Annotated in this window: 100 protein-coding genes, 1 tRNA gene and 1 other RNA gene (2 of these 102 cut by a window edge); 60 read left to right on the top strand and 42 right to left on the bottom strand. The window is 62.7% G+C overall.

The genetic code is table 11. The features are described 5' to 3' along the window. On the bottom strand, positions 1 to 206 hold the 5' portion of the coding sequence (gene dapA, locus ACW73L_RS07090) for a 4-hydroxy-tetrahydrodipicolinate synthase (protein ID WP_498921003.1). The gene continues 670 nt to the left of window position 1, outside the view; the window shows 206 of its 876 coding nt (coding positions 1–206); it begins with the start codon at positions 204 to 206; its stop codon lies off the left edge, out of view. Between the two features lie 150 nt (positions 207 to 356). Between dapA and ACW73L_RS07085 the strand changes: the two genes are divergently transcribed. From ACW73L_RS07085 to ACW73L_RS07035, 11 genes are all read left to right on the top strand, one after another. Then, positions 357 to 887 (top strand): glycine cleavage system transcriptional repressor, encoded by a 531-nt coding sequence (locus ACW73L_RS07085; RefSeq protein ID WP_498921001.1) that lies wholly within the window; start codon positions 357 to 359, stop codon positions 885 to 887. A gap of 28 nt (positions 888 to 915) precedes the next feature. Further along, the gene (locus ACW73L_RS07080; protein WP_498920999.1) at positions 916 to 1389 is read left to right on the top strand and encodes a peroxiredoxin; all 474 of its coding nucleotides are present in this window, start codon (positions 916 to 918) and stop codon (positions 1387 to 1389) included. Between the two features lie 65 nt (positions 1390 to 1454). Continuing rightward, a complete protein-coding gene (locus ACW73L_RS07075) occupies positions 1455 to 2870 on the top strand; it encodes a PhoH family protein (RefSeq protein WP_129883560.1) in 1416 nt (471 codons plus the stop codon). 194 nt (positions 2871 to 3064) lie between these two features. Continuing rightward, on the top strand, positions 3065 to 4177 hold the full coding sequence (gene gmd, locus ACW73L_RS07070; protein WP_139556231.1) for a GDP-mannose 4,6-dehydratase: 1113 nt from the start codon (positions 3065 to 3067) through the stop codon (positions 4175 to 4177). Next, on the top strand, positions 4170 to 5126 hold the full coding sequence (locus ACW73L_RS07065; RefSeq protein ID WP_498920996.1) for a GDP-L-fucose synthase family protein: 957 nt from the start codon (positions 4170 to 4172) through the stop codon (positions 5124 to 5126). Before gmd ends, ACW73L_RS07065 begins: the two co-directional genes overlap by 8 nt. A 95-nt stretch (positions 5127 to 5221) precedes the next feature. Further along, the gene (locus ACW73L_RS07060; protein ID WP_498920995.1) at positions 5222 to 6646 is read left to right on the top strand and encodes an O-antigen ligase family protein; all 1425 of its coding nucleotides are present in this window, start codon (positions 5222 to 5224) and stop codon (positions 6644 to 6646) included. Then, complete coding sequence (locus tag ACW73L_RS07055; RefSeq protein ID WP_498920993.1) at positions 6643 to 7386, top strand: sulfotransferase family protein; 744 nt, start codon at positions 6643 to 6645, stop codon at positions 7384 to 7386. Before ACW73L_RS07060 ends, ACW73L_RS07055 begins: the two co-directional genes overlap by 4 nt. A 7-nt stretch (positions 7387 to 7393) precedes the next feature. Beyond that, positions 7394 to 9358, top strand: a complete 1965-nt coding sequence (locus tag ACW73L_RS07050; RefSeq protein WP_498920991.1) for a glycosyltransferase family 2 protein — start codon at positions 7394 to 7396, stop codon at positions 9356 to 9358. A gap of 14 nt (positions 9359 to 9372) precedes the next feature. Further along, positions 9373 to 10284, top strand: coding sequence for a glycosyltransferase family 2 protein (locus ACW73L_RS07045; RefSeq protein WP_498920989.1), 912 nt, complete (start codon positions 9373 to 9375; stop codon positions 10282 to 10284). Then, positions 10277 to 11116, top strand: coding sequence for a WecB/TagA/CpsF family glycosyltransferase (locus ACW73L_RS07040; RefSeq protein ID WP_498920987.1), 840 nt, complete (start codon positions 10277 to 10279; stop codon positions 11114 to 11116). Before ACW73L_RS07045 ends, ACW73L_RS07040 begins: the two co-directional genes overlap by 8 nt. 44 nt (positions 11117 to 11160) lie before the next feature. Continuing rightward, entirely contained in the window at positions 11161 to 12171 is a 1011-nt protein-coding gene (locus tag ACW73L_RS07035) for a glycosyltransferase (RefSeq protein ID WP_498920985.1), read from the top strand. A gap of 31 nt (positions 12172 to 12202) precedes the next feature. On the opposite strand, the gene ACW73L_RS07030 is transcribed toward ACW73L_RS07035, so the two are convergent. The 4 genes from ACW73L_RS07030 to ACW73L_RS07015 form a co-directional block, all read right to left on the bottom strand. Then, complete coding sequence (locus ACW73L_RS07030; RefSeq protein ID WP_498920984.1) at positions 12203 to 12601, bottom strand: HIRAN domain-containing protein; 399 nt, start codon at positions 12599 to 12601, stop codon at positions 12203 to 12205. A 57-nt stretch (positions 12602 to 12658) separates the two neighbouring features. Next, positions 12659 to 13639 carry a helix-turn-helix transcriptional regulator gene (locus ACW73L_RS07025; protein WP_498920982.1) on the bottom strand — a complete coding sequence of 327 codons (981 nt, stop codon included), beginning with the start codon at positions 13637 to 13639 and terminating at the stop codon, positions 12659 to 12661. Between the two features lie 91 nt (positions 13640 to 13730). Beyond that, complete coding sequence (locus ACW73L_RS07020; protein WP_498920981.1) at positions 13731 to 14597, bottom strand: quinoprotein dehydrogenase-associated putative ABC transporter substrate-binding protein; 867 nt, start codon at positions 14595 to 14597, stop codon at positions 13731 to 13733. A gap of 244 nt (positions 14598 to 14841) precedes the next feature. Continuing rightward, positions 14842 to 16704 (bottom strand): methanol/ethanol family PQQ-dependent dehydrogenase, encoded by a 1863-nt coding sequence (locus ACW73L_RS07015; RefSeq protein WP_498920980.1) that lies wholly within the window; start codon positions 16702 to 16704, stop codon positions 14842 to 14844. 1611 nt (positions 16705 to 18315) lie between these two features. Here ACW73L_RS07015 and ACW73L_RS07010 point away from each other — a divergent pair. Then, positions 18316 to 18456 (top strand): hypothetical protein, encoded by a 141-nt coding sequence (locus tag ACW73L_RS07010; RefSeq protein WP_498920978.1) that lies wholly within the window; start codon positions 18316 to 18318, stop codon positions 18454 to 18456. Positions 18457 to 18544: 88 nt separating this feature from the next. Here ACW73L_RS07010 and ACW73L_RS07005 read toward each other — a convergent pair whose 3' ends face one another. After that, a complete protein-coding gene (locus ACW73L_RS07005) occupies positions 18545 to 19114 on the bottom strand; it encodes a Uma2 family endonuclease (RefSeq protein WP_498920976.1) in 570 nt (189 codons plus the stop codon). A gap of 536 nt (positions 19115 to 19650) precedes the next feature. Between ACW73L_RS07005 and dusB the strand changes: the two genes are divergently transcribed. From dusB to purH, 3 genes are read left to right on the top strand one after another with little or no spacing between them, the layout of a single operon-like run. Beyond that, on the top strand, positions 19651 to 20634 hold the full coding sequence (gene dusB, locus ACW73L_RS07000; protein ID WP_498920975.1) for a tRNA dihydrouridine synthase DusB: 984 nt from the start codon (positions 19651 to 19653) through the stop codon (positions 20632 to 20634). Next, a complete protein-coding gene (locus tag ACW73L_RS06995) occupies positions 20631 to 20918 on the top strand; it encodes a helix-turn-helix domain-containing protein (protein WP_129883581.1) in 288 nt (95 codons plus the stop codon). Before dusB ends, ACW73L_RS06995 begins: the two co-directional genes overlap by 4 nt. Positions 20919 to 20957: 39 nt before the next feature. Then, positions 20958 to 22514: a bifunctional phosphoribosylaminoimidazolecarboxamide formyltransferase/IMP cyclohydrolase gene (gene purH / locus ACW73L_RS06990; protein WP_498921167.1), complete on the top strand. Its 1557-nt coding sequence runs from the start codon at positions 20958 to 20960 to the stop codon at positions 22512 to 22514. A 200-nt stretch (positions 22515 to 22714) separates the two neighbouring features. Here purH and speD read toward each other — a convergent pair whose 3' ends face one another. Continuing rightward, positions 22715 to 23509 (bottom strand): adenosylmethionine decarboxylase, encoded by a 795-nt coding sequence (speD, locus tag ACW73L_RS06985; protein WP_129883582.1) that lies wholly within the window; start codon positions 23507 to 23509, stop codon positions 22715 to 22717. 125 nt (positions 23510 to 23634) lie between these two features. Continuing rightward, the gene (locus tag ACW73L_RS06980; RefSeq protein WP_498920972.1) at positions 23635 to 24051 is read right to left on the bottom strand and encodes an OsmC family protein; all 417 of its coding nucleotides are present in this window, start codon (positions 24049 to 24051) and stop codon (positions 23635 to 23637) included. Positions 24052 to 24181: 130 nt separating this feature from the next. On the opposite strand from ACW73L_RS06980, the gene ACW73L_RS06975 reads away from it, so the two are divergent. Further along, complete coding sequence (locus ACW73L_RS06975; protein ID WP_498920970.1) at positions 24182 to 24856, top strand: cyclic nucleotide-binding domain-containing protein; 675 nt, start codon at positions 24182 to 24184, stop codon at positions 24854 to 24856. A gap of 94 nt (positions 24857 to 24950) precedes the next feature. Here ACW73L_RS06975 and prlC read toward each other — a convergent pair whose 3' ends face one another. From prlC to ACW73L_RS06960, 3 genes are all read right to left on the bottom strand, one after another. After that, positions 24951 to 27005: an oligopeptidase A gene (gene prlC / locus ACW73L_RS06970; RefSeq protein WP_498920968.1), complete on the bottom strand. Its 2055-nt coding sequence runs from the start codon at positions 27003 to 27005 to the stop codon at positions 24951 to 24953. Positions 27006 to 27165: 160 nt separating this feature from the next. Beyond that, a complete protein-coding gene (gene gcvT, locus ACW73L_RS06965) occupies positions 27166 to 28251 on the bottom strand; it encodes a glycine cleavage system aminomethyltransferase GcvT (RefSeq protein WP_498920967.1) in 1086 nt (361 codons plus the stop codon). An 89-nt stretch (positions 28252 to 28340) separates the two neighbouring features. Beyond that, on the bottom strand, positions 28341 to 30476 hold the full coding sequence (locus ACW73L_RS06960) for a sodium-translocating pyrophosphatase (protein WP_498920965.1): 2136 nt from the start codon (positions 30474 to 30476) through the stop codon (positions 28341 to 28343). 594 nt (positions 30477 to 31070) lie between these two features. Here ACW73L_RS06960 and ACW73L_RS06955 point away from each other — a divergent pair. Next, on the top strand, positions 31071 to 32372 hold the full coding sequence (locus ACW73L_RS06955) for a hemolysin family protein (protein ID WP_498920963.1): 1302 nt from the start codon (positions 31071 to 31073) through the stop codon (positions 32370 to 32372). Positions 32373 to 32553: 181 nt separating this feature from the next. Here the strand turns inward: ACW73L_RS06955 and ACW73L_RS06950 are convergent, their stop codons facing one another. Then, positions 32554 to 33177, bottom strand: coding sequence for a histidine phosphatase family protein (locus ACW73L_RS06950; RefSeq protein ID WP_498920961.1), 624 nt, complete (start codon positions 33175 to 33177; stop codon positions 32554 to 32556). 2 nt (positions 33178 to 33179) lie between these two features. Beyond that, positions 33180 to 34568: an argininosuccinate lyase gene (gene argH / locus ACW73L_RS06945; protein WP_498920959.1), complete on the bottom strand. Its 1389-nt coding sequence runs from the start codon at positions 34566 to 34568 to the stop codon at positions 33180 to 33182. A 169-nt stretch (positions 34569 to 34737) separates the two neighbouring features. Between argH and pgi the strand changes: the two genes are divergently transcribed. The 3 genes from pgi (at position 34738) to ACW73L_RS06930 (ending at position 38764) form a co-directional block, all read left to right on the top strand. After that, positions 34738 to 36384, top strand: a complete 1647-nt coding sequence (gene pgi / locus ACW73L_RS06940) for a glucose-6-phosphate isomerase (protein WP_498920957.1) — start codon at positions 34738 to 34740, stop codon at positions 36382 to 36384. A gap of 125 nt (positions 36385 to 36509) precedes the next feature. Beyond that, positions 36510 to 37235 (top strand): carboxy-S-adenosyl-L-methionine synthase CmoA, encoded by a 726-nt coding sequence (gene cmoA, locus ACW73L_RS06935; RefSeq protein WP_498920955.1) that lies wholly within the window; start codon positions 36510 to 36512, stop codon positions 37233 to 37235. Positions 37236 to 37312: 77 nt separating this feature from the next. Continuing rightward, entirely contained in the window at positions 37313 to 38764 is a 1452-nt protein-coding gene (locus ACW73L_RS06930) for a helicase HerA-like domain-containing protein (protein ID WP_498920954.1), read from the top strand. A gap of 145 nt (positions 38765 to 38909) precedes the next feature. Here the strand turns inward: ACW73L_RS06930 and ACW73L_RS06925 are convergent, their stop codons facing one another. The 6 genes from ACW73L_RS06925 to trxB all read right to left on the bottom strand — a co-directional run bounded on the left by ACW73L_RS06925 (position 38910) and on the right by trxB (position 46857). Continuing rightward, the gene (locus tag ACW73L_RS06925) at positions 38910 to 40292 is read right to left on the bottom strand and encodes a hypothetical protein (RefSeq protein ID WP_498920952.1); all 1383 of its coding nucleotides are present in this window, start codon (positions 40290 to 40292) and stop codon (positions 38910 to 38912) included. Between the two features lie 34 nt (positions 40293 to 40326). Further along, a complete protein-coding gene (gene epsF, locus ACW73L_RS06920; RefSeq protein ID WP_498920950.1) occupies positions 40327 to 41769 on the bottom strand; it encodes a chain length determinant protein EpsF in 1443 nt (480 codons plus the stop codon). Further along, positions 41769 to 42620, bottom strand: a complete 852-nt coding sequence (gene epsE, locus ACW73L_RS06915) for a polysaccharide export protein EpsE (RefSeq protein WP_498920948.1) — start codon at positions 42618 to 42620, stop codon at positions 41769 to 41771. The genes epsF and epsE overlap by 1 nt, the downstream gene beginning before the upstream one ends. Before the next feature lie 74 nt (positions 42621 to 42694). Next, positions 42695 to 43651, bottom strand: coding sequence for an EpsD family peptidyl-prolyl cis-trans isomerase (locus ACW73L_RS06910; protein WP_498920946.1), 957 nt, complete (start codon positions 43649 to 43651; stop codon positions 42695 to 42697). Positions 43652 to 43751: 100 nt separating this feature from the next. Then, positions 43752 to 45236, bottom strand: coding sequence for an undecaprenyl-phosphate glucose phosphotransferase (locus tag ACW73L_RS06905; RefSeq protein WP_498920944.1), 1485 nt, complete (start codon positions 45234 to 45236; stop codon positions 43752 to 43754). A gap of 664 nt (positions 45237 to 45900) precedes the next feature. Next, the gene (gene trxB, locus ACW73L_RS06900; protein ID WP_498920942.1) at positions 45901 to 46857 is read right to left on the bottom strand and encodes a thioredoxin-disulfide reductase; all 957 of its coding nucleotides are present in this window, start codon (positions 46855 to 46857) and stop codon (positions 45901 to 45903) included. 140 nt (positions 46858 to 46997) lie between these two features. On the opposite strand from trxB, the gene ACW73L_RS06895 reads away from it, so the two are divergent. Further along, a complete protein-coding gene (locus ACW73L_RS06895) occupies positions 46998 to 49379 on the top strand; it encodes a DNA translocase FtsK (RefSeq protein ID WP_498920941.1) in 2382 nt (793 codons plus the stop codon). A gap of 33 nt (positions 49380 to 49412) precedes the next feature. Here the strand turns inward: ACW73L_RS06895 and metA are convergent, their stop codons facing one another. The 3 genes from metA to ACW73L_RS06880 are packed head-to-tail and all read right to left on the bottom strand — an operon-like array spanning position 49413 to position 51793. Next, positions 49413 to 50483, bottom strand: coding sequence for a homoserine O-succinyltransferase MetA (gene metA / locus ACW73L_RS06890; protein WP_498920939.1), 1071 nt, complete (start codon positions 50481 to 50483; stop codon positions 49413 to 49415). 38 nt (positions 50484 to 50521) lie between these two features. Beyond that, complete coding sequence (locus ACW73L_RS06885) at positions 50522 to 51361, bottom strand: ATPase (protein ID WP_498920937.1); 840 nt, start codon at positions 51359 to 51361, stop codon at positions 50522 to 50524. 15 nt (positions 51362 to 51376) lie between these two features. After that, positions 51377 to 51793: a group II truncated hemoglobin gene (locus tag ACW73L_RS06880; RefSeq protein WP_498921166.1), complete on the bottom strand. Its 417-nt coding sequence runs from the start codon at positions 51791 to 51793 to the stop codon at positions 51377 to 51379. A gap of 430 nt (positions 51794 to 52223) precedes the next feature. Between ACW73L_RS06880 and mfd the strand changes: the two genes are divergently transcribed. The 6 genes from mfd to ACW73L_RS06850 all read left to right on the top strand — a co-directional run bounded on the left by mfd (position 52224) and on the right by ACW73L_RS06850 (position 59000). Continuing rightward, positions 52224 to 55700, top strand: a complete 3477-nt coding sequence (gene mfd, locus ACW73L_RS06875) for a transcription-repair coupling factor (RefSeq protein WP_498921165.1) — start codon at positions 52224 to 52226, stop codon at positions 55698 to 55700. 111 nt (positions 55701 to 55811) lie between these two features. Then, positions 55812 to 55908, top strand: an RNA gene (gene ffs / locus ACW73L_RS06870) — signal recognition particle sRNA small type. A 40-nt stretch (positions 55909 to 55948) separates the two neighbouring features. Continuing rightward, complete coding sequence (gene dnaX / locus ACW73L_RS06865) at positions 55949 to 57595, top strand: DNA polymerase III subunit gamma/tau (RefSeq protein WP_498920936.1); 1647 nt, start codon at positions 55949 to 55951, stop codon at positions 57593 to 57595. Positions 57596 to 57611: 16 nt separating this feature from the next. After that, positions 57612 to 57935, top strand: a complete 324-nt coding sequence (locus tag ACW73L_RS06860) for a YbaB/EbfC family nucleoid-associated protein (RefSeq protein ID WP_498920934.1) — start codon at positions 57612 to 57614, stop codon at positions 57933 to 57935. A gap of 106 nt (positions 57936 to 58041) precedes the next feature. Further along, on the top strand, positions 58042 to 58638 hold the full coding sequence (gene recR, locus ACW73L_RS06855; protein ID WP_498920933.1) for a recombination mediator RecR: 597 nt from the start codon (positions 58042 to 58044) through the stop codon (positions 58636 to 58638). 17 nt (positions 58639 to 58655) lie between these two features. Continuing rightward, a complete protein-coding gene (locus ACW73L_RS06850; RefSeq protein WP_498920931.1) occupies positions 58656 to 59000 on the top strand; it encodes a histidine triad nucleotide-binding protein in 345 nt (114 codons plus the stop codon). 50 nt (positions 59001 to 59050) lie between these two features. On the opposite strand, the gene ACW73L_RS06845 is transcribed toward ACW73L_RS06850, so the two are convergent. Next, positions 59051 to 59476, bottom strand: coding sequence for a hypothetical protein (locus ACW73L_RS06845; RefSeq protein ID WP_129883605.1), 426 nt, complete (start codon positions 59474 to 59476; stop codon positions 59051 to 59053). A 37-nt stretch (positions 59477 to 59513) separates the two neighbouring features. Then, on the bottom strand, positions 59514 to 59765 hold the full coding sequence (locus tag ACW73L_RS06840) for a hypothetical protein (RefSeq protein ID WP_129883606.1): 252 nt from the start codon (positions 59763 to 59765) through the stop codon (positions 59514 to 59516). On the opposite strand from ACW73L_RS06840, the gene ACW73L_RS06835 reads away from it, so the two are divergent. Then, positions 59740 to 60630, top strand: coding sequence for a 5'-nucleotidase (locus ACW73L_RS06835; protein WP_498920929.1), 891 nt, complete (start codon positions 59740 to 59742; stop codon positions 60628 to 60630). The two genes, ACW73L_RS06840 and ACW73L_RS06835, sit on opposite strands and share 26 nt — an antisense overlap. On the opposite strand, the gene epmB is transcribed toward ACW73L_RS06835, so the two are convergent. Beyond that, entirely contained in the window at positions 60631 to 61608 is a 978-nt protein-coding gene (gene epmB, locus ACW73L_RS06830) for an EF-P beta-lysylation protein EpmB (RefSeq protein WP_498920927.1), read from the bottom strand. 87 nt (positions 61609 to 61695) lie between these two features. Here epmB and efp point away from each other — a divergent pair, with 87 nt between their 5' ends. Together efp and epmA are read left to right on the top strand one after the other, a co-directional pair. After that, positions 61696 to 62262, top strand: a complete 567-nt coding sequence (efp, locus tag ACW73L_RS06825) for an elongation factor P (RefSeq protein ID WP_498920925.1) — start codon at positions 61696 to 61698, stop codon at positions 62260 to 62262. Continuing rightward, positions 62252 to 63250 (top strand): EF-P lysine aminoacylase EpmA, encoded by a 999-nt coding sequence (gene epmA / locus ACW73L_RS06820; protein WP_498920924.1) that lies wholly within the window; start codon positions 62252 to 62254, stop codon positions 63248 to 63250. Before efp ends, epmA begins: the two co-directional genes overlap by 11 nt. Before the next feature lie 29 nt (positions 63251 to 63279). Here epmA and ACW73L_RS06815 read toward each other — a convergent pair whose 3' ends face one another. Next, a complete protein-coding gene (locus tag ACW73L_RS06815; protein WP_498920922.1) occupies positions 63280 to 64083 on the bottom strand; it encodes a UDP-2,3-diacylglucosamine diphosphatase in 804 nt (267 codons plus the stop codon). A gap of 172 nt (positions 64084 to 64255) precedes the next feature. Between ACW73L_RS06815 and rimP the strand changes: the two genes are divergently transcribed. The 7 genes from rimP to pnp all read left to right on the top strand — a co-directional run bounded on the left by rimP (position 64256) and on the right by pnp (position 72742). After that, the gene (gene rimP, locus ACW73L_RS06810; RefSeq protein WP_129883611.1) at positions 64256 to 64729 is read left to right on the top strand and encodes a ribosome maturation factor RimP; all 474 of its coding nucleotides are present in this window, start codon (positions 64256 to 64258) and stop codon (positions 64727 to 64729) included. A 4-nt stretch (positions 64730 to 64733) separates the two neighbouring features. Continuing rightward, the gene (nusA, locus tag ACW73L_RS06805; RefSeq protein WP_498920921.1) at positions 64734 to 66239 is read left to right on the top strand and encodes a transcription termination factor NusA; all 1506 of its coding nucleotides are present in this window, start codon (positions 64734 to 64736) and stop codon (positions 66237 to 66239) included. Positions 66240 to 66262: 23 nt separating this feature from the next. Continuing rightward, the gene (infB, locus tag ACW73L_RS06800) at positions 66263 to 68881 is read left to right on the top strand and encodes a translation initiation factor IF-2 (RefSeq protein WP_498920920.1); all 2619 of its coding nucleotides are present in this window, start codon (positions 66263 to 66265) and stop codon (positions 68879 to 68881) included. Positions 68882 to 68893: 12 nt separating this feature from the next. Next, on the top strand, positions 68894 to 69265 hold the full coding sequence (gene rbfA, locus ACW73L_RS06795; RefSeq protein WP_498920918.1) for a 30S ribosome-binding factor RbfA: 372 nt from the start codon (positions 68894 to 68896) through the stop codon (positions 69263 to 69265). Continuing rightward, on the top strand, positions 69265 to 70299 hold the full coding sequence (gene truB, locus ACW73L_RS06790) for a tRNA pseudouridine(55) synthase TruB (protein WP_498920916.1): 1035 nt from the start codon (positions 69265 to 69267) through the stop codon (positions 70297 to 70299). The genes rbfA and truB overlap by 1 nt, the downstream gene beginning before the upstream one ends. A gap of 23 nt (positions 70300 to 70322) precedes the next feature. Beyond that, the gene (rpsO, locus tag ACW73L_RS06785; protein WP_129883616.1) at positions 70323 to 70592 is read left to right on the top strand and encodes a 30S ribosomal protein S15; all 270 of its coding nucleotides are present in this window, start codon (positions 70323 to 70325) and stop codon (positions 70590 to 70592) included. A gap of 62 nt (positions 70593 to 70654) precedes the next feature. Beyond that, a complete protein-coding gene (gene pnp / locus ACW73L_RS06780) occupies positions 70655 to 72742 on the top strand; it encodes a polyribonucleotide nucleotidyltransferase (protein WP_498920914.1) in 2088 nt (695 codons plus the stop codon). Positions 72743 to 72865: 123 nt separating this feature from the next. On the opposite strand, the gene ACW73L_RS06775 is transcribed toward pnp, so the two are convergent. The 6 genes from ACW73L_RS06775 to queG form a co-directional block, all read right to left on the bottom strand. Next, a complete protein-coding gene (locus ACW73L_RS06775; RefSeq protein WP_139557343.1) occupies positions 72866 to 73540 on the bottom strand; it encodes a Bax inhibitor-1/YccA family protein in 675 nt (224 codons plus the stop codon). A 110-nt stretch (positions 73541 to 73650) separates the two neighbouring features. Further along, the gene (locus ACW73L_RS06770; RefSeq protein WP_498920912.1) at positions 73651 to 76455 is read right to left on the bottom strand and encodes an Hsp70 family protein; all 2805 of its coding nucleotides are present in this window, start codon (positions 76453 to 76455) and stop codon (positions 73651 to 73653) included. Positions 76456 to 76492: 37 nt separating this feature from the next. Further along, complete coding sequence (locus ACW73L_RS06765) at positions 76493 to 78373, bottom strand: Hsp70 family protein (RefSeq protein ID WP_498920911.1); 1881 nt, start codon at positions 78371 to 78373, stop codon at positions 76493 to 76495. Beyond that, positions 78370 to 78993, bottom strand: coding sequence for a DUF2760 domain-containing protein (locus tag ACW73L_RS06760; protein WP_498920910.1), 624 nt, complete (start codon positions 78991 to 78993; stop codon positions 78370 to 78372). The genes ACW73L_RS06765 and ACW73L_RS06760 overlap by 4 nt, the downstream gene beginning before the upstream one ends. A 72-nt stretch (positions 78994 to 79065) precedes the next feature. Then, positions 79066 to 79374: a hypothetical protein gene (locus ACW73L_RS06755; RefSeq protein WP_498920908.1), complete on the bottom strand. Its 309-nt coding sequence runs from the start codon at positions 79372 to 79374 to the stop codon at positions 79066 to 79068. 215 nt (positions 79375 to 79589) lie between these two features. Then, positions 79590 to 80732 carry a tRNA epoxyqueuosine(34) reductase QueG gene (queG, locus tag ACW73L_RS06750; RefSeq protein ID WP_498920906.1) on the bottom strand — a complete coding sequence of 381 codons (1143 nt, stop codon included), beginning with the start codon at positions 80730 to 80732 and terminating at the stop codon, positions 79590 to 79592. Between the two features lie 96 nt (positions 80733 to 80828). On the opposite strand from queG, the gene ACW73L_RS06745 reads away from it, so the two are divergent. From ACW73L_RS06745 to bstC, 5 genes are all read left to right on the top strand, one after another. Continuing rightward, positions 80829 to 82304 (top strand): NAD(P)H-hydrate dehydratase, encoded by a 1476-nt coding sequence (locus ACW73L_RS06745; protein ID WP_498920904.1) that lies wholly within the window; start codon positions 80829 to 80831, stop codon positions 82302 to 82304. Beyond that, a complete protein-coding gene (gene tsaE, locus ACW73L_RS06740) occupies positions 82301 to 82774 on the top strand; it encodes a tRNA (adenosine(37)-N6)-threonylcarbamoyltransferase complex ATPase subunit type 1 TsaE (protein WP_498920902.1) in 474 nt (157 codons plus the stop codon). The genes ACW73L_RS06745 and tsaE overlap by 4 nt, the downstream gene beginning before the upstream one ends. A gap of 314 nt (positions 82775 to 83088) precedes the next feature. Next, positions 83089 to 85779, top strand: coding sequence for a sterol transporter cytoplasmic membrane protein BstA (gene bstA, locus ACW73L_RS06735; RefSeq protein ID WP_498920900.1), 2691 nt, complete (start codon positions 83089 to 83091; stop codon positions 85777 to 85779). Further along, positions 85776 to 86609: a sterol transporter periplasmic substrate-binding protein BstB gene (gene bstB / locus ACW73L_RS06730; protein WP_498920899.1), complete on the top strand. Its 834-nt coding sequence runs from the start codon at positions 85776 to 85778 to the stop codon at positions 86607 to 86609. Before bstA ends, bstB begins: the two co-directional genes overlap by 4 nt. A 22-nt stretch (positions 86610 to 86631) precedes the next feature. Then, entirely contained in the window at positions 86632 to 87417 is a 786-nt protein-coding gene (bstC, locus tag ACW73L_RS06725; RefSeq protein ID WP_498921164.1) for a sterol transporter outer membrane protein BstC, read from the top strand. 264 nt (positions 87418 to 87681) lie between these two features. Here the strand turns inward: bstC and cysK are convergent, their stop codons facing one another. Beyond that, on the bottom strand, positions 87682 to 88602 hold the full coding sequence (gene cysK / locus ACW73L_RS06720; RefSeq protein WP_498920898.1) for a cysteine synthase A: 921 nt from the start codon (positions 88600 to 88602) through the stop codon (positions 87682 to 87684). A 452-nt stretch (positions 88603 to 89054) separates the two neighbouring features. Between cysK and ACW73L_RS06715 the strand changes: the two genes are divergently transcribed. After that, complete coding sequence (locus tag ACW73L_RS06715) at positions 89055 to 90662, top strand: choice-of-anchor Q domain-containing protein (RefSeq protein WP_498920897.1); 1608 nt, start codon at positions 89055 to 89057, stop codon at positions 90660 to 90662. Positions 90663 to 90874: 212 nt separating this feature from the next. Here the strand turns inward: ACW73L_RS06715 and ACW73L_RS06710 are convergent, their stop codons facing one another. Both ACW73L_RS06710 and ACW73L_RS06705 read right to left on the bottom strand, forming a co-directional pair. Further along, complete coding sequence (locus ACW73L_RS06710; RefSeq protein ID WP_498920896.1) at positions 90875 to 91663, bottom strand: class I SAM-dependent methyltransferase; 789 nt, start codon at positions 91661 to 91663, stop codon at positions 90875 to 90877. A 173-nt stretch (positions 91664 to 91836) separates the two neighbouring features. Further along, complete coding sequence (locus tag ACW73L_RS06705) at positions 91837 to 93489, bottom strand: alginate export family protein (RefSeq protein ID WP_498920894.1); 1653 nt, start codon at positions 93487 to 93489, stop codon at positions 91837 to 91839. Positions 93490 to 93846: 357 nt separating this feature from the next. Here ACW73L_RS06705 and modA (ACW73L_RS06700) point away from each other — a divergent pair, with 357 nt between their 5' ends. From modA (ACW73L_RS06700) to ACW73L_RS06665, 8 genes are all read left to right on the top strand, one after another. Continuing rightward, positions 93847 to 94443 carry a molybdate ABC transporter substrate-binding protein gene (gene modA, locus ACW73L_RS06700; RefSeq protein WP_498920893.1) on the top strand — a complete coding sequence of 199 codons (597 nt, stop codon included), beginning with the start codon at positions 93847 to 93849 and terminating at the stop codon, positions 94441 to 94443. Next, on the top strand, positions 94444 to 94593 hold the full coding sequence (locus ACW73L_RS06695) for a hypothetical protein (RefSeq protein WP_498920892.1): 150 nt from the start codon (positions 94444 to 94446) through the stop codon (positions 94591 to 94593). A gap of 19 nt (positions 94594 to 94612) precedes the next feature. Next, positions 94613 to 95383, top strand: a complete 771-nt coding sequence (modA, locus tag ACW73L_RS06690) for a molybdate ABC transporter substrate-binding protein (protein ID WP_498920890.1) — start codon at positions 94613 to 94615, stop codon at positions 95381 to 95383. After that, on the top strand, positions 95380 to 95517 hold the full coding sequence (locus ACW73L_RS06685) for a hypothetical protein (protein WP_498920888.1): 138 nt from the start codon (positions 95380 to 95382) through the stop codon (positions 95515 to 95517). The genes modA (ACW73L_RS06690) and ACW73L_RS06685 overlap by 4 nt, the downstream gene beginning before the upstream one ends. A 21-nt stretch (positions 95518 to 95538) precedes the next feature. Continuing rightward, on the top strand, positions 95539 to 95814 hold the full coding sequence (locus ACW73L_RS06680; RefSeq protein WP_498920886.1) for a hypothetical protein: 276 nt from the start codon (positions 95539 to 95541) through the stop codon (positions 95812 to 95814). Positions 95815 to 95831: 17 nt separating this feature from the next. Next, positions 95832 to 96506 carry a molybdate ABC transporter permease subunit gene (gene modB, locus ACW73L_RS06675; RefSeq protein WP_498920884.1) on the top strand — a complete coding sequence of 225 codons (675 nt, stop codon included), beginning with the start codon at positions 95832 to 95834 and terminating at the stop codon, positions 96504 to 96506. A 7-nt stretch (positions 96507 to 96513) separates the two neighbouring features. Further along, positions 96514 to 97593, top strand: a complete 1080-nt coding sequence (modC, locus tag ACW73L_RS06670) for a molybdenum ABC transporter ATP-binding protein (protein WP_498920882.1) — start codon at positions 96514 to 96516, stop codon at positions 97591 to 97593. A 67-nt stretch (positions 97594 to 97660) separates the two neighbouring features. Then, positions 97661 to 98476 (top strand): TOBE domain-containing protein, encoded by an 816-nt coding sequence (locus tag ACW73L_RS06665; RefSeq protein ID WP_498920880.1) that lies wholly within the window; start codon positions 97661 to 97663, stop codon positions 98474 to 98476. 96 nt (positions 98477 to 98572) lie between these two features. Here the strand turns inward: ACW73L_RS06665 and ACW73L_RS06660 are convergent, their stop codons facing one another. Beyond that, on the bottom strand, positions 98573 to 99331 hold the full coding sequence (locus ACW73L_RS06660) for a hypothetical protein (RefSeq protein ID WP_498920878.1): 759 nt from the start codon (positions 99329 to 99331) through the stop codon (positions 98573 to 98575). 588 nt (positions 99332 to 99919) lie between these two features. Between ACW73L_RS06660 and ACW73L_RS06655 the strand changes: the two genes are divergently transcribed. Both ACW73L_RS06655 and ACW73L_RS06650 read left to right on the top strand, forming a co-directional pair. Next, the gene (locus ACW73L_RS06655; protein WP_498920877.1) at positions 99920 to 100396 is read left to right on the top strand and encodes a hypothetical protein; all 477 of its coding nucleotides are present in this window, start codon (positions 99920 to 99922) and stop codon (positions 100394 to 100396) included. 148 nt (positions 100397 to 100544) lie between these two features. Further along, complete coding sequence (locus ACW73L_RS06650; protein WP_498920875.1) at positions 100545 to 101147, top strand: peroxiredoxin; 603 nt, start codon at positions 100545 to 100547, stop codon at positions 101145 to 101147. Between the two features lie 109 nt (positions 101148 to 101256). Here the strand turns inward: ACW73L_RS06650 and ACW73L_RS06645 are convergent, their stop codons facing one another. The 3 genes from ACW73L_RS06645 to ACW73L_RS06635 form a co-directional block, all read right to left on the bottom strand. Further along, positions 101257 to 101541, bottom strand: coding sequence for a hypothetical protein (locus ACW73L_RS06645; RefSeq protein ID WP_139557363.1), 285 nt, complete (start codon positions 101539 to 101541; stop codon positions 101257 to 101259). Between the two features lie 97 nt (positions 101542 to 101638). Then, on the bottom strand, positions 101639 to 102673 hold the full coding sequence (locus ACW73L_RS06640; protein ID WP_498920872.1) for a M14 family metallopeptidase: 1035 nt from the start codon (positions 102671 to 102673) through the stop codon (positions 101639 to 101641). After that, the gene (locus tag ACW73L_RS06635; RefSeq protein ID WP_498920871.1) at positions 102670 to 104097 is read right to left on the bottom strand and encodes a glutamate-cysteine ligase family protein; all 1428 of its coding nucleotides are present in this window, start codon (positions 104095 to 104097) and stop codon (positions 102670 to 102672) included. The genes ACW73L_RS06640 and ACW73L_RS06635 overlap by 4 nt, the downstream gene beginning before the upstream one ends. A 223-nt stretch (positions 104098 to 104320) precedes the next feature. Between ACW73L_RS06635 and ACW73L_RS06630 the strand changes: the two genes are divergently transcribed. Then, positions 104321 to 104394 (top strand) — tRNA-Gly (locus ACW73L_RS06630). A 218-nt stretch (positions 104395 to 104612) separates the two neighbouring features. Here ACW73L_RS06630 and ACW73L_RS06625 read toward each other — a convergent pair. Further along, positions 104613 to 106193, bottom strand: coding sequence for an OpgD/OpgG family glucan biosynthesis protein (locus ACW73L_RS06625; RefSeq protein ID WP_498920869.1), 1581 nt, complete (start codon positions 106191 to 106193; stop codon positions 104613 to 104615). Positions 106194 to 106594: 401 nt separating this feature from the next. Here ACW73L_RS06625 and ACW73L_RS06620 point away from each other — a divergent pair, with 401 nt between their 5' ends. The 6 genes from ACW73L_RS06620 (at position 106595) to ACW73L_RS06595 (ending at position 114263) form a co-directional block, all read left to right on the top strand. Beyond that, entirely contained in the window at positions 106595 to 107263 is a 669-nt protein-coding gene (locus ACW73L_RS06620; protein WP_498920867.1) for an ABC transporter ATP-binding protein, read from the top strand. 23 nt (positions 107264 to 107286) lie between these two features. Continuing rightward, positions 107287 to 108045, top strand: a complete 759-nt coding sequence (locus ACW73L_RS06615; protein ID WP_498920865.1) for an ABC transporter permease — start codon at positions 107287 to 107289, stop codon at positions 108043 to 108045. Between the two features lie 5 nt (positions 108046 to 108050). Further along, complete coding sequence (locus ACW73L_RS06610; RefSeq protein WP_498920863.1) at positions 108051 to 109016, top strand: ABC transporter substrate-binding protein; 966 nt, start codon at positions 108051 to 108053, stop codon at positions 109014 to 109016. 458 nt (positions 109017 to 109474) lie between these two features. Further along, the gene (locus ACW73L_RS06605; RefSeq protein WP_498920861.1) at positions 109475 to 110704 is read left to right on the top strand and encodes a hypothetical protein; all 1230 of its coding nucleotides are present in this window, start codon (positions 109475 to 109477) and stop codon (positions 110702 to 110704) included. 240 nt (positions 110705 to 110944) lie between these two features. Beyond that, positions 110945 to 112984 carry a glycogen synthase GlgA gene (gene glgA / locus ACW73L_RS06600; RefSeq protein WP_498920860.1) on the top strand — a complete coding sequence of 680 codons (2040 nt, stop codon included), beginning with the start codon at positions 110945 to 110947 and terminating at the stop codon, positions 112982 to 112984. 19 nt (positions 112985 to 113003) lie between these two features. Beyond that, positions 113004 to 114263, top strand: coding sequence for an alpha-amylase family glycosyl hydrolase (locus tag ACW73L_RS06595; RefSeq protein WP_498920859.1), 1260 nt, complete (start codon positions 113004 to 113006; stop codon positions 114261 to 114263). A 62-nt stretch (positions 114264 to 114325) separates the two neighbouring features. Here the strand turns inward: ACW73L_RS06595 and phoU are convergent, their stop codons facing one another. Continuing rightward, positions 114326 to 115021, bottom strand: a complete 696-nt coding sequence (gene phoU, locus ACW73L_RS06590; RefSeq protein ID WP_498920857.1) for a phosphate signaling complex protein PhoU — start codon at positions 115019 to 115021, stop codon at positions 114326 to 114328. A gap of 20 nt (positions 115022 to 115041) precedes the next feature. Continuing rightward, positions 115042 to 115343 carry the 3' end of a phosphate ABC transporter ATP-binding protein PstB gene (gene pstB / locus ACW73L_RS06585; RefSeq protein ID WP_498920856.1) on the bottom strand. It continues 586 nt past the right edge of the window, so the window shows 302 of its 888 coding nt (coding positions 587–888); its start codon lies off the right edge, out of view — the gene reads right to left on this strand; its stop codon occupies positions 115042 to 115044.

Genomic DNA, 115343 nt, shown 5'->3' with positions numbered 1-115343 from the left:
CCGGCCACGCGCTCCACGGCAAAGCGGATGACCTCACAGTGCTCTTCCGTATCCAGCGTCGCGGATTCTCCGGTCGTGCCCACGACCACGAGGGCATCGCTACCTTCGTCGATGTGGAAATCGATCAGGCGCGCCAGCGCGTCGTAGTCCAGCGCCCCGTCTTCCGCCATCGGCGTGACGAGCGCGACCATGCTGCCTTGGATCATTCTGTGGGAGCTTGCATGACGAAAAGGGCCCCATAGTAGCTTGCGGAGAGGGTCCATGACAACGCGCCGCGCGGTCGGCGGGGGCCGCCGCGCGAGGGTCGAAGAATGTTAGACTCTGTGCTTTTTATGAGACCGGATAACCAGAGGCCCATGCAGATCGTCGTCACCGTCATGGGGGAGGACCGTCCCGACCTGATCGTCGAAATGACCCGCATCGTGAAGGATGCGAAGTGCAACATCCTGGAGAGCCGGATTACGGAGTTGGGACGGGAATTCGCGGCGCACCTGCTGATTGAGGGGAACTGGAATCATATCGTCCGACTCGAAAGTTTACTTGAGGTGTGTGCTCAGCGGCTCACGCTGAAACTGGCCACGATGCGCTGCCGCGACGAGGAAGAACCACCGCCCGAGGACGTGATTCCCTATTCGGTCGATGTCTTCGCTGCCGAGCAGCCGGACACGATTCACGATCTGGCCGAGTTCTTCACTGCGCGCAACATCAAGATACTGGACCTGAACACCAGCCGTTACCCCGCGCCCTACGGCGGCGCGCAGGTGTTCATCGCCCACATGATCGTCAAGATTCCATCGGGCATGAAGATCGTCTCGCTGCGCGACGAATTCCTCGAATTCTGCGACCAGATCAACATCGATGCGATTCTCGAACCCGTGAAGCGCTGAGCCGCTTTCCCTGACCCCCGGAGAAACCATGTCGTCCATTGCCGTCGGTGCCCCCGTACCCGCCTTCTCTGCCGCCGCGACCGGCGGCCGCACCATCCAGTCCGGCGACTTCGCCGGCAAGTTCCTGGTCGTGTACTTTTATCCTAAGGACAGCACCCCCGGCTGTACCCAGGAAGGTCAGGACTTCCGCGACCTCTACCCCGAGTTTCAGGCCCTGAACGCCGACATCCTCGGCGTGTCGCGCGATAGCGTGAAATCGCACGAAACCTTCAAGTGCAAGCAGGAGTTTCCGTTCGAATTGTTGTCCGACCCGGACGAAACGCTATGCGCGCTGTTCGACGTCATGAAAATGAAGAACATGTACGGCAAGCAGGTCCGAGGCGTTGAGCGCAGCACGTTTCTGATCGGCCCCGACGGCAAGCTCGTCGCCGAGTGGCGCAAAGTCAGCGTCAAGGGCCATGCTGCCGCAGTGCTGGAAGCCATCCGCGCCACCGCGAGCTAATCGGCCTTGCCAACTGCGGCCGCCCCGCCTGCGGGGCGGACCGTTCCAATTGTGACACCCCACGCATGACCAGCGCCCCTGAAGGGACGAAGAAGCTCTTCGTCCTCGATACCAACGTGTTGATGCACGATCCCTCGGCCCTGTTCCGTTTCCAGGAACACGACGTCTTCATTCCGATGATCGTGCTGGAGGAACTGGACCATTCCAAGAAGGGACTCTCGGAGGTGGCGCGCAACGCGCGTCAGGCGAGTCGCTTCCTCGACGAACTGATTCAGCATGCGGATCTCGACGCGATCCACCAGGGTATCGAACTGCCCAGCACGCAGTACGCTGAGCGTCTCGACGAGCGCTGCCAGGGCCGGCTCTACTTCCAGGTCGAACGCCTGCCGTCGCTGCTGCCGGATACGCTACCGGGACAGATCCCGGACAACTCCATCCTCGCGACCGCACTGGCGCTGAGCAAGGCCCGTCCCGAGGGTCAGACCATCGTCGTTTCGAAGGACATCAACCTGCGGATCAAGGCGTCGGTCATCGGGCTTTATGCCGAGGACTATTACAACGATCAGGTTCTGGACGACGTCGACCTGCTGTACAGCGGCAGTTGCGAATTGCCGCTCGATTTCTGGGCCACCCATGGCGGCAGGATGACCTCGTGGCAGGAACATGGCCGGACCTTCTATACGGTCGAAGGGCCCCTGGTGAAGGACTGGTTTCCGAATCAGTTCCTGTACCTGCCGGACGAGTCCCAGTTCGAGGCCCTGGTCCGGAAAAAGGACAACAACCAGGCCGTCATCGAGTTGGCCCGCGACTTCCGTACGCCGCAGCACGCGGTATGGGGCGTGCAGGCGCGCAATCGCGAACAGAATTTCGCGCTGAACATGCTGCTCGACCCGGAGATCGACTTCGTCACGCTGCTGGGCACCGCCGGCACCGGCAAGACGCTGCTGGCCCTCGCCGCGGGCCTGACGTTGACGCTGGACCACAAGCTCTACAAGGAGATCGTCATGACGCGCGAGACGATCCCACTCGGCGAGGACATCGGCTTCCTGCCGGGATCCGAGGAGGAAAAGATGACGCCGTGGATGGGCGCCCTGCTCGACAACCTGGAGCTTCTCGGCAGCCGCGAGAACGGCGGCGCCTGGGAGCGTGGCGCGACGAACCAGTTGCTGCTGAACCGGGTCAAGGTACGCTCGTTGAACTTCATGCGCGGCCGCACGTTCCTGAGCCGCTATCTCATCCTCGACGAGGCGCAGAACCTGACCTCGAAACAGATGAAGGCACTCGTCACGCGGGCCGGCCCCGGCACCAAAATCGTGTGCCTCGGCAATATCGGCCAGATCGACACGCCGTACCTCACGGGCACGACGTCAGGCCTCACCTATGTCGTGGATCGCTTCAAGGACTGGCCGCACTCGGCGCACATCACGCTGAAGCGGGGCGAGCGGTCGCGGCTGGCGGACTTCGCAACCGAAACGCTGTGACGACGGTCGTCACTGCCGCGCCGGCCGCGGGCGTGGCCGGTGCGGGCCGTGTTGTCAGTCCGGCCCAATTGGCTTATCTTTGCCCGGTGGAACGGAGTGCCCAGCCGAATTCTCCCCGCCTTCACGAGACCGCGCCCAGGACAGGACATCCCCCGAGTGGCGGCCGACGTCTCGCTTTGCCCAATGGACCTTAAATGACCAAAGTCGCTTTGATCACCGGCGTGACCGGACAGGATGGTGCCTACCTCGCTGAATTTCTGCTGAAAAAGGGCTACGAAGTCCACGGCATCAAGCGCCGCACGTCGCTGTTCAACACCGACCGCATCGATCATCTATACCAGGATCCGCATGTCGAAAATCGCCGCTTCGTGCTGCACTACGGCGACATGACGGACTCGACGAGCCTGATCCGCATCATCCAGCAGACACAGCCCGACGAGATCTACAACCTCGCGGCGCAAAGCCATGTCCAGGTTTCCTTCGAGGAACCGGAATACACCGCCAACGCCGATGGAATCGGCGCCCTGCGCATGCTCGAGGCGATCCGCATTCTCGGCTTGGACAAGAAAACCCGCTTCTACCAGGCCTCCACCTCGGAGCTGTATGGTTTGGTGCAGGAGATTCCGCAGAAGGAAACGACGCCGTTCTATCCGCGCAGTCCGTATGCCGTCGCCAAGCTGTACGCGTACTGGATCACGGTCAATTACCGCGAGGCCTACGGGCTATATGCCTGCAACGGCATCTTGTTCAACCACGAGTCCCCGCTGCGGGGCGAGACCTTCGTCACCCGCAAGATCACCCGCGCCCTCGCCCGTATCTACCTGGGGCTGCAGGACTGCCTGTACCTCGGCAACCTCGAAGCGCTGCGTGACTGGGGCCATGCGCGTGACTACGTCGAGATGCAGTGGCTGATGCTCCAGCAGACGCAGCCGGAGGATTTCGTCATCGCGACGGGCGTGCAATACAGCGTACGCAACTTCGTCGATGCCGCCGCGGCCGAACTGGGCGTCGAACTGGACTGGGCAGGCGAAGGAGAGAACGCGCATGGGATCGTGGCCAAGGCCTCGGGCGACACGCCGCTGAAGCCGGGTCAGGTCGTCGTCCGCGTCGATCCGCGCTACTTCCGGCCAACCGAAGTCGAGACCCTGCTGGGCGACCCGGCGAAGGCGCGCGAGAAGCTGGGTTGGACGCCGCAGATCAGCTTCCCCGAACTCGTCGCCGAGATGATGCGCGAGGATCTGAAGTCCGCACGGCGCGACTCCCTCGTCAAACAACATGGCTTTGCCGCTTACGATTACCATGAGTGACGCCGTATTGCCTGCGGTCGACAAAGCCGCGCCGATCCTCGTCGCCGGCCATCGCGGCATGGTGGGCTCGGCGCTGGTGCGCCGCCTGCGCACGGCCGGCTACACCACACTGCTGACACCCTCGCGCCAGGAACTGGATCTACTCGACCAGGCGGCGGTGTTCGCCTATCTGGAGCGTGAACGGCCGGCCTACCTGTTCCTGGCCGCGGCGAAGGTCGGCGGCATCCAGGCCAACAACACCTATCGCGCGGATTTCATCTACCAGAACCTCGTGATCGAGGCCAACCTGATCCACGGCGCCCACCGGGCCGGCCTGCAGCGCCTGATGTTTCTCGGCTCCTCGTGCATCTATCCCCGCGACTGTCCGCAGCCGATCCGCGAGGAGTATCTTCTGACCGGCCCGCTGGAGGCCACAAACGAACCGTATGCGATTGCCAAGATTGCCGGCATCAAGCTGTGCGAGTCGTATCAGCGGCAGTACGGCCGCCAGTACGTGTCCGTCATGCCGACCAACCTGTACGGTCCCAACGACAACTACGACCTCAACAACAGCCATGTCCTGCCGGCGCTGATCCGCAAGGCCCATGAGGCGAAGCAGCGCGGGGACCGGGAATTGACGGTCTGGGGCAGCGGCACGCCGCGGCGCGAGTTCCTGTACGTGGACGATCTGGCCGACGCCTGTGTCTACCTGATGGAAGCGGGCTACGACGGCCCCTTGGTGAATGTCGGCTGCGGCGCCGACGTGACGATCCGCGAACTGGCCGAGACGGTCATGGACGTCGTCGCGTTTCCGGGCACGATCGTATTCGACGCCAGCAAGCCGGACGGCACGCCGCGGAAACTGCTCGACGTCAGCCGCCTCGCCGCCCTCGGCTGGCAGGCCCGCACCGAACTGCGGACCGGTATCCGGCTCGCCTACGAGGATTTCCTCGCACAGGCTCGTGACTGATCTGCCGCCGCGACGCCGAAGGCGGTCCCCACCGCGGCGGTTCAACCCGACCACACGAACCTTGCCCTCCAGTCGGATACGCTCCCGATGGTGCCATGCCCGGCCCTGATCTGACGACCGCCCGCTCTGCGCCAACCCGGCCGGCGCCGTCACGCTGGGCCCGCCTACGCGACGGGGTCGCGTGGGGCTCCGTGTTGATATTCGCAGCATCGGCCTGGCTCGGCACGACGGTGGCGCATATCGCCCTCGCCGTCGTCGCCCTGATGACGATCATGCAGGGCCCGACCACCTGGCGGCGCCTGGGCCGCGACCCCTTCGTGCGCCTGTCCGGGGTGTTCCTGGTCTACCTCGCGGCGACGGCCGCCTGGGCGGCGCATCAACGCCCCGAGACCGCTCACGATCAATGGTCAGCCTTGTGGCCCTGGAGCAGTCTCTGGCTGTTCTTCGTGCTGGGCTGGTGGCTGCAGGGCAGTTGGCCGCGGGTCGTGGCCGTGTTGACGTTAGCGCCGCTGGGCCTCGCCATCAGCGTCATGCGCCGCACCGACTGGCACCAGCTACCCGCGTGGCTATCGGGCACGCGCTACGAGTTCGGCTACAGCGCTCTGGGGCTGTCGTTTCTGTGCGTCGTGATCGTCCTGGGCATCACCGCAGTGCTTCCCCGACTGGCGCATGCGTCCCGTGGCGGCGGCTATCGGCGGCTACGGCTCTGGTTGGCCATCGCCGCGATGCTGTTCTTTCTGTTCATCCTGTTCGTCGCGCAGTCGCGCGGCGCCTGGCTGAGCCTGCTGCTTGGCTTCGGTGGCCTGGGCCTGGCCGGCCTGCGCATCCGGGCCGGACGCCCGGCCCGGCATCCGGCCGCGCCGCGGCGCCATCTGCTGGTGCCGCTCGGCCTGTGCGTCGCCGCACTCGCCGCCCTGTGGGGTCTTTTCGGCAATGCACTCGAAGCCCGCTTCGCGAGCGAGGCAGGCTTGCTGCCCCAGGTGGTCAACCCGGACCTGGATCTCGAAAAGCTGCCGTACTCAAACGGACCGGCGCGGATTCACCTGGCGGTGTGGGGCTTTCGGATGGCCGCAGAACGACCGCTGCTCGGCTGGGGGCCCGGCATGCGCACGACAGCCTATCTGGCGGATCATGGCTTTCATGGAGCAGAGAGCCGCTTTCTGAAAGTAATCCGACATTTCCAGCATCTTCACAACGTCTATGTGGAGATCCTGGTGCGGTTCGGTGTGGTCGGAGTGGCGTTGTTCGGGAGCGCATTCGTGCTCTTCAGCCGCACCCTGTGGACGCTCTGGCGCGATGCGGTCGTGCCTAATGCCTTCTTTGCCTTTTCCGCGGTGACAATCGTCGTCACCCTGTTCTCGGGACTCTACGAGTTCCGCACCCTGCACACCGACTTTCGTTTCTTCGCGCTGCTGTTCGGGGCCGCGGTCTACACCTTCGCGCTGCATCGTGCGCCGGCGGCCGATGCCGTGGCGACCGTGGCCGACACCGACCGTCCGGGGTTTCGCCAGACGACATGATCATCCGACACACCGCTGACTGGTGGGACAACTTCAAGCGGCGCAAGAATCGCAGCTTGCCCTTCCGTGCCCTGCTTGCGATCCCCCTGCGCGACTGGAGTGCTACCGATCGAATCGGGGTGTTCCACCATATACCCAAGTGCTCGGGCACCTCGGTCGTCAACGTGCTGGGGCGCTGGTTTCTGCTAAAGGAAGACTACCGGGCCTATGTCCAGGGAGACTGGCGCGCGGCGCGGCGCGTCGATCTCGGCCGCTTGCGCAACCGGCACTGCCTGACCGGGCATTTCGATTACCAGGGCGTCTACCTGCGGGACCGCTATCCCGAGATCCTCAGCGAACACCGGTTCCTGCTGTTCACGTTCGTCCGCGACCCCTTGGCGACGAAGTTGTCGCTCTACCGCTACGAGAAACAGAGCGGCATGATTGCGGACATGACCCTGGAGGAGCATCTGCTGAGCCGCGACAACTACATCGCCAACCGCTTTCCCTGCACGACTGAGGATGTCGATGCCGTGCTGGAGCGCTACGACTTCATCGGTGTCACCGAACGCATCGACGAATCGCTCGAGAAGCTCGCCCGCCTAGTCCAGCGGGAGCCGGTGCGGACCCCCCGCCTCAATACGACCGGGAACAAACGCGACGAGCCGACGCCCGGTCCCGCGCTGATCGCCGAATTCAAGCGGCGCAACGAACTCGACTACCACATTTACCAGCGCGCACTGGAGAGGCTAGGCAGTTGATTCGGCCATGAAGATCGGCTTCGTCGGACATTCCCATCACCAGGTCACGCGTTCCTCGAACTTTTTTCTCGAGGTACTGCAACGGATCGGCACGGTTCATTGCCTGTGGGACGACACCTGGCGTGGGGAGAAGGCGACGGATCCATCACCGCTGATCGCCGATGCCGATCTCGTCGTCGTCTGGCAATCCGTCCGCTATGCGCAGCTGCTGGCTCGGCGGGGCCACCGCAATGTGGTTTACGTGCCGATGTACGACGCGGCCAAGGCCCTGCGGCGCAGCTTCTGGAGCGCGCTGAAGGACATCAAGGTCCTGAACTTTTCCAGTGCGCTGCACCAGCGGGTACAGTCGCTCGGCGCCGCCCAGTCGGCGTACTTTCAGTACTTTCCGGATCCGGCCGCCCACACTCTGGTGAGCGATTTCACGACCCTGCGCGCGTTCTTCTGGCAGCGCCAGCAACGCCCGTCATGGGATGACGTGCGTGGCTTGATGCCGCCTGGATGCTTCACCTCGGTGCACCTGCATCAGGCCGTGGATCCGGGCGTGCCCCTCCCGCAGCCGCCGTCCGCGTCGGACCGTGAGGCTTTCACGCTCGAAGTGACGCAGTGGCTGCCGGAGCGCAGCGACCTTCTGCGCCGGCTGGCCTCATCGAACGTGTACTTCGCACCGCGGCTGGACGAGGGCATCGGCCTCGCGTTTCTGGAGGCCATGGCGATGGGCATGGCCGTCTGCGCCCACGACCGCCCCACGCACAACGAATACATCGTGGACGGCGTGAATGGCTTTCTGTTCGGGCTGGGCGAGACGCGCCACCCGGACTGGTCGCGGGCGGAGTCGATCGGGCGGCGGGCCCGCACGATGGTCGAGGAAGGCTATGCGCGCTGGCAACTTGATCAGGCGCGGTTGGTAGACTTCCTGACCGATCCCAGACCCTGCCGGCGGGCGCTCCGTTATGCTCGTCGCGATACTGCGACCGAGTTGCCTGCTGACGCCGACGAGCGCCCCGTGCCGCCGCTGCTGACAGGCACCTCCGGGCGCCGCGAAGGCGGACGCCGGATCGCGGGCGCGACGGCCGCGGAACCTGCGCCGCTCGTCACGATCGCCACGGTCGTCCGCAACGCGCCGGATGAGCTGGCATCGACACTGGACAGCGTTTTGGCCCAGAGCTATCCCGCCAAGGAGGTGATCGTCATCGACGGCGCATCCGACGCCGCGACGTTGCGGGTGATCGAACGTTACGAGCACCGGGTGGACTATTGGCTGTCCGAGCCGGATCGCGGGCCTTACGATGCCATGAACAAGGCCGCCGACCTCGCCCGCGGCCGCTGGGTGCTCTATATCAATGCCGGCGACTCGCTCGCCGACAGCGATGCGCTGGGGCGACTGCTCGCCCATGCCCCGACGGATGCCGACTTCATCGCGGCTCACCACAGCTACATCGCGCCGGACGGAACGGAAGAGATACACCGCTGCCGGGCGTTCGAGCACACCTACCGCCAGTTGCTCGACGGCGCCACCGACGGGGCCTGGCTGGGTGGAATTCCCGGCCACCAATCCCTGCTGACCCGCACCGAGCTGATACGGCAACACCGCTATGACCTCGCCTTCCGGATTGCAGCCGATCACGACTTCCTGTTCCGGATGGCACAGCGGGGTGCCACGGTGTGGGTCGAGCCGGTGATTCTGTCGCAGTATGTCGGCGGCGGCCTGTCCTGGCAGCACCTATTCGAGTGCCTGGCCGAATGGCGCCGCATCGCGCTGCGCTACACCGAGCATCCGGACCGGGTCGAGCGGCGGTTTCGAACGCTGAACGCCCACACGGTTCGTCATCTGCGACGGATGGGTCCCTTCGATTGGCGGCGCGAACCGGCGCGCAGCCACCCCTGGCTGGCCCTCGCCGCCGAAGCCGAGTTTCGCGCCCGTTCGCTGGTGGATCGGGCGGACGCCCTGTACGCCGGACTTCGAGCCCGCTGAGTTTCCTCCGCGCCATGCCGCAGCCCACAGTGAAAATCTCCCTCGTCACCGCCGTGCGGAACGCCATGCCGTGGGTTCCGGAAACGGTCCGCTCGGTCGTCACGCAGGACTACCCGGGCCTGGAATACATCGTGATCGACGGAGCCTCGACCGATGGCACGCTCGACTACCTGAAGTCCCAGACCCAACATTTCAGCGTCCTGCGCAGCGAGGCCGATGACGGACAATACGCGGCGATCGCCAAAGGCATGGCCTGCGCCAGCGGCGACGTTCTCGGCTGGATCAATGGCGACGACGTCCTGATGCCATGGACCCTGCGCGTCGTCGCCAGGATCTTCGAGGAGTTCCCGGAAGTGGACTGGATCTCGGGTCTGCCCGCTTATCTGAATACAGCCTCGGAATGCTACCTCGTGTCCCCCGTCGCCGCATCGTACCCGCGGCGCTACATCGCCAACGGCTGGTTCCGCGAGGGACTGCTCGGTTATCTGATGCAGGAAACGATGTTCTGGCGCCGCAGCCTGTGGGAGCGCGCCGGTGGCCTGGATCTACAGTGGCGCTGGGCCGGCGATTTCGATCTGTGGGTCCGCTTTGCGGCGCTGGCCGAGTTGACGGCCGTCGCCACTCCGCTCGCGGCATTTCGTATCCGTGGCGAGGAGAACCGGTCGCGCCAGGGCTCCGACTATCGCGACGAAGTGGCTCGGCGCTGCGCCTCGCTGCCCGCTCCGCCAGCCAGCTGGCGGCTGGCGAGCCGGCTCGGCAAGGCGGGCGAAGCCCTGCTGCGGAGCGCACTCTGGTCTCGCACACCGGTCGTCGCGCATTCACTCGTCGGCGACCGCTGGCGCCTGCTGCGCACCCGCCGACCGGTTTCGCGCAACGACCTGCCACGCCTGTTGCTGGAACATGCTTTGAGAAGCCGCCATGACTGATGCGACCGCCCAACCGGGCAGTCCCTTCCCCACCGAGACCATCACCGGGTATCCGTTTTCGACGGCAACCCTGGCCGAAACGATCGCCCTGCTCACGAGCTGGCTGCGACCGCTGGCATCGGGCCGACCCAGCCCGCGCCCGGCGCGCTACTTCGTCTGCGCGAATCCGCACTCCCTGGAAGTGGCACGTCAGGACACGCTATTGCACGACGCCATCATCGCCGCAGATCTCGTCACACCGGATGGCGCCGGCATCGTGCTCGCTTCTCGCCTGCTCGAAGCGCGAATTCCCGAGCGGGTATGCGGCCCCGATCTCTTCCCAGGGTTCTGCGCCCATCTGAATGCGGCGCGTCCCGGAACCCGGATGTTTTTTCTCGGTTCGACCGAGGAAAACCTGGCAGCGCTCGAACAACGCTTCCGCGTCGATTATCCCGCTCTGGACTTCTGTGGTTCCTTGTCGCCACCGTTTCGCGCGGAATTCTCGGCCGCCGAGGATGCCGCCCTGATCGACCGCGTGAATGCGTCGAACGCCGAGATCCTGTGGCTGGGGCTCGGTGCACCGAAGCAGGAAAAATGGGCCTATCGCCACCGTGACCGGCTGCAGGTCGATCTGATCGGTCCGATCGGGGGGGCGTTCGACTGGTATACGGGCCGCATCGTGTTGCCCCCGCTCTGGATGCAGCGCGCGGGCCTGCAATGGTTGCACCGTCTGGCGCAGGAGCCGCGCCGCCTGTGGCGGCGCAACCTCGATTCGCCGATTTTCCTTGCCCGAGTGCTGGCGCAACGTCTTGGATCATCGCGGCGGCGCGGTGATCACCCGGCCGCGACCTGAAAACCTGCGCCCCGCAGCGCCCTCACACTTTAGCCTGTCACGCCATGACCGAGCCCTGCCCTGTCACCTTTCTGATCGTCACCCCCTCCTTCAATGCGCCCGAATTTCTCGATGAGACGATCGAGAGCATCGTTTCGCAACGGGGCGATTTCACGATCCGGTACCACATCCAGGACGGTGGCTCCACCGATCGGACCCTGGACCTGCTCGCGCTATGGGCCGAGCGGCTCGCCGCCGAACGCCTCCGGGTCGATCTTCCCCCGCTCCATTTCTCGTGGAAATCGGAACCGGACGGCTCGATGTACGACGGCATTCAGAAAGGCTTCGACGAACTCCTGCGGCGGCAGGTGTCGGACGCGCCGGGGCTGGTGATCATGACCTGGATCAATACCGACGACCTGTTCGCACCCAATGCCTTCCAGACCGTGGCCCAGTTCCTGCGGGCCAATCCGGAGGAACAATGGGTGACCGGAATTCCCTGCCTGATCCGCGAGGATGGCTGCATTGCCGACACCCGACTGGAGGGCTTTGGCTATGCCCGGGCCCGTCTCGCGAAAGGCCAGTACGACGGGCGTCAGTTCCCGTTCGTCATGCAGGAAGGCACCTTCTGGACGCGCGAACTGTGGCTTGCCGCCGGCGGTCTGAACGTGGACCTGCGCCTGTCGGGCGACTGGGATCTGTGGCGACGGATGGCCCGGTTCCAGCGCCTGATCACGGTGAGAGGTGTCCTGGCCTATCACCGCCGCAGGCCAGGCCAGTTGTCCGGCGACATGGAGCGCTACTGGGTCGAACTGGACCAGTGTCTGTCGGGCGCGGCGCAAGACGCCGGTTCAGACCGCCCACTTACGGGCGAACGGCTGGCCCTAGAGGGCGCCTGGACCGCCTCCTGGCGAATCAAACAGGAGCGCTGGGCCATGTCACCGTCGCGCTACCGGCGCGATGGCCTGCTGCACTGTATCAGCGACTGCCTGGTCGAGTCGTGGAGCAAGCACCCCTTGGGGCGGTCGCTGATCCGGGTATACCGCCGCCTGCGGGGCATCCAGATCGACGACTAGGCGCCGGTCCGTAGACCTGATGCGGCTCGGGCTACTTCTCCCACTCCACCCGGACCTGCACCCGCTCCCAGGGATTGTCGGACGCCCTCAGCGCCTGTATCCGCGCCCGGATCTTCATTCCCCGATCGAGCAGATGCGCAATGACCGGGTTGTCGGTCCGCGGCAGATGTCCGAGCTGATGCCCGCGCCAGTAGACCTCCACTGCCTTCGGATCGACCGGATTCTCGGGATTCCGGCGCAATTCGAGCAGGGCACCGGGACGCAGCCGGTGCCATAGCGCCCGGGCCTCGTAATACTGGAACCCTGCCAGCAGGGACTGCTGCAGGAAGATGCGTTTGCGTGTACGAAACAGCCAGCGGTTGACCGTCAACCGCGCGGACGCAAGGGTGAGACGAAGCCATGGTAGAAGACTCAGCAGCCAATGTTTCATCGGTGGATCCTCCGGGATGGTCGGGTCTCACCGAGTGTAAACGACTACCGTCTCATATCATGAGACGCCGGAAAAATTTTTCAGCGCAGCCTGCAAGCGTTCCGTCACGGCCCGTCGCAGCTCGGGCGGATCGATCACCTCGACCTCCGGAACGTATTTCATAATCTCCATGATCAGCTCGGTCGGATCGCCGTAGGCGACCTTCAGCTCGTAGCGGCCGTCCTCGAGCCATCGCGCGTCCCGCTGCCCGGGCCACACTTCGTCCGCCACCCAGCGTGCGCGCAGGGCGCTGAAACGCAGCACCGCCGTGGACCTGGCAGCCCCCGAGAAAATGCCGAACACTTCGCCGAGCTGCTCGTCGAGATGGCCGTCAGGCAATTCGACTGCGTCGGCCGTCAGCAACCTCGCGTCCGCGATGCGATCCACCGCGAACCGCCGGGAGCCTTCGCGCAAGTGACACCACGCGTCCAGGTACCAGTTGTCACGATAAAACACGAGCCGGAATGGCGAGAGCTCCCGCTCCAGGCTTTCCTCCTGTGTCCGGGAACGGTACCGCACCCGCAGCCGGCGGCGCCGCAGCACGGCCTCGGCACACGCTGCAAAGCCGTTGGCCGCCAGGCGTTTCGCCCGTCCCACCGAGAGCAATCGGATGCGCCTCCCCAATTCTTCCTGACACAATCCGTCCGGGGAAAGCAGCTGGATCAGGCGCCGCTCCAGCGGTGCCAGTAACTCCGCCAACAGGCCGGGCTGCGTCTGCTCCAACTGCTGGCGGATTGCCAGCAGAGCGCGGAGCTCAGCGTCGCCCAGCCAGGGAGAAGACAGCTCGCCCTTGAGGTCCGGTGGCTGACGATAAGCAAACCCCTGGGCAAAACGGTCGTAGGGTATCGGGTCGCCGCTGATATCGCGCAGTTCGGCAATGAGCCGCATGACCGTGGCGCGCGAACAGCCCAGCCGCTCCTGTATCCGTGCAGTCGACACCGGTGCGCGCTGTCCGACCAGCAGCCGGTGCAGCGCGATCAGACGTTCATCGTTCGCCACGCTCGCCCCGGGTCGGGCCTGACCGCCGCCGTCTTAATGAACGGGCCGGCGGGGCCGCACGAAACACGGCGGAGCCGAGGCGCGGCGCCTGTCAGCGTCCAGCCGCCGGCAGGAGGCGGCCTTCCTTGTCGACCAGGGGCACCTTGAACTCCCGGAGCACGGACTCGATATCGGCGGCCTTCTCTTCGATAAAGCGGTCCAGCTCCTGCTTGCGCGCCTTGTCGGGCACCCGCACCCCCATCGAGATCGGGAATACGAACTGCAGTCCCTCCTCTTTGGGCATCGGAATGACCTGGAAGCTGCCCGGCTTGCTAGCGTGCTGGAGGTAGCCGGCGATCGGCCCCCAGATGATGGCCATGTCGAGTTTTCCGGACTTCATGTCCTCGTTCAGCACCATTGCGGTGTTCTTGGTCGCGTCCCCGGTCATAGTCTGATATGGGATCGCGTGATCGACGAAACCGTGATTCAGCAGCCAGGTCGTGGCAGGCGAGTTGTCGAACATCGCCAGCTTGAGCTTGGCCCGCCTTTCCGCGGGAAGTTTGACGAGATCCTCCGCCGAACGGATATCGTCCCAGCCCCGCTTCGTCGCATAAACGAGGGCATAGGTCGAGCGGTAATAGGGTTGCGTCGTCGCTGCCATCTCGGCGCCGGTCGGCCAACCCATCACGACATCGCACTTGTACTCGTCCGAATCCGGCAGCTGTGCCTTCAGCGTATTGCGGATGAACCCGATGCGCTGCGGAAACCAGGTGTATTCGACGGGCTTGCCCACCGTCTTGCCGAGCAGTTCGGCGATCTTGTTCTCGAAGCCCTGGCCCTTCCGATCGGTGTAGGGTGGATTGTTCGGATCGGCACAGACCTTGACGGCAGCGCCTTCCCAGGCGCTAGCGGAGACAGCGAAGGACAACGCGAGGAGGCCAAACGTTAGGCGGCCCCAAGCCTTGAAGGTGAACAGCATGGCAAGCAATCTGGTGTTTTCTGGCGGTGAATCGGGCGACGCTCACGGGTTCCTGCCGCGCCGACGGGTCGCAGAGGACTGGCGTCGAGCCACGGAGGCAGCATGCGAACGACGTGGAACGGGCGAGCGGGTCAAGCCCGGTCCGGGCGCCCATTGTAAGGATTCGCCCCCCCAAAATGAACAACGCCCCGGTCGATTGCTCGACCGGGGCGTTGTAGGAGGCTAGACCGACGAGGCCGGTCTATCAGTTGGGCAGAGCGAATACGGTAAAGACGCCGCCCAGCTTGGTGTGGGCGCTGAGGCTCTTGTACGCGCCTACTGCACCCAGACCCTCCGATTCGCCTTCCAGGCCAGCCGCCATGCCGACGCCGGCCCATCCACCGATACCGGAGAGGACACCGACATACTGCTTGCCCTTGTGCTGCCAGGTGCTGACGTTACCGATCACGCCCGACGGGGTCTTGAACTTGTACAGTTCAGCGCCCGTGTTCGCATCGCGGACCTTCAGGTAGCCTTCCAGCGTACCGTAGATGACCACGTCACCCGCGGTGGACACCATACCGCTCCACAGCGAGAACGGCTCGTCGATCGCCCAGGCGATCTTGCCGGTGGTCGGATCCCACGCCGTGAACGAACCCATGTTCGTCTTCTCGGTCTTCTCGCCGGTCTTCACGTCCGCCTTGGCCGGGAAGATGCTCAGGGTTGCACCGACATACGGCTGGCCCGCGGTGTATTCCACCTGGAACGGCTCGTAGTTCATGCAGGTGTGGTTGCCCGGGATGTAGATCAGCTTCGTCCTGGGCGAGAATGTCACGGGCGGCTCGTTCTTGCTGCCCATCGCCGAAGGACAAATGCCCTTGGCATCGACGTCTTCGCCATGGAACTGCGTCGAATACTGATCCTGCACCTGCGGACGACCCGTCTTCATGTCGACGTGGCTGGCCCAGTTGACCGCCTTATCGAACTTCTCGGCGACGAGCAGTTCGCCCGTTTCGCGGTCCAGCGTGTAGCCGAAGCCGTTACGGTCGAAGTGGGTCAGGAGCTTGCTGTGCTCCTTGCCGTTCTTGTCCTTCATCGGCAGGTCGACCAGCGTCATTTCGTTGATGCCGTCGAAGTCCCACTCGTCGTGCGGGGTCATCTGGTAAACCCACTTCGCAGCACCGGTGTCGGCGTCGCGCGCCCAAATGGTCATGGACCACTTGTTGTCGCCGGGACGCTGGACCGGGTTCCACGTGGAGGGGTTGCCCGAACCGTAATAGATCAGGTTCAGCTTCGGATCATAGCTGTACCAGCCCCAGGTGGTGCCGCCGCCGATCTTCCACTGGTCACCCTGCCAGGTCTTCAGACTGGAGTCCTTGCCGACCGGCGCCATCTTGCCGTCGGTCCAGGTCATCGTCTTTTCCGGATCCATCTTCATCTCGGCATCCGGCCCGGTGCTGTAGGCCTTCCATGCCGGCGTGCCGTCCTTGATGTTGTAGGCCGCGATGAAACCGCGCACACCGTACTCACCGCCAGAAATACCGACGAAGACCTTGTCCTTGACGACCAGAGGTGCATTCGTATTGGTCATGCCCTGCTTGGTGTCGCCGTTCTTGACCTTCCAGACCGTCTTGCCGGTCTTGGCGTCCAGCGCAATCAGCGTGGCGTCACCCTGTGCCAGGAACACCTTGCCGTCGCCATAGGCCAGACCGCGGTTGACCACGTCACAGCACATCACGCCGATGACCTGTTGCGGATCGGTGCCCTTGTCCGGCGCGTAGTTGTATTCCCACACGACGGAATGCGTGTCCTGATCCAGCGCGTACACCTTGTGCGGGAAGCCGGTGTGGATGTAGATCAGGCCGTTGACGACCAGCGGGCCACCTTCGTGGCCACGCAGCATGCCGGTGGAGAAGGTCCAGACCGGCTGAAGATTTTTGGCGGTATCCTTATTGATCTGCGTCAGCGAACTGTAACGAGCACCTGAGTAGTCGCCGCCCCAAGTAGCCCAGCTGTTCGGGTCTTGGCTCAGTTTCTCGATCTCAGCGTTCGCCTGGGAAAGCCCGGGTGCTGCCAGCAACGATGCAACCGAGGTTGCAATCAGCCAACTTTTCACGGGTTTTTTCATCGATTTCCTCCTCGTACGTCTGCCAGGGCAGACGACAAACGTTGTAAGCAATTGACCCTAAATAATTCTTGGAGAGGACGGATCTGATCCCTGTTGAGGAAAAATTCCCTATTGAGCGTCGCAATTTCCTTATACGGGGCCCGTCTTGGCTGCGTAAGTTGAAGGATTCGGGAAGAAAAGTCAACAATGCTGCAGGCAGCGTCAGACATGGCAAAAGGGTATGTTTCGTTCGGTCGTGATCGGTAACCCAGAACCGCGGCATGATCTTCCGGGAGATCGCCTGCCGACGGCCTTGGACCCACTCGCTCACAGTCCCGCGACGACACCAGAATCGACACCTTGCGTCGACCTGACCCGACACCGGCGAGTCGACCAATTTGACTATTTTCAACCGGGACAGTTTCACTGTTCCTTGACGGTAGGAAGCGACCCCGAATGCCTGCACGGCGCATCGGGATGGTTACGAGGAGCGCGCAATCGTCGCGCACTCTACAGTCAGGTCGCATGAGCCTGGCATTGCAGGACATACCGCCCTGCGTGAGGGCACTCGGAATGCGATCGAGAACGCCGAGAGTCAGTGCTCGGTCTTGCCAAAGCGTAAAGTCCCTCGCCCGGCGTTACGTCCCGGTGATGGGGCTCCGGCAGCCTCCGCTGCAGCGGCGGAGGCCCTGCTTCAGGCCATGACACCGGGTTACGGAATGAAAAGCCAACCCACCGGAGAGCGGAGGACTTCGCGAGGAGTCGACGGGGTGGCGAGTGATTTTCCGAGACTCGACGGCCTCAAGCACGGAACCGGCGGGGACTTTTTTCCGCCCGACATCGATTCTCTTGTCGCCGCCCCCGCACCAGAATGGGCTGGCATGTTGCGGAACAGCGCCGTCGCCGAGTGGTAGCTTCTCGGCATCAGCGCTCCGAGAATCGACGCCGATGCGGAGCGCACCCGCGTCGCAGCAGCGAACACGGTCGCCGACCTTCCCGATGTCCCCGTCGACATATCGGACCGCGCGGTCGCAGTCGAGACTATCGCTGGCGGTGCTTCGAGTCTCGCGCGCGTTCCTCGGAATGCCGTCACCTCCGCGGACAGCGGCGGTGACGAGGCTCCACACGCCGCGGCGCTCCGTAAAAGGTCGGGCTGTGGTGTCGATGGCGACAAGTTAGCGAATCCCCGGCCCGTCGTCGGTCGAGATCGGTAGCCAAGGTCCGCGCGGCACATAGTCTCGGGTTCATTTGCGCCCAGCCGTCGTGCACGGCGGTAGCGCCCATCACTCGCGGTTGGGCGCAGAATGCCCGCCATCGGCGCTCAAAGGCCCGCCACGTCACGGCGAGTCAGCACACATTCCAGCGGAGACACCTGTCCCTCCCTTGGCGAAGTTAGCGACAGTCGCTGTGCCGGGATTTCGTCCTGAGGACAGACCGGCCACCGGCCTCGATCAGGGCCACCTATTCATCCCACGGGCCCGGGGTGGAGGCGGAACCAATCGGGGCGCCGATGGCGCCACGATCCGCCGAACGAAGCCCACGGACGGGCGGGCCGGACGCAGACAGGCGTACACCCGCCTCGCCCACCCACACCAGCAATGTGCCGACCCCCGCCGCCAAGGCCGCCGCGCGATGCGAGACTCGCGTGCCGGGTTCCAACATGATGCAGGCGATCGACCCGACCGGAATATGGGTTCGGACGCCGGTCACATCGACCACGCCGAAACTGCCGTCGAGCACGGCAATCTCACCGCGCTCGATGAAGACCTGTGAACCCGTTCCTTCATGGCGATGGGCTTCAGCGGCGGCAGCAGGAACTGATCGGACATCTGGTTACACGCCGTACCGATACCAGGCCCGTCTAGAGCACGACATCTTCATAGATGTCGGCGAAATCCAGGCTTAGATCCACGCTGTCCAGGCGGACGGGCTCACCTGGCGACGGAATCCACTGGTCCCAGCCCCCTGCGGGCAGCCTGCGATAAATCTCGAGTCTGGCGGAACGGCTATCTACCAGAACGTATTCCTGCAGGCTTGCAAGCGTCGCATACGCACGCATTTTCTCACGCCGGTCGATAGCCTCGGTACTCGTCGACAACACCTCAACGATCAGCACGGGGTCGGTCAGGTAGTCCTTCGGAGCGTCGGCGGCAAGATCCCGGGGTGAACAGGTCACCACCACGTCCGGATAGAAATAGGCCTGCACGGGCGCGACATGGACCTTCATATCGGCGATAAAGCCGCGGTAGGGCTTGCCCCACATGTGGGCACGCAGATGGGAGAACAGGTTGCCCGCGATGAGGTTATGGGCCTTGCCCGCCCCCGCCATCGCATAGATGTGTCCGGCCACGTATTCATGGCGGACCGCGCTCGCCAGTTCGCCGGACAGATAGTCGGCTTCGGCCACAGGAAGAACGGTTGCATGTTGCATGGTTGGCTCTGCCAGTATGGACTCCGGATCTCAATGGCCGACTTCCCGGTAAAGCCTATGCCTGTCGCCCCGAGCGGTCCGACGGGGACGTCTTCTCCTCCCCGACAAGGCGGCTCCGCGCCTTGAAGACCGCCGGGGCATGATCACACGCGAGCGACGCGGCACCAGCATCAGCCCGCAGCCGAAGGCTGTGTTTATCTGAGCCTTGCAACCGAGAGTAACCCGAGTCCCAGCGCCTTTCCATGCCCCAACCCTCGGAGCATGCCGTCACGGAATGTACCGACAGCATGCCTTGAACAGAATGCATTCAGCCCGGATGGACGCCGATGTCATCGCCCGCCCACCCCGGCTCCGCGCGGCCGCACTTTGCCGTGGGAACTAGGAGTGTGCCCCCGCCCCAAGCAAGTCCGCCTTACGCCGCCTTAAGGCGCTCCCTGATGCGCCCGCCAGAGCGCCGCCACCCCCGTTCCAACCAGCCTTTGCCAAGGTTCCGGTTTGCAGTAAACTTCGCGACCTTTCCCCGCTCGCCCCAAGTAATGCAGATCGGACCGTACCGACTGGCCAACCGTCTGATCCTCGCGCCGATGGCGGGCATTACGGACTTGCCCTACCGAAACCTCTGCCGCCGCTGGGGCGCCGGCATGGCGGTGGCGGAGATGGCAACGAGCAACCCGGCGCTGCTCGACAGTCGGAAGACCCGGCAGAAAACGGATCACCGCGGTGAAACAGAGCCGCGTGTGGCACAGATCCTCGGTGCCGAGCCCATGCAGATGGCTGAGGCGGCGCGCTTCAATGTGGAGCGCGGTGCACAAATTATTGACATCAACATGGGGTGCCCGGCTAAGAAGGTCTGCAACAAAGCCGCCGGTTCCGCGCTGCTTCGCGATGAGCGACTTGTGGCGCAGATTTTGGATGCCGTGGTCCAGGCAGTCGACGTCCCCGTGACGCTGAAGATTCGGACCGGATGGGATGCTGCTGAGCGCAACGCGGTAAGCGTTGCGAAACTGGCCGCAGCGGCCGGCGTGAGCGCGTTGTCGGTGCATGGCCGGACCCGCGCCTGCGGCTTCTCCGGGTCTGCGGAATACCATACAATCGCCATGGTCAAAGCCTCTGTCAACATCCCGGTCATCGCCAACGGCGACATCGACTCTGCCGAGAAAGCGCAGCAGGTACTGGAGGCAACGCGGGCGGATGGGATCATGATCGGTCGCGCGGCCCTGGGCCGACCCTGGATCTTCCGCCAGATCGAGCGTTTCCTCGAATCAGGGATCGACTGCCCGCCCCCCGGACCCGATGCCATTCTGGCCACGGTTCGCGAACACCTGCAGGGGCTGTACGCGCACTATGGCGAATACGCGGGCGTGCGTATCGCTCGCAAGCATGTCGGCTGGTACCTTGGTGAGGCCGCCGCAACGTCCTCCGAACTCCTGCGGCGCTTCAATCAACAGGAGACAGCGCCGCAGCAGTGGGCTCTGCTGCCGGAGTTGTTCAATAGTCAACGGCAGGGAGAATCCGAATGACAGCGGAATCACGCAGCGCCTCGATGGACATCGCCATACCCTGTGCGCCTGAAGGTCGTGACTTGCTCTGCAATCACGTCCGCATCGCAGTCGACCACTATCTTCGCGCACTGAACGGTAGCGCCCCGAACGGCCTGTACGAGATGGTGCTGCAGGAAATTGAGCGCCCCTTGCTCGAGGTCGTCCTGGAGCACTGCGGACACAATCAGAGCAAGGCGGCTCAGGTCCTGGGCCTGAGCCGCAGCACACTACGCAAGAAGATGGCGCAGCACGGGCTGGCCTGAATCTGTTTTCTCCTACTTACTGGACCCGTCTTGATTCCCATGTCCCAGCAGAAGGTCGCGCGCGCGCTGATCAGCGTCTCAGATAAAGCCGGTATCGTCGATTTCGCACGCGATCTGCACGTGCTGGGGATCGAACTGATCTCTTCGGGCGGCACTGCGCGCCTGCTCGCCGATAACGGCATTCCCGTCACCGAGGTTTCCGACTACACGGGCTTTCCGGAAATGATGGATGGCAGGGTCAAGACCCTGCACCCGAAAGTCCATGGCGGGATCCTGGGCCGGCGCGGGCTGGACGAAGCCATCATGGCAGAGCACGGCATCCCGCCGATCGACCTGGTCGTCGTCAACCTGTATCCCTTCGAGTCGACGATTGCGCGCCCCGATTGCGACCTGGACACGGCGATCGAGAACATCGACATCGGCGGTCCCGCGTTGCTCCGCGCTGCCGCCAAGAATCATGCCTCGGTCGGCGTCATCGTCGATCCTGCGGACTACCCCGCTGTCCTGGACGAGTTGCGTCGGAATGACGGGGTGCTGAGCGATGCGAGCCGCTTCGCGTTCGCGGCCAAGACCTTTCGGCACACATCGTGGTACGACTCCGCGATCGCCGAATACCTGGGCGGAGACACTGCGCTGCCGGAACGCTTGTTGCTGCGCTTCACCCGGGTGCAGCCCATGCGTTACGGGGAGAACCCTCACCAGCGGGCCGCCTTCTACACCGAGACGCACCCGAAACCCGGCAGCATCGCCGGCGCGAGCCAACTGCAGGGCAAGGAGTTGTCGTTCAACAATATCGCCGACGCCGACGCCGCGCTGGAATGCGTCAAGACCTTCGCCGATGCGCCGGCCTGCGTGATCGTCAAGCACGCCAACCCCTGCGGGGTTGCCCAGGCTGCGACGACGCTCGAAGCCTATGATCGCGCGTACGCCACCGACCCCACCTCCGCGTTCGGCGGCATCATCGCCTTCAACCGCCCGCTCGACGCGACGACGGCGCAGACCATCGTCGAGCGGCAGTTCGTTGAAGTCATCATCGCGCCCGGTGTTAGCGCCGACGCGCGCGACGCGCTGGCCGTCAAGCCGAATGTCCGGGTGCTCGATTGCGGCAGCGCCGACCCGGCGGATGGAGCAGAGTGGGACTACCGGCGGGTAGCGGGGGGACTGTTGGTTCAGGATCGCGATATCGTCGCGGTCGACCGGTCGCACCTCAGGATCGTGACGCGACGCCAGCCCGATCAGCGTGAGCTGGAAGACCTGCTGTTTGCCTGGAAGGTGGTTCGTTACGTGAAATCGAACGCCATCGTCTACTGCCGCGACCTGCGCACCATCGGCGTCGGCGCCGGACAGATGAGCCGCGTCTACTCCGCTCGCATCGCCGCGATCAAGGCCGAAGACGTGGGCTTGACGGTGCAGGGCTCGGTGGTGGCGTCGGACGCCTTCTTTCCGTTCCGCGACGGGGTCGACGCGGCGGCTGCGGCGGGCGTAACCGCCGTGATCCAGCCCGGCGGCTCGGTTCGGGACGATGAAGTGATCGCCGCGGCAGACGAACATGGCCTGGCGATGGTCTTCACCGGCATCCGTCACTTTCGCCACTGATCCGACGTCGCGCGCGGGTCGTCTGTCGGCGGTGCGACTGAGGCCGAGCCCCTGCCCATCCAGACTTCGAGCCAGCCACACCGGAGAATCTCCCGGCGGGCACTTTCCGTAAGGCCGCCCGACTGGCTCAGGGCCGCGGGGAAGCGATGGTCACCTCACCCTAGGCCGTCGGTTCGCGAATGCGGCCGCAGGGCGCTGCGTCAACGTCGCAGCTTGTAGTTCCGGCCGTAGAAGATCTCGGCCATCTCCTGCTTCAACTGCTTCTGGATCGCCGTGCGCTCTTCCGGGGTCAGCGCGTCCTTTGCCGTTTCGAAAAGATAGTTGTCCAGCACGAAGTCCTTGAGGATCATCTTCGTGTGGAAGATCTGTTCCTGATAGACGTTCACGTCGATCATCTGATACCGCTCCGCCATGCTGTCGGAGATATAGTTCTGGATCGAGGTGATCTCGTGATCGATGTAATGCTTCTGACCGCTGATGTCGCGGGTGAATCCCCGGACGCGATAGTCCATGATAACGATGTCCGACTGAAAACTGTGAATCAGGTAGTTCAGCGCCTTCAGCGGTGAAATGCGTCCGCAGGTCGACACGTCGATATCGGCCCGGAACGTGCTAAGTCCCCCGTAGGGATGGCTCTCCGGGTAGGTGTGGACGGTGATGTGACTCTTGTTCAGGTGGCCGACCACGGATTCGGGGACCGGTCCCGGACCCTCGATATTGGTCACGCTGTTCGGCACATGCCCCTCCGAGATGAGCATCGTGACGCTTGCGCCCTGCGGCTCGTAGTCCTGACGGGCAATGTTCAGGATCTCAGCCCCGATGATCGCATTCACATCGGTCAGAATCTGCGTCAACCGCTCGGCGCTGTAGGCCTCGTCGATGTATTCGATGTAGCGGCGCTGCTGCTGCTCCGACTTGGCGTAGCAGATGTCGTAGATGTTGAAGCTGAGCGACTTCGTGAGATTGTTGAAACCGTGCAGTTGCAACTTATCCATGGACTTCACGCCACCCCGGTGATCTAGATTTGGAGCTGATTAGCTAGCGACTGCGAAGCGGGACTCTTCGGCGGCTGGGTTTGGAATCGGTGCAGGATTGCCCGTCAAAACCGCTCGAACCCGCATCAATCCGTCAGGATTTCGAAGTCATGGGTGATGGAGGCGGTTGCCCCCAGCATGATGGAAGCGGAACAGTACTTCTCGGCAGACAAGTCGACTGCACGCCGCACGGCCGCGTCTGTCAATCCAACGCCCTTCAGAACAAAGTGAGCGTGTATCTTGGTGAACACTTTCGGATCCGCTTCGGCCCGCTCCGCGTCGAGGAGCACTTCGCAGTTCTCGACGACGTGCCGCCCCTTGCGCAGGATATGCACTACGTCGAAGGCGGTACACCCACCCATGCCGAGCAGCAGCATCTCCATCGGCCGAACCCCGAGATTGCGCCCGCCGCTATCCGGTGGCCCATCCATCACGACGGCATGTCCACTGCCGGACTCGCCGACGATCAGGACATCTTCAACCCACTTAACCCGCGCTTTCATGACTCTCGGTGCCACCAAAATAGCGCGCTAGAATACCATAATTTTCCGGCCCAAACGCAGGAACGCACTACTAGACTTAGGTCCGCATCCGCCTCGAACCCGAAACCGTGCCACGGGGGATCAAGACGTCATGGTTGAACTACACACTCCTGCCATCAGCGCGCTGCTGAAGAACTCTCATCAGCGTCGGTATGCCTCGCGCGCCTATGTCTTCAGGCCAGGCGACCGAATCGATACCCTGCATTTCGTCACCGAAGGCTCGATCGCCATCGTCATGCCGGAAAAAAGCCTGCGTGCCGCGGACAGCCAGACGACACTGGCCACCGACCAGGACGTGGTGCTGTCGTATGTTTGTCGCGGCGAGTTCCTTGGCGTGGCCGGCTTCTTTCTGGGCGAGGGGGCCTACGAGGTCAATGCCATCGCGCGCGAACCGGCCGTGGTGGCCTCACTGAGCTACGCCCGCCTCCGCGAGCTGCTGCGGACGACTCTGGCGCCCTACGCCACCGACATCCTGATCGAATTAGGCCGGCAAGTGGCACTTCGTCTGGTCAAGAGCGACCGCCGCAGCGCGTCTTTGGCGGTGCACGACGTGTCGGAACGCATCGTTCATGCGCTGCACGAACTTTGCACCCAGCCCGATGCAATGACACACCCCGACGGCATGCAGATCCGCACTACGCGGCAGGAGCTAGGGCGCCTCGTCGGTTGCTCGCGCGAGATGGCCGGCCGGGTGCTGAAACAGCTGGAGCGCGAACGGCGCATCAGCGCCCATGGCAAAACCATCGTGGTATTTGGGACTCGCTAGGGAAGCTCGAAGCTAAGCGGGGCTTTCCACGCGGAACGCGCCGCCGCAAACGACGGTTCGAAGTCGCGCCCACGCACGCTTTCCAACTCCATCGTCAAGCCGTCGCCGGGAGGATGCCGTTGTGACGCAACAGCGCATCGATCTCCGGCGGGCGCCCCCGGAACGCGATGAAGGAGTCCATCGCCTTACGGCTGCCCCCTTTCTCCAGCACGTTTTGCAGGAATGACCGCCCCGTGTCCGGGTTGAATACGCCCTCCTCCTCGAACCGCGAGAAGGCGTCGCTGGACAAGACCTCAGCCCATTTGTAGCTGTAGTAGCCGGCAGCGTAACCACCCGCAAATATGTGGGAAAAACTGTGCTGAAAGCGATTGAAGCGTGGGGGGATGACCGCGGCAACCTGCTCTCGCACCTCATCGAGTATGGCCTGTACCCGGCCGCCGACCGCCGGGTCGTATTCGCGATGCAGACGGAAGTCGAACAGGGCGAACTCGAGTTGCCGCACCATCTGCATGCCCGACTGGAAATTCCGCGCCGCCAGCATCTTGTCGAATAAGTCCGCCGGCAGAGGGGCTCCGGTCTGATAATGACCGGACAACAGGCTCAAAGCCTCTTTTTCCCAGCAGTAGTTTTCCATGAACTGGCTCGGCAGCTCGACGGCATCCCATTCCACCCCATGTATGCCCGACACGCTTCGGTGATCGATCTGCGTCAGCATGTGGTGCAGGCCATGCCCGAATTCATGGAATAGCGTGACCATTTCATCGTGCCGCAGCAATGCCGGCGTATCGCCGGCCGGCGGCGTGAAGTTGCACACCAGGTACGCGACCGGGTACTGAACGCTACCCCCTAAACGATGGCGGGCCGCGCATTCGTCCATCCACGCGCCGCCGCGCTTGTTCGGTCGGGCATAGAGATCGAGATAGAACGACCCGCGTCGCTCACCGCACCCGTCCAAGACGTCATAGAAGCGGACATCCGGATGCCAGACCTCAACGCCATCGCGGACCCGGATCTGCAAGCCATAGAGCCGCTCGACGACCGCAAAGAGACCATCGAGCACACGCGGCGCCGGGAAGTAAGCCCTGACCTCCTCCTGCGAAAACGCATAGCGGTGTTGACGCAGGCGCTCGGAACAATAGGCCATGTCCCAGACTTCGAGAGTGTCCAGCCCACAGTGCTCTCGGGCGAACACCCGGAGTTCCTCGAGATCACGCCGCGCGACGGGCAGCGACCTCTCGCCCAGGTCGACCAGAAACGCCATGACCTGATCGGCCGATTCCGCCATTTTGGTGGCCAGCGACAAGTCGGCAAAACTGGCATAGCCGAGCAGTTGCGCCTTCTCGTGGCGCAGCGCCAGAATCTCCTCCATGAGTCCGGAGTTGTCCCATTGCCCGGCGTTCGGTCCCTGGTCCGAGGCACGCGTCGCGAAAGCCGTATACATTTCCCGCCGTAATTCCCGATCGTCGGCGTAAGTCATCACAGCGATATAGGACGGGAATTCCAGCGTCAGCAACCAGCCTTCCTGGCCGCGCTGTTCGGCGGCTTGCCGCGCACCGGCCAGCGCCGACTCCGGCAGACCGGTCAAAGCCGTGGGCTCACTGATCGACTTGATCCAGCCCTGCGTCGCATCGAGTACGTTGTCCTGAAAACGGCTCTGCCGCTGCGACAACTCTTGTGCGATGGCCTTGAAGCGTTCGCGCTGCGCAGGCTCCAGTTCGATGCCCGAAAGCCTGAAATCGCGCAGTGCGTCCTCGACGATCTTCCGCTGCGCTGGCTCGAACGTTGCGTAGGCCGGGCTTTCGGACAAGGCGCGATAGGCGGCGTAAAGCCCTTCGTTCTGACCCAATTCGGTCCAGTAGGCGCTCAGCAGCGGCAGACAGGTGTTGTAGGCAACCCGCAGTTCGTCGCTGTTCATCACCGCGTTCAAATGGCCGACTGGCGACCAGGCCTTGGCGAGGCGGTCGTCGAGCACCTCCAGTCTTGCCACCAGCCCGCCCCAATCGCAGGGACCCGGCTGCGCCGCAATACGTTCGACCTCGGCACGATTCTCCTCGAGAATCTGCTGAATGGCGGGCACAACATCGGACGGCTTGATGGCGGTGAAGGCCGGAAGTTCTCGATTCTCGAGCAGCGGATTCACGATGGTCATGGCAGATGGGTTGGGACGGTCTGGAAGTTAGGTTGTAGGTCGGACGTAACCTTTTAGTCAGCAGATCGCGACAAGGGTTCGCGCGCTCCCCGGTCGGGGCAACTTTTAACGCCCCCCACGGGGACGGGCCGGGAGCCACCGCGGCGCGCCGGCCGGCGGCTCAGAGGGCCACCAGCGGCTGGCCGTGTTTCACGAAGCGAGGCGGGACGATGCGACAGGGCTTCCAGTGGCCGCGAATCTCGACCAAGCAGCGATCTTCATTGCCGGCCGGCAGGCGGGCAAAACCGATGGAGCGCTGCAGCGTCGGCGAATGGCCACCGCTCGTCGTAACGCCCTCGCCGCCGCCCGGCAGTTGCACGCGCAGGTGGCCGCGCAACACCCCGGGTTCTTCGAGGATCAGACCGACGAAACGGGAGCCACCTTGCACGCGTCGAGCGACCAGCGCGGCGCGCCCGATGAAATCGCGATCGGCCGGCTCCAGCGCCACCGTCCAGGCGAGACCGCAATCGTAGGGTGTGACTGATTCGTCCATGTCGCTGCCATAGAGCCGAAGGCCGGCTTCGAGTCGCAGCGAATCGCGCGCGCCGAGGCCACAGGGCACAACGCCGGCGTCCCGCAGGGCTTCCCAGGTCGCAACGGCCTCGCTGCTAGGAACGATCAGCTCGTAGCCGTCCTCGCCGGTATAGCCGGTCCGCGCGGCCTGCGCATCGCCGATCGTGATGAAGTGCATGACTGGCAGTCCGGCCGCCCTCGCCGACAGCCACGGCAGGGCCTGGTGCGCCAGATCCCGCGCCCGCGGGCCCTGGACGGCGATCATCGACAGGTCGGCACGGCAGCGGACGTCCACGCCGAAAGGCTCCGCCTGGCGGGTGATCCAGTCCAGATCGCGTTCCCGGGTCGCGGCATTGACCACGAGGCGGCAACGGCCGACGTCCCCGCGGTAGGCGATCACGTCGTCCAAGATGCCGCCAGCGGGATTCAGCAGGCACGAATACAACGCAGCGCCGGACTCGCCGGCGCGGTTGATGTCATTCGCCAACAAGTGGCGGACGAAGGCGTGGGACCGCGGTCCCGACAGATCGATGACCCCCATGTGCGACACGTCGAACATGCCGGCCGCCTTGCGCACCGCCATGTGCTCGCCAATCTGGGAACCGTAGTGCAGCGGCAGTTCCCAGCCGGCGAACTCCACCAGCTTGCCACCGGACTGTCGATGGACGGCATTCAGCGCGGTCTGCTTTGGCACCGAAATCTCTCCGGTCGTGGTCGCGCGGCAGCGCGACGGTCCTGGGCGTTGAGTCCCCCCAGGGACGCTCTGCATGGAACAGAGCGTTCCTAGGACAATAGCGGAACGATCAGCAACGCAACGATGTTGATGATCTTGATCATCGGATTGACGGCCGGGCCGGCGGTATCCTTGTATGGATCACCAACGGTATCGCCGGTCACCGCGGCCTTGTGGGCTTCGGAGCCCTTGCCGCCGAAGGCGCCGTCCTCGATGTATTTCTTGGCATTGTCCCACGCGCCGCCTCCGGTGGTCATCGAAATCGCAACGAACAGGCCGGTGACGATCGTGCCGATCAGCACGCCACCGAGTGCCTCCTTGCCCAGCAGCAGGCCGACCACCAGCGGGACCGCGACGGGCAACAGCGACGGGACGATCATTTCCTTGATCGCCGCCTTCGTCAGCAAATCCACTGCCTTCGAATAATCGGGTTTCGCCTTGAAATCCATGATCCCGGGGATCTCCCGAAATTGGCGGCGGACCTCGGTGACGATACCGGCGGCCGCCCGTCCGACCGCTTCCATGGCCATCGCGGCGAAAAGGTAGGGCACCAGTCCGCCGATAAACAAACCGATGATGATCCGATGGTTGGACAGATCGAATGCCACCTGCCCACCCAGGGCATGGGTATAGTCCGCGAACAGCACCAGCGCAGCCAGTCCGGCCGAGCCGATCGCATAGCCCTTGGTCACCGCCTTCGTCGTGTTGCCGACGGCGTCCAGTGCATCGGTAATATGACGGACTTCCTCGGGCAGATTCGCCATCTCCGCGATGCCGCCGGCGTTGTCCGTGATGGGTCCGTAGGCATCCAGGGCGACGATCATGCCGGTCATCGACAGCATGGATGTCGCCGCGATGGCGATACCATAGAGACCGGCCAGCGAGTGCGCGGCCCAGATACTGGCACAGACCGCAATGACCGGGATCGCGGTGGACTTCATGGAGACCCCGAGACCGGCGATGATGTTGGTCGCATGACCGGTCGTCGAAGCTCCGGCGATGTGTCTGACGGGCTGGTACTCGGTCGCCGTGTAATACTCGGTGACCGCCACCATCACCGCGGTGAGCACCAGACCGATCAAAGCCGTGCCGTAAATACCCATGGCAGAGAGGGTGGTATCACCGGACGGCAGACCACCCCAGAACATGAACACGGTCACCGGCAGGAAGGCCACCGCCGAAAGGCCGCCGGACACGATCACGCCCTTGTAGAGACCGCTCATGATGCGGCGGCCCGTGGTGATCCTTACGAAGAAGGTGCCGACAATCGAGGCCAGGATAGACACGCCGCCCAGCACCAGCGGATAGATCACGGCGTTGTCGCGTCCGTCGGTGATCAGGCCACCCAGCAGCATCGTGGCCACGATCGTCACTGCATAGGTCTCGAACAGGTCGGCCGCCATGCCCGCACAGTCACCGACGTTGTCGCCGACATTGTCGGCGATCACCGCTGGGTTGCGTGGGTCATCTTCCGGGATGCCGGCCTCGACCTTGCCGACCAGATCGGCCCCCACATCGGCCCCTTTCGTAAAGATACCGCCGCCGAGACGGGCGAAGATGGAGATCAGCGATCCGCCGAACGCCAGTCCCACCAGCGCGTGCAGGGGATCGGCAACACCCAGGCTTTTCAGGATGGTGTAGTAACCGGCCACTCCGAGCAGCCCGAGGCCCACCACCAGCAGGCCCGTGATGGCACCGCCACGGAAGGCCGTGGTGAAGGCCGCGTTCATCCCGCGCGACGCGGCCTGCGCCGTGCGCGAGTTGCTGCGTACGGAGATGTGCATACCGATGTAGCCAGCGGCGCCCGACAGCGCGGCCCCCACGGCGAAGCCGCCCGCCACGGCCCAGCCGAGCGCGAAACCGATCACGACGAAGAGCACGCCGCCGACCGCGGCGATGGTGCTGTACTGACGATTGAGGTAGGCCTGGGCGCCTTGCTGGATCGCCGCAGCGATCTCCTGCATACGCAGATTGCCGGGGGACTGGACATTGATCCAGGCGATGGACAGGATGCCGAAGACCAGGGCGGCGATGGACGATACGAAGGCGAAGGACACCCCCCAACCAACCGAGAAGCCAATCGTGAAGAAAGCCACCAGCGCACCGTAACTGATGGTTCTCGTGCGCCGGTCCGCCAGAATCAGCTGCAACCCCTCCTGGGCGCACGCGACAATCGACATGGCCATATTGCTCCCCTTCCCTACTCGCCGTTCAATGTTGGATTTGGAACGCGCAAGAGGCGTGTCCTTGCGGCTGCCGCCGGCCACTGCAACCGACGCCTGCACCCGCACGGCGACACGATATTCCCACGCACAAAAAATAAAGTCTGCTAGACGTACCGCCGACCGGTGTTAACGGCTGGCGCGGCAACGCTGGAAGATGACACGAAGAACGGGCAGCGGTAGTCGGCGCTCGGCTGTCCGGACTTCCGGATGCGGTACGTTAGACGAATTGACTCTCCCGCACAAGCTGGCCCCGAGCGCACGGGCGTGGCATTCAGTGCGGGCAAGTCTGGCCGTTTCTCGGCGCCGTCCCCTATAATCGGGACCGTATCACCATTAGCGAGTCACCTCCCGTTTTGCCATCATCCTCCCCCCATCCGGCTCCGCTAACCCAGCCGGGACGGCGGCGTCGTCCGGCAATCAACGATTATCAGCCCGGCGCTTCGAGCCCGAAGCCGGCATTTCATCGGCCGGGTTCCGTCATTGCAACCGCAGCGCACGAGCCGTATCCGATCACCGTTGGCAGCGTGCTCGCAGAGCCTACATCCGGATCTTGCCATGTGGTTTGACATCGGGTTGATACTCTTCCTGATCGTGATGAACGGACTGTTCGCGATGTCCGAGATCGCGATCGTGTCCGCGCGTCGCGTGCGGCTGCAGCATGCGGCCGAGAAGGGCAGCAAGGGGGCGGCTCGCGCGTTGGAACTGGCCGAGCAACCCGGACGCTTCCTATCGACGATACAGGTGGGCATCACCTCGATCGGCATCCTGAGCGGTGCGCTCGGCGAGCGGGTCATCGCCGATCAGCTCCACGATTACTTCCTGACGATACCGGAGCTAAGCACTTACGCCCATGAACTGTCCCTGACGATCATGGTCGCCACGATCACCTACATCTCTCTGATCATTGGCGAGCTGGTTCCGAAACGCCTGGCCTTGCTGCGCCCGGAGGGGATCGCCGCCTTCTTCGCTCGCCCCATGCACCTGCTGTCGGTCGTGGCGCTGCCGCTGGTCAAACTGTTGAGCGTTTCTACGGATCTCGTGCTGCGTGCGCTGGGCGTCCGGCCACCGGACGAGCCGTCCGTGACGGAGGAGGAGATCAAGGTGCTGCTGGAACAGGCCACGGTCGAAGGCGTGTTCGAGCGCAGCGAACAGCAGTTGGTGGAGAATATCCTGCGTCTCGACGACCGCAAGGTCGGCGCGATCATGACGCCCCGCAAGGACATCGTTTATCTGGACATCCAGAAACCGTTCGAACGCAACCGGCAGACGATCACCGAACACCCGCACTGGATACTCCCGCTGTGCAATGACGGGCTGGACAACCTGATCGGCTTCGTGAAGACGAAGGACCTGTTGAACCGGATGCTGGCCGGCGAGAAGGCGGATCTGATGGAACTGCTGACACCGGCGCTGTTCGTGCCGAATTCGCTGTCACTGATGCAGGTGCTCGAACAGTTCAAAAAGTCACACCTGCACACCGCAATCGTGGTCGACGAATACGGCGAGTTGGACGGGCTGGTTTCGCTGAGCGACATTCTCGAGGCAATCGTCGGAGACATTCCGTCCGATGCAAGCGACGAGGAACCTCAGGTCGTCCGGCGTGAAGATGGTTCCTGGCTGATCGACGGCATGCTCGACATCGAGCGGTTCAAGGAACTGTTCGACCTGAACCTGTTGCCCGAGGAACAGATGGGCAACTTTCACACAGTCGGCGGATTCGTGATGCTGCGTCTGGGCAATGTCCCGCGCGTCACCGACAGCTTTGAATTCGAGGGCCTGCGCTTCGAAGTGATCGACATGGATCGCAACCGGGTCGACAAGGTGCTCGTCACGGAAGTCGCAGTTCCGGCGGTGTGACGACGTAATCGGAGCGCGGCGACGGCGGGCGCGGTACGCGCAATCACGGTCCGTCGGGCACCGGGGGCTCGGATCCTCCGTGTCGCGGTCAGGCGGCCCATCCATTTCCCCTGAATTGACGCGAGAACCGGTTCGCCCACCACCAACACCCCGGGATGGACCTAAACGACGCTGAGGTTGGTTAGAGCGTGCGGCCGTGAAAAATCAGATGACCGAGGAATTCGTCGCCCTGTTCCAGGCACTCGATACGCGTGATCATCGCGTTATCGACCTTGATCCGGAACAAGTTCCGCAGCGGAACCTCGAGTATGTGTGCCAAGACCATCCGGATCACGCCCGCATGGCATACCATCAGGACGTGCTGGCCAACATGTTTGTCGACCGTCTCCTGCAACGCAGCGACGACACGCTCCCGAAAATCGCCAAGCCCCTCGCCGTCCTTGGGCCGATTCGTCATCGGGTCTCGCAGGAAGCGCTGCAGCACGCCCGGGTCATATAGCGTCGCCAGCTCTTCGTGGGTCTTGCCCTGCCACGCGCCGAAGCCCAATTCCTTGATGCGCGGCTCGGGCTCAACCGGGATCCCGTGCCGTAGCCCAAGTTCTTCCGCAAATGCCTGGCAGCGCTGCAAGGGGGACGTGATGATGATGTCCCAAGGCGGAGCTTCGCGGCCGACGGCGGCCCACATTTGCTGCCAACCCTTGTCGCTGAGCGGATCATCGACCTGACCCCGGTAACGGCTCCCGCCGACGGGCTCGCCGTGGCGCATCAGGTCGATCAGCGTCGATACGCGTTCTTCGGTAATCAACGTCAGTCCGCCGGCAAGTGGCGCCGGGCCTCAGCGACCGCCTCGCGCACACGGATGGGAGCAGTACCGCCGAAATGATCGCGCGCCGAGACCGAGCCATCAAGCGTCAGTACGGCAAAGACGTCGTCATCGATGAGTTCGCAAAAGTGCCGCAGTTCGCCGAGCGAAAGCGCGGCCAGATCGCGCCGGGTTTCGACCCCGAGCCGCACGGCCTTGCCGACCACTTCGTGCGCATCGCGAAAGGCCAAGCCCTTGCGTACCAGATAATCCGCCAGATCGGTCGCGGTCGCATACCCGCGGCTTGCGGCCAATCGCATTTCGTCGCGATTCGCGCGAATGTGGGGAACCATATCGGCGAAGGCACGCAGACAGGCCCTCAGTGTGTCGACCGTGTCGAAGACGGGCTCCTTGTCTTCCTGGTTGTCCTTGTTGTACGCCAGCGGCTGGCTCTTCATCAGCGTCAGCAGGCCGAACAGGTGCCCGAAGACGCGGCCGGCCTTACCTCGCACGAGCTCGGGGACGTCCGGGTTTTTCTTCTGCGGCATGATCGATGAGCCGGTGCAGAACTTGTCCGGGAGTTCGATAAAGGCAAACTGACTCGATGTCCACAAGACCAGCTCCTCGGCGATCCGGGTCAAATGCATCATCAGCAGGCTGGCGCAGGCAGCGAACTCGATTGCGAAGTCGCGGTCACTGACAGCGTCCAGTGAGTTGGCGGCAGGCCGGTCGAAGCCCAGTAGTTCCGCAGTGCAGTGGCGATCCAGCGGGAAACTGGAGCCGGCCAGGGCGGCGGCGCCCAAGGGCATGACATTGATACGCTTCCGGCAATCGTGCAGCCGCTCACGGTCGCGCGCCAACATTTCGTACCAGGCCAGCAGGTGGTGGCCGAAAGTGATCGGTTGCGCCGTCTGGAGGTGTGTGAACCCGGGCATGATGGTGTCGGCCTCCCTCTCGGCAAGGTCGACCAGCGCCCGCTGCAGGCGCGCGAGGTCCCAGCAGATCAGATCGACTGCCTCGCGCAGGTAAAGACGCAGGTCGGTGGCGACCTGATCATTCCGGGACCGGCCGGTGTGCAGTTTCTTTCCGGTCTCCCCGATGCGATCGACCAGCCGTGCCTCGATGTTCATGTGCACGTCTTCGAGTTGCAGCGACCAGTGGAAATCGCCCCGGTCGATGTCGCCGGCGATATCCTCCAGGCCGCGCACAATGGCCTGCATCTCCTTTTCCGTCAGCACGCCGATGCGCTGCAACATCTGCGCGTGGGCGATGGAACCCTGGATGTCATGCCGCGCCAGCCGTCGATCGAACTCGACCGAGGCCGTGAACGCTTCCACGAAGGCATCGGTGGCCTCGGAAAAGCGCCCACCCCAAGGTTTCTGTTCGCTGCTCATCATCGATCCCGCATCTGTTCCAATATCCGGGAATTATACCGAAAAGCAAGCTTCATTCCCGCGATGACGCGCAGAGTCTGGTTTGGGCGCGGGTGCGTACCAAGTCCCTTGCGTCTGTAGTAGCATTTCCAACACAACCAAAGCGAACCGCCGTCAGAGTGAGGCATCGATGACCCAACCCACCCGGCTCCCAGCATGGAACGCCTTGCAGGCCCATAAGGCGGAAATTGCCGGCTTGCATATGCGCGACCTGTTCAAAGAGGATCCTGAGCGCTACTCCCGCTTTTCCATCCACTGGGACGAGTTCGTTTTCGACTATTCGAAGAATCGCATCACGCCACGCACCGTCGACCTGCTGCTGCAACTCGCCAGACAGGCCGAGCTGGCACCCCGTATCGAGGGGATGTTCCGAGGCGACAAAATCAACGTCACCGAGGAGCGGGCCGTCCTGCATGTCGCGCTCCGCAACCGGAGCAATCGACCCATCTGCGTCGACGGGGTCGACGTGATGCCCGCGGTCAACCGTGTACTCGAACGCATGGCCCGCTTCACCGCCGCCGTCCGTTCCGGTGAATGGCGGGGCTACACCGGCAAAGCGATCACCGACATCGTCAACATCGGCATCGGCGGATCCGACCTCGGCCCAAGAACGGTGGTGGAAGCCCTGAAGCCGTACGGAGCCGACAAGTTGCGGGCCCACTTCGTTTCGAACGTCGACGATGCCGACCTGATCGAAACGGTCAAGCACCTCAGCCCCGAAACCACGCTCTTTTGTGTCGCCTCCAAGACGTTTGCAACACAGGAAACGATGACCAACGGCCTGTCCGCCCGGGCCTGGCTACTCGATCACGCGCGCGACGATGCGGCGGTGGCCAAGCACTTCGTCGCGGTTTCGACGAATGCCGAGCGTGTGGCCGCATTCGGGATCGATGTGGCGAACATGTTCGAGTTCTGGGACTGGGTCGGCGGCCGCTACTCGCTGTGGTCGGCCATCGGGCTCCCGATCGCGCTGGCGGTCGGAATGGAGTGCTTTGAAGAATTGCTGGAAGGGGCTCATCAGGTCGACGAGCATTTCCGGAAAACGCCCTTTGAGCGCAATATCCCAGTGCTGATGGGATTGCTCGGCATCTGGTACAACAACTTCTTCGGCGCCCAGACCTACGCGATACTGCCTTACGACCAGTATCTCGAGTATCTCCCGACGTATCTCCAGCAGGGAGACATGGAGAGCAATGGCAAGACGATCGACATCAACGGACAGCCGGTAGCTTATCCCACCGGTCCGGTGATCTTCGGGCAGCCCGGCACGAACGGACAACATGCTTTCTATCAGCTGATCCATCAGGGCAGCGAGCTGATTCCCTGCGATTTCATTGCCGCTGCGCAAGGGCATCATTCCCTGGGGCGTCACCACGAAATCCTGATCGCGAACTTCCTCGCCCAACCCGAGGCGTTGATGCGCGGCAAGACCTATGACGAGGCCCTGGCGGAACTTCGCGCCAGCGGCGTTGATGAAGACGATCTCGCCAAGCCCGCCGCTGCCAAGACGTTTCCCGGCAACAAACCGACCAACACCATCCTTTACCGGAAACTGACCCCGCGTGTTCTCGGTTCGCTGATCGCACTCTACGAGCACAAGATCTTCACGCAGGGGGCGATATGGAATATCAATTCCTTCGACCAGATGGGGGTCGAGTTGGGGAAACAGCTGGCACAGACCATCCTGGCCGAGCTGAGCAACGATGAACCCGTGTCGTCGCATGACTCCTCGACCAACGGTCTGATCAATGCCTACAAGCGTTTGCGTCAGAAGTGAACTGCACGCATCGACGTGCCAAGCACTTCCGGGGAGGGCGCCGTTGATCACAACGACCAGCGGCCGGCCTAGCGTGCCCTGCCATCGCCCCTGAGCCCCTCCCTTTCTGCGCCCCCCTCCTCACCGTGACGACCGACACGCTCTTTCGCGACCGGCGCTCCACGCTGGAAGATTTCGATTTCGGCCCGGAGACAGCCGCGGTCTTCGACGACATGTTGGATCGCTCGATTCCCTTGTATCGCGAAATTCAGCGGATGATCGGCGAGATCGCCGCCGACTTTGCGGCACCGGGGTCCCAGGTCGTCGATCTGGGGTGCTCCACCGGCAATACGCTGCTGACGATGGACCGCGCCGTGACGGCGCCGGTCCGACTCGTTGGCGTCGATTCCTCCGCCGCCATGCTGCGTCAGGCCGAGGATAAATTCAGTCGCGAAGGCCTGCATAACGGCTATGAGCTCGTGTGCCGGGATCTGGCCGACGAGACCCCCTTCCACGACGCGTCCGTGGTCATCATGGCCTGGACCCTGCAGTTCATCCGGCCACTTCACCGAGACCGGGTCATTCGCGACATCGCCCGCGGACTCCGGGACGACGGCTGCCTCGTGCTGATCGAAAAGATGTCGAGCGAAAATTCTCGTCTGAACCGTTTTTTCATCCGCAGCCATCTCGAGTTCAAACGACGGCATGGTTACAGCGACATCGAAATCGCACAGAAGCGCGAATCACTGGAGAACGTATTGATTCCCTACCACGAAAATGAGAACCGCGAGCTTTTGCTCCGGAATGGCTTCAAGGCGTGCGAGACTTTCTTTCGTTGGTACAACTTCTGCGGCATACTCGCCGTAAAGTGAGCGTAGGTCGCGCCACTGCGGATATGTCGGGCGCGCACTGAAACCTACCGGAACATTTTGCGGATTTCCCCATCGTCATGCGTGAATTCCTACCCATCGCCAAGGGCGAAACATTTTTAGGCGTGCTGCCGGCTATGGCTAATCGCCATGGCTTGATCACGGGCGCCACCGGAACCGGTAAGACCGTCACCTTGCGCGTCCTGGCCGAAGCGTTCAGCGAAGTCGGCGTTCCGGTCGTCATGGCCGACGTCAAGGGCGACCTGTCCGGGCTTGCCGCGGCGGGTTCCGATGACGCCAAGATCAACGAGCGGGCCAGGCAACTCGGCGTCGATGAGTTCTCGTACCGCGGCTTTCCGGTCCTGTTCTGGGACTTGTATGGCGAGCGAGGGCATCCGATCCGAACCACCATCTCGGATATGGGACCCTTGCTCCTATCGCGTGTCCTGAACCTGAACGAAACGCAGAGCGGCGTCCTGAACCTCGCGTTTCGTGTCGCCGACGACAACGGGCTGTTGCTGCTGGACTTCAAGGATCTGCGAGCGATCGTGCAGTACGTGGGCGATCACGCGTCGGAACTGAAGACGGAGTACGGCAATGTGTCGAGCGCCAGCGTCGGCGCAATTCAACGCAATCTGCTCGCGCTGGAATCACAGGATGCCGAGCGGTTTTTTGGTGAACCCGCTCTGAATCTGGAGGACCTGATGCAGACCGACGCGAGTGGCGCCGGCTGCATCAATATCCTGGCGGCCGAGCGGCTGGTGCAGTCACCGACGCTATATGCCACCTTCCTGCTCTGGCTGTTGGCCGAATTGTTCGATCGCCTGCCGGAAGTGGGCGACGTCAGCAAACCCAAATTGGTCTTCTTTTTCGACGAGGCTCACCTGCTGTTCGACGACGCACCGGACGCCCTGATGGACAAGATCGAACAGGTGGTCCGTTTGATCCGTTCGAAGGGAGTGGGCGTGTATTTCGTGACGCAGAATCCCATCGATATCCCTGACCGGGTACTGGGACAGCTCGGAAATCGCGTACAGCACGCGCTGCGGGCCTTCACTCCAAAGGACCAGAAGGCCATTCGCGCAGCGGCGGAAACGTTCCGCATCAATCCCAAGCTCGATGTCTCCAGCGCCATCAGCGAACTGGGAGTCGGCGAGGCCCTCGTGTCTTTCCTGGACGAACTGGGCCAGCCCACGGTCGTGGAGCGTGCCAAGATCCTACCGCCCCGGAGCCGACTGAAACCCTTGAGCGATGCCGAGCGCACAGAGGTCATCGGTGCTTCCGTTTTGGCGGGAACCTACGACGTGCCCATCGACCGTGAATCCGCCTATGAAATTCTACGGGCCCGCGCCACTGAGGCGGCGGTGCTGACCGCACAGGTCGGGCGACCGGCGGCGTCTCGAAGAACCGATACGGTACTGGAGGCCTTCGCCAAGACTGCTGCTCGCTCGATGGCGAAATCCATCAGCAACCAGTTGGTCCGAGGTGTGTTGGGCTCCCTGCTGGGCCAGGGCACGGGCCGGAGACGCTGAGGTAGAGGCATCTACCGTTCGATCATGGCACGGGAAATCCGCGTAACCGGAGATATCCCAGTTAGGGGCAGTTGGCGATTAGGAAGTGGCATCCAGCGCCAAGCGCGCCACGCCATTTTGGCGCGCCGCTCCTGCCGAACTCCATTCAAAAATAGAGACGCGCGATCGCAGAGACGCTGTCGAAGTTGTACTGGAAAAACTGGGAGTCGATGATACCGCCGTTGGCGCCGCGCCGGCCATACTCGTAAATCAAGCTGAAGTCGGCATAGTCGACTGGCGTGTAGGTCGCTGCGACACGGGCAGAAAACGCATTGTCGTGCCGGTCCGGCGCCACAATCTCGTTCTGCCGATTTATCCCGCTCCGGGGATAATCACGGGTTTCATAATTCAGTGTAGCTGAAATCAGGGTTTTATCGGTCGGGTACCAGCTTGGCTCGATCAAAACGCCCTCGGCCATGTAGAACAGGCCCTGCTCTTCGAAATAGGTTCCAAGCGTGTGGTAACCGGCGACAGTCAACCCAGTCTTGATCGTCGGTAACCACGTCATCCCCAATCGCCAGACCTCGCCGGAAAAATCGCGGTCGGCGTTGTCGAAGTTTCGCCACAAATAGCCGACATTACCGTCGAAGGTCAGTTTCTCACTGATCCGATAACGCGTCACGAGCAGCGGCTTATCCTGGGAGGTGCGCGTAAACCCATTCACGACTTCAGCGCCACGCCCCGGGTATTTGCCTTCCAGTCGCGTGTACTCCAAGCCGAAAGAGTTACCCAACGGGGTCGCGTAAACCGTCTCGATGCGCGCCGTGGTATTTTCCACGTCCTGATTTTGACGGCGTTGCAGGCTGTGCGTGACCTCATTCCAGTCGCCACCCGCGGTCACCCGCAAACGCGGACTGATTCGGTAGGTGACGTTGCCAAAATAGTTGATGAACCGCAATAGATCCTTGCCGGGAAACCGGAAGTTACCGAATCCACCGAGCTGGCGCGCGTAGCGCGCCCCAACCTTAGCAGACCAGGAGTCCGCCCACTCCAAGTCGAACGCCGTATTGGTGTCCCACGAGAGGTTGTCGAGCGAACTGTTGCGTACGAAGGAGTTATTGGCACCCAATAGATTCAGCGTCCACAGCTGCCTGGAGAAAGGCACCAGGATCTTGCTACCGATGGACAACTGGTTGATGAAGTCGCTCTTGCTCGCACCGGGCGGCAGGTAACAAGCCGTAGCGCCGCCGCGATCGCAGGTCGGATCGACGATGGGCGGATCGTTGGGCGCGCGGTAGACGTTGCTGTCATAACTGAATGTGTTCCAGATGAAAGGCTGAAAGTACTCATTCAGATTATTCGGCAGCTTGGTCAGGGTCTTCGGTGGGACCGCAGACGACACCGGAGACACGAGTGTCAGCGCAGTGACCCACAGCAGCAAGGCATGCAGCCTCGGTGCTGACCCTCCCTGGCGGCCTGTCTTCGCCGCGGCATCTGCCGTATCGCGCAGCACGCCTTGCCCGAGCATCAGGTCACGAAGTTTGGCCATGCGCCCGCTGAAGGAGCCACTCCCCACCCCATGACTAATCGCCACCGGCTCGTCCCCAGGGTAACGCCGCTACAGTCGGTCCCTTGCTGCCGCCCAGTCGTCGTGCCCCTCCATTGCCCGGCAACAGGCCGAGAACCGGCAAGTCGAGCGCGAACTCCAGATCGTCGATCCCACGCACCCGACGATCGAGCATCTCCAAGCCGAGGGCAGCGAGCAGACCCAGCAACGAACCGAGAATTCCGGCCAGCGCGACGTTCAGCAAAGTTCGCGGGAACGAGGGTTCGAGCGGGGGCACCGCGGGATTCAGGACGGCGATATTCGTCTGACTGGCTTCGCCCTGGAGTCGGGTCTGGGAAAAACGCTGCATGGCTTCATCATAAGAACGTTGCGCGCTCTCGACTTCATGCGTCAATACCGCGAGTTCGTCGCGCTTGTTCCCCAGTTCCAGGACCTTTTGCTTCTCGGCTGCGATCGTGGCACGCAATTGAGCCTCGCGCTGCTTCGCAATGGTCACCCCCGAGTTGATTGCGTTGACGATGGTTGCAATTTCAAGTTTCAGTTTTTCCCGCAGGCTCGCCAGTTCAGCCTTTGCGCTGAGGTACTGGGGATGGTTGCGCCCCTCGCGATCGGATAGGTCCGCCAGTTTGGCCTCGGCCTGCGCGATCTGGGTCTTGAGGTTGACCACCAGCGGGTGGGAAATGATTTCCGGCAATGATTCCAGGGACCGCCCCGTGGTTCGTGCCGCCTGCAGTTCCTGTTGATGCGATAAGGCTTCTGAAAGGTCGGCCTGCGCCAACACCAGCTTCGACGACAGTTCTGCCAGGCGAGCGCTTTCCAGATCCCGCGTCTGGGAATCTGCCGCGAAGACGCCTTTTTCCCGCTCCAGATCGGACAGTCTGCCGCGGGCCCTTTCCAGGTTCTCGCGCAATCCCTTCAACTGTTCCTCGAACCATGCCGCATTCTGACGCGCCGGTACGGTTCGAAAGTTGAGATTGGTCTCGACGAAGGCCTTGCCGAAAGCATTGGCAATCATCGCAGCAAATTCCGGATCGGCAGCGGTGAAACTGATCCAGATCACGTTGCTTTGTTTGGAAGGCTCGACGGCAAGGTCGTTCAACAGCAGATCGGCCGTCCAGTCGCGGATGTTCCCGCGCCCTTCCGTGGCCAACTGATAGGACTCACGCAGTTCGGGGCTTTCGGTCAGTTTGGTAGCGTCGACCACCCGGACCGCGACCGCATGGCTCTTGATGATGTCGACCTGGGTCGCCATGTACGTGGGCAGAAGCTGCTGGGCATTGATAACAGCGCCGGTAATCGGATCCATGCCCTGGAAATCCACGATGAGTGTCGTGGCGGCGGTGTACTTCTTGGGCAGAAGCTTGCTGATCCCGTAGGCAGCGATCACGGTCACGAAAAATACCGCCGCGGCGATCTTCCACCTCGCCAGAAGAATCTGGAAAACCTGGTTAAAGTTCATCAGAACCAGCTCTCGTAAATGTACAGAACATCGTCGGGTTTGAGCATGTCGGTCGGCTCGACCTCGATCGTCACCTGCTCACCGTTGGGCTGTGTTCGGCGAACCTCCATGCCTCGCTCGGTCCCTTTCGTCGTCAGTCCACCACCCACCGAGATCGCCTGCTGCACGCTCATGTTGCGTTCGATCTTATAGTGCCCTGGTTTGGTGACCTCGCCATAGATATAGAATTGCGCGGCCTTCGGGACGAAAATAATATCCCCGCCCTGAACGGGAAGGTCATGCGTGGCGTCGGCATGCATCAGTGCGTGCAGGTCGATCTCGATTTTCTTGGTCGGATCCTCCTTGCGCGTCAGATAGGCCTTGTCCCCGCCAGTCTCCACGTTGACGCCGCCAGCGAGCGCAATGGCCTCCGTCACCCTGGTCGCTTCCTGAGTCGAAAATTTGCCGGGTGACCTGACCTCTCCCAGCACCGACACCTTCTGGCTGACGAACTCCTGCACCTTTACATGCACCTGGGCCTGCTTGATAAAGCCCCCACTGCTCAGTGCCCCCGTGATGAGCTTCTCGATCTCCGCCGGCGTCTTGCCGGAAACACTGACTTCACCGATCAAGGGAAAAGTGATCGAACCGGAATCGCTGACGCGCGTTTCGGTCAACAGTTCCGGGTAGTCATATACGTTGATCGACACGACATCGCCGGGGCCCAGCCGATAGTCCGCCGCCAGCGCGGCCGGCGCAAGGCACCAGGCCAGAATCAGCAGTATCAGCGAGTTGACCCCGCAGCCGGAACGCCGAAGGCGCTGCCAGCCACCTGCTAACGCCATCGGCTCCGGCATGTTTCGAGGGTTCATAGTGTTTCCGTAACCACGGTTCATACTCTTGTCCTGTTCCTTGGCAGCAAACTCGTTGGTGAGTCGCACGCCCGTTACTTTACCAAACCCGACAGCCCACGTTCGACGTGCGACGGCAAAGCTTGCCCGGGTAGCACTGACTCGTCTTGAGGCTTCGCCGGTGAAGGATCGGCCGCAGCAGCACGCTCAAACTCGCCGACATAGCGGATTTCAGCCTTTTCTCTCAGTTCCTTCACGAGTGCTGTGAGCGCCGTCCGCCGCTCCAAATTGAGCAGGTATTCCTTGATATTGACGCGCGCCTGCTCGCTGTCGAGCGGCTCTTCGCGAAAATCTCGAATGAAGATCAGCTGCGCCTCGGGACCATCGCGGAAAATCGCGATATCGCCCTTCGCCATCGGCAACAGTTTACCGGCAAGATCCATAGGCAACTGCTCGGCACCCCGACTGACCGCCACGAGGGCGTAGTCGACTTTTGCGGCCTTGAGGGCCTGCTCGATCTCACGCTCGCTGCGGGCGCCTTCAAGCTGTGCCAGCAACTCCTGAGGCAAGCTGTCACGCACGACGGTGAATTGGCCGAGCTCATACACGCGACGTTTGGCGAACAATTCGGGGTGCGACAGCTGGAAGGCTTGAACCTGCTCTGCGGTCGGTTCCGGACGACCGGCCGCCCGCCGCTCAAGAACGGCCTCGGCCAAAATGTTGGCGCGTGCCTGTTCGATCGCCCGCATGACTTGCGGATCGCGGTCGAGCTTCATGTCGACCGCGCGCTGCATCAGCAATTCACGATCGATGAGTTCATCAAGAATTTCCTGCTTGACCTTGGAGGCGAGCTCAGGCGCAGGGAGTTCCACGTTCGCCAGACGTTGGTTGAGTTCGTGGACGGTGACCTCGCGGCCGTTGACCTGCGCGGCAACCTGACCGCCCGCGTTCGGCTTCGGCTTGCAGCCAATTCCGGCGAAGACCATCGTCAGGCAACACACGGCCGCCGCCAGGGCCGCTCCTTTACGCGTTTCAGCGGAATCGACGCTCACGGCCGCTCCTGCCTCCATGTCATTCTTGATCGTCGAGACCGGCCGATACATCCAACCAGTCTCACCACACCCGGCGCAATGTTACCGTATCTGCCGCGCCTCAAAAAGCGTCCTTGTCCCTGAAGACAAGCAATACCGTCTTGAAGATGATCCAAAGATCCAAGGCCAGAGACCAGTTTCGCAAATAGTCCAGATCGTATTCCACCCGGGCTTTCATCTTGTCGACGCTTTCCGTCTCGCCACGAAATCCGTTTACCTGAGCCCAACCTGTAATACCGGGCTTGACTTTGTGGCGAATCATGTAGCCCTTGATAACCTTTCGGTACATCTCGTTGTGGGCCACCGCATGAGGCCTTGGACCAACGATACTCATCTTGCCTTCAAGCACATTCAGAAACTGAGGCAATTCATCCAGCGATGTCTTTCGAAGAATCCGTCCTAGCGGTGTGATTCGATCGTCGTCACGTCGTGCCTGAACGACGGTGTCGCCATCCTCACATACCCGCATCGTTCGAAACTTGTAGACGACGATCTCGTCGCCATCCAGGCCATACCGTCGCTGTTTGAAGATAATGGGACCCGGCGAAGTCAGCTTGACCCCCAAACCCACCGCAAGCATGACCGGCCATATGAGCAGCAAAATGAAAATCCCCAGCAGAATGTCGCTAACCCTTTTCACCAACCCGCGAAACCCATAGAACGGTGTTTCACAGATCGCCACCACCGGGATCCCGGTTATCCGGTCAATCCGCGCCTGGATAAGGTCGAACATGAAAATGTCCGGTACGAAATAGATCGAGGCCGTGGTGTCCCTGAGCTCGTCCAGTAAGCGGATGATGCGGGGCTGCGACGCCATCGGCAGACATACATAGATCAGATTGATTCCGTTCTCTTTGACGTAATCAGGCAAATCCTTCAGTTCGCCGAGTTTCTGTGCATCGGACACGAGAGGCAGGCGCTGGATCCGGCGGTCGTCAAAAAAGCCCTTGACGTGTGTATGCAGTAATCGATCGTCGTTTATCTTCCGGCAAAGCTCATACCCGAGCTGATTCGCTCCGACGATGACGGCATTACGGGTTTGCTGCGTTGCCGTGAGCACGTGGTAAATAGCGGAACGCGCCGCGACCTGGGCACTTAGTAGCACCACGGGCGTGATAACAAACCAGCGGATCAGCACCGCTTCCGAAAAATGACCATGCAACTCGGTTGCATATCCGAGAAATACGATGATCGCAACGATAATGACCCATCGCAACAGGATATTACTCAGCGCAACGAAAACCGGGAAACGCTGCAGGGCGCGGTAAAGGCTAATCTCCTCGAATACGTGCGCCGAAATCAAAAAAGACAGCAATGCCAAAATCACGTAGTAGCTGGTAAATACCTCTCCCTGCAAACGCACGGCCAACGCCAATGTCGCAACGATCATCGCGGGAAACAGGAGCAGCTTGACGAGGGTAACCAGCGGGAAGTCAACATTCGTCATGCTGCGCATGCTGCCGAGCGCCGACACGCGATACGCGTAAGTGGAAGGGCTTTCCTCCTCAACGTCCAAGGTTCTCGGCCTAGATTGCACGATCTTCATCATTCAGGTCTAAGTGGAAACATCAGTTACTGTGATCAGCACCACTCCCGATCAGGCTGGGAGCCGTTCGCTGAGACCCCGCCACCGCCTTGCCCAGCGACGGCAACCAACAGGGGGAATCCCGTTCTCAACATGCCGTCTGAGCACAGCTCGAACGACGATGGGGCCGCCCGCCTTTTGTCGTCACGTAGCCTGCCACCGACCGAAGCTCCCCCCAAAGGACTTCGGCCCTTAACCATTGGCATGATCTCGCTTACGCGCTGGCCGGTTGTGCCGTGGAACTCGCCCTCCACCACGCCCTCACAATGAAATGTCCCTGCCACTCCGGAAAGGTCGTCCATGGCAACCGGTGGGCACGGCCACGATGATCCCTGCCGTGACATCTGACGACCTGACGCGGGCAATCGCAGTCGGACAGTCTCGCCGCCCGCGCTGCGCAGTCGTCTCGTGTGAAGACCTCAGACGAATCTCGCCCATGGCGATAGACCGGCCCCAGGGCTATCGATCACCCCGTCACGCCGGGCCACTGACCGAATCTCACGTGCGCTATGCAACGGCACCCGCAATTAACCGCTAGCTCTGAATTAGAGCAAAAGCCCGTGGAAAAGGCCACTCGCCCGAATAGGAACAAAAGCATTCGGTCCATCCCATGGACCTGGCGCCATCAACTCTCCAGACCGTCGAGGTACTTTTCCGCATCGAGCGCCGCCATGCAGCCCGATCCCGCAGACGTCACGGCTTGACGGTAGACAGAGTCCGCGACATCGCCCGCAGCAAACACACCGGGCACACTGGTTGCTGTGGCATTGCCGCTCAGGCCACTGTTGACGACGATGTAGCCGGACCGCATTTCCAATTGGTCCGCGAAAATGTCCGTGTTCGGTTTGTGTCCAATGGCAATAAACACGCCATCGACACCCAATTCCTTCGTTGAGTGATCGGCAACGTTTTGTATCCGGATCCCGGTAACGCCGCTGTCGTCCCCGAGGACTTCATGCAGAACCTGGTTCCATTCGATCGACACATTCCCGTTGCGGGCACGGTCCAAAAGCTTTTCCGAGAGTATCTTTTCGGACCGGAACCGGTCACGACGGTGGACTACCGTGACGTGGGAGGCGATGTTGGAGAGGTAAAGCGCTTCCTCAACTGCGGTGTTGCCGCCACCGATCACCGCGACCGGTTTGCCCTTGTAAAAAAAACCGTCGCAGGTCGCGCAGGCTGACACGCCACGCCCCTTGTAGGCCTCCTCAGAGGGCAATCCAAGGTAGCGAGCCGATGCGCCGGTCGCGACGATCAGCGCATCGCAGGTGTAGGTTGCCGCATCGCCAGTCAGTCGGAACGGCCGTTCCGACAGCACCGCCGTGTGTATGTGATCGAAGACGATGTCGGCATTGAAGCGTTCGGCATGCCGTCGCATGCGTTCCATCAACTCGGGCCCCTGCACTCCGGCATCGTCGCCCGGCCAGTTGTCGACATCGGTGGTCGTCGTCAGTTGCCCGCCCATCTCGATCCCGGTCACCAACACTGGGCTGAGGTTAGCCCGGGCCGCATAGACGGCGGCGGTGTATCCCGCCGGCCCGGAACCGAGGATCAGCAGTTTGCAATGTCTGTCTTGTGCCATGTGCGCGCGCGTTTCGTCTGATGATTGCATGATTTTGAGGCGATTAGTATGACTGGGGGCGAAACGTCCGTAAACTCCGCGCTTGAAGTTCGACGGCCAAGTCTGAAACAATACCAAGGTATTGCTACACGTTTGATTCGGTGACGATTTTGGCACGACCACAGAAAAAGCAACCCGAACCGAAACCGGTTATCGAAAGGGACATTGGGTCCAGTTTGGTCAGGGCCATCCGCGAAGCGGGCTTCTTTACCTACTCGGCGCTCGGCCTGTTCCTGTTGATCGCACTGCTGACGTTCAGCACCGAAGATCCGGGCTGGACACACACCGGGATCGGCAAAACGATCGCCAATGGCGGAGGCGCAGTCGGGGCCTGGCTGTCCGACATGCTTCTGTCGCTCTTCGGGGTGATGGCGTTCGTATTCCCCTTTCTCCTGGGCGCTAACGGCTATGCCGTGTTCAAGGCCGCACCGGCCCGGGAGGCATTTCAGCCCCTGCACGGCCTCCTGCGCTGGTCCGGCCTTTTGCTGGCGATGATTTCAGGTGCCGGCCTGACCCACCTTTACCTCGCACAACTGCCAATCGATCTGCCGGAGTCCGGCGGGGGTTATGGCGGCATCGTCGGCAACGAAATAGTCAATCTCTCCTCTTTTGCGTTCGGCACGACGGGGGCAACCGTGCTTTTGACGGCCGCGTGCCTGGCGGGCGTATCGCTCTTCACGGGACTGTCATGGCTCGGTCTGGTCGATCAGATCGGCAAGGCCGCATTGTTGATCGGGCAAGGTTTCGGCACCGTCTTGGCCGGACTCGCGCGTCCCTCTACAGCACCCGCCGACGACCCGGTGGCCGAACGGGAGAGCGCAGCGCGAGAGGCTGCCGCGCCCAGTCGCGGCAAAAAGCCGACCACACCGGCTGTCTCCGTGACCGCGGCGCGCAAGCCTCCGGCAGCCGAAGCCGCCGCCGCGCCGTTCCCACAGGCTCCACCCAAGCCCTTGCCGCCGCAGCGTCTGGCAGCGGCCGCCAGCCCCGGCGCCCTGCCGCCCCTGGAACTGCTGAATGCCCATGCGCCCCAGGTCAAGGGCTATTCCCGGGCGGCTCTGGACGAGATGTCCCGACAGCTGGAGGCCATCCTGGGCGATTTCGGCGTCGAGGCGGAGGTCGTCGAGGTACACCCGGGACCGGTGATTACCCGGTTCGAACTGCAGCCGGCGGCGGGAGTCAAGGTCAGCCGAATCACCGGACTCGCCAAGGATCTGGCGCGTGCGCTGTCGGTCACCAGCGTTCGAGTCGTCGAGGTCATCCCGGGAAAGTCGGTGGTCGGCCTGGAAATCCCGAATCAGGAGCGGGAGATCGTGCTGTTGCACTCGGTGATTTCTTCGTCACAGTACCGCGATAACGCCTCGCCGCTCACACTGGTGCTCGGAAAGGACATCGGCGGACAGCCGGTGGTCGCCAACCTCGGGAAGATGCCGCACCTGCTCGTCGCAGGCACGACCGGGTCGGGAAAATCGGTCGCAATCAACGTGATGATTCTGAGCATCCTCTATAAGGCGCGGCCCGAGGATGTGCGCCTGATCATGATCGATCCCAAGATGCTCGAACTGTCGATCTACGAAGGAATCCCGCACCTGCTGACGCCAGTTGTGACCGACATGAAGGAGGCGGCCAACGCCCTGCGTTGGTGCGTGGCCGAAATGGAACGCCGCTACAAGCTGATGTCCCTGGTGGGCGTCCGCAATCTCGCGGGCTTCAACCAGAAGGTAGCGGACGCCAGCGCCGCCGGTGCCGGTCTGCGCGACCCGCTATGGAAGCCCGGGCTCGACGAAGATGCCGAGGCGCCGGTACTGATGCCCTTGCCGACGATCGTGATCGTCATCGACGAATTGGCCGACCTGATGATGATCGTCGGCAAGAAAGTCGAGGAGTTGATTGCGCGACTGGCACAGAAGGCGCGCGCCGCCGGCCTGCATCTGATCCTCGCGACGCAACGACCGTCGGTCGATGTCATCACGGGCCTGATCAAGGCCAATATCCCGACACGCTTGTCGTTTCAGGTTTCCTCCCGCATCGATTCCCGGACCATCATCGACCAGGGCGGCGCCGAGGCCTTGCTGGGCAACGGCGACATGCTTTATCTGCCGCCGGGAACGGGATTCCCGCTGCGCGCCCACGGCGCTTTCGTCTCGGACCAGGAAGTGCACGCTATCGTGGACTTTCTGAAAGCCTCGGGGCAGCCGCAGTACCTCGAAGACATTACGCGTTTCAGCGAAGACTCCGTCGACTTCGGTGGCGGCCGGACTGGCGGGAGCGAATCAGGTGACGAATTGGACCCGCTTTACGACGAAGCCGTGCGCTTCGTGACCGAAAGCCGCAAAGCGTCGATTTCCAGCGTGCAGCGGCGCTTCAAGGTCGGCTACAACCGCGCCGCGCGAATGGTTGAGGACATGGAGAGCGCCGGCATTGTCGGTCCTGCTGAAACGAACGGCAGCCGCGAAGTCCTGGCCCCGCCGCCGCCGGAGGCGTGAGTCAGCGAAGCGGACCGTCCGGATCCCGCAACTCTAGAGATCCAGTCCCAGGGGATTGTCCGGATCGACGTTCGGCATGAAGGGAACGCGGCGGTTCTTGTCGGTCACCTGGTAGATGCGACCCAGCCAGTTATTGAACAGCGCGCCGGCGGAGTCCCGCCAGGTGTTGTCGAGATGGGACACGACATAGGCTTCGGGAAATTCGGGGATCGGCCGACCCACGCGTTTTGCACTGCGCAGGTGCTGGCCGTATTCGTTCAGAACCCCGGCGACCTCGAGATTGAAGTAGTGCTCGGGAAACGGGGGATAATCTTCCCGTTCTCCCTGTACATAGCGCGCAATCTCGCGCTTGTATTCCTTCAGCAGGCTGATCGTGTCGTACTCCGGGTGACCCTGGAAAAACACGACACGAAATAGGTCCGGACTCACCGCCAGGTGAACCCCCGCTTCCTCGCTCTCGACCAGCACCTTGAGACCGGCGCTTTCCATATCCTCGCGAAAAATCTCGTTGAACCGGGAGTGTGGCACGTCGAAACGGGTATTGATGTTGGAAACCAACGGATGGCGGCGTTCCACCACTCGGTGGGAATAGACGCCCCAGCGCTTTCCTCCCAAATGCGTCCGCTGGATTCCGTAACAGTACTGAAACAACGCGTGCGTCGCGAGACATGAGCACAGAATCGATGTCACATTCTCCCGCGCCCAGTCGAATACTTCGGTCAGGGGCTCCCAGAATGTCTCCTCGGGCAAGCTCGGCTGAGACACGTTGGCGCCGCTGACGATCAAGCCGTCGAGGCCTTCGTCGCGGAGTTGCGCGAAGGTCTCGTAATGCCGCGCGATGTGCTCCCGGGCCGCCTCACCGCGCGGGAGTCCCTCGATCGTGAACGGATGCATGTGAAACTGGACGATCGGGTTCGCAGCCCCGACCAGTCGGAAGAACTGGCGCTCGGTCGCTTCCAGCGCGGCATCAGGCATCATGTTCAGCAACCCGATATGCATCTCCCGGATGTCCTGATGCTCCGCCACATCAACGGAGAGCACGGGCTGCCCCTCGTCGATAAGACGCTGAAACGTAGGCAGCGCGGTGTGGGCAACCAAAGGCATGGGGTCAGGATCCTCCGCAAGGGCTCAGGCCCGTCACACTAGCGACCCAGAGCGGCCGCGATCAGTTCCAAAAAATCGCTCTCGTCGCGAACCTGCGCGGCATCGGCCACATCCAGCGTGTAGCCGTAGCGATCGGCGATGGCCTGGTACCGCGGCAGTCGGGCGTGGAACAGTCGGGGAAACACCCAGGTCACGAATTCGTCCGGAGGAATCTCGTCGACGCTGCCGTAGCCCCGCTCGGCCACGAAAACCGGCAGTTGCTGGTCGAGGAACTCGGGACGGTAATACAAGGGCTTGGGATCCAGGCGCGCGCGTTCGATCAGCACCTGCTCCAGCTCAGGAGTAGTCCGGAGGTATACGATGAGCGTATTCTCGGCCAGCAGCGCCAGCGTCTCGCGATCGTCAAGCTCACAAACACTCCCGCCGGCATCGTTGATGAAATGCTGATAGCCATAAATCTCCCGCGCCTTTTCACGGAATGCCGGCACATCCCGCATCGCCATGATCTCGGCCTGACGGTGCAGGGCCTGGCGTCGCTTGAATTCAACCAGCGACAGTCCTCCGGCTGCGGGATTACCGAGTTTGCCGAGAAACGTCGAAATCGGCGCCAGATTCCCGACGGTGATGTTGCTGCCAATGTAGATCGAGTCGGACAGCAGCAGATCCCGGAGGAAGGGCACGTCCATCGCCCGTCGCTTGATGTTGTCCAGGATTGGCTCTTCCAGATATTTGGTGCCGATCCGGTAATCGCCTGAGTAGTGAAACCAGCGATCCTTGGGCAATTTGTCGGCCAGCGTGGTCTTGCCCACGCCGGACATGCCGAGCAGCGTGATCGCTTTGCGCTCACAATCCAGGAATTCCCGTGGGGTCATGCGCATCGTCTGAAATCCGCCTCAGGGTCCTTGGACCGGGGGTTCATCGGGGGTGTTGATCATGTGGTACGCGGTCCGCGCCAGCGCTTCGAACAGGCCCTGTTTGAAGCGCGGATCGACATCGGTCTCGTCCAGCGCCCGGCCCATGCACTGCAACCACTGATCGGCTTCAGCGGAGCCGATCGCAAACGGAAAATGACGCATGCGCAGACGCGGATGGCCGAACTCCTCCATATAGAGGTTCGGCCCGCCCAGCCAGCCGGACAGAAATTTGAACAACTTGTCCCTGGATCCCGCGAGGTCCGCCGGGTGCATCGCCCGAATCGGCGCCGCTTCGGGCAGCGTCTCCATGTAGCCGTAAAACCGCTCGACGAGATCGCGCAGTCCAGCTTCGCCGCCCAGTAGCGCGTAGGGGCTGGGCGCAGGGGTTCCGTTCATCATCTCGGCCAGTGGTTCGTCCAGCACGTATCTTATCGCACGCGGGCCGCTCGGGCGCGCCCGGAAAAGCCGAGCGTGCGCCTGTCGGGGTGACCCACTCTCGTCAAGGTGTAACCGTTCACACCCCCTCGGGTATCGGTAACGGGAGTGGAACCGGGGAGACGGGACCGTCTGCGGGACGGACCCCGCAGCCGAGCCGACAGGGACGTCTTCACGGCGTGTCTCGTCTCCCCGGCCCCTCCAGCAACAGGATGGGTGTGAACGCTTACGCCACGGTACGTGATTGCCGCTGGCAAGCCCGCCTGACACAATAATGGACCACGCGCCGTATCCCTTGCGACCCGCGAAGTCGGTGCCTTGCCGCGGATTCATCCGCGCCCTCCAACCCGATACGGCGATCCGGAACTTCCCAACCTGCCTGTTCGTGTTCATGTCCGACGACCCGACGCCTCCCTCCTCAGCATCGCCACTGGCCCCTCCCCTGCCCACCCGACAGCGGCGCTCGCTGACCTGGGGCGGCCTACACGGCTGCGCGGACGCGCTGGCCCTCGCCGCGGCCGTCGCACACAGCGAGGAACTCCTTTTATTGGTGACGACCGACACGCAGACTGCGCTTCGGCTGGAACACGAGATCGCTTTCTTCGCCGGCCCAAAGTGCACCATCCTGCCGTTCCCTGACTGGGAAACGCTGCCCTACGATGTGTTCTCGCCGCTGCCGGAGATCGTGTCACAGCGTCTGAAGACCTTGGCCGAACTCGGCGACCATCGCAAGGGAATACTGATCACATCCGCCGGAACCTTGATGCAACGGCTGGCGCCCCGCAATCACATCGTCGGCAAGACGTTTGCGATCAAGCCCAGTAGCCGGATCGATCTGGCGGAGATCCGTCAGCGCCTGGAGAGTGTGGGCTATCAATGCGTGTCTCAGGTGCTCCAGCACGGCGATTTCGCCGTACGCGGCTCCATACTCGACCTGTTTCCGATGGGCAGCAACCACCCCTATCGGATCGAACTGTTCGACGACACCGTGGAATCGATCCGCACCTTCGACACGGAGACCCAGCGATCCATCGAACGCGTGCCGGCGATCAATTTGTTTCCGGCGCGGGAGTTTCCATTCGACGACGCGGCCATCAAGCACTTCCGACGCCAGTTCCGGGAACGCTTTCCGGAGGCTGCGCATCACAGCGACATCTACCAGGATGTCACCAAAGGCCTGGCACCTGGGGGCATAGAGTATTACCTGCCGTTGTTCGTCGAACAGACCGAGACGCTGTTCGATTACCTGCCGCCAGGCACCACGATCGTACTGCATGGTGACGTCGCCGGCGCTGCCGCCGCCTTTCACGAGGAGGCGGTCGAACGCCACCGCCAGCGCGAAGGTCATCTCGACCGCCCTCCGCTGCGGCCTGAGCAGCTCTTTCTCGATGCTGCCGAACTCGATGCGCGTATTGCGCGCTTCAGGCAAATCGGGATCGATCCCGCGAACGGGTCGGCGCCGACCCGTGACACGATTGCATTCGATACGCCCCCGCTGCCGGTCGTCGCTCTCGATGCGAAGTCGGGGGAAGCCGCGGCCGCCTTGAAGGCCTTTCTGGAACAGCTGTCGGGCCGCGTGCTGTTCGTTGCGGAAACGGCTGGTCATCGCGAAGCGCTGCGGGAAACGCTCGCGAAGCATGCGCTGCGCCCACGACTGTTCGATGGCTGGGGAGCATTCCACGCCGCGGATGCGCCGCTCGGTCTCGTCATAGCGCCCGTCGAGCACGGGCTGTGGTGCCGGAGCGAGGGGCTGGCCGTCATCACCGAGACACAACTCAGCGGCGAGCGAGCCCAGCAGCGCCGGCGCCGCCGACGCAGTAGCGAGCGCACCTTCGACCAGTTGCTCCGCGATCTCGAGGACCTCGAGATCGGCGGACCGGTGGTCCACCAGGATTATGGTGTCGGACGCTATCAGGGTCTGCAGCGGCTGACCGTCGGCGGCATCGACGGGGAATTCCTGACGCTGGAATATGCCAATCAGGAAAAGGTCTACGTACCGGTCGCATCGCTGCACCTGATCGGTCGCTATAGCGGCGCCGCACCCGAAAGCGCACCGCTCCACAAGCTGGGCGGCGACCAGTGGCAGAAGGCCAAACGGCGCGCACTGGAGCGCGCCAAAGACGTGGCCGCCGAGTTGCTGGACATTTACGCCCGGCGCGCCGCGAAGGCGGGCCGCGGGTGCACCTTGACGGCCGACGAATACGCAGCCTTCGCCGCGGGCTTTCCGTTCGAAGAGACGCCGGACCAAGAGCAGGCCATCCAGGACGTCTTGCGCGGCATGTGCTCCCCGGAGCCCATGGATCGGGTCATCTGCGGCGATGTGGGTTTCGGCAAAACCGAGGTCGCGATGCGCGCCGCCTTCGTCGCCGCGCAAAACGGGCTGCAGACAGCCGTGCTGGTGCCGACGACCCTGCTCGCTCAGCAGCATTTCCAGAATTTCCGCGACCGCTTCGCCGATACTCCGGTGCGGGTCGAATTGCTGTCGCGCTTCGTCGGGCGCAAGCAGCAGCAGGAGACGATCGATGCCGTCAAGGACGGCAAGGTGGACATCCTGATCGGCACCCACAAGCTGATGCAGAAGGGCATCGAGTTCAAGCAGCTCGGCCTCGCCATCATCGACGAGGAACATCGTTTCGGGGTCGCGCACAAGGAGCACTTCAAGAAACTTCGAACGGAACTCGATTTCCTGACGCTGACCGCGACACCGATCCCGCGGACCTTGAACATGGCGTTGTCGGGACTTCGGGACATTTCGATCATCGCGACCCCGCCGCCCAACCGGCATGCGATCAAGACCTTCGTCAGCGAATGGGAGGACGCGCTGGTCCAGGAAGCCATCCTCCGCGAGATCAAGCGCGGGGGTCAGGTCTACTTCCTGCACAACAAAATCGAAACGATGGAAAAGACCGCGGCCCGGCTGGAAGCGCTGGTCCCGGCCATTCGCCTGCGCATCGCCCACGGCCAGATGCCGGAGCGGGAGCTCGAAAAGATCATGCTGGACTTCTATCACCAGCGGTTCAACGTGCTGATGTGCACGACCATCATCGAGAGCGGCATCGACGTGCCTTCCGCCAACACCATCATCATCGATCGGGCGGACCTGCTCGGGCTGGCCCAGCTGCACCAGTTGCGCGGCCGCGTCGGCCGCTCGCATCACCGGGCTTACGCCTATCTGATCACGCCGCCGAAAAGTGCCATCACCGCGGATGCGCTGAAGCGCCTCGAAGCAATCGAAGCCTCGGGCGAGCTCGGCGCGGGCTTCGTACTGTCAACCCATGACCTTGAGATCCGCGGCGCCGGCGAACTGCTCGGCGACGAGCAAAGCGGGCAGATTCAGGAAATCGGCTTCGGACTGTACACCGAACTGCTGGAACGCGCGGTGGCCGCGTTGAAGTCGGGCAAGCAGCCGGAGCTCGAACTTTCGCACGAGGCCGGTCCCGAGATCGATTTGCAGAGCCCCGCCCTGATCCCGGACGACTATCTGCCCGACGTACATAATCGGCTGGTGTTGTACAAGCGGATCGCAGGCGCCGGCAGTGCCGGGGAACTGCGCGATCTGCAGATCGAGATGATCGACCGCTTCGGACTCCTTCCGCCTGCCGCGAAGACGCTGTTCAGCGTCGCCGAATTGAAGCTCCGCGCGCGCGAGCTGGGTATACAAAAAATCGAGGTTGGCGCGACCGGGGGTCGCATTCTGTTTGCGCCGAATCCGAACATTGACCCGATCAAAATTATTCTGTTGATCCAGCAACCGGCCGGCAAGTACCGACTCGATGGCCCCGACAAACTCCGGTTCAATCAGAGCTTCGAAGGCCCGGAGGAAAAGGCCGCCTACCTCGAAGAACTGCTTGCCAAACTCGCTGCCTGACCGGATGCGCATGTCATCCACTGCCGCCCCTCTTGTAACGGTCTCCGGCGTAAGACATAATGGCCGTCCTTTGGAAGGGCGCTCGATTCGGATGCCCTCGACAACGAATTGCGTCGGTCCCCTCGCAACGATACGTCGCAAACCCCGCCAGGCCCGGAAGGGAGCAACGGTAGCAACGAACTCGTGTGCCGAGGTGTGGCTGACGCTCCCCTTCGCCGCCCTCTCCGTACGCTGGTCGATCGCCGCCCATGGCTTATCTAGCCCTCGCGCGCAAGTGGCGTCCGCGAAACTTCGACGAAGTCGTCGGGCAAGAGCACGTCATCAAGGCGCTGAAGCACGCGCTGCAATTCGACCGAACCCATCACGCCTACCTGTTCGCCGGTACCCGCGGCGTCGGCAAGACCACGATTGCGCGGATTCTGGCCAAGGCGCTGAACTGTCAGGCCCGCGACGGCTATAACCCGTGCGGATCCTGTGCCACCTGTCAGGAACTCGACGGCGGCCGTTTCGTCGATCTGATCGAGGTCGACGCCGCATCGCGCACCAAGGTGGAGGACACGCGCGACCTTCTGGAGAACGTCCAGTACGCCCCGAGCTACGGCCGCTACAAGGTCTATCTGATCGACGAAGTGCACATGCTGTCGGCGCATAGCTTCAACGCCCTGTTGAAGACCCTGGAGGAGCCGCCCCCCCATGTGCAATTCCTGCTGGCCACGACCGACCCGCAACGAATCCCGGTCACGGTCCTGTCGCGGTGCCTCCAGTTCAACCTGAAGCATCTCAGCGCCGAGCAGATCCGCAGCCAGCTAGAGCACATCGCGCAACAGGAGCACATCGACCATGACGCCAGCGCGTTGCGCGCCCTGTCGCGAGCCGCCGCCGGCAGCATGCGGGATGCACTGAGCCTGATGGATCAGGCGATCGTCCATGGCGGCGGCAGTTTGCGGGAGGCCGAGCTGAGTTCGATGCTCGGTACCGTTGCCCGAGAACCCGTATTCGGCTTGCTGACGGCCATCGCTGCGCAGGACGCTGAGGCCGTGCTGCAGCTGACCGCCGAGATTGCGCAGTACACACCTGATTTCACCGACGTACTGCAGCATCTTCTGGCGATCCTTCATCATGCCGCACTCGCGCAGTGGGCACCCGACATCCTGAAACGTGACGAGGACGCAGACCGCATCAAGGCCCTTGCCGAACAACTCAGTGCCGAAGACCTCCAGCTGTTCTACCAGATCGCCCTGATCGGACAACGTGACCTGCCGCTGGCCACGGATCCCCAGAGCGGATTCGAGATGGTTCTGCTGCGGATGCTGGCGTTCCGCCCCACCGTAAGCTCGGTTCGAACCCCATCGCAAAGCGCGGCGCCAGTCCGGACGCCGGGGGCCAGTGCCTCTCCGCGCGCCAGGCATGAGCCGCCGGTCGCCCACGCGAATCCCGTTGTCGTCGATTCCGTCAGGCCGGTGCCTGCAGTGGCCGCTTCGCCCGCCTCACCGTTACGCGCCGCCCCAGGCTCACCCAACAGCGAATGGGCGGGTCTGATCGAAGCCACCGGGCTGGGTGGAATGGCGCGCGAACTCGCTAGCCACTGCCTGCTGCGGACGCTGACGCCCGAAGCCTGCCATCTGATTCTGGGCCGCCCTCAGGCGCATCTCCGAACACCCCAGGTCGAGAGCACGATCGAGGCAGCGCTGCGAAAACATCTGGCCACCCCGGTGAAGCTGACGATCAGTGTCGAAGGCGAAGTTGATGACACCCCCGCCATTCAACAGCAGCGCGCGCGCGAGGAGCGACAGCGCCGGGCTGAACTGACGATCGAGCAGGACGACAACGTGAAGGCCTTCAAAGAGTTGTTCGATGCCGAGATCGTATCGGGCTCGATCCGTCCTTTGGACTGAACTGAGGAAAACGACCATGAAGAATCCCTTGGGCGCCTTGATGCAGCAGGCGCAGAAAATGCAGGAAAACTTTCAGAAAGCCCAGGAAGAATTGGCCAATACCGAGGTGCACGGCGAAGCCGGCGGCGGCTTGGTCAAAATCAACATGAACGGCAAGAAGGAGGTCCTGAGGGTCAGCATCGATGACAGTTTGCTGGCCAACGACCGGGACATGCTCGAAGACCTCGTCGCCGCGGCCGTGAACGATGCCGTCCGCCGTGTCAACAAACTCAAGCAGGAGAAGCTCTCCGGCCTGACCGGCGGCCTCGATCTGCCGGGGGATTTCAAGCTGCCCTTCTGATGCGCCGCGGCACCCAATGCTCCCGGTTGCACCACTGCGGGGCGCCCTCCGCTGGCTGCCAAGCAGCGCGAGCCGAGCCTGTGGCAGCCACAATCCCCGACCCAGCATGAGAAAAAGCGGCGCTCTTGTCGAACTCGTCAACGCCCTCCGATGCCTGCCCGGCGTCGGTCCGAAGTCGGCACAGCGGATGATGTTCCATCTGCTACAGCGGGACCGGGACGGTGCCGCGCGCCTTGCGACGGCACTGCAACATGCCCTGGGGCGGGTCTCGCAGTGCAGCGAATGCCGCACCCTGACCGAATCGCCACTGTGCGACCTCTGCGCGAGCCCGACTCGCGACCGGACACTGCTGTGCGTCGTGGAGACCCCGGCCGACGTGTATGCCATCGACGACGCAGCGAACTACGGAGGCCTGTTCTTCGTGCTGAACGGACGGCTGTCGCCGCTGGACGGCATCGGCCCGCAAGAGCTACGCCTCGATCACCTTGAAAACCGACTCCGCTCGGGCGAGGTGCGCGAAGTGATACTCGCGACGAACGCCACCGTTGAGGGCGAAGCGACCGCGCACTACGTAGCCGAAATGGCCCGCCATTTCGGTGTCCGGCCAAGCAGGATCGCCCACGGCGTGCCGTTCGGGGGCGAGTTGGAATACGTTGACGTGAACACCTTGTCCCACGCCTTCAAGGGCCGGCAGGAACTGTGACCCCGGAGGACCCAGCGATGTCCGAGTGTTTGTTTTGCAAGATGGTTGCCGGGGAAATCGCACCCGACATTGTTTACGAGACGTCGGAGGTACTCGCGTTTCGCGACATCCATCCGCAGGCGCCGGTCCACATCCTCGTCATCCCGAAGCGCCATATCGCCACCCTGGATGATTTACCGGACGATCAGCCGGCCCTGGCAGCGGAACTGCTAGCCGCAGCGCGCCGCGTTGCCGCGCAGTCAGGAGTGGCGGAAAGCGGCTACCGCACCGTCATCAATTGTCGATCAGACGCCGGGCAGGCAGTCTATCATCTGCATCTGCACGTGCTCGGCGGCCGCCGACTGCACTGGCCGCCCGGCTGAGCGCTCCCGCCGCACCAGCCTCCGAGCATGCCGCGAACACGGACCAGCGCCTACTCGTTGAAGTCGATACCGCCCACCGTCCAACTGGCCGCATTACCCTCCTCGGTGCCTGTGTACTGGATCTTGCAGGCGTACTTCTTTTCCACCAACTTCTGATTCTCGTCCGGCGCGCGCACCGAGGATCGAATCAGGTAGGTCCGGTTACCTAGCGCCCAAGCCTCGTAGTCACTGCTGTTCAGGTCGGCGCCGTCCCCCAGTTCGAATTCGTCCTTGAACGCGCTCTTGCAGTGGGTGAACGCGAAATCGGTGCGGGCATTACGGATATTCCCGAGTTCCTCATCCTCCTCGACACTGTCCTCGAAGAACATATCCGACTCGGCCACTTTGGTAACAAAGGGAATGATCCCCTTATTCTGGAAGAAATAGAGGCCAATGATGAATAAAATCAGCAAAATGGCCGAATGCTTTCTCCTCATATGATCCCTCCTCGAAACTTCTAGCTTTGTCGACCGACTAAGCGACCCCCGGTGTGCCGCCGCCGAATGGTTCTTCAAACTCCGCAGCCATCGTGGCCGGTACGGCATCGGCGAAGGGTCGCGCCGCGCCTTGAAGCGCCACGCTGACAAGCAACCCGACCTTTGTGAGAATAAAGAAGGGCGCGATGATACCAAAGCGCCGCGCGCCGGGAAATTCGGCCGCTGCCCCGATGCCGAAATAGCCACTGTTAAGACCCGCGACCATGCCGAATGACAGCAAGTTGGTCATTGCAATTTCATCGCGCGCCTTGTTCGACCTGGACGAGTCACACCGCGTCTTCGAAACCAGCGGCAAGGAGGCCTACTGCCGCTACCAGATCGAGCACGAAGACGAGGCCCTGGCGCCGGGCGTCGCGTTCCCCCTGGTCAGCAAACTGCTGGCGCTCAACAACGAGCGCCCCTCTCCTCTGGTCGAGGTGATCCTGATGTCGCGCAACAGCGCCGACACCGGCCTGAGGATCTTCAACTCGATCCGGCACCACGGACTGTCGATCAGCCGGGCAGCCTTCACGGGCGGTCAGACGCCATTCCAATACATCTCAGCCTTCGGGGCTCATCTGTTTCTTTCGGCGCACGCCGAGGATGTCGTCGCAGCACTGGATGCCGGTTTGGCCGCTGCGACCATCATCGGATCCAGCCCGCTGGGCAGCGCATCGGCCCAGCTGCGCATCGCGTTCGACGGGGATGCGGTGTTGTTTTCGGATGAGTCTGAACGGATCTATCAGGCGCGGGGTCTGGCGGCCTTCACCGAGAACGAAGCGGCGGCGGCCCGCACGCCCTTGTCGGGTGGGCCCTTCAAGGACTTTCTGGCGGCGCTGCACCATATCCAGACCCAGTTTGAGGCCGATCAGGCGCCGATCCGAACCGCATTGGTCACCGCCCGGGCGGCGCCGGCCCATGAGCGGGTCGTGCGTACCCTCCGCGCCTGGAATATCCGGATCGACGAGGCCCTATTCCTGGGGGGGATGGACAAGGGTCTGTTTCTACGCGCTTTCGGCGCGGATATCTTCTTCGATGATCAGCGCGGACACTGCGAATCCGCAAGCCGCCACGTGGCGACCGGCCACGTGCCTCACGGCATCACTAACCGCTGATCACAGCAGCGTCTTGTAGGGCTCGCCGGCGATCTCCCTGGCCAGCCGCGGCACCAGATACCCGGGCAACTGGCGGCGCAGGGATTCGTGGATGGCGCGCGCGCGTTCGTCGCTCACGAGGAAATGCGCGGTGCCCGACGCCCGATCCAGCTGATGCAGGTAATACGGCAGCACCCCGGCCAGCGCGAGCCGGCGGTTCAGCGACGCCAGCACCTCAGCCTCATCGTTGATCCCGCGCAGCAATACGGTCTGATTCAGTAGCATGAAGCCTTTGTCCCGCAGTTGCTGCAGCGCGGCCAGAACCGCGCCGTCCACCTCGTTCGGATGATTCGCGTGGATCACCATCACCGTCACCAGCCGGCTGGAAGCCAAAGCATCAGTCAGGCCATGCGTGACTCGTGACGGCAGCACGACCGGCAAGCGCGTATGGACCCGCAGCGTCTGGAGATGCGGGATGGCCGCCAGCCGCCCGACCAGGTCGGACAACCGGGTATCGGACAGCACCAAGGGATCGCCGCCGCTCAGGATGACTTCACCGATCGATGGATCGGCAGCCAGGTAGCCCAAAGCCTCCGATTCCGCTTGCCGGCCGAGTTGGTACGCGCCATACGGGAAGCCGCGGCGGAAACAATAACGACAGTTGATCGCGCAGGCACCGGTGGTCACCAACAAGGCTCGGCCATGGTATTTGTGCAACACGCCGGGCACTACCGCAGCAGCCTGATCGCCGACCGGATCGGCACTGAACCCGGGGGCGCTGAACAGTTCCTCCCGGGCTGGCAGGACCTGCAACAGCAAGGGATCGTGCGGATCGCCCCGGCGCATGCGGTTGGCATAGCTGCGGGTGACGCGGAACCCAAAGGCCTTCACAGCGGCCGCATCGGCAAGCTCTGAATCCTCGAGACCCAGATGGGCGAGCAAGTGCCCAGGGTCGGTGAAGCACTCGGCCAGATCGGCCTGCCAGCGAAAGGTAGTCACCTGCGAATGGGTATCGGCTTGTCGTCAGGGGAAAGGCCGGCATTATAATGGCCGGCTTTATCGAAAACTCCGAACGACGAGGAAAAGATGGCTCTTATCAGCACCAGTGAATTCAAGGGCGGACTCAAGGTCATGCTTGACGGCGACCCGTGCACGATACTCGAGAACGAGTTCGTCAAGCCGGGTAAGGGCCAGGCTTTCAATCGCGTCCGGCTGCGCAATCTGAAAACGGGCCGTGTAGTAGAGCGAACCTTCAAGTCGGGTGACACGCTCGAAGGTGCCGACGTGGTCGATACGGACATGCAGTACCTCTACAGCGACGGCGAGCAGTGGCACTTCATGGCACCGGAAACGTTCGAGCAGCATGGTGCTGACGCCAACGCCGTCGGCGACGCCGTGAAGTGGCTCAAGGAACAGGACATGTGCACGGTCACGCTGTTCAACGGCTCCCCGATCGCCGTCAGCCCGCCGAACTTCGTCGAGCTGACGATCACCGAGACCGATCCGGGCATCCGCGGCGATACCTCGGGCGGCGGCGGCAAGCCGGCGACGCTCGAAACGGGTGCGGTGGTGCGCGTCCCGCTGTTCGTCCAGACCGGCGAAGTCATCAAGGTCGACACCCGCACAGGCGAATACGTCTCGCGTGTCAAGTAGCCCCGATTGGGTACCCGCAGCGTCGCCCGACGCGCTGCGGGCACGCGCGGCCATGCTCCGTGCCATCCGCGCCTTCTTTGCCGACCGAGAGGTCCTCGAAGTCGAAACCCCGCTGCTGGCGGCCCGCAGCGCGACCGAACCGCACCTGGTTCCCTTCGAAACACTGTTTCGCCCCGCCGGGGGTGGAGCAGGTTTGCAGCAACGGTTATTCCTGCAGACCTCCCCCGAATTCGCGATGAAGCGACTGCTGGCCAGCGGCCTCGGCTCGATCTACCAGATCTGTAAAGCTTTTCGGAATGAGGAGCGCGGTCGGTTGCACAACCCGGAGTTCACCCTGCTTGAATGGTATCGCGTAGGCTTCGGCCTGAACGAACTGATTCGGGAAACGGAAAGCCTGCTCCGCAGCCTGTTGACTCCGTCGCGCCCAACCATCCGTTCCGTTTGCTGCGACTACCGCTCACTGTTCGAACAAGAGGTCGGCACCGATCCGATCAGCGCTGATTTTCCTGCCTTGGCGCGGGCCGCCGAACGCCTGGGTTATCCCGAGGCCGCGGTCCTGTGCGCCGAGGCGCGTCCCGTCTGGCTGGATTTTCTATTCAGCCAGTGCGTGCAGCCAAAGCTTGCGGACTGGGATCTGGTGTTCGTGACGGATTTTCCGGCATGCCTGCCGTCGCTGGCCCGTAACCATCCGGACAATCCGGCCATCGTCGAGCGCGTCGAAGTCTTCATCGACGGCATTGAACTCGGCAACGGCTTTCACGAACTCGCGGATCCAGTCGAACAGACGCGCCGTTTCGAGGAGGACATGGCCGCGCGCCGGGCACTCGGCCTGCACGAACCGGAAAAAGACGCGCGCCTGCTGGCGGCGCTGGCGGCGGGTTTGCCTGACTGTTCCGGGATCGCTATCGGGCTGGACCGGCTCCTCATGGGGATCCTGGGTGCCTCACAAATCGAAGACGTGCTTGCCTTCCCGGTCGAACGCGCCTGACCGCCGGCTGAATGTTCCCGATTCACGGCTCAGGGTGCGGCGTCAACCGCCTCGAAGTGGTAGCCGTCGGGGCCCCACGCCAGAACGGGCTGCCCCGTTATCCATTCCGCCAGCACGATGCGCTGCGCGATCCGCTCGCCGAGCATTGTCTCATGCACCGCCGGTCGGTGCGTATGACCGTGAATGAGCCGTTCCACACCGAACTTGTGCAGGGTCTGGACCACGGTACCGGGGTTGACATCCATGATCTCCGCCGTCGTGGCCCCCTTGTGCCGACTGCTGCGGAAGCGATACCAGCGCGCGTATAGGCGCCGGGCGAACAAGGGCTTTCCGAGAGCATTGGCCTTCCACTCCTCGGTCCTGACACGCTGCCGCGCGGCCTGGTAGCGCACATCGTCGGTACACAGCAGGTCACCGTGGGTCAGCAGGGTCGGCGTACCGTAGAGGTCGATGACGGCGTAGTCGCCCAGCAGTTCGATTCCGGCGGCCGCGCCAAAGCGCGGACCGAGCAGAAAATCGCGGTTGCCGTGCTGAAAGTGGACGCGTGTGCCGCGGTCAGCCAGGGCTCGGAGCGCACGACGAACCACACCGTTGGGGAATCGGTCATCGTCGTCGCCGATGTAGGCGTCGAACAAATCTCCGAGAATAAAGAGCGCCTCCGCACGGGGCGCTCGCCGCTCCAGAAAACTCAGAAAAGCGCGAACGGTCTCCGGACGCACCGCGGCCAAGTGCAGGTCGGAGATGAACAAGGTCTCCCGCTGCATGCCGTCAGCCTCGGCGGCACTGACCGGCACCAGCCGGCTGGCGCAGCGGCAGGTCACCTCGGCCTTCATTCAAAACATCGAAACAACGTGGTATCATAAGCATTGTGGTAGGCCACCCGGTGCTTGACCGGGACGGGGTGGCAGGAACAACCCCTTCGGGGGTTTTTTAGTTTCTGTGCGACAGATAACCATGGGCCTTGAGCCCATTTTTTGTTTGGCAGCGAGCAAATTCAGATCCGTGATGGTTGGCAAAGAGTCCGATCGCCTGACTCAGCTCATCGAGCCGATTGTGGCACAACTCGGTTACGAGTTGGTCGGCATTGAATTCGACGGGCGGAGCCGCGTGCTGCGCGTCTACATCGACCGCGCAGAGGGCATCGTCGTCGACGATTGTTCCCGGGTCAGCTACCAGGTCAGCGGCATGCTGGATGTCGAAGACCCGATCCCCGGTCAATACCAGCTAGAAGTGTCGTCGCCAGGGCTCGACCGGCCCCTGTTCACGCTGAGTCACTTCGAACGCTTCATCGGGTCTATCGCCAACATCCGGCTCCGGATGCCCGTCGACAATCGCCGGCGCGTCAAGGGCCGGATTGTCGGCGTCGAAGGCGAAGAGATCCTGGTGGAAGAGGATACGGGCACACTGCGACTGCCCTACGGCGCGATCGACCGGGCGCGGCTGGTACCCGAATTCCAGAAGACAACGAATAAAGGATGACGCCATGGCCAATAAAGAAATACTGCTCGTCGTCGATGTGGTCTCGAACGAGAAGGACATCGAGAAGGAGGTCATTTTTGGTGCCATAGAGGACGCCTTGAAGACGGCGACCATCCGGCGCCACGAGAACCGCATCGATGCCCGGGTTTCCATCGACCGCAAGACCGGCGACTACGAGACGTTCCGGCGTTGGGAAGTGATCGAACCCACCGAGGATTTCCCGGATGCGCCGGAATTCCCCGAGAAGCAGATCTTCTTGGATGAAGCGCGCAAGCGCAATCCCGCACTGATGCCCGGCGACTTCATCGAGGAACCGATCGAGTCAATCGAGTTCGGACGCATCGCCGCCCAGACCGCCAAACAAGTCATCGTGCAGAAAGTGCGCGAGGCGGAACGGCGCAAGATCCATCAGGAATGGGAAGGACGGATCGGCGAACTCGTTACCGGCATCGTCAAGCGCGTCGAACGTGGGAACGTCATCCTGGACCTCGGCGGTAACGTCGAGGCGCTGATTCCTCGGGACGAGATGATTCCCCGCGAAGCCGTGCGCTCCGGCGACCGACTGCGTGGGCTGCTGCGCGCGGTCCGCAACGAGCCCCGCGGCCCGCAGCTTTTCCTCAGCCGCAGCGCGCCGGAATTGCTGATCGCACTGTTTCGACTGGAGGTCCCGGAGGTTGGCGAGAACGTCATTGAAATCAAGGGTGCGGCTCGCGACCCGGGCATCCGGGCCAAAGTCGCGGTGAAGAGCAACGATCCCCGGCTCGACCCCGTCGGCGCCTGCGTCGGCATGCGCGGTTCCCGCGTGCAGGCCGTGTCGAATGAACTCGCCGGCGAACGGGTCGACATCATCTTGTGGAACGAGAACGAAGCCCAGTTCGTGATCAATTCCATGTCGCCGGCCGAAATCGTCTCGATCGTCGTCGACGAGGACCGCCATTCCATGGACATTGCCGTCGCCGACGAAAACCTGTCCCAGGCCATCGGACGCAATGGGCAGAACGTGCGGCTGGCCAGTCAGCTGACCGGCTGGGAGCTCAACGTCATGAGCGCCACCCAGGCCGAAGCGAAGAACGAGGAAGAGGCGCTGAAGCTGATCGCCTCGTTCATGACCCAGCTCGAAGTGGATGAAGACGTCGCACAGATCCTGGTTCGAGAGGGCTTTTCGAGCATCGAAGAGCTCGTCTACGTGCCGACGAAGGAGATGCTGGAGATCGAGGAGTTCGATGAGGAATTGGTCGAGGAACTGCGCAATCGCGCCCGCGACGCACTGCTGATCAAGGCCATCGCGACCGAAGAGAAAATCGAAACCACGCAGCCGGCTCAGGACCTTCGCGACCTGGAGGGAATGGACGACGAGACTGCCGAACGGTTGGCCGCAGCGGGCATCCATACCGTTACCGATCTGGCGGACCTGGCGGTGGATGAGTTGATGGAGATCGACGGGATGAGCGAGCAGCGCGCCGCGGACTTGATCATGCAGGCGCGTTCCCCGCTGTTTGCTGAGGGTTAGGCTACAACGACAGAGGCCGAGAAATGAGCGACGTAACCGTACGACAATTAGCAGAAGTCGTTGGCATCCCCCTGGATCGACTGTTGACGCAGCTCGGCGAAGCCGGACTGGCGGTGGCAGAACCCGACGATGTCCTCAGCGATACCGAGAAGCTGAAGCTGCTCGCCCATCTGCGCCAGAGTCATGGCAAGGAAAAGGGCGACGCGGTCGAGCCGACCCGTGTGACGCTGCAACGCCGCACCGTCAGCGAGTTGAAGCAGGGTAAGATTCCCGGCAAGGGCATCAAGACCATCAGCGTCGAGGTGCGCAAGCGCAAGACCTATGTCAAGAAGAGCGAGCTGCCCGAATCGAGCGAGCGCAAGACCGAAGCGGAGAAGGCGCGTCAGGCTTTAGACGAGCAACAGCGCGAGATCGAAGCTCAGGAAGCCCAGCGCCGCGAGCTGGAGGAGGCACGCCGTCAGCGCGCGCTGGAAGAGGAAGAACGTCGCCGCGCGGCCGAAGAGGCCCGGCAGGTGGAGCTGGCCCAGCGGGCCGAGGCGGAGAAGGCCGTCGAGATTGCCAAGCCGGAGGCAGAACTACCGGCAGCACCCGAACCGGCTATTCCCATCGAGGTTCCCGTCGAGAAGCCCGTCGCGCGTCCGTCCGTACCCACGCCGCCCCCCGCAGCGCCGGTTCCACCGTCAGCGCCCCGCCCACCTTCCGAGGCGGATGTCCGCCGCGCGAAAAAGAAGGGCAGTGCAGGCAAAGGCCAAGTTGGTGAATACCAGGAGGAAACCACTGAAACCGAAGGCTCTGGCAAATTCAACAAGCGCCGCAAGTTCAAGCCCAGTCGCCCGGTCGTGTTGCCGGAACAGCGGCACGGCTTTGAACGCCCGACCGCGCCCATGATCAGGGAAGTGCAGGTTCCGGAAATGATCACCGTTTCCGACCTGGCGATGCGCATGTCGGTGAAGGCCACGGAGGTCATCAAGAACCTCATGCGTCTGGGCGTCATGGCCACGATCAATCAACCCCTCGATCAGGAGACAGCCATGCTCGTGGTCGAAGAAATGGGCCACAAACCGATCGCGCAAGCCGAGGACAATCTCGAGGCCGAGTTGGTGCATGCGATGGCGGGTGAAGCCGACAGCGAACATCGCGCCCGGCCGCCGGTGGTCACCATCATGGGCCATGTCGATCACGGCAAGACCTCGCTACTCGACCACATCCGCAAGAGCCGCGTCGCCGCCGGTGAGGCAGGCGGCATCACCCAGCACATCGGCGCCTATCAGGTGCGCACCGACCGTGGCTCGGTGACCTTCCTGGATACCCCCGGCCATGCCGCATTCACCGCAATGCGTGCCCGCGGCGCGCGGGTCACCGACATCGTCGTGCTGGTCGTCGCGGCCGACGATGGCGTGATGCCCCAGACCAAGGAGGCGGTGGAGCACAGCCGAGCCGCCGGCGTCCCGCTGGTCGTCGCCATCAACAAGATCGACAAGCCCGACTCCGACCCGGATCGCGTCAAGCAGGAATTGGTGGTCCTGAACGTGGTGCCCGAGGATTGGGGCGGTGATACGCAGTTCGTCAGTGTCTCGGCCAAGACCGGGGTCGGTATCGACGACCTGCTCGAAGCCATCCTGTTGCAGGCCGAAGTCCTCGAACTCAACGCACCCTACGATCTTCCCGCCACCGGTGTGGTGCTGGAATCCAAGTTGGAGAAAGGCCGCGGACCGGTAGCCGATCTGCTGATCCAGAAGGGAACCCTGCACAAGGGCGACTTCATTCTGTGCGGCCGTGAATTCGGCCGCGTTCGGGCGATGTTCAACGAGAACGGCAAGCCGCTCAAAGAGGGCGGCCCGTCGAGCCCGGTCGAGATTCTCGGCCTATCCGGCGCACCCGAGGCCGGCGACGAGTTCATCGTCGTGGCCGACGAGCGGAAGGCACGCGAGATCGCCATGCACCGCGAGGAGAAACTCCGGAGCACGAAGCTGGCAGCCCAGGCGGCCACCAAACTCGAGGATGTGTTCTCGAAGATGGGGACGGAGGAAGCCGTCGAGCTGGCGCTCGTCATCAAGACCGATGTGCAGGGCAGCCTTGAGGCGCTGCGCGGGGCGCTGACCGAACTGACCACCGACAAGGTCCGCGTCCGGGTGATTTCCGGCGGCGTCGGCGGCATTACCGAGACCGATGCCAATCTGGCCCTCGCGTCGAGCGCAATCATAATCGGCTTCAACGTACGGGCCGACGCCACCGCGCGCAAGCTGATCGAGGAGCGCGGTATAGACCTGCACTACTACAGCGTGATCTACGAGGCGATCGACGAGATCAAGAAGTCGATCACTGGCATGCTGGAGCCGGAATACAAGGAGCAGATCGTCGGCATCGCGGAGGTCCGCGAGGTCTTCCGCTCGTCGAAATTCGGCACGATCGCCGGCTGCATGGTCATTGACGGCCACGTCAAGCGTAACCTGCCGATCCGTGTGCTGCGCGACAACGTCGTGATCTTCGAGGGACAACTGGAATCCCTGCGCCGCTTCAAGGACGACGCCAGCGAGGTCAAGGCCGGCATGGAATGCGGCATCGGCGTCAAGAACTACAACGATGTCAAGGTCAAAGACCAGATCGAGGCCTATGAACGGGTCCTGGTCCCGCCGCGATAGGTCGATTTCCGCATGCCCAGAGAATTCAGCCGCAATGTGCGGGTCGCCTCGCAGTTGCAACGGGAACTGGCCGAGTTGCTGCGCAGCGAAGTCAGGGATCCGCGCCTGGGAATGGTTACGGTCAGCGACGTCGAGGTCACACGCGACCTGTCGGTCGCCAAAGTCTATGTGAGTTTCCTCGGTGCCCGGCAGACGAACAGCGAGTCGCTGAAATTGCTGGCCGGGCTCGCCCCATTGCTGCGGCATGAGGTCGCCCGTCGGGTGCGGATGCGGGTGATCCCGGAGTTGCGGTTCATCTTCGACGATTCGGTCGAGCGCGGGCTGCACATGGATGCCGTGATCGACAGTCTGCACCTTCCCAAGTCAGACCCGCACGACACGTGATGGCTCAGCGGCCACGGCGCCCGCAGTTCAAGCTCCACGGCGTATTGCTGCTCGACAAGCCAACTGGCCTGACGTCAAACGCAGCGGTGCAGCGCGTGCGGCATCTCCTCTGTGCGCATAAAGCCGGGCACACCGGCAGCCTCGATCCATTGGCTTCCGGTGTGCTGCCGATCTGTCTGGGGGAAGCCACCAAGCTGGCCGGTTACCTGCTGGATACCGACAAACGCTACCGGACCACGATCCGTCTCGGCGTGACGACCGACACCGCCGATGCCACCGGTCAGGTTATCGCCACCGCCCCGATCCCGCCGCTCGACCCCATGCCACTTGAAAGTGTGCTGGACCGTTTCCGCGGCACGATCGACCAGATACCGCCCATGTATTCAGCGCTCAAGCAGGGCGGCGTCCGGCTTTATGAACTCGCACGACGCGGTATCGAAGTGGAACGTCAGAGTCGCCGTCTCGATATCCATGAACTGCGGCTCGTGAACTTTACGGCCGATAGTCTCGAACTGGATATCCATTGCTCCAAGGGCACCTACATCCGCGTTCTGGCCGAGGATATCGGGCACGCGCTGAGCTGCGGCGCCCACATGGAAACGCTGCGCCGGACCGCCGTCGGCCCGTGGACGCTGAGCCAGGCCTGCCCTCTTCAGGCGCTCGAAGCACTGACCCCGGACGAGCGCCTATCCCGCATCGCGCCGATGGACCTGCTGGTCCCCGACTTCCCGCGCGTCGATTGCGACGACCCGCTCCGCACCCGGCTCCAGCAGGGCCAGGTCATGCCGGCGCCGGCCGTCCTTACCGACGGACTCGTCCGCCTGTATGACAGTACGGGAAGCTTTTTCGGGCTCGGCACCGCGGCAGCGGGCAAACTGGCCCCGCAGCGTATGTTCAACCTCGACTTACCGTCCGCCGTGACCTCCGTCACAGTCGGCAACGACAGTGCTGCCCCTGCGGCTGCCGAGCCGACGCCCGGCTCTGCACCTTGTTCGTCGGCGACAGGTCACGTTAAAATACCCAATTGTTTTTAGAACAGGCCCTTCAGGAGTTCGCCGTGGCATATACCGCCGTAGAAAAGCACGCCGTCGTGGAGCAGTACCAGCGCTCCGCCAACGACACCGGATCACCCGAGGTTCAGGTCGCTCTGCTGACCGCCCGGATCAACCATTTGAGCCCGCATTTCGCGGCGCACAAGAAGGATTTCCACTCCCGTCGCGGCCTCTTGCGGCTCGTGAATCAGCGCCGGAAGCTGCTGGATTATCTGAAGAACAAAGACGTTGAACGCTATCGCACGCTGATCGAAAGCCTCGGCTTGCGTAAGTAAGACCCGGCTCATCCCGGTCCATCGCGTCTGATTCAGATATCACTCCAGCATAAGGAAACGTCGTGAACCCCTTTCGAAAGCAATTTCAGTTCGGACCGCACACCGTCACCTTCGAGACCGGGGAAATCGCGCGTCAGGCTGACGCCGCCGTCATGGTGGAAATGGCCGGGACCGTCGTGCTGGTCACTGCAGTGGGAAAAAAAGAGGCGTCAGCGCATGGTGACTTCTTCCCGCTGACCGTCAACTACCAGGAAAAAACCTACGCCGCAGGACGCATTCCCGGGGGGTTTTTCAAGCGCGAGGGCCGTCCGAGCGAAAAGGAAACGCTGACCGCGCGGCTTATCGATCGTCCGATCCGGCCACTGTTCCCCGATGGGTTTACGAACGAGGTCCAAGTCGTCGCGACCGTCATGTCGCTAAACCCCGAGATCGACCCCGACATCCCTTCCCTGCTTGGTGCCTCGGCCGCGCTGTCCCTTAGTGGCCTGCCCTTCCAGGGGCCGATCGGGGCCGCTCGCGTTGGCTACATCAACGGCGAATACGTGCTCAATCCGAGCGCCACGCTATTGGATGACTCCCAGCTGGATCTCGTCGTCGCCGGCACCGAACATGCCGTGCTGATGGTCGAGTCCGAGGCCGATGTCCTGTCCGAGCAGACGATGCTCGGAGCTGTGCTGTTTGGGCATCGCGAGTTGCAGGCAGCGGTCAAGGCCATCCAGGAATTGGTCGCCGAAGTCGGACCCAAGACATGGCCATGGACGCCGCCAGCGGTCGATGAAGGATTGCGCAGCGCCCTCGCCTCCGTCGCCAAAGCGGCGCTGGCAGAAGCCTATCAGATCCCCGAGAAGCTCGTCCGCCAGCAGCAGGTCCGCGCTGCCCGGGATGCGGCCGTGCAGGCTTTGACCCAGGATGGGCAATATGGCGAAAAGGCGGTGATCCGCGAGTTCGAGAAACTCGAGGAACACATCGTCCGGAGCAACATCCTCGATCACAAGCGCCGTATCGACGGTCGGGACCTGGCCACGGTGCGCCCGATCTACATCCGCACCGGCGTTCTCCCCCGTACCCATGGCTCGGCCCTGTTCACGCGTGGCGAAACGCAGGCACTGGTGGTAGCCACGCTGGGATCGGGCCGCGACGCCCAGTTGATCGACGCGATCGAAGGCGAGTATCGCGAGTCGTTCATGCTGCATTACAACTTCCCGCCGTATTGCGTGGGCGAGACGGGTGCGATTGGCTCGCCGAAGCGCCGCGAGATCGGCCATGGCCGCCTCGCCAAGCGCGGTGTGCAGGCCATCATGCCCGACACCGATGAGTTCCCTTACGTCATCCGCGTGGTTTCGGAAATCACCGAGTCCAACGGTTCCAGCTCGATGGCATCGGTTTGCGGTGCCAGCCTGGCCCTGATGGACGCCGGCGTGCCGACGAAGGCGCCCGTGGCCGGCATCGCCATGGGCCTGATCAAGGAAGACAGCGGCTTCGCCGTCCTGTCCGACATCATGGGTGACGAGGATCACCTGGGCGACATGGACTTCAAGGTTGCCGGGACCAGCGAGGGTGTCACGGCGCTGCAAATGGACATCAAGATCGACGGCATCACACCCGAGATCATGGAAGTCGCACTGGAGCAGGCCAAAGCCGGTCGGCTGCACATTTTGGAGAAGATGGCGGCAGTCCTGCCCACACCGCGCCATGAAATGTCCGACTACGCCCCACGGATCATGAGCTTCACTATCGATCCCAGCAAGATCCGTGAAGTCATCGGTAAAGGCGGCAGCACGATCCGCGCCATCACAGAGGAAACCGGTGCCCAGATCGACATATCGGACGAAGGCGTGATCAAGATTGCGTCGGTGGACAAGCAGGCCGGCATGGAAGCACGGCGCCGCATCGAGGAAATCACCGCCGAAGTCGAGGTCGGGAAGATCTACGAGGGCAAGGTTGCCCGCCTGATGGATTTCGGAGCATTCGTAACCATCCTGCCGGGCAAGGATGGCTTGGTGCATATTTCCCAGATTTCCGACGAGCACGTCGAACGGGTCAGCGACAAGCTCTCCGAAGGAGACATGGTCAAGGTGAAGGTGCTCGAGATCGACCGTCAGGGGCGCGTACGTCTAAGCATGAAGGCGGTGCCTACCGAAGGCGAGTAAGATCTCGAAAGTCTGGGGGATGCAGGCGCCGTTTGGCGCTTCTGACATCCCCCCGTTCAAAAAAACCCAGGTCTCAGACCTGGGTTTTTTGTTTCTATTCCCGGGAACTCAGCGCAAACGTCGTCAGTCGTCACCGCTGAAAACGCCCAGAATCTGCAGCAGGCTGGTGAAGAGGTTAAAAATCGTCACGTACAGCGAGACTGTTGCGAGAATGTAGTTGGTCTCGCCGCCATGCACGATCTGACTGGTCTGAAACAGAATCATGCCTGACATCAGCACGATGAACATCGCCGAGACCGCGATACTCAGACCCGGCATCGCCGGCAGAAAGATCGCCGCCAACCCCGCCAGGAACGCGACCAGAATCCCGGTCATCAGGAAACCCGCGAGAAAGCTGAAATCCTTGCGCGTCGTGAGCGCGTAGGCGGACAGGCCGAGGAAGATTACGGCCGTTCCGCCCATTGCCGTCATGACGAGCTGACTGCCATTGGCGAAGTGCGACACATACATGTTGAGGATCGGACCCAGCGTCAGACCCATGAACCCCGTCAGGGCAAACACACAAACCAGACCCCAGGCATTGTGGCTGAACTTATTCGTCAACCACAAAAGGCCGAAATAACCCACCAGTGTCACCAGAATGCCCGGGTGCGGGATGTTCAGCGTCATCGCGACACCGGCGGTGAACGCGCTGAAAAGCAACGTCAACGCCAAAAGCGCATAGGTGTTGCGCAAAACCTTGTGAGTAGCGAGCAGGCCGACCTGTGCGCGGCGAACTTGGGTATAGCTTTGACTCATCAGCGACTCCTAAATTAATTAACTCAACGCCCCCTTCGACAAGGAGGCTTACGCTTAGTTTCGAGCGGCTCCCGCCGTGCTCCCGACACCATTCCGACACGCCGCCCCGATCACTCAATCAGTGCCAGCCCGGGCGGCAAGGCCTCACCGAAAATCCGCTTCTCCTCAGCCGCGGTCAAGTCCTGGACGCTGTCAACCAGCTGCACCCAAGCCTCCGGCGCGCGCACGGCCTTCAGCCGCGCCGTGACACGGTTCTTAAGTTCCGGCCCGATGTCGCGCTCCCGATCACCACTCATGCGCCCGATCAGCACCGCTGAAAATGCGAGCGCCGGTTGCTTGCGCCAGTCCATGCCGACGAGCACCTCCAACCAGCCCTCCGCCGTCGCGACGGGAATCACACCATGACTGCTCCCGTGGAATGGCACCCGGGCACCGACGCGCCCTAGAGCCCACGCCGTTTCAGCCGGCTCCCCGGGTTTCCTGAGACGTTCGAGCAGCCATCCCCCCAACTGCGCCTTGAGGTCGCAGGAAAGGCGCTCCAGCGAACCGGCCAAGCGTACCATGTCCTCATAGCTGCGCTTCCTCGCAAGCGCTGCCAGATTGCCGCGACGCGCGGCCGCCGGATCAATGAAATTGCGGATGTCACCAAACACCTGAGTCTGCGCGGCCTCGTCGAGCCCCGCCGCGATGCGCCGCCACAGCGTCCACCATTCCGCCCAGTTCTGAGCTTCCTTAGGGAACTGCAGTCCCTGGCGATAAACGCCCCAGAGCTGGGATACGCGCCAGTCGTCCAGGGGATACCCCACTCCCGGTCGCAACGTATACCCCGCCAGATTAAGCCACACCCGTTCATGATCCGTACTGCGCCGCCGATGCGGCAAGCCTTCGAGCAGGCCGCCGAAAACGGCACGACAGGTTCCGGTGTCCCAGTCCTCACGGCTGCCGAGCAGCTTCTCCAGCGTACCGCGTAGCGTCCGGACCGAACTCGTCTCGATCGTGCGGGACTTTCGGCCGAACACCCGCCCGATTGCGGCTTCCGCTTCACCGAGCCGTGGGTGCAATCCGCTCTCCGGCCGCCGCTTCCCGCTCCCCGATCGGAGCAGAAACTCCACGTTCCAGAAGCGCTCGTCGTCATCAACATCGACGCAGCGTAACTCAAGCGTACCGACCTCGGTCATCGCCGCATCCAGCCGGACGATACGAGCGCCCCCTTCCATTTCTCCTTCGCCTTCGAACGCGACCGCGAGCGGGGGCAGTTGCACGAAGCGCTCGTCCTCCAGATCGACTAACTCCCCGGGAACCAGCAGTCGGTCATCGGTGGACGAATAGATCTGGAAGCGAACCGGCAGGCCCAGCCGGAGCGAAAAGCGACGATCTGCGAGCAATACCGTTTCTCCCTCGCGCGTGCCTTTCGGCAGGAGACAGACGCCCTTCCGCCGTTGCGAGTCGTCACCTTCGGTCCCAACCAGAAGAACAAAGCTGCGCGCAGAACCGCCTTCGATCCGACGCACGTTCGACCCGGCCCGGGCCATCGCATAGGCAACTGCACCGAAGGCCACCGCCAGTTCCGGGCGATCATTGCGCAACTCGCGCGGCGCTCGGCCAGCCCACGCAGCCAGCACCTGCACGAGGCGCCGCCCGATCAATGGACTTCGAAACGCACCGCCATTCAGTAGCAGCGCATCCGGGACAGCAGGGACGCCGGGACCCAGCGCCTCAGCCAACAAGTCTCGATGCTGAGCGAGGAAGGCCGCCAGATGGCGCGTGACGGCAGGATCCGCGGCATAAGGCAAGCCGAACTCGACCACGCCGCTGCGTCGCCGCAGCGGTTGATCATCGGCCGAAACGACGGGGAAGAAACCGTCCAGCACCAATTCGTGGGTCTCCTGCCGCGCCAGCTGCAGCGAACGTGCCCCACCGATCACGCGCGACCCCGCACCGAGTAGCGTCACCGGCACTTCTTCCGGCGCCCCATCGACCAGCAGACGCTCTTTCGCATCACGACACTGATCCATCAGTTGCGACAGAGCGCTCCCCGACAGGCGCGGCCCGTCCTCGATGAGCGCGGCCTCCATCCGCTGGGCCAACATCAGATCGATGTTGTCTCCGCCCAGCATCAAATGGTCGCCGACACCGATCCGCGTCAAGTTCGGCTCGGATCCTTGGTGATCGACACGGATCAGGCTGAAATCCGTCGTACCGCCCCCGACGTCGCAGACCAGAATGACGCGCACGCCTTCGAGCTGGCGTACCAACTCCGAGCGGTGCATCCAGAGCCAGTCATAGCAGGCGGCCTGCGGTTCCTCCAGCAGACGAACCCTTGGCAATCCGGCCGACCGAGCGGCTTCCAGCGTCAAGGCCCGCGCGCCCTCGTCGAAGGAGGCGGGAATGGTCACGATCAGATCCTGGCGCTCGAGCGGATGCTCCGGGTAACGGAGGTTCCATGCGTGACGCACATGGCGCAGATAGCTCGCGCTCGCAGCAACAGGAGAAACCTTGTCGACATCCGGCGCGGCGCCCCAGGGCAGGATGGCTGCCGTGCGATCGACGGATGGGTGAGACAGCCAGCTCTTGGCACTGGCGACCCGGCGGCCATGGCTCCTGCCACCCAGCCTGCGGGCCCATTCGCCCAACACGGCGGTGTCGGGCGTTTCAGCTGGATCCTGGTGCCAGGGAAGTCTCAGGTCAGCAGCCGGCAGTTCCCCTTCCGCCGGATGATAGCGAACCGAGGGCAGACAGTCGCGAGCCGCCACTTCTCCGGGCCCCACCAACTGTTCGACACGAAAGAGTTCGATGCTCGGCTCGGCGCCTTGCGCCATGTCCGTGAACGCGACGACCGTATTGCTCGTGCCGAGGTCGATGCCGACCCGATAGCGCGCCGTGCCTCCGTTGGGCGATGATGGCAGATGACTCATGCCGTTGTTCCGGCAATCCGCTCAGTGCAAGCCAACGTCAGGCGAGCGCGCGTTCCGCCTCCGGCACGGCTCCCGCCGAACCGTCGCTGGCTCGGACATCGAACTCAACCTTCCATCGCTGCTCACTGTCCCGCGCCACGGCTTCCAATTGCAAGGTGCCGACCTCAGTCACCTTGGCCGCCAGACAGACCGGCACGACCTGCCCAGACGCATATCGCTCGGCCTGCAAACTGACCTCGATCTCCTGCAACTCCTCAAGTTCGCCTTCGTGCCAGTCCTCCAGCCTTGTTCCAACCGGATCATCGCGACGTACCGTCGATGCGAAAAAGCGGAAACGCACCGGCTCGCCCACGATCAGCCCGAACTCATGCGGGGGCAATGCTGCCTCCGTGCCCTCCTCCATACCGAAGGGCGCGATGCACAAGGCCTGCATGGGCGGCGGGAACCCGGGCACCGCCGGCATCGCACTTTCGACGCCGACATAATACGCGGCCGCGATGCCGCCACGGATCCGCACGCCTTGCCCTTGACGCACATAACCGTAATACGCCGCGCCGCGCGCGACGGCCAAATCCAGATCGGCGCCCTTCAGCAGCCGTGCCGGTGGAGCCGACTCTTCGCCAAGCCACGAACCCAATACCTCTAGGAGCCTCTGGCTCAGCTGCTCCGCCTTGAATACACCGCCGTTTAGCAGCAGCGCCGTCGGGCGGATCATCCGTGCGTCCTCGGGCAGATCGAAGCCCGCCAGTTCGCTCGCCGCACTGACCTGACGTGCCAGAAAAGCCGCGAGATGACAGGTGATCCGGGCATCTTTTGCATAGGGCAGACCCATCGTGGTCAAGCCGGTGCGGGACTGCGCGGCAGGCCTGGCATCGATCCCTACCTTGGGAAAAAAGCCATCCATCAGTGTGCGAGTCACGTCATCCCGCGTCAGCGCCGTGCGCAGCGACCCGCCGATCAATGACGAGCCCCGACTGGGGACGACGACCGGCACCTCCTGAACCTCGGCGTCGGCAAGGATTGCCTCCTTGGCATCGCGACAACCGTGGGTCAGCGCCTGAATCTGCCACGGCTCCAGGCGTTTGCCTTCCGCTTCCAGTTTCATCTTCAGGGCATAAGCCAGCGCCAGATCCATGTTGTCGCCGCCGAGCAGGATGTGGTCGCCGATCGCGACGCGGTTCAGCAGCAGGTTGCCATCCTCTTCGGTCACTGCAATCAGTGACAGGTCGGTCGTGCCGCCGCCGACATCCACCACGAGGATGATATCGCCCGGTTTGACCTGCTCGCGCCACCGTCCTTCACTGCGCTGTATCCAGCTGTACAGAGCGGATTGCGGCTCTTCCAACAACACCGCCTGCCGCAGCCCTACGGCATGTGCGGCCTCCACGGTCAATTCGCGTGCCGCGGGATCGAAGGAGGCCGGGACCGTGATGACGAGTTCCTGTTCGCTCAGCGGCGACTCGGGGAAGCGCGCATCCCAGGAATCACGCAGATGCCGGAGATAGAGCTTGGAGGCCTCCAGCGGCGACACGCGCGCCACCTCTTCCGGAGCCTGGATCGGCAATATCGCGGCCCGGCAGTCCACGCCGCTGTGGCATAGCCAACTCTTCGCGCTCGCGATCAGGCGGATCGGCGTCTTGCTCCCAAGGGTTCGCGCCAGCTCGCCGACGATGGCCCGATCATCGTTACCCCAGAGCAGTTCCAGATCTTCAGGCCGCACTTCGGCCTCGTGTGCCTGGTACAGAAAGGACGGCAATTGCGGTCGCTCGGCGACCACACCCGGCGAGGTAAGTTGTGGGATTTCCAGAACTTCCAGCGCTGCCTGTTCGCCTTCGCAGGCCCCCAGCTCGACGTAACTCAGTACACTGTTCGTCGTGCCAAGATCGATGCCGACCGAAAAGCGGCTGGAATCGCTCACAGCTCCACCTCCGCCGGCGCGATGATCCGCGTGTCATGACTTTCGACGAGCTTCGGCAACCTGACCTGTACCGCTCGCCAGCCACGATGCACCAGCGTTCCGCTGAAGGGTGCCTGCCCAACGATATTGCCCGTGAGCCGCACGCTGGCGGCGTCGAAGCCCTTGGGCAAGGTGACCCGGCTGCTCTCGGCTTCCCTGCGCACCGGTTCGAGCTCGAAGTGCTGATGAATCACCTTGCGACACCCTTCATGCACGATGCGTGCGGCGGCGCCGATCTCGGCATCGGAATAGCTCGTCACGTTCTCCTGCACGAAATCGATGAAGCGCGCCTCATTCTGCAGCAGGCTGAGCAACTGCAAGGCCGAATCGGGTGCCGCTTCGCGCAAGGGTGACGGAACCGCCTCCACGGAGGTCTCACGCGCTTCGGGAACGTTCGGGGTCGCCACGGCTGCGGTATGGGCGGCGCCAACGGATTCGGCAGCGCGACCGCGCCGCAGCAAGGCGACGATTCCCGCCGTCAGCAACAGAACCTGGAAGATCAACAACACTAGAACCAGGGCGGCCAGCAGGGCGTGACCGGCGTCAAGTGTGGTCGGCCAAATACTCGTATCTAAATGCATGGTGTCGTGCTTTTGGTTGGACAGAGAGGACAACTGTGAAAGGAACGAGCCACGACTCGTTCGAACACGCCTTCAGGGCTGCTTCGCGGCGTCCTGCGTCGCCTGTCGCATGGCCTGCGCGCCCATGACCTCGCGCAACACAGCCTGGGCTGCGCGCGAACGCTGCTGGCGCATATAGCGGTCGATAATGCCATCGGGAACCTTTTCCCCGACCAAGGCCGTCCTGATGGGTGCCAATCGATCTTCGCACGCCCGCAGTATGCCGTCGGCGACGGCCCGTGAATCGGCCTCGCTGCTGATCGACGCCTGAAGTTGCTCGCCAAGACAGCGGTCATATGCGACCTTGGCGTCCTGCGTAGCCTGCATGGTTTTGTCGGACAAGGTCGAGGGCTCCCATTCGCCCCCGGCGGCGGCGCCGGAGCTAACCAGAACGCTCACTATGGCAAGGAGAGTGCGGCAACTAGATGACATATGCATGGTATGGGGATGCCTGGGCGTGGTTTCAACAAAGCGCTCGATTTTACGACACTTTGCTCAGCACAACAGAAATCGCCGTCACCCTCATCCCGACTCGAAGGCGCTTTTCGCCTGCGCAATCACGCGCCCTCCGCGGTGTCGGACACTCCCCCCCCCGTCCGGTTCGCGCGTTCCCGCTCTCGAGCAAGCGCCCAGCCGACATGCTCACGGACCAGCGCAGAGGAATGATCTCGGCGACTCTCCAGCGCGGCGACCACCGCCTCCGAGCGCGGCGCATTGCCCAGGGCAATGGCCACGTTCCGTAGCCAGCAAACATATCCGATACGCCGGATCGCGGAGCCCTCGGTCGCAGCGAGGAAGGCCGCCTCGTCCCAGGAGAAAACCTGAACCAACGCGGCACTATCCAATCCATGCCGCGGCTGGAAGTCATGTTCGCGCGTCAATTCCGCGTAGCGGTTCCACGGACACACCAGCTGGCAGTCGTCGCAGCCATAGATCCGGTTGCCGATCGCGGCGCGAAACTGCTCGGGAATCGAACCGCGCAATTCGATCGTCAGATAGGAAATACAGCGCCGTGCGTCCAGGCGGTAAGGAGCGATGATGGCCTGAGTCGGGCAGATTTCGATGCACGCAGCGCAGCTCCCACAGTGATTCTGCACCGGACGGTCAGGCGGCAGCGGCAAGTCGGTGTAGATTTCCCCGAGAAAGAACCACGAGCCGGCGTGGCGGTTGATGAGGTTCGTGTGTTTGCCGATCCAGCCCAGGCCTGCCCGCTCGGCCAGCGCCTTCTCCAGCACCGGCGCGCTGTCGACGAACGCGCGATGACCGAAAGGCCCGACCTCGCCCTCGATACGCGCGGCCAGCTTCGCGAGCCGCGAACGCACGACCTTGTGGTAGTCACGCCCCAGCGCATAGCGGGAAATGAAGGCCCGCGCCGCATCATCGAGCACGGCGCCGCTGCGCTCTCGCGGCTCGGGCAGGTAGTCCATACGGCCGCTGACGACCCGCAAGGTGCCCGGAATGAGTTCGTCCGGGCGGCTGCGGCGCGTGCCATGGCGGGCCATGTAGCCCATCTCTCCGTGCCAGCCGGCATCGAGCCAGCGCATCAGGTGCTGTTCATGCGTCTGCAGATCGACATCCGCGATGCCGATTTGCTGGAAGCCGAGTTCCAGGCCCCAGTCCTTGATGCGTAGGGCGAGCTGCGAATAATCCGGAGACTCTGTCCCGCTGTTCGCCCTATTGACTCGTTCTAAATCTTCCACCGTACCGATTTGCCCTCGCTTCATGCCCTCGGCGAGAATAGCAGAAGCTGCCCGACGGTCCCGCAACGAGTCCCGCCGTTTTCGATGTTCACTGCGATGCACGCTGTCCTGCCCAACGATCTGTATACAGCCGATCAGGTCCGCGCCATGGACCGCCATGCGATCGAAAACATCGGCATCCCCGGCCTCACACTGATGGAACGCGCCGGTGCGGCGGCCTTCGCGACGCTGCGCCAACGCTGGCCATCGGCCAAGTTCCTGTCGATCGTGTGCGGCGGTGGCAACAACGGCGGCGACGGCTACGTGATCGCGCGTCTGGCACTGGAAGCGGGACTCGACGCCCGCGTCTACGCACTCCGTCCGCCCGAGGCGCTCCGGGGCGACGCCCGGCTCGCATTCCAGGCCTATCGGGATGCCGGCGGCTCCTGGCTGGACTACGTGCCGATGCACCTCGAACATGCCGAGGTCATCGTCGACGCGCTGTTCGGAACCGGGCTCGACCGCGAGGTCACAGGCAGCGATGCGGCTGTCATCCGCGCCATCAACGGCACTTCGGCTGGCGTCCTGGCGGTGGATATCCCGTCGGGTTTGCACGCGGATAGCGGGGCCGTGCTGGGTAGCGCCGTCGAGGCCGATGCTACCGTGACATTCATCGGACTGAAGCGCGGGCTGTTTACCGGTGCTGGCCCGGCGCAGTGCGGCTCAGTCATCTTCGATGATCTGGACACACCCGCGACGGTCCGTCAGTCCACCCTTCCTACCGCTCGGCTGATCCGAAGCGAGGACTGCCGTCTGCCACGCCGGGCGCCGACTGCGCACAAAGGTCATTGCGGTCATGTGCTGGTGATCGGCGGCGACTCCGGCTACGGCGGCGCCGCATGTCTGGCCGCTTCGGCTGCGGCGCGCGTCGGCTCCGGCCTGATCTCCGTGGCGACCCATCCCGATCACGCGCCTACGCTCAATGCGACCCGGCCCGAACTGATGTGCCACGGCATACGCGAGGTGGCTGACCTGGAGCCGCTGCTGGCCCGCGCCACCGTCCTCGCGTTGGGTCCCGGGCTGGGACAAAGGCAGTGGTCTGTGGACCTGTTCCGAACTGCACTGGGCAGGGAGGTCCCATCGGTCGTCGACGCCGATGCCCTAAACCTTCTGGCACTGCAACCCTGGCGACGCGAGGACTGGGTATTGACGCCGCATCCGGGCGAAGCAGCTCGGCTGCTTGGAACCAGCACCGAAGCGGTTGTACGCGACCGCTTCGGTGCGATCACGGAACTACAGGCCCGCTACGGAGGTGTCGTGGTCCTGAAGGGCTCCGGGTCGCTGATCAGGGGCCCTGACGGGCTGGTGCAGGTCTGCACGGCCGGCAACCCCGGCATGGCCAGCGGCGGCATGGGGGACGTGCTGACTGGCGTCATCGCGGGTTTAATGGCGCAGGGGCTCGACATGCTGGCTGCCGCGCGCTGCGGAGTGCAATGGCATGCGGAAGCGGGGGACCTCGCGGCAATCGATGGCGAGCGCGGCTTGTTGGCCACCGATCTGCTGGGTCCGTTGCGACGGCTGGTAAACCAGTGAGAGTTTTTCTGCCGGACGAGGCCGCGACACTCGCCCTGGGTCGCCGGCTGTTCGAATTCCTGAAACCGGGTTCACTGGTGTTCCTACGCGGAACCCTGGGTGCCGGGAAGACGACTCTGGTGCGCGGCCTGCTCCGCGCAGCCGGTCATCAGGGGGCCGTTAAGAGTCCGACCTTCACGCTGGTCGAGGAGTATGCCGTGCCCGGTCTGACCCTCTATCACTTCGACCTGTACCGCCTGAGCTCCCCGGACGAACTCGAATGGTTTGGCTTTCGCGACTATCTGCGCAGCGACTCGCTGTGCCTGATCGAATGGCCGGAACGGGGCGGCGACACCCTGCCCGCACCGGACTTTTCCATCGAGTTGGAGCTCGATCTTCCGGGGAGGGCGGCAATCATCGAAACCGCTCCCGGTGGCGATCCGGAGTTGCCGTCGGCTATCGGCTCAGCCGCACCCCACGGAATTTCCTGAATGCTACCCACAGATCGGTTCTCTACGGACAGGCGCGGGCAAACCGGACGGCCCCTGTACCAAATCAGGCCGTCCCGCAAGGACTTGGCGCCGCTTGCGCGCTTCCAGTTGACTCCGGAGATAACTCCCCAATACTCACAAACGCTCCCGTCATCGCGATGGAACGTAGCCTCCGTCGCTGTTCCTCGCGACATGACCGATCAAGCGGCGGAGCGACCATCAAACCGTCACCGCTCTACGACCAAGGTTTCCAAGCCTCGCCGTTTATTAAGCGCAACGCATTTCCAGAATCCGAAGGCCCAAGGACCTGAACGATGAGCCAACGTGTGGCCAAGATTGCAGTTGCCAGCGCAAAGCACCCGCGCTGGGTTCTGGCGCTGGCCTTGGCCATTTCGGTCCTTGCCGCCTGGGCAACCGTCCAACTGCCTGTATATACCTCCCGTCAGGCGCTGCTACCCCAGGATAACGAGGTGGCCCGGCGTCTGAACAACTATCTGGTCAAGTTTGGCGCCGCCTCCGACCTCATCGTGGTGCTGGAGAAGGCTCCCCGCGCGGAACTCGAGTCCTTCGCGAATGAACTCGCCACGAAACTGCGCCAGGAGCCCGAAATCAGGCAGGTCACGGAACGACTCGATAACCGGTTTTTTCTGGAGCGCGCCTATTTGCTCGCTCCAGCTGAAACGTTCGACCGAGTCGATGCTTACCTGAGGACGGGCGCGCCCGTCACGCTGCCCGGTCTCCCCGTCGCACTGAAACGGGCCCTGGACTGGATCGAGGCTCACCCTCGGGTGTCCGGAATCGACCTTGCCACGGCCGAACAGAGCGTGGCAGGGTTTGGTCTCTTCCTGAACGAGTGGCAGCGATGGCTCGAAGCGGAACCCTGCCCTGCCGGCCTCGACTGGAAGCCGGTATTGGAGACTCAGGGGGTCGGGGCCATGGGCAACGGCTACTTCACATCCCGAGATGGGCGGATGCTCTTTCTGTTCGTGCATCCGGAAAGCCCGTCCGGTGCGTTCGAGGCGCGCCGGCCGTTCATCGAGAAGGTCAGGTCAGTGGCGGCTGTGATCGCCGGTGACCTGCAGGCGGCGGGGCGGACACCACCCACGGTGGGCATCACCGGGCTCCCGGCCGTTGAATACGAAGAATACCTCGACATCGAGCACGACATCGCGCTGGTGATATGGACTGCCGCGGGCTTGATCGGCGCGCTGATCGTATTGGTCCTCCGCAGCTTCCGCTGGGCGCTGGCCATTTTCGTACCCATGGGCCTGGGAGCGCTGTGGAGCCTGGGGCTGGCGTTCCTCACGGTGGGCCATCTGACGATCATCACCTCCAGTTTCCTCGCCATCCTGTTCGGACTGGGCGCCGATTATGGCATCTTCACTTCGTCCCGCATCACCGAAGAGCGCCGAGCAGGAAGGCCTCTGACGGAGGCGATCGGCATAGGGATCGGTTCATCCTTCACGACCGTGCTGACCGCAGGTGGCGCGTCACTGCTGATCTTCGGCGTACTTGCCACGCTCGATTTTCCGGGTTTCTCCGAATTGGGCCTGATCGCGGCCGGAGGCGTCTTACTGATCCTGATCAGCACGTGGATGGTCCAGCCGGCGCTCTATGCCCTGCTACCGCCGCGGTTGGTGGAATCATCACGGCGCGCCGGCGGACCGACACCGCGGCGCGGTTCCTTCCCGCTGCCGGTCGCAGCCATCCTGGTCCTGGTCGCACTGGGCAGCGCTTTGGCCGGCGTCGTGAAAGGTCTCGCCATCCCTTTCGACTACGATGTGCTCGCTCTGCTGCCCGCGGATTCGGAGGCCGCGCGATATCAACGGCGGATGCTGGCCGAAAGCGACTACCAGGCGGAGGTGGTGATCTTTACCGCGAACGATCTGCCCGAGGCACAGCGCATCACGGACCAAGCCCGGCAACTCGCGAGCATCGCCACCGTGCAGTCGCTGGGCGGCCTGTTTCCAGCTGATGCCGACGAGCGTCTTTACAAGGCGCGGCGTTTGGGCGACGAGACAGTTCGCCGGGACTATGCCGGACAGCTGGCGCAACTGGACCGAGCCGGCCTGACCGGCGCCAGTTTTACGCTGCTGCGGACGCTGCTCGCCCGCCTGCCCGACTTGATCGACGACGCCGAGGAGCAGGCTTTCTCGGCCGGACACTCTGAACTGGTGAAGGGTTTGGAGAAGGTGCGCGGGCAGATCCGACCACTTCAGGAACGCATCGACCGCGATCCGGGACATGCCCGCGAGCGCAGTGAGGCCTTTTTTCGCGCCCTGCTAAAGGCTGGGCTCGCCGGGATGGAATTCGTCGACCAGTGGCGAACGGCTGAACCGCTCACCCCTGATCGGCTGCCCCCGGCTCTGCGGGACCGGTTCTTCGCCGCCGACGGTACCGTCGCGGTATACGCTTTTCCGAAGGAAACTGTGTATGATCCCGCGAAGCTGGACCGCCTGATCACGGACGTTTACGGGGTGTCGCCCAACGCCACTGGCTTTCCGACCACCCACCAGGTGTTTTCACGATCCGTCGTGCAGAGCTTCGCCCGCGGCACCATCCTGGCGGTGGCCGTGTGTTTGATCTGGCTGATCGTGATTTTGCGCGATGTGCGGGGGGTAGTGTTGGCCGCGCTTCCGCTGATCATCGGTGGCGGCTGGATGTTGGGCCTGATGTCACTGGGTGGCCTGCGGTACAACTATGCCAACATCATCGCGCTACCCCTGGTCATCGCGTTGGCAGTGGATTACGGCGTCTGGTTCAGCCATCGCTGGCGCGATCTGAAGGACCACACACCGCTGCAGGTTACCGTGATCGCCGGGACGGTCATCGCACTCGCGGCCGGTACCGAACTGGCAGGGCTGGGCGCCATCAGTCTCGCCCGCTATCGTGGCATTTCCACCCTTGGTATCGCCATTACGATCGGGCTCGTGAGTTGCCTTGCAGCAACGCTGCTCGTCGCCCCCGCCATCGGACAACTGATCGATCGAAAAAGGAATCCATGATTCGCACGCTTGCTCTACTCTGCCTGCTGGCCGGATGGCTACCCTATGCGGCTGCGGAACAACCGCCAATCGTGGTGTGTTACCCGGGCGGGCCGGTCAGTGAGGAGGACGCGAACTCCGCCATGGAGGCCATGCTGCGAGTGGTCGAGAAGGCCGGCCAGTGGCCAGACCATAGCCTGACCAGCGTGTTTACGTCCCGGGTGGACGAATGCCGAAAGCTTCTGGCTGCAAAAAAGCCACGCTTTGCGATCACCTCCCTCGGTCAGTTCCTCCAGCAGCGTGGCGTCCACCATCTAGTGCCGCTGGTCCAGCCCCGCATAAAAGGCGCCACCTTCGAACGCTATCAGGTGATCGCGCGCAAGGGCGGGCCGGACAGCCTCGATAAGCTTGCCGGGAAATCATTGGGGGGCACGGCTCTGGAGGAGCCGGAATTCGTCAGAAAAGTCGTGTTCGCCGGGAAACTCGACCCGCAGAACACCTTCGATCTGAAACCCTCGCGACAGGCCCTGCGCGCCCTGCGCGCCCTGGACAAGGGCGAGTTGGATGCGGTGCTTTTGAATGGGCAGCAGTCGGCTGCACTGGCGGCGCTCGAACTGAAGACCCCGATCGCCCCCGTGTTTACCTCGGCCGATATCCCGCTGATGGGAATGTCGGCCAACAGCATCACGACCACACCCGAAGAACGCCAGCGCTTTGCGAAAGCCCTGCAGGGTATGTGCAGCGACCCTGACGGAAAGAAGCTCTGCTCCCTGTTTGGCGTGGAAGCGTTCGTCCCGGCGGACCCGGCTGCCTTCAAACCGCTGATCGAACGCTGGGATGAGGGGAAATAGTCTCTTGCGCAACCGTTACCGCATGATCGCCGTGCCGCTCCTTGCGGGACTAGCCGGCTGTCCGCAACCAGACCACAGCCTCGTACGGTTCGAAAAGCTATCGGATTGTCCCGCACAGACCACGGCGGGCCTCTCCGCCCGACAAAACGAGTTGGGCCCCCGCAGCACCACTCACACCTTGGAATGTTCGCTCGCGTTGCTGCGGCGCACCGGTGATCAAGCCTTACTGCGCAATTCCCTCGGCAGCCGAATAGCACTGCACCTCGCCGAGCGCAGCACCGAGCCGGACGTGCGAGAAAGCCTCGCTGCGGAAGGGGTGCGCTTTGCCGAGACGGCGCTCGCGCTGGGCGCGGACGGGGACGCGGCTGTGCACTACTACCTGGCAGCCAACCTGGGCCTGGCAGTCCGCGGTCACGCTGCCCGGGCGGCGGACAGCCTGCCGCGGCTGGAAGCGGAGATCAAGCGGAGTGCGGCTCTCGACCCCAGTCTGGACGATGGGGGACCGCTGCGGCTACTCGGCATGCTTTATCTGAAGGCCCCTCCGTGGCCCACGGGTATCGGCGACGGGGACAAGGCCTTGCAGTTGCTGCGCCAGGCCGCGGAGCGCTATCCGCGTCATCCCCTCAACCACCTGTTCTATGCCGAGGCGATCTGGGAGTCGGAACAGGATGAGGCCGAAGATCTCGCCAGAAACGAACTCATCATTGGGAGGCAGCGGCTCGCCGAAGGCGACTGGGGCTACAGCAAGGAACCGTGGCTGAAGGAGTTTGTCCGTTTCGAGAACGAGATCAATCCATCATCGGCGTGACTACCCCATTGCAGGCTGTTTGACGCTTTTTACGCATTTGGCGAGGCGCTGGCCGGAACAGGGGTTCGGTTTTTGGGAAGCGCCTCAAAGCATTTCTGGCTGTGGGCGGAGGAACTCCAACGGCATGGTTTTGCACAGGAGCAGCCCAGGGTCCGCATGAGCGATGCCTGTGAACCTCGGCCCCGTGCGGTGGAATGCCGGAGCGTGAAATCGGACTCTGCGGCATGCGGCTATGGAAACCTCCGTGACCCGTAGGGGTCTTGATCAGGTCGCCGGCAAGAAACCCTCGATCGACAGGTAGCGTTCGCCGGTATCGTAGTTGAAACCCAGGATGCGGCCGCCGGCAGGGATTTCCGGCAGTTTTTGCGAGATCGCGGCCAGCGTCGCGCCGCTGGAGATCCCGACCAGCAGTCCCTCCTCCCGAGCCGAACGGCGCGCCATTTCGCGCGAGGCCTCCGCCTCGACCTGAATCACTCCGTCGAGCAAATCCGTGTGCAGGTTTTTCGGAACGAAACCAGCGCCGATCCCCTGGATCGGGTGCGGCGAGGGTTGTCCGCCGCTGATCACCGGGCTGTCTCTCGGCTCGACGGCAAAAACCTTCAGATGCGGCCAACGCTCCTTCAATACCTGGGCACAGCCGGTGATGTGACCGCCGGTCCCGACCCCGGTGATCAACACGTCCACACCCTCCGGGAAGTCCCGCGCAATCTCCTCTGCAGTAGTCTTAACGTGCACTGCAATATTCGCGGCGTTCTCAAACTGCTGCGGCATCCAGGCATCCGGCGTCGACGCGACGAGTTCCTCCGCGCGGGCGATCGAACCCTTCATGCCCTTCTCACGAGGTGTCAGCTCGAAGCCGGCACCATAGGCCAACATCAGCCGGCGCCGCTCGACACTCATGCTGTCCGGCATCACGAGGATCAGCTTATAACCCTTGACCGCCGCGACCATCGCCAACCCGATGCCGGTATTGCCCGAGGTCGGCTCGATGATCGTCCCACCGGGCTTCAACGCGCCGGAAGCCTCCGCTGCTTCGACCATGGACAGCGCAATCCTGTCCTTGATCGAACCACCGGGGTTGCTGCGCTCGGACTTGATCCAGACCTCATGGGAGGCCCCGAAAAGGCGGTTGATGCGGATATGCGGCGTGTCGCCGATGGTGGCCAGGACATTCTCAGCTTTCATCACGGACTCTCCATGGATCTGCCAGCGCGCAGCGTACCAGACTGGGCTTACCAACGAACAGGCTCATGCACCCTATCCCCGTCAGTTCGATCGCCGGCCGCGCCCGGCCCAATCGCATCCGGGCTGCTTGACCCAGGTCTCGTGCGATGAGGCCACGATCACGTCAGGCAGATGTATCCGAACGCGACAGGCGCAGAGGATCGCTGCCAACCGCTTGCGTGGAGCACCATCGAAAAACCGAGCGGTCACTACCTAACATCAAGATGTGGCTGTGCGCCGCCCGCATCAGGATTAACTTACGCACGAACGTTCGCCGCTACGCTTCCGGCTTTTCCTCGCAAGTCGCATCACATTACCGCCGCTGCATGCAAACCGCTGGCGACCTCTCCAGCGCATCTGGTTGCCCCTGGCTCAACGGACGCAACGGGCGATAAACCCCAAGGATCGATAGTATGACCCCATCCAGGCATAAACGATTTCACCTCCGTCCACTGACATCCGCGATCCTTCTCGCGCTGTCGGGCGCCGCCGACGCGCAGTCCGGTCTGGCAGTCGACGGCATCCAGTGCACACTCCCGGACGCGATCACCGCCGCCAACACCGACACCGCGACGGGCGGGTGCCCCGCTGGCCAAGGCGCCGATACCCTGCAATTGACCGCGGCAACCTACCGTCTCGCGGCGGCGCCACCACCCATCACGTCGACCATCACGCTGTTCGGCGACCCGGATCATGACCGCCAGAATGCCATGATCGAGCCCGAACCCGGCAGCCATTCGCTTCCATTCTCTCTGCTGGTTGTCGGCCCGGGCGGCGACCTGACCGTGAGGCGCGTCACTCTACAGAACGCCCGTGTCCATGGCCTCGTCGTGGATTATGAGGCCCTCAACCCCGACCAGCGGCCTCCTTTCTCCGGCGCGGACTCGCGGCTACAGCTGGTGCAGAGCAAGGTATCCGGAAGTGTCGGCAGCGGCGTCTTGATCGCCAACTACGCCCGGGCCGATATCAAACATTCGACCATTTCTGGGAACAACCGGGGTATCAGTTGCGATGGATATGCGGCTCAGTGCACGATCGACCACAGCGTCATCGCCGGCAATACCTCGTTCGGGATCTATAACCGTGGTTCCGTCAATCTGAACGCGAGCAGCGTTGTCCGAAACGCGGTCGGCCTGCGAGGCGAGGCTTTTCGAGGCGACCGCACGATCATTACGAACTCGACCATTGAGAATAACGTCGGGTCCGGCCTGGAACTCACACGCGAGCCGCGCGCTTCACTTTCCAACTCCACGGTCTCCGGCAACGGCGGCATGGGCGTCGACGCAAGCGGTGTCTTCGACTACGGGGGCGAGACGCTGGCATTCGAAAACAGCACGATCACCGGCAACAGGGCCGGCGGGGTCCGCGTCGGAAAGCCCGGGCAAGGAGTTTACGGTCTGTCGTTGCGCAACACCGTCATCGCCGGTAACCCGGGAGGCGACACAGATTGTCGCAATGCCTATGTCACCTTTTTGAGCGGCGCGTTGATCGGCGACGGCAGTTGCGATGCAGCGGCATCCGGCGCCATAGTGGGAGACCCGAAACTCGGGCCCTTGCTGGACAATGGAGGCAGCACCCGCACGCAGGCCTTGTCGGACGACAGCCCGGCCGTCCACGCAGGCGATGGAGCGGCGTGCGCCGGCACCGATCAACGCAACGCGTTGCGCCCTCGGAACCCCGCCTGCGATAGTGGCGCGTTTGAACGCATCTCCGCGGTCGCTCCGGCGATTAAGCCCACACTGGAATTTCTCGATGCCGAGGTCAAGGCCGGCCGCTTGGTCGGCGCCCTCTCCCCGGGAAAACCGTATCGCGTGCAGGCCGTCCGGAATCAGCTTTTGCTCACCGGCGACTTCACGTCAAGGCACGAGATGACGGCTGCATGCGCCCAAATCAAACGCACCCTGAATCGAGTGGACCATGATGGGAGCGAGCCCGACCACAACGACTATGTCACCGGCCCCGGATCCCCCGGGTTGGTCGAGCGTCTCGCCGCAGTGCGCCTAAACCTGGGCTGCAAGTAGGCGCTCATCCAGGAGATGGCTCGGTAAGCGACGAGTACCGGCCCTGTTTGGGCGTCGCACCGCCCCCCTTCAAGGGATAGCCGGTGTCGCGGGCAAGGCGCCCATCACGCCCTCGTCCCGCGCTGTCTGCGGCCCGTTGAACCCCAGACTCGGCACGACCCCAGACCCGCAGAGGACCTCAGGTAGCGGCAGCGGCCCCGTGCCTTCGTCCCTCAATCCCGCTGTGCCAAAAGCACGATCTGTTCGGTACGCAACACGACCTCCCGATAGACCGCCAGCAAGGCGGCTGGCGGTTCTGCGGCACACTGCGTCGTGTACCGTCTCAGGATTCGGAAGCCACCTTCGGCCAACAGGGACTCGAGTTGGTCTGCCGTGATCCGGTTCAAGGTGTTGAACGTCGACCACAAGCGCTTGAATTCATCTGGAGTGGGGCAACTCCGGTGGAGCTTCATGCGGTAGATGTTCGACTGATTCGTCAGGTGCCCCCAGGGCTCGGGGATCTTGTGGGATAGGTGAGCGCCTTCCGCCGAGTAGTACAGCGGGGCAATCTGCACGAAAAGGTAACCGCCGGCCTTGAGCGCGGTCCGCAGCGCCTCGATCGTACCCTCCAGAAACCGTTGGTCGACGTGTTCCAACACCGACCAGGAGTAAATCAGATCGAATCGGTCATCCCTTGAGTCGAGCCTGCCGGGCGAGGTCCGACGAAAAACCAGATTTTCCGGCAAATCGCTCATCCCTAGATAAGACGAGGCGCGCCGCCGACAGTCCCTGAACTCCGCGCCGATATCGGTGCCCACGACCCGGCGGCAACCGAGTTGACAGGCTACCCCAAGTGCCATATCGCCTTGTCCGCAGCCGAAGTCCATGACTTCGGCCTCCGTCCATGGAAAATCCGAACCCATCCAGTCACGAAGGACCCCCGGCAATTCCTCGAACTTGACCCGAAAGGTTTCGTCCGGACAGGTCTTGTTCGGAGGCTGTTGCTGAGCGTTCATTTCCATGTCACAACCCCGGAGTTGGATCTTTCGCCGTCACCGTTCTACGCGGTGAACGCGCAGCGACCAACGGTATCGGGATTACGCAATGATTGTCGAGCCGCCGCCGTGCCCTCCTAGCAGCCGCACCGTCGGCCTGGGGCCGGGGACTTGCGACGCTCAGGCAATCGGGCGACCTGTCAAAATCGCAGTTCCGTCTGGGCGTAGAAATAATTGACGTTATCGTGGTTGGTTGGTGCGCCGGGAGCGTTGCGGGCGAAGTCGCCCTTGATCAGGCAATTCCATCCGCCTTCGAGCGAGATGTTGTCGTGGGCATCCCAGCGAATCGCGAACTCCACCGTTTGCCCCATGAAGTCGCCCGAGCGCCCCGTCGGGTCGATCAGGTTGGCCGGCTGCCACAAGGCCTTGGAGTCGGCCATCCACCACGCGCGATAGGCCAGAAAGCTCGTCACGTCGCGGTGCGGTACCACGAACAGCCTGGCACCGGGAGCGTTGATGTTGTTGCGCGCGAATGGCCCCCAGATACCGGTAGGCCCGTATTCCCAACGTCGAGCACCATAGAGCGTATCGAAAGAATTCGTCGTCGTGCCGCTACGGTTCGTGCCCGCGGACGCGTAATCGTACTGGAGGACGAAGCGCGGGTCCCAAGGCAGGTCAAAGGTGTACCCGAACTGGATGTGCTGCATGTAGGCTTCGTGGTCGAGTTGTCGCGACAGCGCGTTAACGCGGGAGGTGCCCGTCTGCGCGATGCTCTCGCCTTCGAAATCGAACTCTCCCTTCTTGGCGTTGCGGAAGACACGGAAACCCGGCGTGAACAACTGCCGGTTACGCGCGCTTCGTTCGTCCTCGTCGAGGTAATAGAGATAGAGCTCACCGCGAATATCCCACGGTAACGCCTGGGTGTCGGCGAAGAAACCCGTGAAGACCGTCCCCTCCTGTTCCTGATCCCAGGCCCAGTCGTTGTTGAGAAGCTGGGCCTTGTCTTCCGGCAGGCGCACGACGGGCACCATCGCAAAGGGGTAGATTTGCCAGGCACCCTCGCCTTCTCGTACCCGTAGCTTGAGGCCGGTGAAGGCGTTGGTCGTGTTCCGGAACACGTTGCGCGCGACGAGTCGCCGACTGCCGAATTCCATCGTCTGGCGACCCGCGATCGCCTCGAAGCCCAGCCCCGTCTCGGCGAGGTTCTGTGTCGCATACGCGCCATAGATTTGCGTGAAGTCGGCGACATTGACCATCGTATTGTTCAGCGTGTAGGTCGGCTCGGCGCCGAACTGCCGCGCATCCCAGAACTCGAACCCGGCCCGGAAGCCGGCGTAGTTCGCTTCCAGCCACAATACCGTCTGCAACGGAATCTGGTGCTGGCCACCGGTCTGGCCTCGCTGCCACGGCACGTCGAAGGTTTCGTACCGCGTCCGCTGCTCCAGCATGCCGTTGAGCCATTCCGGCATCCCGAGCATCTTCTTCGCGTTGTAATGCTCGTGTAAATCCCAGCGATTCTTGCCGGTGACCCAGTCCTTGCGCTGGCTGCCGCCCGCCGTCAAGCCCCAGCGGTTGGGGCGTTTGTACTCCGGGGGCGTCGTGCCTTTCTTGTCCTCTGCGGGTGTCTTACCCACACCAGGGTCGGTCGTCTGGCTGTCCTTTGCGGTTGCCTTGTCCTTAGGGGGCGGAAGGGCCTTGGTTTTACCCGCTGGCGCGGTTGCATGTTGCGCGGCATCCGTGGATGCGGAGGCATTGAGAGGGGCAGGATTTTCCACTGCGATCGCGACCCCACTGGCGAGAGATCCCAGCAGAAACGCCATCATCGGGACGCGGTAGCAGGCATCGTGTCGCATCGCGCTTCCTGAGGTCGGCCTCTCGTAATGGTGACACTACGATAATGCTGACTGTGTCCTAGACGCAACCTGCATTTGCAATTCAGACACACCGTTTCCTGATCGTGCAAAGATGCCGCTCCCCGAGCGCGTTTCGATACTGGCTTGACTCGCACAAACGCCGACCGCCCGGTTCTGGGCTGGCCGGCACAAGCCGGTTTTGGAAATACTCCGTCGATGAACAGCAGGTGGAATGCCCTTAAAGCCCACGGTACACTCCCTTATGTCGCTTGGTTTATAACGACCGACCTCCAAAAACGCGCCCCCCCGGATCTCGGCGCCTCCACTGGGCCACGAACCAACGAAAGGTGATCCTGAATGATGCGAAATTCGCTGCTTCTGCTGGCAAGCCTGACCCTGAGCGCCAATGCGCTGGCCGAGACGGTTCAGGTGGCCGTCGCTGCAAACTTTGCAGGACCGATGGAATTGATAGCAGCGGCCTTCGAGAACAGCACTGGGCACAAGGCGGCGATCTCGACCGGAGCCTCTGGCAAGTTCTACGCACAGATCCAGAACGCCGCGCCCTTCGAACTATTGTTCGCCGCGGACGACAGGACTCCGGCGAAAATCGAGGCGGAGGGCCTGGCCGTGCCGGGCTCACGCTTCACCTGTGCCATCGGCAAACTGGTCCTGTGGAGCGCGAGGCCCGGTTCCGTCGACAAGTACGGCGCCATCCTCAAGAAGGGCAAGTTCGCCCACCTGGCGTTGGCCAATCCCAAGACCGCACCCTACGGCGCAGCGCCCGTTGAAGTACTGAACCACCTGGGTTTATTCGAGGCACTGGAACCGAAGTGGGTGCAAGGTGAGAACATTGCCCAGACCCAGCAATTCATTACAACCGGCAACGCCGAGTTCGGCTTCGTCGCGAAGTCGCAGGTACTGAAGGACGGCAAGCTGACCGAGGGATCAGCCTGAATGGTGCCCGAAAAGCTGTACGAACCGATCCGACAGGATGCGGTGCTATTGGCAGAGGGAAAGGAAAATTTGGCTGCCATCGCATTGCTGGCAAACCTGAAGAGCGAGCCGGCCAAGGCCATCGTCCAGTCCTTCGGCTGCAAGTTCTGATCCCACCAGGAAAACGTCAATGACACACGTCAAGCGCCTGCTCTTAGTCTGTTCCCTGCTACTGGTCCAGGCTGTGAAGGCCGAGAAGATCACCATCGCCGCGGCGGCCGATCTGAAATTCGCGATGGACGAGATCGTGGCACAGTTCAAGGGCGCCAACCCCGGCGACACCGTCGATGTCACCTACGGTTCTTCCGGCAAGTTCCACACCCAGGTTCAGCAGGGCGCGCCGTACGACCTGTTTTTTTCCGCCGACATCGGATTTCCGCGAGAACTGGCGGCCGGCGGCTTCGCGGCATCCGAGGTCAGACCGTATGCGGTGGGGCGCATCGTGCTGTGGAGCCCCCGTCTGACTGCCAGCAAGATGACACTGAAGAGCCTGACCGACCCGAAGATCACCCGCATCGCCATCGCCAACCCCAAGCACGCACCCTACGGAAAACGGGCCGAGGAAGCACTGCGGGCATCAGGCCTATGGGACAAAGTTGAGCCGAAGCTGGTCTACGGCGAGAACATCGCGCAGACCGCCCAATTCGTGCAGACCGGGAATGCTCAGGTGGGAATCATTGCCCTGTCGTTGGCAATCAGCCCCGAACTGGCAAAGCAGGGCGGGTATTGGCTGATACCGGAGAACCTTCACCAGCCCCTGGAGCAGGGGTACATACTGACCAAGCAGGCGGCGAACAATGCCCTCGCGCGGCGTTTCGCCGATTACATGGGCAGCAAATCCGCGCGACAGGTCATGACGCGTTACGGCTTCGCGCTCCCAGGTGAAGAGGTGGGGAAATGACACGCGACGCTGACGGCGACCGATACCGGTATCGCAGTCTGGGCTTCCTCGCCGGCGCGGTGATTGGCACGCTGCGCGGCCTGATCGGCTTGGGTGGCGCGGAATTCCGGCTGCCGGTGCTGGTCGGCGCCTAACGCGTCCCCACGCTGGAAGCCGTGATCCTCAACCTGGATATCAAACTGGCCGGCAGTCTGTCGCTCGCGATCAGTCTGCCGACCATGTTGGTGGGGTTCGCCCGGTACAGCTCTGCGACGGCCTTCTCCGTCCTGCGGGAGGAACGCCGACTGCCGCTGTGGATGGCAGCGGGCTCCGTTGTCGGCGTCGGACTCGGCGGCCTGCTACTCGGAACAGTCCCGGCTAAATCCCTCACGGCTTTGCTGGGTCTGATCCTGCTCATCTCTGCGGTGAAGACCTTCCAACATGCGGATTGATCGAGGGAGCACCGGCGATGTTGAGTGACAGCGATCTGCAGGCGATCGGTCTGACGGTCCGGCTGGCAGGCGTCGTCACGGTGATACTTCTGCTCCTGGGCACCCCGATCGCTTGGTGGCTGGCACGCACGCGGTCGAAATGGAAAGGTCCCGTGGGAGCGATGGTCGCCCTGCCACTGGTACTGCCGCCTTCGGTACTGGGCTTTTACCTGTTATTGGCGATGGGGCCAAACGGCCCGGTCGGCCACCTGACCGAAGCCCTGGGTATCGGACTGCTGCCTTTCACCTTTTGGGGGCTGGTGGTGGCCTCGGTGTTCTATTCCCTGCCGTTTATGGTTCAGCCGGTACAAGATGCGTTCGAGGCGATCGGGGAACGTCCGCTGGAAGCGGCGGCGACACTTCGGGCCTCGCCGCTCGATACGTTCTTCTTCGTCGCGCTGCCGCTGGCCTTGCCCGGGTTCTTGACCGCGGGCATTCTGACCTTTGCCCACACGGTTGGGGAATTCGGTGTCGTCCTGATGCTCGGTGGCAATTTGCCAGGAATAACCCGGGTTGCTTCAGTGCAAATCTACGATCACGTCGAGGCGTTGGAGTATACCGAGGCGCACAAGCTGGCGGCGGTGATGTTGATCTTCTCCTTTCTGGTGCTCCTGGGGCTCTATACCCGTCGGACCGGCTCAAGAAAGGCCTGAGGCGTTGGTGGAAACAATTCGTGCCCGCTTCCGTATCGACTGGCCCGGCTTTACCCTGGAAACCAATCTGGCCCTTCCCGGCTCCGGCGTGACCGCGCTGTTCGGTCATTCCGGCTCCGGCAAAACCACCTTTCTCCGCTGTGTAGCCGGTCTGGAACACGCGCGAGAAGGGTTCCTGAGGGTCAACGGGCAGGTCTGGCAGGACGACGCGAAAGGCGTTTTTCTCCCAACTTATCGGCGCCCCCTAGGTTATGTCTTCCAGGAAGCCAGCCTGTTCGAGCACCTGACGGTGCGCCGGAACCTCGACTTCGGCCAGAGGCGGGTCCCGCGCGAATCCCGGAAAGTATCATTCGATCATGCCATCCACTTGCTGGGGATCGAGCACTTGCTCGACCGCCGGCCGGCAAAGCTTTCGGGGGGCGAGCGGCAGCGCGTCGCAATCGCTCGCGCGCTGCTGACGAGCCCGCGCCTGCTATTGATGGACGAGCCGCTCGCGGCGCTGGACCTGCAGCGAAAAAAAGAGATCTTGCCCTATCTGCGGCGACTCCACGATGAACTCGACATTCCGGTGCTGTATGTCAGCCATTCCCCCGATGAGGTGGCCCAGTTGGCCGATCACCTCGTGCTGCTTGCCGATGGGGCGGTAGTGGCTAGCGGTCCGCTGCAGGACACCTTGGCGCGACTGGATCTTCCCGTAGCCTTTGCCGACGATGCAGGAGTCGTGCTGGATACGGTGATTGGCTGCCACGACGAGACTGACGGACTGTCGCGTTTGGACTTCGCCGGCGGGAGCCTATTCGTGGCGCACCGTCAGGAGGCCATTGGCTATCGACTTCGCTGTCGGATCCATGCCCGCGACGTCAGCCTGACGCTCGAACGCGCGGAACACACCAGTATCCTGAACATTCTGCCGGCAACCGTGCTCGACCTTGCGCCACTGGACAGCCCCGCCCATGTGCTCGTGCGACTCGAAGCGAACGGCAGCCCGCTGCTCGCGCGGATCACCCGCCGCTCGAGCCATGCGCTCGGTCTCGCGCCAGGGCGTCCCGTCTGGGCCCAGATCAAGGCCGTGGCGTTGCTGGACTGACAATGGACGCAGCCCGCCAACGCCACGACCATTCGCCCCATTCAATTCACAACTCGGCGCTCCAACTATGCGCAAGCCCTCGCAAACCGTAACGGCACCCAGCCAACTGATAGACGGCGAACTGCGCCTGGGCGGGTATCTGAATGCCCGACTGTTCGGGTTGCTCGAAGCCATCGACCGAATCGGTTCGATCAACCGCGCCGCGCGCGATGTCGGGCTCAGCTATAAGGGCGCCTGGGAGATGATCGAGCGCGCTAACAATCTGTCACCGCGCCTGCTGATCGAAACGGCGACCGGCGGCCGCGAAGGCGGCGGCACGAAACTGACCGCGACCGGACGCAAACTACTGGATCTGTTCACAAAGCTTCAGGAGGAACACCGCCTGTTCCTGGAGCGGCTCAATCACGATGTGGCGGATGACGCGGAATTACTAATCTGGTTACGGAGATTGTTCATGAAGGCAAGCGCACGCAATCAATGGTTTGGTACGGTCACCGACGTGGATGTCGGCGCCGTAAACGCTGAAGTGCACCTACAACTGAAGGGTGGCACGCAACTGGTCGCGGCGGTGACCAAGGAATCGGTTGGGTCGTTGGGTCTGGCCAAGGGCAAAGAAGTTCTGGCCCTGGTCAAGGCACCGCTGGTGATGATCGTGGCTGACCTCGAGGGCTACCGGCTTTCGGCGCGCAACCAACTGGCCGGCACCATCACCCATCTGGAGAAAGGTGCCGTCAATGCCGAAGTCGTGATCGGGCTGCCCGGCGGCGATTCGGTCGCCGCGACGATCACCAATCAAAGCGTTGAATCGCTCGGTTTGGCGACCGGCATGCCTGCCACCGCGGTCTTCAAGGCGGGTGCGATCATCCTGGGCGTAACCGACTGACGCGTTCCCAAGCGGCAGCTCCGATTGCGGGGCTGCCCGCCCGGCGTATCCTTTCACCTCCCCCTATGTGTCGGCGCCCGCGGCTCCGCGCCGGATTCACCGGCGGATCTGCTGAAGCCACTCCGCTTTCACAGTGTCGGGCTTCAATTCCCACGCTGTCGTCGAATCGGGACACAACGTGACGTCCTCGTACGCCACGATGCGCACATCGGACTGGCTGATCATCAGTTCGAACGGCTCGGCGGACAACCGGTCGCGAATCTGCGTTTCGAGCATGGCCGCGGCGTGCTCCAGTTCGTCGTACGCAGCCCGGGCCAGATTCCCGGGCAACTCGAGCGTGCCGAGAACCATGAAGAAATCATTGTCATCGGGGTACTTGTGCGCCATCCCGCAGACTTCCTCGAGTTCGTCGCGTAAAGCACGGAGTGCGCCGTTACCGACAAAGTCCCCACCGCAATGGGGCCAGCCGATCAACGTAGCGCGCCGGTTCGACCACTGAAGCTGAAAACTCCGGTCATAGGGCGTGCGACCGGAACTGAGGAACGGCACATCGCCGCGGGCGAACCCGCCGAAACGAATACTCAGCGGCAGGTGCCGTTCAAGCGTCGGCAACAGCCGGTCGAAACGCATGACCGTTCGTTCTCCGGTTCGAGCCAGCAGATTGGCATTGATCAACGCCCCGTCGTCGTCGAGGTATTCCATCCCGACAACCGTGCCGTGAATCTGTTCCAGTGCGTAGGGCCGGAAGACGGGCTGCAAAGGCGATTTCCGGATCGATTCCAGGCAACGCGACAACAGCGCGGTGTAGCCTACCGACTTAGCTCCATAACAGGCCACCAGCGACAGCTGCTTCATGGTCGAGACCTCTGGGCCGTGGGATCGGGACGGACGGCGTGGATCGATCCGGTGGGAGACAACATCAAGACTCCGAGTTCAGGGCACAAGATCGCGAATACACCCAACTCGGTGCGTGAAACGGCCCACTCTTGCGTCGCGGAGAATGGGCCAACGCCTTCGCACCCTGAAGTCGGCAGCTGAGACCGTTCGCAGCTCTATCCCTCGCAGAGCCGGCCGCCTTGTCGTTGTATTCACAACAGCCCTGCACCGACGGCGGTTCACGCCGGCGTCATCGTCCGGTCATGACGCCCTGCTACTTTATCGCGCTTAAGCGGATGGGGCTCACCGCAACTGATAGCGCCTCCGGCTCTGGACACGCGTCGCCGAGCCGACGTTGTCCAGACGCCACAGCGGCGACGCCCAAACACCGCTCATCGGACGCTGGACCGATAGGAATCGACACCGAGGCCTGCCGCACCGCTTACCGGGAACGATGGCGCGTGGCTTGCATGCATTCTTTGAAGAAAGTGCCGGGCAAGGTGGAGGCACCGAGCGCCGCATCGACCCACGCCGCATCAGGACAGGAACCAAAGGGGGGACCCCATCATGCAAACACTCTCGCACCAATCACACTGGACCGAACGGGTTTCCCACTGCGACACCGTTCTGGCGCGTTCCTTGGTCGGTTCATGTCCAACCGAGACCGCGATCGGCGCCGATATGCGCCACACCGTCCCATTGTCCGCGCTGATGCAACGACTGTCATTGCTAGCCAGCATCGAATTGCCCTGCACCATTCAGACGGGGAATGTCGCCCGGGAACCGACCGGGAACGGCCCCGTGAAGGGCTGCGGTCGCCGAAACGGGCGTTTTTGGCTAACCATAGGGAACCTGACGCTTGAACTCCAGGAGAGCATGATCGAGACGGTGCGTCTATCCGCGCCCATGACCGGTGGCCGGCCCGACACCGGCATCGACATCGTATCGGTGAACGGCAACGTGATCGCGCGAATATCAAGCCCCCCGGATCAGGCGAATAGCGCGGTATGGCAGGACATCATGGACACCTTCGACTGCGCCTGACACCCTGCAACGGCGAGAATTTCCGACTGATTTGGTGTAAGCTCTCCGCGACTGCCTAGTCCCGCCCCGCCAGATCCTACCCGGCATACGCAGCCGCCTTGCGCGGGGTTCAAAACCATTTTCCGTAGTCAATCTGAGGAGAGTTTCCATGAGTGTGTTAGTCGGCAAAGCCGCGCCCGATTTCACTGCTGCCGCGGTGTTGGGCAACGGATCGATCGTAGACTTCACCCTGTCCAAAGATACGAAGGGCAAATACGTCGCCATCGTCTTCTATCCGCTTGACTTCACCTTCGTCTGCCCGACGGAACTGATCGCACTGGATCACCGTCTTGACGAGTTGACCCAACGTGGCGTCGAAGTGCTGGCTGTATCGGTCGATTCGCAGTTCACTCACGCGGCCTGGCGCAACACGCCGATCGAGAAGGGCGGCATCGGGGCCGTACGCTACACGATGATTGCCGACGTCAGCCACGCGATCACCAAGGCCTATGACGTGGAAGTCGAAGGCGCTGCCGTCGCGTTCCGCGGCACCTTCCTGATCGACAAGAACGGCGTTGTGCGCCATCAGGTCGTCAACGATCTGCCGCTGGGCCGCAACATGGACGAACTGATCCGAATGGTCGACGCGCTGCAGTTCTTCGAGGAACACGGCGAAGTGTGTCCGGCCGGGTGGAGCAAGGGCAAGGCAGGCATGTCGGCCAACGCCGAGGGCGTCGCCAGCTACCTGGAAAAAAACGCCAAAGACCTCTGACGAGGTTGCCGGCCGGCCGCAGGCGCACCGCAGATGATGCGCGCGCGGCGGCGAGCGAAGCGCGGGCCGTGTCGTAGCGGTCCGCGCTTTTTTGTCCGGCCTACCTTGGTCAGACGCTCGGCTTTGCCTTCATCAATGCGAACTGACGAGCCAGCACCGCAAATGCCAATCCGACGAAGATGGACGAATGCCCGACCAGACTGGACATGACGGCGGCATTCTGGGCGTGCAGCGTGGTCAGCCAAGGCTTGGCGACCATCAGGCTCCAGATGAAATTCGGCACATAGTAGGCGATGACCCCGGCCATGGCCCATGGCACCGATGGCAGGCCGCGCCCCTCCGCACTGCGATAAAACCAGATCGCGACGACTAACGCGACTATCCCACCCAACATAAGCGCATCTCCCGTTCCGACTCGTTGTTCTGTACTCGGTGTATGCGGGGACCGAGGTTACCCGCGGCCGCTACGATACAAGACCGCCGCACTGCGGTCATCCCCGCCGCGCGCCGGGATACTCAAGCGGCTCCATCAGGTACCCCAGGCAATCGAGGCGGACCGCGCGACGATCCAGGGTCAGCATGGAGGGCATCACCGGCCTGACCGACCGTAGATACCCATCCTCGACATGAAAATACCTTGCGGCCACGTCATCGCCACAGCCATTGATCACCTGCAACGGAAGTCGGTCGGTGTGAACGCGGGCCCATTTGAAGCCCGGTGGCACTGGCGTGAAGTTCAATCGATCCAGATCGGGTATCAACTCGAGCGCGGCGTCGCCGGCCCCGAACCCGAATTCGATGTCGGGCGGGACCAAGACCTGCGCGACGGACTCGTACAGGTCGAGATCGTGACGAGCCACCGGATGCTCCGGAATATGGTCGAGGTGTAGGCAGGCATCCAGGTACTCCAGCGCATGCTCGGCGCCGAAATCCGTCCCCGGCTTGCCGCATTCCAGGGTCACTGCCGGACATATATCCGCGAACGCGGCCGAGCAGGTGCCGGTGGGGCGCGTGGAATAGATACATAAGCGACCGAACAGCGCAGCCAGCTGGAGCGTCGGGTGATCCATACGGTCAACGCAGGCATAGTGCGGATTCAGGCCGGTATTGTTGTGCACATCCACGCAGGCCAGGACACCGCGCTGCGTCATCAACTCGACAACCTGACGAGCCAGTTTTGCTTCGTTCCTGTCGCCGAGTACCGTACCCGGCCATATCCGATTGTAATCGGGTTGATCGTCACGACGCCGAACGCCCAGGCGTGACGCCTCGAGGTTCCCAAAGAACAGCGACAAGGCGCGCGGCAAGGGGCGCGCTTCGTAACGCCGCAACAGCCCTTGCACCGCCTGCAGGCCGGTGGTCTCGTTGCCATGCAGCAGGACAGCCACAAACAAGGGTTGCGGACGCAGTCCGGGCAGATGCAGCAGGGAGCAGGAGGGCAACACGGCGTGCAGCGAGTCCGCCGACGCGTCCAGCAGACCCTCCGGAATACTGTTGTGTTGTGTCAGCACAGCCCGTTCATTCATATGGCCCACTCATGGACGGGGAGCCCACCCTTCTGGCGCTGCAGGTACTCTCGTGTCATCGCAGTGAATTGGCCAGGGTATCGCCGGAGAAAACGCCGCTGCCAATCACTTCCGGTTTGGCCGGTGACGCACCGTGCTTCGATAATAGCAAGGTATCGGTCGCTTTCGTCCGAGTCGATACCCAGTGTTGACAGCCCGCTCCGTGCCGCCTCGATCATCTGCCGCACCACATCGCGCGCCGCCACCTCACGCCCGCCAAACCATCGCAAGCGGGCGCCCAGGCTGTCGCGAGCCGCCGCATAGAAATTGGTCGTCACGTCTCTGAAACTTGGCTCGGACCCTGCGGGCGGAGAGACGACCAGACTCTCGACTAGGCCGAAAAACAGCGCGGCGCTCGCCACCATATCGACGGTCGTGGGCCCGGCCGGCAGCACGCGATGCTCGAGGCGCAGATGCGGCCGCCCGTCAGGGTCGAAACCGACCACAGGCCGGTTCCAGCGCCAGATCGTGCCGTTATGCAACCGCAGATGGGCAAATCGCGTCGCTGGCTCATCACAGAGCATGGGCAGCAACACCGGGAATTCATCGCGGTTTTCCTCGAACAACTCGGAAATCGATTCGCGAACCCAACCACTGCCGAACCCGACGCGCGCATGGCTTCCGCCGCCCGCGCCATGGTAGCCGGGCACTGCAACTGCTTGTTCGAACAGCGGGATCCGGGTTTCTGCCCAAAGATCCCGCTGGAACAGATAGGGAGAGTTGACGCTGACCGCGAGCACCGGCGCCGACGCCATCAGCGCCGCATTGTAATGCCGCACGGCGTCGGCAGCCGACAACTGCCAGTGCAGTTGAAACGAAGTCGCCGCGGCTTCGAGCATGACATCGCAATGCTCTGAGCGGAGCTCCTGCTTGCCGGCGATGTCGAGCCGTATCGGCTCGCCGTGGCGCGCAGCGAACACCTGGTCATTCAGTGCACGGTAACGGTTGAGGGGGGACAGATTTCTCAGATTCAGCTGGTCATCGCGCAACGTAGGCAGGGTGCCGATCATCAGGATATCGAGATCCAGCGCGCCAGCCGTCTCACGTGCCCGAGCCAGAACGGCGTCCAGTGATCGCTGCAAGCCACTCAGGAACTGCCCCCTCAGCGGTGCCGGAGGCGTATTGAACTCAATGTTGAAACGGCCGAGTTCCGCGCCGCATGCCTCGTCCTCGAAGCGCGTGAGGAACCGGTCGTTCAGCGGCGCCGGATCGAGCGCCTGATCAACCAGCCAGGCCTCAAGTTCGGCACCGCCGACATGTCCTACCGTCGACAACCGTCCTTCGACAATCTGCTGGGCCAGCAAGCGAGTCTCGTCCTCTAGTCGGAGGCGAAATGCCTGACCCTCCGCCCTGGAGAAGCTGGCGCTGCCAATTTCCTGTCCCATGGCTACCCCCTACGAGTTGTTGGGAAAGCGCCGACTCGAGGTGGTCGTGCGATACCCTATCCCAGTCAGGACACGCCAGATCTAGACCCGCGTCGGGATTGAGCTGGAACCGGCATGCAAGGCGGCAACTTGCGGTGAGTCCCGCGGAATGCGTAGAATCGGCGTGACGATGGCCGCCCGGTTCGCGCTTCGCGCGAGGCCGCGGCTCCATCCGCACGCCCCAGCGGGTGTAGTTCAATGGTAGAACTTCAGCTTCCCAAGCTGATAGCGTGGGTTCGATTCCCATCACCCGCTCCAACTGCCTGACGACCAACCGATCGCCGTTCAATCCGGCCGAAGCAGCCCGACGAACGACGAGCAGCGGTCATCAATACCGGTCAACAGTGGGACCGGTGCCGCGCGGTTCTTTCACCGTCCATCGCCAACCCCACTCGTTTCTGCCCTCTGCCTGATCGCGACCAAAGCCCGCACGGCACAACGCCCTCGCTAAACGCAGCAACCGATCCCCTATCGGTTCAAAAGGGGTGGTACTGGAACAGCCAGGTTTCGGACATGACCTGATCATTGAAGCGCAGGAAGCACCGCATTTCGACGGGTTCCGGGCCGGACACGGCCAAGTCGAAGTGAGTGCGCCAGTGACCGGGGACGTCGTCCGGAACGGCCTCGATCTCGATTCGGGACAACTCGCCACGCGACACGGTAATGACCGGTTCCGGCTTCTCACCGAACGGGATCTTCTCCAGCGGCTTCCCAAGAAACTCGATCATGAACTTACGCACACCCTTGGGTCGCGGCTTCCCGGGCTGCCCACCATTGCCGAGTCGGGTTGCCACGCAACGCGCCAGCGGGCTCGGATAGGGCTCGTCGGCCAGCCAGTGAAGTGTGTACGCGAAGTCGTAACTCTGCCCCGCCTTGGCCGGCTCGGCCGGCACCCACATCGCAACGATGTTGTCGTGAATCTCGTCGTCGGTCGGAATCTCGGTGAGCTGGATCGCACCCGCTCCCCAGTCGCCCCTGGGCTCGACCCAGGCGGAGGGCCTGAGATGGTAACGAACCCCATCGTGATAGTGATCCAGAACGCGATCACGCTGCGACAGTCCATAGCCGCGGGGCGTGCGGTCCTGAAAGCTGGATACCGAAATATGCGGTGGATTGTTGAGGGGACGCCAGATGTGCTCCCCAACGCCATTCCAGATCGCGAGTCCGTCCGAGTCGTGGACCTCCGGACGCCAGTCGACCGCCGTTGACTTGGACGTCTCGGAAAACCAGTACATGGACGTCAGTGGCGCGATGCCGAGACGGTCGACATCCTTGCGCAAATAGAGCGCCGCCTGGATGTCCATCATGACGCCTTTGGTCCGATGTAGCGCGAACCGGTAAGCACCCGCCAGGCTGGGACCATCCAGCAAGGCGTAGACAATCAGCGGATCACTCGCCTTGGCAGCGCCTTCAAACCAGAACGCGGTGAAGTCCGGAAACTCCTCAGGATTGGATGTCCCGGGAGCGATCGCGATTCCGCGGGCCGATAACCCGACCTGCCCCAGCGCTCCGATGGCGCGGAAGTACGAGGCGCCGAGGAAAGTCGCCCAGGGCTCACGTTTCTTCCAGTCCGGACCGTCGCGTCGTTCGTGGACCCAGAAACCGGCGAAGGCCGACGGTTCGGGCTTGAGGCCGCGCGCTACGTGATCCGGCCCGGCATTGAAAAGACGAGGATCGTAGGCGATTTCCCGCGCCTGACCCTTTTCCACGACATGCATCTTGACGGTCTTGGGAAAGAACATGCCGACATGCTGAAAAGTGACCGGGTAGGCACTACCGGAGTCCGCCCACAAGGCGGCCTCCTTTCGATAGCTCAGTTTGCCGTGCGCGTCATAGTCGATCTGCTTGACGATTTCCGGGTCCGGCTGTGGCGGCGGCACGTAGTCACGACTGGCCCGCTCGCGGGCCATGGACTTCAATGCGTCAAAGCTGAACGGACCCGGGGCACCCAGAGCCAACCTGACTCGGGGCTCGGATTCCGCACCGGCCACCCGCAGCGCCGAGAATGCGCTGGCAGCCAAAGTCAATTGCATGAAATGTCGACGCGTGAGGCTCATGATTGTGGTCTTGGTCGTCCGTTGATGTTTTTCGCGGGCATAGGCACGCTCCGCCCTGCCCTTTTTACCAAAACCAGGTCGTCCGCTGCCAGTTTTGCATCCCGTCCGTATTACACTAGGTGACATGCGTGACTACCCCCTGCAACAGCCACACGCCAGCCGAGTGGGTTCATTGCCCAGTGTGGGCGACCGTACGCATCGGTGAGGATGCCGCGACAAGGCGAGCCGCGTTTCGACATGAAACCCCGCTACCGTAACGAACATGGCGCCCGCTTGATGCCGCTACGATGAGCCATTCTCCGCCCAGGCCACAAACCCTAGACTCCGGGACGGGCGTCGCGGTTTCGATTTCAAAGCTGTCACGCCACTTCGGGGGGCGGCAGGTACTCGCGGATTTCGACTTGCGCATCGATGCTGGCGAATTTCTCGCCGTGCTCGGGCCTTCCGGTTGCGGCAAGTCCACGTTGCTGCGGTTGATTTCGGGACTGGATCAACCCGACGCCGGGCGGGTTGCGATCGACAGCAGTCCGTGGCCTATTGCCTATGTTTTTCAGGATCCTAGTCTCCTGCCCTGGCGCACCGTTCTGCACAACGTCGCACTACCGCTGGAACTGACTGGGGTACCGAAGGAGCAACGCCTGCACGCTGCAGCCGAACTGCTGGCTACCGTCGGACTCGGCGAGGCGGCCGGGCGCTTTCCCGCACAGTTGTCGGGTGGCATGCGGATGAGGGTCTCGCTGGCACGCGCGCTGATAACCGAACCCCGGTTACTGTTGCTCGATGAGCCCTTCGCCGCCCTGGATGCACTGACCCGCCAACATCTGGATGACTACCTTCAGGGACTGTTCATGGCACACCGGATGACGGTCGTGTTCGTGACGCACTCGATCGCCGAAGCGGTCTTCCTTGCCGATCGTACGATCGTGCTGTCGGCGGAAGGCGGTACGATCCTGACGGATCGCCCCATCGCCTTGGCCCGGCCGCGGCAAGAGGCCGTGCAAATCACCGTCGAGTTCGCCTCCGAATGCGCGGCGCTGGCGCAAGTCCTGGCTCAGGGCCGTTCGGCATGACGCACGGCTCACGCCTGTCTGCCATGCTTCCGCCGCTCGTCAGCCTTCTGGTGATCGGAGCGGGCCTCGAACTGGCCTTGATGGCCACGGCCACACCGACCTACCTGATGCCGCGGCCATCCGTGGTACTGTCGGCCCTCGTCGACGATGCCGGCGAACTGTCGCGGGCGACCTTACAGACCGCCCTGGCCGCATCGCTGGGCCTTGTGTTCAGTGCGGTGTTCGGAGGCACCATCGCGGTCGTACTCTCCATGCACCCCTGGGTCCGGCGGGCCTTCTATCCCTACGCGGTGTTCTTTCAGACGGTGCCCGTCGTAGCGATCGCACCGATGCTGGTCATCTGGTTCGGCTACGGGATCAGGGCCATCACCGCCGCGGCGTTCATCGTGTCGGTGTTCCCGATCATCGCCAACACGCTCAGCGGGCTGTTATCGACCGACCCGGCACTCTGCGATCTTTTCCGCATCTACCGCGCCGGGCGGTTGGCGACCCTGCTCAAGCTCCGACTCCCCAGCGCGATTCCCCATTTCCTGACCGGTCTGCGGATCGCCTCCGGACTGGCGGTGATCGGCGCCATCGTGGGTGAGTTCGTCGCTGACACGTATCAGGCGGGCGGCGGCATCGGTACCGCGATCGAGGTGGCGATCAAGGAACAGAAAACCGACAAGGTCTTCGCCGCCGTGCTGATGGCCTCGCTGCTGGGCCTGGGTTTTTTTGCACTGGTCAACCTGGCGAGCTTTCTCAGCATGCGCCACTGGCATGTTTCGGAAACCAAGGAGTAGACGGGATGCACATGAGGTATTCAGCGGGCTTCCTGCTCGCGCTGGTGCTTAACCTCACCGGCTGTTCGGCAGGCGGCGACGCGCCCGCAGCGGATGGCCGCACACCGGTTGCCCTGCAACTGAACTGGGTGCCGGAACCCGAGTTCGGAGGCTACTACGCAGCGCTGCAGATCGGGGCCGATCGAGAAGCAGGCTTGTCTCTCGACGTGCGCGGTGGAGGTCCGGGAACGCCCGTCGAGCAGATGGTGGCCGCGGGCCGTATCGATTTCGGAGTCTCGAGTGCCGACAACGTGCTGATCGCGCGTTCGCGTGGCGCCGATCTCGTAGCCATCTACGCGGTGTACCAGACTTTTCCGCAGGGCATCATGACCCACTCCGGGCGAGGGCTGAAGTCGCTGGCCCAGGTCTTCGAGAGCGGCACCATCGCGATGGAACCGGGGACACCCTACGAACGGCTGCTTCGGCAGCGCTTCGGGCTGGACAAAGTGCGCGCCGTACCCTACACCAACAATCTGGCACCGTTCCTTCACGATCCCTTGTTCGCCCAGCAGTGTTTCATCACCGCGGAGCCGATAGCGGCGCGACGCGCGGGCGCCGATCCCCAGGTGTTCCCATTGACCGACGTCGGATATAACCCCTATGCCGGAGTCATCATCACCCGCAGTAAGGTGATCGCCGAAAAGCCGGAGCTAGTGCACTCTCTGGTCGCCGCGGTGCGCCGCGGCTGGCAGGCCTATCTGCAGGACCCGCGGGCCGCGAATGCGGAGATGCACCGACTGAATCCGACGATGGATTTGGAAACGTTTGCCGCCGTTGCGGCGGCCCAAGAGCCGCTGATCGCCCCTGCCGATCGAAGCGAGAGCGAACTTGGCAAGATGCGACTCGAACGCTGGGAAGCCCTAGCGACACAGCTCACCGAGCTGGGCATCATCGATAGGGCCGAACCGAGCCACGCCTTCCACAACCCATGAGCCGTAGGTTTCAGGCCGGCAGATCAAGTGCTCCGACGCCGACTTCGCAGCATGACAAGCCGTAACGGTTGAAAACACGCGCCACCTCCCCAACATGCGGTATGAGGTGGCAGTGCGCTGTACCAGATTGCTCTCGCCGTTTGCGAGGCCTTTCCTGCGTCACTGTCGCCGTCTCGTGGCTTACGCCTCTAACCCTGGAGTGACTGCAACGTGAAACGCGACTACCGCAGCCAGCGCTGGCTGATTAGGACCGCCGGCGGCTTCATCCTGGCCGGCATCGGACTCGTCTTCATCCTCTTGTAAACTGTTCGGGCCATCATCGGAGCGGGTGCCTCGGCTGCTCGCTCCAACCCTCTGCCAGACGCACCTCTCGTCCAGACTCCCCGTGGCCTGACAATACATTGTGGCCCCGCACCATGGGAGAATGGATGCGGACGGATTCAAGCAACAGGAACGGCATGGGTCGAGAGAACGAACGGTGTCAGGCAACACGCAAGCGGTCGGCAGCGCTGCATCGAATCTTTGGTATCCCGGTACTGTCGGCCCTGCTGATGCAGTCAGGGTGCATGTCGGCAATCTCACTGAAGCAAGCGGTTCAAGGCTACAACACGGCAACGACCGACATTCTCGCCGAGCAACTGTTGGCCAACATCGTCCGGGCGGGGCAACGCCGGACCGCCCACTTCACCGGCGTCACGAGCATCGCCGCCACCTTCAACTACACGGTCAACGCCGGCGCCACCCCCGCACTGACAGGCGATAGTGGCGGCATGATTCTGCCCACATTTGGGGGCAGCGCCTCGGACAATCCAACCTTCAGCATCGTTCCCATCGAGGGCGAAGACTTCTCCAAGCGGCTGCTCAATCCGATGGATGAAGGGAAATTGACGCTACTGCTGCGCCAGTACACCGACATTGATCTGGCACTGCGCCTGATGGCAGGCGAGGTGCGCATCGAAGAGCAAGGACAGGAGCGCTCATTCCGAAATCGCCCCTCCCATGCGGCGGGCTATCCGCTGTTTCGCCGCATCGTCTTGCATCTGTCCTCGATCCAGGATCGCAACCATCTCTACGTGGAACCCCTGACCTTCGTCCGCGAGTGGACGCTGCCGGTCGAATCCGTCACGGCGGAAGGCTTCCAGGCGCTGGAACACGAGTACGAGGTCACCTACGACGCGAAGGCCAAGACCTACCGGCTGCAGAAGCAGGAGGAGGGAAGGCTGATGATCACGAACTATGACCCAGACGCCCTGACCAACGAAGAACGGCTCCGCCTTAACGATGTGATCGAGCACAACGCACCGAATGAGATCGCCATCGACATCCGAGCTGGATTTCCGGGGGGTGAATTTCCGATCGCCGGCAAATTCCGGCTGCGCAGCTTCATGAACGTGCTCGCCTTCGTCGGCCGTGATTTGACCGACGAGCCGGAGTACGACGTTGCACCCGATCCGCGCACGCCGCCGGTGCGCGAGAACCCGCCCCATACGCTGGAACTTGTTTCATCGCCCTTGCCGATCCTCGACGCGGAGCAGACCGCGCATCTGAATGGCCGGTACTACGCATTGAAACAGGATATCGGCTATCCGTGGAACCGCGCCGCCTTTCAGTTGCTGACAACGCTCTATCAGATGACCGTCGTCGATCTGCCGCGTTTCAACACGCCGGCCATCACGATCGCCAAATAGGCGGGAAAAAGAGCGGTTTCCGAAATCAATGACGATTTCCGGTCACTGCGGTCATTCGCCGCACCTTACCCCCGATTTCCTTTGACCCAGGCATGACTTACACTTAGCGCCCATACCTGGGTGACTGACAGACGCTCGCCGATGACGACGAAGAAATCGAAAGGACCGGCGGGGAGCGGTAAAGCCCCTCCCTCGCGCAGCCCACAAACAACCGACAAGGACCGCAAGAATCAGCCAGCCGTGACTGAGGATCGAGCGGCCGCGCCCAAAGCCACGACGAGCGGCCACGCGGCGGCGGCGACCAGCCGCCCCGCAGAGAAGCCGAAGAAGAGTGAAGTGGTCGCACCGTCAATGCCGGACAAGGCGGCGCAAGGTAGGGAAGCGGGTACCGACTTACCCTCGGCCTCGGTCGAGCCGTCGACTGGACCGGCCTCGCCGCCTCCGGCAAAAGCGGCGCCGACGCCCGACAAACCTGAAGACGTTCTGGCAAGCGCGGCAGTCGCTGCGAGGGAATCGCTGCAGGTCGCCGGAGCGCCAACCGCGACGGAGGAACGGGTTAGCGCGGTTGTGGCAACGGAATCCAGTTCGCTGCAAGCGCTCGAACAGGAAGCGGTACCGGCCCCGGAGCCTGCGGTTCTTGTTGAGCCGGTTTCCGCCGCAGCGCCAGCAACCGGCCCCGAAAACGTTCCCGAGCCGGAGACGGAACCGGCCCCCTCCATCGAGGGCAGCCTGGAACCCGAGAGCGAGCCCTCGGCGGACAACGCGCCCGACTCCGTCGCGGCACCCGAGCCGACGCCCCGGCCATCCATGTTCATCGTCCATATAACGCCGGAAATCGCACCCGTCGCCAAAGTCGGTGGCTTGGCCGACGTCGTGTTCGGCCTAGCCAAGGAACAGGAGATTCGCGGCAATCACGTCGAGATCATCCTGCCGAAGTACGATTCGCTCCGGTACGATCAGGTCTGGGGCCTGACGGAGACCTATAACGATCTCTGGGTGCCGTGGTACGGCGGTTCGATCCATTGCACCGTCTATTTCGGCTTTGCCCACGGCCGAAAGTGCTTCTTCATCGAGCCGCATTCCGCTGATAACTTTTTCAATCGGGGTTGCATCTACGGCTTCAACGACGACATCCTGCGCTTCGCGTTTTTCTCGCGGGCGGCGCTCGAATTCCTGTGGAAGTCGGGGAAACATCCGGACATCATTCATTGCCACGACTGGCAGACCGCGCTGGTACCGGTGTTCCTGTACGAAATCTACCAGCACTTGGGCATGACCCACCCGCGGGTCTGCTTTACGATCCACAATTTTAAGCATCAGGGCGTCACGGGTGCCAACCTGCTCCACGCGACGGGTCTGAACCGGCCAGAGTACTACTTCCACTATGATCGCCTGCGTGACAACAACAACGTGCATGCGATCAACCTGACGAAGGGCGGCATCGTCTATTCGAACTTCATCACCACGGTCTCTCCGCGTCACGCCGTGGAAGCGAAGGACCATGGCGAGGGGTTTGGGCTGGAGCCGACGCTCCATATCCATCACCAGAAATACGGTGGCGTGCTGAACGGGATCGACTACGAAGCCTGGAACCCGGAAATCGACCACTACATCCCGTTCCACTACACCGCCGACACAATCGAGGACAAGTACCGCAACAAGATCGCCTTGCGCGACCGCTTGCTATTGTCGGACAACGAGAAGCCCATCGTTGCCTTCATCGGGCGTCTGGATCCGCAGAAGGGCCTGGAACTGATACGGCATGCGATGTTCTACACATTGCACCGAAACGGGCAATTCATTCTGCTCGGCTCCAGCCCCGACAGTCAGATCAACAATTATTTCTGGGGCCTCAAACACCAGCTCAACGACAATCCCGACTGCCATCTCGAGATCGGCTTCAACGAGGAGTTGTCGCATTTGATCTACTCGGGCGCCGACATGGTCATCGTGCCCAGCCGCTTCGAGCCCTGCGGGCTGACCCAGATGATCGCCATGCGTTACGGCACAGTGCCCGTGGTACGTGAGGTGGGTGGGCTCGCCGACACCGTGTTCGACAAGGACTATTCACACCGCCCCTTGCATGAGCGGAACGGCTACATCTTCCGCGACTACGACTTCGGCGGCCTTGAATCGGCCCTGGGACGCGCCATCAGCTGCTACTACGAGTATCCCGAGCATTTCCGCGAACTCATGAAGAACGCCATGCGGTATGACTACTCGTGGAACCATCCGGGGCAGCACTACATGAACATCTACGACTACATTCGCGAGAAGTAAGTCCGCAGCAACCGAGTCGATGCGCATCTACAATCTTTTTCCGCTGCTGGCGGGACCTCTGAAGGACTGGAAACCCCATCTGGAACGCGCGGCCGATCTCGGCTTCGACTGGGTCTTTGTGAACCCGATTCAACAGCCTGGCAAGTCCGGCAGCCTGTATTCGATCAGGGACTATTTCGCGATCAACACGGCGCTGCTCGATCCGGCCTCGACCCAGACGGCCGAGGAGCAGATGCGCGACATCGTGCGCTATGCGTCGGAATTGGGACTGTCGATGATGGTGGATCTTGTCATCAACCATTGTGCGTATGATTCGCGGCTACTGCAGGACCATCCCAAGTGGTTCGTACGGGAAGGCGGGAAAATCGCTCATCCGCATTGCCTGCACGAGGGCCACCTCGTAGTCTGGGAAGACCTCGCGCGCTTCGATTTCGGAACCAGCGAGCGCGAACCTCTGATCCGTTTCTGCAAGGAAGTCATCGATTACCTTGCCGGGCTGGGCTTCCGCGGGTTCCGCTGCGACGCGGCTTATCAGATTCCGCAGTCCGTATGGTCTCGGCTAATGAATGACACGCGGCGTGAGCGGCCCGATACCGTCTTTGCCGCCGAAACGCTGGGGTGTTCCGCCGATCAGACCAAGGAGACGGCGAGGGCCGGCTTCGACTACATCTTCAACAGTTCCAAGTGGTGGGACTTTTCCAGTCCATGGCTGATGGAGCAATACCATCTGACACGCGACACCTCACCGTCGATCAGCTTCCCGGAAAGTCATGACACGCCGCGGCTAGCCGCCGACTCTCAGGGCAATCAGGACCTGATGAAGCAGCGTTACCTTTTCGCGGCGCTGTTCTCTGCCGGCGTGATGATGCCGATGGGCTACGAATACGGTTTCGCCCGCCCATTGCACGTCGTAAAGACACGGCCGTCGGACTGGGAGGAAACGCCGATCGACCTGACGGACTTCATTCGCAGCGTCAACAAGATCAAGGCGAGTCACGACGTATTCCAGGAGGAAAGCCTTACCGAGGTACTTCCGCACCCGAACCCCGGTGTCCTGGTGCTATGGAAGGCAGCTCCGCGATCCGGCCGCGAGGCTCTGCTCGTCCTGAACAAGGATCCATGGAACCGCCAGACTTTCCATACGGAAGACCTATACCAGTATGTGCAAAGCCCCCCGCCGTTGACCGATGTGTCGCCCGAGTGGCCGATGAGCTTCCTTCCCACGCCCTTCGTTTACGAACTACCGCCGGGCGTTGGGCGCGTCTTGGTATCTTATTAGGTCTTCACCCGAGCCCACCCAAAACAGGTGACACTGGCACGAACGGAGACGCCGCAGAGGCATCACGGCTCGACGCGATGCCGAATGTCCCTGCCGGCGATCTGGTAGAGAACGTACTCGGCCAGATTTTGCGCGTGCTCCCCGATACGCTCGAAGGCCTTGATGATCAGGACGATATTGACGGCGAAACCGATATTTCTGGGGTCCTGCATGATGAAGGTCACAAGGCGGCGAAACGCGGCCTGGAACTCGAAATCCAGTTCTTCATGAGCCTCCAAGAGTTCCTCAGCAAGCTCCTGGTCCCAGCGGTCCACGACCCGCAACGCGTTTTCCAATTGGCCGACCGCGAGAGCGCCCATGCTGGCGATGTCGTGCAGCAAAACCGGGTTGGGATCGGCACCTTCACTGCCGAATAACTGCAGTCCGAGGTTAGCGATTCGCGCCGCTTCATCACCGACCCGTTCCAGATCCGTGATGCTCTTGGATACCGCGAAGACAAGGCGCAGATCGCTGCCGACCGGCGTCCTTAAGGCAATCAGCTGGACGATTTCGGAGTCCGCGCGCAACTCACAGGCATCGACATCCTTTTCGCGCGCAATCACGCGCTGTGCCAGTGTCAGGTCGCGGGCACACAGGGCGTCTCGCGCATCCTTGACCTGGGTGAGCGCCAAAGCGCCCATTTCGAGAACCAGATAGTGGAGGTGGCTGAGTTCACCGTCGTAACGGCGAACGATGTGGCCTTCTCTAGGTACCGACATAGCCCTTCCTCACGCGAGAATCAGCCGAATCGGCCGGTGATGTAATCTTCAGTCAATTGATGACGGGGATTCGTGAAGACCTGCGCCGTTTCGCCGACTTCGATCAATTTCCCGAGATGGAAATAGGCAGTCCTCTGCGACACGCGGGCGGCCTGCTGCATCGAATGGGTGACGATGGCGATCGTAAACTGCATGCGCAATTCGTCGATCAACTGTTCGATTCGCGCGGTGGCGATCGGATCCAGCGCCGAACACGGTTCGTCCATCAGAATGACTTCCGGGTTCACTGCGATCGTCCGCGCGATGCACAGGCGCTGCTGCT

The sequence above is a fragment of the Methylolobus aquaticus genome (assembly GCF_054172105.1).
The sequence above is the reverse complement of the archived record's forward strand: the minus strand, read 5'-3'. Positions and strand labels throughout refer to the sequence as shown.

Coding starts and splice junctions, on each gene's coding strand:
- ACW73L_RS07020 (WP_498920981.1), bottom strand. CDS start 14,597: ATGCTGTTCACCTTCAAGGCTTGGGGCCGCCTAACGTTTGGCCTCCTC.
- dusB (WP_498920975.1), top strand. CDS start 19,651: ATGCAGATCGGACCGTACCGACTGGCCAACCGTCTGATCCTCGCGCCG.
- ACW73L_RS06960 (WP_498920965.1), bottom strand. CDS start 30,476: ATGGCCATGTCGATTGTCGCGTGCGCCCAGGAGGGGTTGCAGCTGATT.
- infB (WP_498920920.1), top strand. CDS start 66,263: ATGAGCGACGTAACCGTACGACAATTAGCAGAAGTCGTTGGCATCCCC.
- ACW73L_RS06685 (WP_498920888.1), top strand. CDS start 95,380: ATGACACGCGACGCTGACGGCGACCGATACCGGTATCGCAGTCTGGGC.
- ACW73L_RS07005 (WP_498920976.1), bottom strand. CDS start 19,114: ATGCAACATGCAACCGTTCTTCCTGTGGCCGAAGCCGACTATCTGTCC.
- nusA (WP_498920921.1), top strand. CDS start 64,734: ATGGCCAATAAAGAAATACTGCTCGTCGTCGATGTGGTCTCGAACGAG.
- ACW73L_RS07045 (WP_498920989.1), top strand. CDS start 9,373: ATGCCGCAGCCCACAGTGAAAATCTCCCTCGTCACCGCCGTGCGGAAC.
- ACW73L_RS06695 (WP_498920892.1), top strand. CDS start 94,444: ATGGTGCCCGAAAAGCTGTACGAACCGATCCGACAGGATGCGGTGCTA.
- ACW73L_RS06775 (WP_139557343.1), bottom strand. CDS start 73,540: ATGAGTCAAAGCTATACCCAAGTTCGCCGCGCACAGGTCGGCCTGCTC.
- ACW73L_RS06995 (WP_129883581.1), top strand. CDS start 20,631: ATGACAGCGGAATCACGCAGCGCCTCGATGGACATCGCCATACCCTGT.
- modA (WP_498920890.1), top strand. CDS start 94,613: ATGACACACGTCAAGCGCCTGCTCTTAGTCTGTTCCCTGCTACTGGTC.
- ACW73L_RS06980 (WP_498920972.1), bottom strand. CDS start 24,051: ATGAAAGCGCGGGTTAAGTGGGTTGAAGATGTCCTGATCGTCGGCGAG.
- ACW73L_RS07010 (WP_498920978.1), top strand. CDS start 18,316: ATGCGAGACTCGCGTGCCGGGTTCCAACATGATGCAGGCGATCGACCC.
- ACW73L_RS06760 (WP_498920910.1), bottom strand. CDS start 78,993: ATGCATTTAGATACGAGTATTTGGCCGACCACACTTGACGCCGGTCAC.
- truB (WP_498920916.1), top strand. CDS start 69,265: ATGGCTCAGCGGCCACGGCGCCCGCAGTTCAAGCTCCACGGCGTATTG.
- metA (WP_498920939.1), bottom strand. CDS start 50,483: ATGCCTTTGGTTGCCCACACCGCGCTGCCTACGTTTCAGCGTCTTATC.
- ACW73L_RS06925 (WP_498920952.1), bottom strand. CDS start 40,292: ATGGCCAAACTTCGTGACCTGATGCTCGGGCAAGGCGTGCTGCGCGAT.
- bstA (WP_498920900.1), top strand. CDS start 83,089: ATGAGCCAACGTGTGGCCAAGATTGCAGTTGCCAGCGCAAAGCACCCG.
- ACW73L_RS07050 (WP_498920991.1), top strand. CDS start 7,394: ATGAAGATCGGCTTCGTCGGACATTCCCATCACCAGGTCACGCGTTCC.
- ACW73L_RS06745 (WP_498920904.1), top strand. CDS start 80,829: ATGCACGCTGTCCTGCCCAACGATCTGTATACAGCCGATCAGGTCCGC.
- trxB (WP_498920942.1), bottom strand. CDS start 46,857: ATGGCACAAGACAGACATTGCAAACTGCTGATCCTCGGTTCCGGGCCG.
- ACW73L_RS06815 (WP_498920922.1), bottom strand. CDS start 64,083: ATGAAGGCCGAGGTGACCTGCCGCTGCGCCAGCCGGCTGGTGCCGGTC.
- epsE (WP_498920948.1), bottom strand. CDS start 42,620: ATGAACCCTCGAAACATGCCGGAGCCGATGGCGTTAGCAGGTGGCTGG.
- ACW73L_RS06845 (WP_129883605.1), bottom strand. CDS start 59,476: ATGAGGAGAAAGCATTCGGCCATTTTGCTGATTTTATTCATCATTGGC.
- ACW73L_RS06625 (WP_498920869.1), bottom strand. CDS start 106,193: ATGAGCCTCACGCGTCGACATTTCATGCAATTGACTTTGGCTGCCAGC.
- ACW73L_RS07085 (WP_498921001.1), top strand. CDS start 357: ATGCAGATCGTCGTCACCGTCATGGGGGAGGACCGTCCCGACCTGATC.
- ACW73L_RS06615 (WP_498920865.1), top strand. CDS start 107,287: ATGCTTCCGCCGCTCGTCAGCCTTCTGGTGATCGGAGCGGGCCTCGAA.
- argH (WP_498920959.1), bottom strand. CDS start 34,568: ATGAGCAGCGAACAGAAACCTTGGGGTGGGCGCTTTTCCGAGGCCACC.
- bstC (WP_498921164.1), top strand. CDS start 86,632: ATGATCGCCGTGCCGCTCCTTGCGGGACTAGCCGGCTGTCCGCAACCA.
- efp (WP_498920925.1), top strand. CDS start 61,696: ATGGCTCTTATCAGCACCAGTGAATTCAAGGGCGGACTCAAGGTCATG.
- ACW73L_RS06610 (WP_498920863.1), top strand. CDS start 108,051: ATGCACATGAGGTATTCAGCGGGCTTCCTGCTCGCGCTGGTGCTTAAC.
- ACW73L_RS06840 (WP_129883606.1), bottom strand. CDS start 59,765: ATGACCAACTTGCTGTCATTCGGCATGGTCGCGGGTCTTAACAGTGGC.
- phoU (WP_498920857.1), bottom strand. CDS start 115,021: ATGTCGGTACCTAGAGAAGGCCACATCGTTCGCCGTTACGACGGTGAA.
- ACW73L_RS06640 (WP_498920872.1), bottom strand. CDS start 102,673: ATGAATGAACGGGCTGTGCTGACACAACACAACAGTATTCCGGAGGGT.
- ACW73L_RS07040 (WP_498920987.1), top strand. CDS start 10,277: ATGACTGATGCGACCGCCCAACCGGGCAGTCCCTTCCCCACCGAGACC.
- ACW73L_RS06635 (WP_498920871.1), bottom strand. CDS start 104,097: ATGGGACAGGAAATTGGCAGCGCCAGCTTCTCCAGGGCGGAGGGTCAG.
- ACW73L_RS06880 (WP_498921166.1), bottom strand. CDS start 51,793: ATGAACGGAACCCCTGCGCCCAGCCCCTACGCGCTACTGGGCGGCGAA.
- ACW73L_RS06655 (WP_498920877.1), top strand. CDS start 99,920: ATGCAAACACTCTCGCACCAATCACACTGGACCGAACGGGTTTCCCAC.
- ACW73L_RS06645 (WP_139557363.1), bottom strand. CDS start 101,541: ATGTTGGGTGGGATAGTCGCGTTAGTCGTCGCGATCTGGTTTTATCGC.
- modA (WP_498920893.1), top strand. CDS start 93,847: ATGATGCGAAATTCGCTGCTTCTGCTGGCAAGCCTGACCCTGAGCGCC.
- ACW73L_RS06930 (WP_498920954.1), top strand. CDS start 37,313: ATGCGTGAATTCCTACCCATCGCCAAGGGCGAAACATTTTTAGGCGTG.
- ACW73L_RS06595 (WP_498920859.1), top strand. CDS start 113,004: ATGCGCATCTACAATCTTTTTCCGCTGCTGGCGGGACCTCTGAAGGAC.
- ACW73L_RS07060 (WP_498920995.1), top strand. CDS start 5,222: ATGCCCGGCCCTGATCTGACGACCGCCCGCTCTGCGCCAACCCGGCCG.
- ACW73L_RS06975 (WP_498920970.1), top strand. CDS start 24,182: ATGGTTGAACTACACACTCCTGCCATCAGCGCGCTGCTGAAGAACTCT.
- ACW73L_RS06710 (WP_498920896.1), bottom strand. CDS start 91,663: ATGGAAATGAACGCTCAGCAACAGCCTCCGAACAAGACCTGTCCGGAC.
- speD (WP_129883582.1), bottom strand. CDS start 23,509: ATGGATAAGTTGCAACTGCACGGTTTCAACAATCTCACGAAGTCGCTC.
- ACW73L_RS07080 (WP_498920999.1), top strand. CDS start 916: ATGTCGTCCATTGCCGTCGGTGCCCCCGTACCCGCCTTCTCTGCCGCC.
- ACW73L_RS06860 (WP_498920934.1), top strand. CDS start 57,612: ATGAAGAATCCCTTGGGCGCCTTGATGCAGCAGGCGCAGAAAATGCAG.
- pgi (WP_498920957.1), top strand. CDS start 34,738: ATGACCCAACCCACCCGGCTCCCAGCATGGAACGCCTTGCAGGCCCAT.
- dnaX (WP_498920936.1), top strand. CDS start 55,949: ATGGCTTATCTAGCCCTCGCGCGCAAGTGGCGTCCGCGAAACTTCGAC.
- ACW73L_RS06650 (WP_498920875.1), top strand. CDS start 100,545: ATGAGTGTGTTAGTCGGCAAAGCCGCGCCCGATTTCACTGCTGCCGCG.
- ACW73L_RS06955 (WP_498920963.1), top strand. CDS start 31,071: ATGTGGTTTGACATCGGGTTGATACTCTTCCTGATCGTGATGAACGGA.
- ACW73L_RS07030 (WP_498920984.1), bottom strand. CDS start 12,601: ATGAAACATTGGCTGCTGAGTCTTCTACCATGGCTTCGTCTCACCCTT.
- epsF (WP_498920950.1), bottom strand. CDS start 41,769: ATGAACTTTAACCAGGTTTTCCAGATTCTTCTGGCGAGGTGGAAGATC.
- gmd (WP_139556231.1), top strand. CDS start 3,065: ATGACCAAAGTCGCTTTGATCACCGGCGTGACCGGACAGGATGGTGCC.
- ACW73L_RS06605 (WP_498920861.1), top strand. CDS start 109,475: ATGGGTCGAGAGAACGAACGGTGTCAGGCAACACGCAAGCGGTCGGCA.
- ACW73L_RS07075 (WP_129883560.1), top strand. CDS start 1,455: ATGACCAGCGCCCCTGAAGGGACGAAGAAGCTCTTCGTCCTCGATACC.
- ACW73L_RS06850 (WP_498920931.1), top strand. CDS start 58,656: ATGTCCGAGTGTTTGTTTTGCAAGATGGTTGCCGGGGAAATCGCACCC.
- ACW73L_RS06665 (WP_498920880.1), top strand. CDS start 97,661: ATGCGCAAGCCCTCGCAAACCGTAACGGCACCCAGCCAACTGATAGAC.
- ACW73L_RS06835 (WP_498920929.1), top strand. CDS start 59,740: ATGCCGAATGACAGCAAGTTGGTCATTGCAATTTCATCGCGCGCCTTG.
- rbfA (WP_498920918.1), top strand. CDS start 68,894: ATGCCCAGAGAATTCAGCCGCAATGTGCGGGTCGCCTCGCAGTTGCAA.
- ACW73L_RS06660 (WP_498920878.1), bottom strand. CDS start 99,331: ATGAAGCAGCTGTCGCTGGTGGCCTGTTATGGAGCTAAGTCGGTAGGC.
- recR (WP_498920933.1), top strand. CDS start 58,042: ATGAGAAAAAGCGGCGCTCTTGTCGAACTCGTCAACGCCCTCCGATGC.
- cysK (WP_498920898.1), bottom strand. CDS start 88,602: ATGAAAGCTGAGAATGTCCTGGCCACCATCGGCGACACGCCGCATATC.
- bstB (WP_498920899.1), top strand. CDS start 85,776: ATGATTCGCACGCTTGCTCTACTCTGCCTGCTGGCCGGATGGCTACCC.
- ACW73L_RS06715 (WP_498920897.1), top strand. CDS start 89,055: ATGACCCCATCCAGGCATAAACGATTTCACCTCCGTCCACTGACATCC.
- ACW73L_RS07065 (WP_498920996.1), top strand. CDS start 4,170: ATGAGTGACGCCGTATTGCCTGCGGTCGACAAAGCCGCGCCGATCCTC.
- ACW73L_RS07015 (WP_498920980.1), bottom strand. CDS start 16,704: ATGAAAAAACCCGTGAAAAGTTGGCTGATTGCAACCTCGGTTGCATCG.
- modB (WP_498920884.1), top strand. CDS start 95,832: ATGTTGAGTGACAGCGATCTGCAGGCGATCGGTCTGACGGTCCGGCTG.
- ACW73L_RS06770 (WP_498920912.1), bottom strand. CDS start 76,455: ATGAGTCATCTGCCATCATCGCCCAACGGAGGCACGGCGCGCTATCGG.
- mfd (WP_498921165.1), top strand. CDS start 52,224: ATGTCCGACGACCCGACGCCTCCCTCCTCAGCATCGCCACTGGCCCCT.
- ACW73L_RS06885 (WP_498920937.1), bottom strand. CDS start 51,361: ATGCGCATGACCCCACGGGAATTCCTGGATTGTGAGCGCAAAGCGATC.
- rimP (WP_129883611.1), top strand. CDS start 64,256: ATGGTTGGCAAAGAGTCCGATCGCCTGACTCAGCTCATCGAGCCGATT.
- ACW73L_RS06905 (WP_498920944.1), bottom strand. CDS start 45,236: ATGAAGATCGTGCAATCTAGGCCGAGAACCTTGGACGTTGAGGAGGAA.
- prlC (WP_498920968.1), bottom strand. CDS start 27,005: ATGACCATCGTGAATCCGCTGCTCGAGAATCGAGAACTTCCGGCCTTC.
- purH (WP_498921167.1), top strand. CDS start 20,958: ATGTCCCAGCAGAAGGTCGCGCGCGCGCTGATCAGCGTCTCAGATAAA.
- ACW73L_RS07055 (WP_498920993.1), top strand. CDS start 6,643: ATGATCATCCGACACACCGCTGACTGGTGGGACAACTTCAAGCGGCGC.
- ACW73L_RS07035 (WP_498920985.1), top strand. CDS start 11,161: ATGACCGAGCCCTGCCCTGTCACCTTTCTGATCGTCACCCCCTCCTTC.
- ACW73L_RS06705 (WP_498920894.1), bottom strand. CDS start 93,489: ATGCGACACGATGCCTGCTACCGCGTCCCGATGATGGCGTTTCTGCTG.